Annotated in this window: 107 protein-coding genes and 14 pseudogenes (2 of these 121 only partly in view); 73 read left to right on the top strand and 48 right to left on the bottom strand. The window is 68.4% G+C overall.

From position 1 onward, the window contains the following. Positions 1-306, bottom strand: the 5' end (the start) of a protein-coding gene (locus ACQEVY_RS00865; RefSeq protein WP_432943721.1) for a class I SAM-dependent methyltransferase. Its footprint begins 321 nt before the window's first position; the window shows 306 of its 627 coding nt (coding positions 1-306); the start codon lies at positions 304-306; its stop codon lies beyond the left edge, outside the window. Between the two features lie 411 nt (positions 307-717). On the opposite strand from ACQEVY_RS00865, the gene ACQEVY_RS00860 reads away from it, so the two are divergent. After that, a complete protein-coding gene (locus ACQEVY_RS00860) occupies positions 718-1,758 on the top strand; it encodes a glycoside hydrolase family 5 protein (protein ID WP_432943719.1) in 1,041 nt (346 codons plus the stop codon). A gap of 49 nt (positions 1,759-1,807) precedes the next feature. Here ACQEVY_RS00860 and ACQEVY_RS00855 read toward each other — a convergent pair whose 3' ends face one another. The 3 genes from ACQEVY_RS00855 to ACQEVY_RS00845 all read right to left on the bottom strand — a co-directional run bounded on the left by ACQEVY_RS00855 (position 1,808) and on the right by ACQEVY_RS00845 (position 5,278). Further along, entirely contained in the window at positions 1,808-2,857 is a 1,050-nt protein-coding gene (locus ACQEVY_RS00855) for a LacI family DNA-binding transcriptional regulator (protein WP_432943717.1), read from the bottom strand. Positions 2,858-3,323: 466 nt separating this feature from the next. Then, complete coding sequence (locus tag ACQEVY_RS00850) at positions 3,324-4,379, bottom strand: Gfo/Idh/MocA family oxidoreductase (protein ID WP_432943715.1); 1,056 nt, start codon at positions 4,377-4,379, stop codon at positions 3,324-3,326. Positions 4,380-4,465: 86 nt separating this feature from the next. After that, complete coding sequence (locus ACQEVY_RS00845) at positions 4,466-5,278, bottom strand: TIM barrel protein (RefSeq protein WP_432943713.1); 813 nt, start codon at positions 5,276-5,278, stop codon at positions 4,466-4,468. Positions 5,279-5,995: 717 nt separating this feature from the next. On the opposite strand from ACQEVY_RS00845, the gene ACQEVY_RS00840 reads away from it, so the two are divergent. Together ACQEVY_RS00840 and ACQEVY_RS00835 are read left to right on the top strand one after the other, a co-directional pair. Beyond that, positions 5,996-6,616: a bifunctional 4-hydroxy-2-oxoglutarate aldolase/2-dehydro-3-deoxy-phosphogluconate aldolase gene (locus ACQEVY_RS00840; protein ID WP_432943711.1), complete on the top strand. Its 621-nt coding sequence runs from the start codon at positions 5,996-5,998 to the stop codon at positions 6,614-6,616. 50 nt (positions 6,617-6,666) lie between these two features. Continuing rightward, positions 6,667-7,587, top strand: coding sequence for a sugar kinase (locus tag ACQEVY_RS00835; protein WP_432954997.1), 921 nt, complete (start codon positions 6,667-6,669; stop codon positions 7,585-7,587). 167 nt (positions 7,588-7,754) lie between these two features. Here the strand turns inward: ACQEVY_RS00835 and ACQEVY_RS00830 are convergent, their stop codons facing one another. Further along, positions 7,755-8,663 carry a helix-turn-helix transcriptional regulator gene (locus ACQEVY_RS00830; RefSeq protein WP_432943709.1) on the bottom strand — a complete coding sequence of 303 codons (909 nt, stop codon included), beginning with the start codon at positions 8,661-8,663 and terminating at the stop codon, positions 7,755-7,757. A 512-nt stretch (positions 8,664-9,175) separates the two neighbouring features. Between ACQEVY_RS00830 and ACQEVY_RS00825 the strand changes: the two genes are divergently transcribed. From ACQEVY_RS00825 to ACQEVY_RS00815, 3 genes are all read left to right on the top strand, one after another. Further along, positions 9,176-9,889: an SDR family NAD(P)-dependent oxidoreductase gene (locus tag ACQEVY_RS00825; RefSeq protein WP_432943707.1), complete on the top strand. Its 714-nt coding sequence runs from the start codon at positions 9,176-9,178 to the stop codon at positions 9,887-9,889. 54 nt (positions 9,890-9,943) lie between these two features. After that, complete coding sequence (locus tag ACQEVY_RS00820; protein WP_432943705.1) at positions 9,944-10,543, top strand: hypothetical protein; 600 nt, start codon at positions 9,944-9,946, stop codon at positions 10,541-10,543. 65 nt (positions 10,544-10,608) lie between these two features. Next, positions 10,609-10,995, top strand: coding sequence for a hypothetical protein (locus ACQEVY_RS00815; RefSeq protein WP_432943703.1), 387 nt, complete (start codon positions 10,609-10,611; stop codon positions 10,993-10,995). A gap of 270 nt (positions 10,996-11,265) precedes the next feature. Here ACQEVY_RS00815 and ACQEVY_RS00810 read toward each other — a convergent pair whose 3' ends face one another. Next, positions 11,266-11,847, bottom strand: a complete 582-nt coding sequence (locus ACQEVY_RS00810) for a MarR family winged helix-turn-helix transcriptional regulator (protein ID WP_432943701.1) — start codon at positions 11,845-11,847, stop codon at positions 11,266-11,268. 62 nt (positions 11,848-11,909) lie between these two features. Between ACQEVY_RS00810 and ACQEVY_RS00805 the strand changes: the two genes are divergently transcribed. Next, positions 11,910-12,629 carry an SDR family NAD(P)-dependent oxidoreductase gene (locus tag ACQEVY_RS00805; RefSeq protein ID WP_432943698.1) on the top strand — a complete coding sequence of 240 codons (720 nt, stop codon included), beginning with the start codon at positions 11,910-11,912 and terminating at the stop codon, positions 12,627-12,629. Between the two features lie 230 nt (positions 12,630-12,859). Then, complete coding sequence (locus ACQEVY_RS00800) at positions 12,860-13,528, top strand: Type 1 glutamine amidotransferase-like domain-containing protein (protein ID WP_432943696.1); 669 nt, start codon at positions 12,860-12,862, stop codon at positions 13,526-13,528. Positions 13,529-13,720: 192 nt separating this feature from the next. Here ACQEVY_RS00800 and ACQEVY_RS00795 read toward each other — a convergent pair whose 3' ends face one another. The 3 genes from ACQEVY_RS00795 to ACQEVY_RS00785 form a co-directional block, all read right to left on the bottom strand. Next, positions 13,721-14,143, bottom strand: coding sequence for a hypothetical protein (locus ACQEVY_RS00795; protein ID WP_432943694.1), 423 nt, complete (start codon positions 14,141-14,143; stop codon positions 13,721-13,723). Then, positions 14,140-14,463, bottom strand: a complete 324-nt coding sequence (locus ACQEVY_RS00790; protein WP_432943692.1) for a transposase — start codon at positions 14,461-14,463, stop codon at positions 14,140-14,142. Before ACQEVY_RS00790 ends, ACQEVY_RS00795 begins: the two co-directional genes overlap by 4 nt. Positions 14,464-14,701: 238 nt before the next feature. Further along, complete coding sequence (locus tag ACQEVY_RS00785) at positions 14,702-15,133, bottom strand: hypothetical protein (protein WP_432943690.1); 432 nt, start codon at positions 15,131-15,133, stop codon at positions 14,702-14,704. A 395-nt stretch (positions 15,134-15,528) separates the two neighbouring features. On the opposite strand from ACQEVY_RS00785, the gene ACQEVY_RS00780 reads away from it, so the two are divergent. Continuing rightward, on the top strand, positions 15,529-16,839 hold the full coding sequence (locus ACQEVY_RS00780) for a hypothetical protein (RefSeq protein WP_432943688.1): 1,311 nt from the start codon (positions 15,529-15,531) through the stop codon (positions 16,837-16,839). Positions 16,840-16,860: 21 nt separating this feature from the next. Here the strand turns inward: ACQEVY_RS00780 and ACQEVY_RS00775 are convergent, their stop codons facing one another. After that, positions 16,861-17,586 carry a TetR/AcrR family transcriptional regulator gene (locus ACQEVY_RS00775; protein WP_432943686.1) on the bottom strand — a complete coding sequence of 242 codons (726 nt, stop codon included), beginning with the start codon at positions 17,584-17,586 and terminating at the stop codon, positions 16,861-16,863. 138 nt (positions 17,587-17,724) lie between these two features. On the opposite strand from ACQEVY_RS00775, the gene ACQEVY_RS00770 reads away from it, so the two are divergent. Next, the gene (locus tag ACQEVY_RS00770; RefSeq protein WP_432943684.1) at positions 17,725-19,179 is read left to right on the top strand and encodes a serine hydrolase domain-containing protein; all 1,455 of its coding nucleotides are present in this window, start codon (positions 17,725-17,727) and stop codon (positions 19,177-19,179) included. Here ACQEVY_RS00770 and ACQEVY_RS00765 read toward each other — a convergent pair. Next, positions 19,176-19,927: pseudogene (locus ACQEVY_RS00765) on the bottom strand (IS701 family transposase); the annotation flags it as partial. The gene ACQEVY_RS00770 and the pseudogene ACQEVY_RS00765 overlap by 4 nt on opposite strands. Positions 19,928-19,989: 62 nt before the next feature. On the opposite strand from ACQEVY_RS00765, the gene ACQEVY_RS00760 reads away from it, so the two are divergent. Then, on the top strand, positions 19,990-20,337 hold the full coding sequence (locus tag ACQEVY_RS00760; RefSeq protein ID WP_432943682.1) for a transposase: 348 nt from the start codon (positions 19,990-19,992) through the stop codon (positions 20,335-20,337). Next, a complete protein-coding gene (locus ACQEVY_RS00755; RefSeq protein WP_432943680.1) occupies positions 20,334-20,855 on the top strand; it encodes a DUF6262 family protein in 522 nt (173 codons plus the stop codon). The genes ACQEVY_RS00760 and ACQEVY_RS00755 overlap by 4 nt, the downstream gene beginning before the upstream one ends. Before the next feature lie 103 nt (positions 20,856-20,958). Here the strand turns inward: ACQEVY_RS00755 and ACQEVY_RS00750 are convergent, their stop codons facing one another. Next, on the bottom strand, positions 20,959-24,666 hold the full coding sequence (locus ACQEVY_RS00750) for a helix-turn-helix domain-containing protein (RefSeq protein ID WP_432943678.1): 3,708 nt from the start codon (positions 24,664-24,666) through the stop codon (positions 20,959-20,961). Between the two features lie 253 nt (positions 24,667-24,919). Between ACQEVY_RS00750 and ACQEVY_RS00745 the strand changes: the two genes are divergently transcribed. The 8 genes and pseudogenes from ACQEVY_RS00745 (at position 24,920) to ACQEVY_RS00710 (ending at position 30,546) form a co-directional block, all read left to right on the top strand. Continuing rightward, positions 24,920-25,369, top strand: coding sequence for a hypothetical protein (locus ACQEVY_RS00745; protein WP_432943676.1), 450 nt, complete (start codon positions 24,920-24,922; stop codon positions 25,367-25,369). 230 nt (positions 25,370-25,599) lie between these two features. Next, entirely contained in the window at positions 25,600-26,007 is a 408-nt protein-coding gene (locus ACQEVY_RS00740) for a peptidoglycan-binding domain-containing protein (RefSeq protein WP_432943674.1), read from the top strand. A 104-nt stretch (positions 26,008-26,111) separates the two neighbouring features. After that, a complete protein-coding gene (locus ACQEVY_RS00735; protein ID WP_432943672.1) occupies positions 26,112-26,234 on the top strand; it encodes a hypothetical protein in 123 nt (40 codons plus the stop codon). Positions 26,235-26,318: 84 nt separating this feature from the next. Beyond that, complete coding sequence (locus ACQEVY_RS00730; RefSeq protein WP_432943670.1) at positions 26,319-27,218, top strand: aminoglycoside phosphotransferase family protein; 900 nt, start codon at positions 26,319-26,321, stop codon at positions 27,216-27,218. Positions 27,219-27,675: 457 nt separating this feature from the next. Continuing rightward, positions 27,676-28,227 (top strand): hypothetical protein, encoded by a 552-nt coding sequence (locus ACQEVY_RS00725; protein ID WP_432943668.1) that lies wholly within the window; start codon positions 27,676-27,678, stop codon positions 28,225-28,227. Between the two features lie 64 nt (positions 28,228-28,291). Beyond that, positions 28,292-28,366 carry a DUF6207 family protein gene (locus tag ACQEVY_RS00720; protein WP_432954995.1) on the top strand — a complete coding sequence of 25 codons (75 nt, stop codon included), beginning with the start codon at positions 28,292-28,294 and terminating at the stop codon, positions 28,364-28,366. Between the two features lie 285 nt (positions 28,367-28,651). Continuing rightward, the gene (locus ACQEVY_RS00715; protein WP_432943666.1) at positions 28,652-29,113 is read left to right on the top strand and encodes an SRPBCC family protein; all 462 of its coding nucleotides are present in this window, start codon (positions 28,652-28,654) and stop codon (positions 29,111-29,113) included. Between the two features lie 593 nt (positions 29,114-29,706). Then, positions 29,707-30,546 (top strand): annotated as a pseudogene (locus ACQEVY_RS00710) (IS5 family transposase). A gap of 11 nt (positions 30,547-30,557) precedes the next feature. On the opposite strand, the gene ACQEVY_RS00705 reads toward ACQEVY_RS00710, so the two are convergent. After that, positions 30,558-30,980 (bottom strand): hypothetical protein, encoded by a 423-nt coding sequence (locus ACQEVY_RS00705; RefSeq protein WP_432943664.1) that lies wholly within the window; start codon positions 30,978-30,980, stop codon positions 30,558-30,560. 464 nt (positions 30,981-31,444) lie between these two features. On the opposite strand from ACQEVY_RS00705, the gene ACQEVY_RS00700 reads away from it, so the two are divergent. Both ACQEVY_RS00700 and ACQEVY_RS00695 read left to right on the top strand, forming a co-directional pair. After that, a complete protein-coding gene (locus tag ACQEVY_RS00700) occupies positions 31,445-32,152 on the top strand; it encodes a DUF6082 family protein (protein ID WP_432943662.1) in 708 nt (235 codons plus the stop codon). 460 nt (positions 32,153-32,612) lie between these two features. Then, positions 32,613-32,993: pseudogene (locus ACQEVY_RS00695) on the top strand (hypothetical protein); the annotation flags it as partial. 66 nt (positions 32,994-33,059) lie between these two features. On the opposite strand, the gene ACQEVY_RS00690 reads toward ACQEVY_RS00695, so the two are convergent. After that, positions 33,060-33,350: a hypothetical protein gene (locus ACQEVY_RS00690; RefSeq protein WP_432943660.1), complete on the bottom strand. Its 291-nt coding sequence runs from the start codon at positions 33,348-33,350 to the stop codon at positions 33,060-33,062. Between the two features lie 563 nt (positions 33,351-33,913). Here ACQEVY_RS00690 and ACQEVY_RS00685 point away from each other — a divergent pair. From ACQEVY_RS00685 to ACQEVY_RS00670, 4 genes and pseudogenes are all read left to right on the top strand, one after another. Continuing rightward, positions 33,914-34,138: a helix-turn-helix domain-containing protein gene (locus ACQEVY_RS00685; RefSeq protein ID WP_328827792.1), complete on the top strand. Its 225-nt coding sequence runs from the start codon at positions 33,914-33,916 to the stop codon at positions 34,136-34,138. Positions 34,139-34,564: 426 nt separating this feature from the next. Next, a complete protein-coding gene (locus tag ACQEVY_RS00680) occupies positions 34,565-35,341 on the top strand; it encodes an alpha/beta fold hydrolase (protein WP_432943658.1) in 777 nt (258 codons plus the stop codon). Between the two features lie 376 nt (positions 35,342-35,717). Next, a pseudogene (locus ACQEVY_RS00675) lies at positions 35,718-35,894 on the top strand (transposase); the annotation flags it as partial. 25 nt (positions 35,895-35,919) lie between these two features. Continuing rightward, positions 35,920-36,150 (top strand): annotated as a pseudogene (locus tag ACQEVY_RS00670) (IS5/IS1182 family transposase); the annotation flags it as partial. Positions 36,151-36,223: 73 nt separating this feature from the next. On the opposite strand, the gene ACQEVY_RS00665 reads toward ACQEVY_RS00670, so the two are convergent. Further along, positions 36,224-36,697 carry an RICIN domain-containing protein gene (locus ACQEVY_RS00665; RefSeq protein ID WP_033329437.1) on the bottom strand — a complete coding sequence of 158 codons (474 nt, stop codon included), beginning with the start codon at positions 36,695-36,697 and terminating at the stop codon, positions 36,224-36,226. A 102-nt stretch (positions 36,698-36,799) separates the two neighbouring features. On the opposite strand from ACQEVY_RS00665, the pseudogene ACQEVY_RS00660 reads away from it, so the two are divergent. The 6 genes and pseudogenes from ACQEVY_RS00660 to ACQEVY_RS00635 form a co-directional block, all read left to right on the top strand. Next, a pseudogene (locus ACQEVY_RS00660) lies at positions 36,800-37,092 on the top strand (transposase); the annotation flags it as partial. A gap of 532 nt (positions 37,093-37,624) precedes the next feature. Then, a complete protein-coding gene (locus ACQEVY_RS00655) occupies positions 37,625-38,359 on the top strand; it encodes a S1 family peptidase (RefSeq protein WP_432943655.1) in 735 nt (244 codons plus the stop codon). A gap of 266 nt (positions 38,360-38,625) precedes the next feature. After that, the gene (gene cseB / locus ACQEVY_RS00650; RefSeq protein WP_432943653.1) at positions 38,626-39,426 is read left to right on the top strand and encodes a two-component system response regulator CseB; all 801 of its coding nucleotides are present in this window, start codon (positions 38,626-38,628) and stop codon (positions 39,424-39,426) included. Between the two features lies 1 nt (position 39,427). Next, a complete protein-coding gene (locus ACQEVY_RS00645) occupies positions 39,428-40,684 on the top strand; it encodes an ATP-binding protein (RefSeq protein ID WP_432943651.1) in 1,257 nt (418 codons plus the stop codon). A 139-nt stretch (positions 40,685-40,823) separates the two neighbouring features. Next, a complete protein-coding gene (locus ACQEVY_RS00640; RefSeq protein WP_432943649.1) occupies positions 40,824-41,849 on the top strand; it encodes a D-alanyl-D-alanine carboxypeptidase family protein in 1,026 nt (341 codons plus the stop codon). A 25-nt stretch (positions 41,850-41,874) separates the two neighbouring features. Next, complete coding sequence (locus tag ACQEVY_RS00635) at positions 41,875-42,846, top strand: endonuclease/exonuclease/phosphatase family protein (protein WP_432954994.1); 972 nt, start codon at positions 41,875-41,877, stop codon at positions 42,844-42,846. A gap of 189 nt (positions 42,847-43,035) precedes the next feature. On the opposite strand, the gene ACQEVY_RS00630 is transcribed toward ACQEVY_RS00635, so the two are convergent. Then, positions 43,036-43,815 carry a class I SAM-dependent methyltransferase gene (locus tag ACQEVY_RS00630; RefSeq protein WP_432943647.1) on the bottom strand — a complete coding sequence of 260 codons (780 nt, stop codon included), beginning with the start codon at positions 43,813-43,815 and terminating at the stop codon, positions 43,036-43,038. Positions 43,816-43,969: 154 nt separating this feature from the next. Between ACQEVY_RS00630 and ACQEVY_RS00625 the strand changes: the two are divergent. After that, positions 43,970-44,429: pseudogene (locus ACQEVY_RS00625) on the top strand (transposase); the annotation flags it as partial. A 333-nt stretch (positions 44,430-44,762) separates the two neighbouring features. On the opposite strand, the gene ACQEVY_RS00620 reads toward ACQEVY_RS00625, so the two are convergent. Next, positions 44,763-45,317: a winged helix-turn-helix transcriptional regulator gene (locus ACQEVY_RS00620; protein ID WP_432943645.1), complete on the bottom strand. Its 555-nt coding sequence runs from the start codon at positions 45,315-45,317 to the stop codon at positions 44,763-44,765. A 93-nt stretch (positions 45,318-45,410) separates the two neighbouring features. Here ACQEVY_RS00620 and ACQEVY_RS00615 point away from each other — a divergent pair, with 93 nt between their 5' ends. Continuing rightward, positions 45,411-46,178, top strand: coding sequence for a methyltransferase domain-containing protein (locus ACQEVY_RS00615; protein ID WP_432943643.1), 768 nt, complete (start codon positions 45,411-45,413; stop codon positions 46,176-46,178). A 282-nt stretch (positions 46,179-46,460) separates the two neighbouring features. On the opposite strand, the gene ACQEVY_RS00610 is transcribed toward ACQEVY_RS00615, so the two are convergent. The 3 genes from ACQEVY_RS00610 to ACQEVY_RS00600 are packed head-to-tail and all read right to left on the bottom strand — an operon-like array spanning position 46,461 to position 48,952. Then, on the bottom strand, positions 46,461-47,333 hold the full coding sequence (locus ACQEVY_RS00610; protein WP_432943641.1) for a substrate-binding periplasmic protein: 873 nt from the start codon (positions 47,331-47,333) through the stop codon (positions 46,461-46,463). A gap of 30 nt (positions 47,334-47,363) precedes the next feature. Further along, positions 47,364-48,176 (bottom strand): amino acid ABC transporter ATP-binding protein, encoded by an 813-nt coding sequence (locus tag ACQEVY_RS00605; protein WP_432943639.1) that lies wholly within the window; start codon positions 48,174-48,176, stop codon positions 47,364-47,366. Continuing rightward, the gene (locus tag ACQEVY_RS00600; RefSeq protein WP_432943637.1) at positions 48,173-48,952 is read right to left on the bottom strand and encodes an amino acid ABC transporter permease; all 780 of its coding nucleotides are present in this window, start codon (positions 48,950-48,952) and stop codon (positions 48,173-48,175) included. The genes ACQEVY_RS00605 and ACQEVY_RS00600 overlap by 4 nt, the downstream gene beginning before the upstream one ends. Positions 48,953-49,014: 62 nt before the next feature. Between ACQEVY_RS00600 and ACQEVY_RS00595 the strand changes: the two genes are divergently transcribed. Continuing rightward, entirely contained in the window at positions 49,015-49,221 is a 207-nt protein-coding gene (locus tag ACQEVY_RS00595) for a hypothetical protein (RefSeq protein ID WP_432943635.1), read from the top strand. 17 nt (positions 49,222-49,238) lie between these two features. Here ACQEVY_RS00595 and ACQEVY_RS00590 read toward each other — a convergent pair whose 3' ends face one another. Then, a complete protein-coding gene (locus ACQEVY_RS00590; protein ID WP_432943633.1) occupies positions 49,239-50,867 on the bottom strand; it encodes an N-acyl-D-amino-acid deacylase family protein in 1,629 nt (542 codons plus the stop codon). A 146-nt stretch (positions 50,868-51,013) separates the two neighbouring features. Continuing rightward, the gene (locus ACQEVY_RS00585) at positions 51,014-52,432 is read right to left on the bottom strand and encodes a diaminopimelate decarboxylase (RefSeq protein ID WP_432943631.1); all 1,419 of its coding nucleotides are present in this window, start codon (positions 52,430-52,432) and stop codon (positions 51,014-51,016) included. Between the two features lie 143 nt (positions 52,433-52,575). On the opposite strand from ACQEVY_RS00585, the gene ACQEVY_RS00580 reads away from it, so the two are divergent. Beyond that, a complete protein-coding gene (locus ACQEVY_RS00580) occupies positions 52,576-53,601 on the top strand; it encodes an Lrp/AsnC family transcriptional regulator (protein WP_432943629.1) in 1,026 nt (341 codons plus the stop codon). Positions 53,602-53,630: 29 nt separating this feature from the next. Here the strand turns inward: ACQEVY_RS00580 and ACQEVY_RS00575 are convergent, their stop codons facing one another. From ACQEVY_RS00575 to ACQEVY_RS00555, 5 genes and pseudogenes are all read right to left on the bottom strand, one after another. Beyond that, complete coding sequence (locus tag ACQEVY_RS00575; RefSeq protein ID WP_432943627.1) at positions 53,631-54,053, bottom strand: hypothetical protein; 423 nt, start codon at positions 54,051-54,053, stop codon at positions 53,631-53,633. Beyond that, entirely contained in the window at positions 54,050-54,853 is an 804-nt protein-coding gene (locus ACQEVY_RS00570; protein WP_432954992.1) for an IS5 family transposase, read from the bottom strand. The genes ACQEVY_RS00575 and ACQEVY_RS00570 overlap by 4 nt, the downstream gene beginning before the upstream one ends. A 363-nt stretch (positions 54,854-55,216) precedes the next feature. After that, complete coding sequence (locus ACQEVY_RS00565) at positions 55,217-55,711, bottom strand: lamin tail domain-containing protein (protein ID WP_432943625.1); 495 nt, start codon at positions 55,709-55,711, stop codon at positions 55,217-55,219. A gap of 930 nt (positions 55,712-56,641) precedes the next feature. Next, positions 56,642-57,138 (bottom strand): annotated as a pseudogene (locus ACQEVY_RS00560) (lamin tail domain-containing protein). Positions 57,139-58,369: 1,231 nt separating this feature from the next. Further along, entirely contained in the window at positions 58,370-59,074 is a 705-nt protein-coding gene (locus ACQEVY_RS00555) for a helix-turn-helix transcriptional regulator (RefSeq protein ID WP_432954991.1), read from the bottom strand. A gap of 84 nt (positions 59,075-59,158) precedes the next feature. Here ACQEVY_RS00555 and ACQEVY_RS00550 point away from each other — a divergent pair, with 84 nt between their 5' ends. The 4 genes and pseudogenes from ACQEVY_RS00550 to ACQEVY_RS00535 all read left to right on the top strand — a co-directional run bounded on the left by ACQEVY_RS00550 (position 59,159) and on the right by ACQEVY_RS00535 (position 63,354). Beyond that, entirely contained in the window at positions 59,159-59,599 is a 441-nt protein-coding gene (locus ACQEVY_RS00550) for a hypothetical protein (RefSeq protein ID WP_432943623.1), read from the top strand. A gap of 164 nt (positions 59,600-59,763) precedes the next feature. Continuing rightward, positions 59,764-60,879 (top strand): transaldolase, encoded by a 1,116-nt coding sequence (gene tal, locus ACQEVY_RS00545; RefSeq protein ID WP_432943621.1) that lies wholly within the window; start codon positions 59,764-59,766, stop codon positions 60,877-60,879. Positions 60,880-60,912: 33 nt separating this feature from the next. Beyond that, positions 60,913-61,367, top strand: a pseudogene (locus ACQEVY_RS00540) (winged helix-turn-helix domain-containing protein); the annotation flags it as partial. Positions 61,368-61,977: 610 nt separating this feature from the next. Next, positions 61,978-63,354 carry an SAVED domain-containing protein gene (locus ACQEVY_RS00535; RefSeq protein WP_432943619.1) on the top strand — a complete coding sequence of 459 codons (1,377 nt, stop codon included), beginning with the start codon at positions 61,978-61,980 and terminating at the stop codon, positions 63,352-63,354. Positions 63,355-63,369: 15 nt separating this feature from the next. On the opposite strand, the gene ACQEVY_RS00530 is transcribed toward ACQEVY_RS00535, so the two are convergent. Next, positions 63,370-64,509 carry a hypothetical protein gene (locus ACQEVY_RS00530; RefSeq protein ID WP_432943617.1) on the bottom strand — a complete coding sequence of 380 codons (1,140 nt, stop codon included), beginning with the start codon at positions 64,507-64,509 and terminating at the stop codon, positions 63,370-63,372. A 367-nt stretch (positions 64,510-64,876) separates the two neighbouring features. Between ACQEVY_RS00530 and ACQEVY_RS00525 the strand changes: the two genes are divergently transcribed. The 5 genes and pseudogenes from ACQEVY_RS00525 to ACQEVY_RS00505 all read left to right on the top strand — a co-directional run. Further along, positions 64,877-65,851 (top strand): hypothetical protein, encoded by a 975-nt coding sequence (locus ACQEVY_RS00525; RefSeq protein ID WP_432943615.1) that lies wholly within the window; start codon positions 64,877-64,879, stop codon positions 65,849-65,851. Next, the gene (locus ACQEVY_RS00520) at positions 65,848-66,432 is read left to right on the top strand and encodes a hypothetical protein (RefSeq protein ID WP_432943613.1); all 585 of its coding nucleotides are present in this window, start codon (positions 65,848-65,850) and stop codon (positions 66,430-66,432) included. Before ACQEVY_RS00525 ends, ACQEVY_RS00520 begins: the two co-directional genes overlap by 4 nt. Continuing rightward, positions 66,426-67,703: a HesA/MoeB/ThiF family protein gene (locus ACQEVY_RS00515; protein ID WP_432943611.1), complete on the top strand. Its 1,278-nt coding sequence runs from the start codon at positions 66,426-66,428 to the stop codon at positions 67,701-67,703. The genes ACQEVY_RS00520 and ACQEVY_RS00515 overlap by 7 nt, the downstream gene beginning before the upstream one ends. Beyond that, the gene (locus ACQEVY_RS00510; protein WP_432943609.1) at positions 67,700-67,885 is read left to right on the top strand and encodes a hypothetical protein; all 186 of its coding nucleotides are present in this window, start codon (positions 67,700-67,702) and stop codon (positions 67,883-67,885) included. Before ACQEVY_RS00515 ends, ACQEVY_RS00510 begins: the two co-directional genes overlap by 4 nt. A gap of 86 nt (positions 67,886-67,971) precedes the next feature. Then, positions 67,972-68,274, top strand: a pseudogene (locus ACQEVY_RS00505) (helix-turn-helix domain-containing protein); the annotation flags it as partial. A 111-nt stretch (positions 68,275-68,385) separates the two neighbouring features. Here the strand turns inward: ACQEVY_RS00505 and ACQEVY_RS00500 are convergent. Further along, positions 68,386-69,237: a helix-turn-helix transcriptional regulator gene (locus tag ACQEVY_RS00500; protein WP_432943607.1), complete on the bottom strand. Its 852-nt coding sequence runs from the start codon at positions 69,235-69,237 to the stop codon at positions 68,386-68,388. Between the two features lie 87 nt (positions 69,238-69,324). Between ACQEVY_RS00500 and ACQEVY_RS00495 the strand changes: the two genes are divergently transcribed. Continuing rightward, on the top strand, positions 69,325-70,128 hold the full coding sequence (locus tag ACQEVY_RS00495) for an SDR family NAD(P)-dependent oxidoreductase (protein ID WP_432943605.1): 804 nt from the start codon (positions 69,325-69,327) through the stop codon (positions 70,126-70,128). A gap of 23 nt (positions 70,129-70,151) precedes the next feature. Here the strand turns inward: ACQEVY_RS00495 and ACQEVY_RS00490 are convergent. Further along, a protein-coding gene (locus ACQEVY_RS00490) for an IS5 family transposase (protein WP_432943603.1) occupies positions 70,152-71,026 on the bottom strand; the annotation gives its coding sequence in 2 pieces (ribosomal slippage) (positions 70,152-70,636 and positions 70,636-71,026; 876 coding nt in all). Between the two features lie 47 nt (positions 71,027-71,073). Between ACQEVY_RS00490 and ACQEVY_RS00485 the strand changes: the two are divergent. Then, positions 71,074-71,674, top strand: a pseudogene (locus tag ACQEVY_RS00485) (integrase core domain-containing protein); the annotation flags it as partial. A gap of 896 nt (positions 71,675-72,570) precedes the next feature. On the opposite strand, the gene ACQEVY_RS00480 reads toward ACQEVY_RS00485, so the two are convergent. Both ACQEVY_RS00480 and ACQEVY_RS00475 read right to left on the bottom strand, forming a co-directional pair. After that, entirely contained in the window at positions 72,571-72,948 is a 378-nt protein-coding gene (locus ACQEVY_RS00480) for a S26 family signal peptidase (RefSeq protein WP_432943601.1), read from the bottom strand. Beyond that, positions 72,911-73,090, bottom strand: a pseudogene (locus ACQEVY_RS00475) (transposase); the annotation flags it as partial. The pseudogene ACQEVY_RS00475 and the gene ACQEVY_RS00480, both read right to left, overlap by 38 nt. Before the next feature lie 168 nt (positions 73,091-73,258). Between ACQEVY_RS00475 and ACQEVY_RS00470 the strand changes: the two are divergent. Continuing rightward, positions 73,259-73,651, top strand: coding sequence for a peptidase inhibitor family I36 protein (locus ACQEVY_RS00470; RefSeq protein WP_432943599.1), 393 nt, complete (start codon positions 73,259-73,261; stop codon positions 73,649-73,651). Between the two features lie 464 nt (positions 73,652-74,115). Here ACQEVY_RS00470 and istA read toward each other — a convergent pair. Beyond that, positions 74,116-74,907 (bottom strand): annotated as a pseudogene (gene istA, locus ACQEVY_RS00465) (IS21 family transposase); the annotation flags it as partial. A 415-nt stretch (positions 74,908-75,322) separates the two neighbouring features. On the opposite strand from istA, the gene ACQEVY_RS00460 reads away from it, so the two are divergent. Both ACQEVY_RS00460 and ACQEVY_RS00455 read left to right on the top strand, forming a co-directional pair. Continuing rightward, positions 75,323-75,631, top strand: coding sequence for a hypothetical protein (locus tag ACQEVY_RS00460; protein WP_432943597.1), 309 nt, complete (start codon positions 75,323-75,325; stop codon positions 75,629-75,631). Between the two features lie 1,537 nt (positions 75,632-77,168). After that, positions 77,169-77,477 (top strand): annotated as a pseudogene (locus ACQEVY_RS00455) (GmrSD restriction endonuclease domain-containing protein); the annotation flags it as partial. Between the two features lie 89 nt (positions 77,478-77,566). Here ACQEVY_RS00455 and ACQEVY_RS00450 read toward each other — a convergent pair. Beyond that, positions 77,567-78,046 carry a WD40 repeat domain-containing protein gene (locus ACQEVY_RS00450; RefSeq protein ID WP_432943595.1) on the bottom strand — a complete coding sequence of 160 codons (480 nt, stop codon included), beginning with the start codon at positions 78,044-78,046 and terminating at the stop codon, positions 77,567-77,569. 53 nt (positions 78,047-78,099) lie between these two features. Here ACQEVY_RS00450 and ACQEVY_RS00445 point away from each other — a divergent pair, with 53 nt between their 5' ends. The 4 genes from ACQEVY_RS00445 to ACQEVY_RS00430 all read left to right on the top strand — a co-directional run bounded on the left by ACQEVY_RS00445 (position 78,100) and on the right by ACQEVY_RS00430 (position 80,484). After that, positions 78,100-79,557: a helicase C-terminal domain-containing protein gene (locus ACQEVY_RS00445; protein WP_432943593.1), complete on the top strand. Its 1,458-nt coding sequence runs from the start codon at positions 78,100-78,102 to the stop codon at positions 79,555-79,557. Next, positions 79,490-79,669, top strand: coding sequence for a hypothetical protein (locus ACQEVY_RS00440; RefSeq protein WP_432943591.1), 180 nt, complete (start codon positions 79,490-79,492; stop codon positions 79,667-79,669). Before ACQEVY_RS00445 ends, ACQEVY_RS00440 begins: the two co-directional genes overlap by 68 nt. Positions 79,670-79,813: 144 nt before the next feature. Further along, the gene (locus ACQEVY_RS00435; RefSeq protein ID WP_432943589.1) at positions 79,814-80,116 is read left to right on the top strand and encodes a hypothetical protein; all 303 of its coding nucleotides are present in this window, start codon (positions 79,814-79,816) and stop codon (positions 80,114-80,116) included. Next, positions 80,113-80,484: a type II toxin-antitoxin system death-on-curing family toxin gene (locus tag ACQEVY_RS00430; RefSeq protein ID WP_432943587.1), complete on the top strand. Its 372-nt coding sequence runs from the start codon at positions 80,113-80,115 to the stop codon at positions 80,482-80,484. The genes ACQEVY_RS00435 and ACQEVY_RS00430 overlap by 4 nt, the downstream gene beginning before the upstream one ends. 20 nt (positions 80,485-80,504) lie before the next feature. Here the strand turns inward: ACQEVY_RS00430 and ACQEVY_RS00425 are convergent, their stop codons facing one another. Further along, positions 80,505-81,434 carry a PIN domain-containing protein gene (locus ACQEVY_RS00425; protein ID WP_432943585.1) on the bottom strand — a complete coding sequence of 310 codons (930 nt, stop codon included), beginning with the start codon at positions 81,432-81,434 and terminating at the stop codon, positions 80,505-80,507. Between the two features lie 65 nt (positions 81,435-81,499). On the opposite strand from ACQEVY_RS00425, the gene ACQEVY_RS00420 reads away from it, so the two are divergent. Further along, entirely contained in the window at positions 81,500-82,234 is a 735-nt protein-coding gene (locus ACQEVY_RS00420) for a prepilin peptidase (RefSeq protein WP_432943583.1), read from the top strand. Between the two features lie 810 nt (positions 82,235-83,044). Here ACQEVY_RS00420 and ACQEVY_RS00415 read toward each other — a convergent pair. Further along, on the bottom strand, positions 83,045-83,251 hold the full coding sequence (locus tag ACQEVY_RS00415; RefSeq protein WP_432943581.1) for a DUF397 domain-containing protein: 207 nt from the start codon (positions 83,249-83,251) through the stop codon (positions 83,045-83,047). 5 nt (positions 83,252-83,256) lie between these two features. Beyond that, on the bottom strand, positions 83,257-84,123 hold the full coding sequence (locus tag ACQEVY_RS00410) for a helix-turn-helix domain-containing protein (protein WP_432943579.1): 867 nt from the start codon (positions 84,121-84,123) through the stop codon (positions 83,257-83,259). 1,003 nt (positions 84,124-85,126) lie between these two features. Here ACQEVY_RS00410 and ACQEVY_RS00405 point away from each other — a divergent pair. From ACQEVY_RS00405 to ACQEVY_RS00370, 8 genes are all read left to right on the top strand, one after another. Next, complete coding sequence (locus tag ACQEVY_RS00405; RefSeq protein ID WP_432943577.1) at positions 85,127-85,567, top strand: SRPBCC family protein; 441 nt, start codon at positions 85,127-85,129, stop codon at positions 85,565-85,567. Between the two features lie 186 nt (positions 85,568-85,753). After that, positions 85,754-86,599 (top strand): GNAT family N-acetyltransferase, encoded by an 846-nt coding sequence (locus tag ACQEVY_RS00400; protein WP_432943575.1) that lies wholly within the window; start codon positions 85,754-85,756, stop codon positions 86,597-86,599. Positions 86,600-86,781: 182 nt separating this feature from the next. Beyond that, positions 86,782-86,997 (top strand): hypothetical protein, encoded by a 216-nt coding sequence (locus tag ACQEVY_RS00395; RefSeq protein ID WP_432943573.1) that lies wholly within the window; start codon positions 86,782-86,784, stop codon positions 86,995-86,997. A 382-nt stretch (positions 86,998-87,379) separates the two neighbouring features. After that, positions 87,380-87,952, top strand: a complete 573-nt coding sequence (locus ACQEVY_RS00390) for a hypothetical protein (protein ID WP_432943571.1) — start codon at positions 87,380-87,382, stop codon at positions 87,950-87,952. Positions 87,953-88,093: 141 nt separating this feature from the next. Beyond that, positions 88,094-88,423, top strand: coding sequence for a transposase (locus tag ACQEVY_RS00385; RefSeq protein WP_432943569.1), 330 nt, complete (start codon positions 88,094-88,096; stop codon positions 88,421-88,423). Next, on the top strand, positions 88,411-89,010 hold the full coding sequence (locus tag ACQEVY_RS00380) for an IS3 family transposase (RefSeq protein ID WP_432943567.1): 600 nt from the start codon (positions 88,411-88,413) through the stop codon (positions 89,008-89,010). Before ACQEVY_RS00385 ends, ACQEVY_RS00380 begins: the two co-directional genes overlap by 13 nt. 2 nt (positions 89,011-89,012) lie before the next feature. Further along, entirely contained in the window at positions 89,013-89,330 is a 318-nt protein-coding gene (locus tag ACQEVY_RS00375; RefSeq protein WP_432943565.1) for a transposase, read from the top strand. Positions 89,331-89,570: 240 nt separating this feature from the next. Further along, complete coding sequence (locus ACQEVY_RS00370; RefSeq protein ID WP_432943563.1) at positions 89,571-89,762, top strand: hypothetical protein; 192 nt, start codon at positions 89,571-89,573, stop codon at positions 89,760-89,762. 834 nt (positions 89,763-90,596) lie between these two features. Here ACQEVY_RS00370 and ACQEVY_RS00365 read toward each other — a convergent pair. Then, positions 90,597-91,253, bottom strand: coding sequence for a hypothetical protein (locus ACQEVY_RS00365; RefSeq protein WP_432943561.1), 657 nt, complete (start codon positions 91,251-91,253; stop codon positions 90,597-90,599). A gap of 220 nt (positions 91,254-91,473) precedes the next feature. Between ACQEVY_RS00365 and ACQEVY_RS00360 the strand changes: the two genes are divergently transcribed. The 4 genes from ACQEVY_RS00360 (at position 91,474) to ACQEVY_RS00345 (ending at position 95,229) form a co-directional block, all read left to right on the top strand. Beyond that, the gene (locus ACQEVY_RS00360) at positions 91,474-93,978 is read left to right on the top strand and encodes a DnaB-like helicase C-terminal domain-containing protein (RefSeq protein WP_432943559.1); all 2,505 of its coding nucleotides are present in this window, start codon (positions 91,474-91,476) and stop codon (positions 93,976-93,978) included. Continuing rightward, complete coding sequence (locus tag ACQEVY_RS00355; protein WP_432943557.1) at positions 93,978-94,559, top strand: hypothetical protein; 582 nt, start codon at positions 93,978-93,980, stop codon at positions 94,557-94,559. The genes ACQEVY_RS00360 and ACQEVY_RS00355 overlap by 1 nt, the downstream gene beginning before the upstream one ends. A gap of 60 nt (positions 94,560-94,619) precedes the next feature. After that, positions 94,620-94,838: a hypothetical protein gene (locus ACQEVY_RS00350; RefSeq protein ID WP_432943555.1), complete on the top strand. Its 219-nt coding sequence runs from the start codon at positions 94,620-94,622 to the stop codon at positions 94,836-94,838. 187 nt (positions 94,839-95,025) lie between these two features. After that, positions 95,026-95,229, top strand: a complete 204-nt coding sequence (locus ACQEVY_RS00345; RefSeq protein ID WP_432943553.1) for a cold-shock protein — start codon at positions 95,026-95,028, stop codon at positions 95,227-95,229. A gap of 166 nt (positions 95,230-95,395) precedes the next feature. Here ACQEVY_RS00345 and ACQEVY_RS00340 read toward each other — a convergent pair whose 3' ends face one another. The 4 genes from ACQEVY_RS00340 to ACQEVY_RS00325 are packed head-to-tail and all read right to left on the bottom strand — an operon-like array spanning position 95,396 to position 99,720. Then, entirely contained in the window at positions 95,396-96,841 is a 1,446-nt protein-coding gene (locus tag ACQEVY_RS00340) for an FAD-dependent monooxygenase (RefSeq protein WP_432943551.1), read from the bottom strand. A 22-nt stretch (positions 96,842-96,863) separates the two neighbouring features. Then, positions 96,864-98,777 carry a polyprenyl diphosphate synthase gene (gene uppS / locus ACQEVY_RS00335; protein WP_432943549.1) on the bottom strand — a complete coding sequence of 638 codons (1,914 nt, stop codon included), beginning with the start codon at positions 98,775-98,777 and terminating at the stop codon, positions 96,864-96,866. After that, on the bottom strand, positions 98,777-99,163 hold the full coding sequence (locus ACQEVY_RS00330; RefSeq protein ID WP_432943547.1) for a DUF6114 domain-containing protein: 387 nt from the start codon (positions 99,161-99,163) through the stop codon (positions 98,777-98,779). The genes uppS and ACQEVY_RS00330 overlap by 1 nt, the downstream gene beginning before the upstream one ends. Then, positions 99,160-99,720, bottom strand: coding sequence for a DUF6230 family protein (locus ACQEVY_RS00325; protein ID WP_432943545.1), 561 nt, complete (start codon positions 99,718-99,720; stop codon positions 99,160-99,162). The genes ACQEVY_RS00330 and ACQEVY_RS00325 overlap by 4 nt, the downstream gene beginning before the upstream one ends. A gap of 553 nt (positions 99,721-100,273) precedes the next feature. On the opposite strand from ACQEVY_RS00325, the gene ACQEVY_RS00320 reads away from it, so the two are divergent. Continuing rightward, a complete protein-coding gene (locus ACQEVY_RS00320; RefSeq protein ID WP_432943543.1) occupies positions 100,274-100,897 on the top strand; it encodes a DUF6461 domain-containing protein in 624 nt (207 codons plus the stop codon). 532 nt (positions 100,898-101,429) lie between these two features. Beyond that, positions 101,430-102,128: a hypothetical protein gene (locus ACQEVY_RS00315; RefSeq protein ID WP_432943541.1), complete on the top strand. Its 699-nt coding sequence runs from the start codon at positions 101,430-101,432 to the stop codon at positions 102,126-102,128. On the opposite strand, the gene ACQEVY_RS00310 is transcribed toward ACQEVY_RS00315, so the two are convergent. Next, positions 102,072-102,788 (bottom strand): hypothetical protein, encoded by a 717-nt coding sequence (locus ACQEVY_RS00310; protein WP_432943539.1) that lies wholly within the window; start codon positions 102,786-102,788, stop codon positions 102,072-102,074. The genes ACQEVY_RS00315 and ACQEVY_RS00310 overlap by 57 nt on opposite strands. Positions 102,789-103,062: 274 nt before the next feature. Between ACQEVY_RS00310 and ACQEVY_RS00305 the strand changes: the two genes are divergently transcribed. Next, positions 103,063-104,019 (top strand): hypothetical protein, encoded by a 957-nt coding sequence (locus ACQEVY_RS00305; RefSeq protein WP_432943537.1) that lies wholly within the window; start codon positions 103,063-103,065, stop codon positions 104,017-104,019. A gap of 195 nt (positions 104,020-104,214) precedes the next feature. Here the strand turns inward: ACQEVY_RS00305 and ACQEVY_RS00300 are convergent, their stop codons facing one another. Then, positions 104,215-105,171, bottom strand: a complete 957-nt coding sequence (locus ACQEVY_RS00300) for a hypothetical protein (RefSeq protein WP_432943535.1) — start codon at positions 105,169-105,171, stop codon at positions 104,215-104,217. Between the two features lie 169 nt (positions 105,172-105,340). On the opposite strand from ACQEVY_RS00300, the gene ACQEVY_RS00295 reads away from it, so the two are divergent. After that, the gene (locus ACQEVY_RS00295; RefSeq protein WP_432943533.1) at positions 105,341-106,165 is read left to right on the top strand and encodes an SDR family oxidoreductase; all 825 of its coding nucleotides are present in this window, start codon (positions 105,341-105,343) and stop codon (positions 106,163-106,165) included. Positions 106,166-106,329: 164 nt separating this feature from the next. Here the strand turns inward: ACQEVY_RS00295 and ACQEVY_RS00290 are convergent, their stop codons facing one another. The 4 genes from ACQEVY_RS00290 to ACQEVY_RS00275 all read right to left on the bottom strand — a co-directional run bounded on the left by ACQEVY_RS00290 (position 106,330) and on the right by ACQEVY_RS00275 (position 109,672). Continuing rightward, entirely contained in the window at positions 106,330-106,503 is a 174-nt protein-coding gene (locus ACQEVY_RS00290) for a hypothetical protein (RefSeq protein ID WP_432943531.1), read from the bottom strand. A gap of 242 nt (positions 106,504-106,745) precedes the next feature. Next, on the bottom strand, positions 106,746-107,141 hold the full coding sequence (locus tag ACQEVY_RS00285; protein WP_432943529.1) for a hypothetical protein: 396 nt from the start codon (positions 107,139-107,141) through the stop codon (positions 106,746-106,748). A gap of 1,260 nt (positions 107,142-108,401) precedes the next feature. After that, positions 108,402-109,409, bottom strand: a complete 1,008-nt coding sequence (locus ACQEVY_RS00280; RefSeq protein WP_432943527.1) for a bacteriocin fulvocin C-related protein — start codon at positions 109,407-109,409, stop codon at positions 108,402-108,404. An 80-nt stretch (positions 109,410-109,489) separates the two neighbouring features. Further along, positions 109,490-109,672 (bottom strand): hypothetical protein, encoded by a 183-nt coding sequence (locus ACQEVY_RS00275; protein WP_432943525.1) that lies wholly within the window; start codon positions 109,670-109,672, stop codon positions 109,490-109,492. A gap of 202 nt (positions 109,673-109,874) precedes the next feature. On the opposite strand from ACQEVY_RS00275, the gene ACQEVY_RS00270 reads away from it, so the two are divergent. Beyond that, on the top strand, positions 109,875-110,171 hold the full coding sequence (locus tag ACQEVY_RS00270; RefSeq protein ID WP_432943523.1) for a hypothetical protein: 297 nt from the start codon (positions 109,875-109,877) through the stop codon (positions 110,169-110,171). 1,209 nt (positions 110,172-111,380) lie between these two features. Further along, on the top strand, positions 111,381-112,035 hold the 5' portion of the coding sequence (locus ACQEVY_RS00265) for a RecQ family ATP-dependent DNA helicase (protein WP_432943521.1). Its footprint extends 1,022 nt past the window's final position; 655 of the gene's 1,677 nt are visible here — the first part of the coding sequence; the start codon lies at positions 111,381-111,383; the stop codon falls past the right edge of the window.

The raw sequence follows: 112,035 nt of genomic DNA, 5'->3' as shown, positions 1-112,035 counted from the left end.
CAGGTGAGCCAGGTCGCCGTGGACCCATTCCAGCGCGGGGGCGTCACCGCGGGCGACAGCGAGCATGGAAAGGTCGGTGTCCACGCCGGTGCAGTGGTGGCCCAGCTCGGCGAGCCGGATCGCGACCCGGCCAGTGCCGCAGCCGGCGTCGAGGATCCGGGCGGCGGGCTTCAGCAGTGCGGCGCAGAAGGTGGCCTCGCCGTGGATGTCATGGCCCGATTCGGCGAGCCGCGCGAAACGCTGGGCGTACTTCTCTCCGGCTTGTCCGCCTGTCAGTTCCGCCCAGCGGTCGCGTTGCCTGCTCATGTTCTGCGTGCCTTCCAGTCAGCCTTGGTAGCAGAGGCGAGGACGCCGCCATCGTGCTTGCTCGTCGGTAAAGACCTCGGAGCCTGCTACGAAGGTACGCGGGCGTGGCGCGTCTCAGCGAGCAGTCGCCGGACCGGATCGGGCCAGTTCGTCTGGGGACGCGGTCCCTGGCCGCCCCACGCGCACATGCGGCCGTTGCGAACGGCACGGAGCTGTCCCCGCGTGTGTCGCTTGCGGGTCCGTCGTGGCTGGGTGCGGGACGTGGGCAGCTTGTGGTCCTGCGTTCTTGATGAGATTTGGTGTGCAGATGTGTTGACCTCTGTTCGAGGTCTCTTCTACGTTGCGGGAGCCACAGAGCCGCCTGACCTGTAGTCGAGGTTTCGCGGACACAACTGCACAGAAAGGGATGTCGTGCCACGAAAGAACCCTCGCGGGACAGCTTGCCTGGGGGCATTGCTGGCCGCCGCCACGGCATTCTGCGGAGCCCTCGCCTCCCCTGCGTCCGCCGCTCCCGCAGCCTCCTCCGGTCACGCCTCGCCTCCGCCTGTCAGCGCGTTCCAAGGCGTCAACTGGGCCGACCCGCGCGACAATTACGCCGACGACGCGGTCGTACCCTCAGGCCTGTCCACCTCCGACAGCTACGCCACGACCTACGCCAAGTCCCGGGCGATCATCGGCGGGTTCTCCAAGCTCGGTGCCAACACGGTCCGGCTGCCGGTCAACCCCAGCTCCGTGAACGGCCCCTTCTGGAAGTCGTACCGTGGCGCGATCGACGCCGCCACCGCCAAGGGCTTCAAGGTCATCCTGGGCTACTGGGAGGGCGACAACGCCAAGGACGGCAAGATCGACAACCAGGCCTCCTGGGACCGGATGTGGGCGCGGATCACCTCCGCCTACGCCCGCAACTCCAAGGTGTACCTCGAGCCGATGAACGAGCCGTTCGGCTACACCGCCCAGGAGTGGACCGACATCGCCGCGAAGTGGGTGACCACCCACCGCAAGGTGCCCCGCGACCGGATGGTGATCGGAGGCTACAAGTACAGCGAGGACGTCAAGCCGGTGTGCGCCGACCCGCGCCTCAACGGCACCCGCATCGCCCTGCACAACTACGGCTTCTGGCACACCGACTGGACCAGCGTCGACCAGTGGAAAGCGGACTTCAAGGAGCGCATCGGCGACTGCGCATCCCGCACCATCCTCGACGAGTTCGGCGCTTCCATGACCACCGGCCTGGACTACAACGGCCCGGTCAACGGCTCCAACGAGGTCGCCTACATCCAGGCCGCGACCGACATCATCCGGGACATGGGCCTGGGCTCGGTCTACTGGCCCGGCCTGCGCAACGGTGACACCTACTCCCTCACCACCCTCCAGGGCACGGGCACCAAGCTCAGCCTGAAGCTGAACAACCAGAGCGGGCTCGACCGCCTGCACTGGGCCTGGAGGAAGTGACAGCGGTGCGATAGCCGTGGTGCCCCGCGCTTGAAGACAAGCGCGGGGTTCAGCGGGGTTCAGCGGGCGGAGCTGTCGTGCTCCGGACGACGAGGTGGGGCGCGATGACCTGTTCCCCGACGGCAGCCGTCTCATCTGCGGTCTCATCGGCCTCGAGGCGCGCGATGGCCCGGCCGACGGCGAGTTGGGCGATGCGCGGGATGTTCTGACCGACGGTGGTGAGGTCGATATGCGCCAGTCGGGCCAGGTGGCTGTCGTCGAAGCCCACGACGGAGATGTCGTCGGGGACCGCGACGCCGGCGCGGAGGAAGACGTCGAGTACGCCGGTCGCGCAGCGGTCGTTGAAGGCCATCACGGCGGTGGGGTGCGGGCGGTCGGCCATCAGAGCGCGGGCGGCATCGGCGCCGTCCTCCTCGGTGAGCCCGCCGGGGAGGATGCGGATGTGCCTGGCCAGGCCGTGGCGGTTCATGGCGGTGCGGTAGCCGCGGCGCCGGTCGGCCGCGCCCGGTGCCCGGCCGCCGTCGATGTGGGCGATGTCCCGGTGGCCCAGCTCGACCAGGTGGTCCACCGCTTGGCGGGCTCCCTTGTCGTCGGCGGTCCGTACGACCTCCAGGCCCGGAATGGAAGGCCGTAGCCGCCGGGCCACGGAGACGACCGGCAACTGCCCGGCCAACCTCGCCAGTTGCGCGGCCGGGGCCTGCGGGCCGAGCAGGATCAGCGCCTCGCAGCGGTCGTCGAGCAGCGTCTCGACGGCGCGTTGCTCGCCGCGCCCGGCGGCCACGGCGCTCAGCGCGATCTGGTAGCCGGCCGGTTCGGCCGCCGCGTAGAGGCCCTCCACCAGGTCGGTGTGGAACGGATGCTGGAGGCCGAACTGCACCCCGAGCAGCCGGGAACGCTGGCTGCGCAGCAGCCGCGCCCGGGCGTCCGGACGGTAACCGATCTCCCGCGCGGCCTGAAGAACGCGCTCGCGGGTTGCCGCGCTCGCGCCCTTCGCCTCGCGCATCACGATGGACACCAGCGCCGTGGACACACCCGCCCGCGCCGCCACGTCTGCAAGCGTCGGCCGCTTACCGTCGGGGGCCGCTGAGCTGGCCGGCACTTTGTCCTCCGTGCGTGGTCGGGGCTAGTCGCTTGGGCGCCGATTGTAAAACGTTCTAGCCTTTTGCGGCGGGGGAGTGCGGTCCGTGGCCGGTGAAGCAGTTTCTCGCCGCTGTTTTGTGCCGGCGCCGGAGTGATGGGGTGGTTGTGCGTCGCCCGGGCCCTCGCCCACCGGCTCCCCGCTCGTCACCTTCGCTGCCTCTGCCCCGTACGCCGGGCGGAGCGGGTGCGACCGGCTCGGTTGTGCCATCGCCGACAGGGATCGCGCGCAAGGCAGTCGTAGCCGACGGGGTGAGTCGCGTCGGGGCTGCTGCCGGTCTCGTCCGCAACTCAATGCCCGCCCCGAGCAGCGACGTTGCTCATTCGCCTCAGGCTGCCAAGGGTGCGGCTGCCGCTGCTGGCCTGAGCGCGGAGGTCTCGGTGACCAGCAGCACGGGCGGGCAGCGACGCCACTCAAGGGTGTGCGCTCAGCGGGACGACGCCGGCTCCACGGTTGCGGGGCTCTCGCCGACATCACCCACGCGAACAGCGCCGCCCGTGGTGATCGAACCGATCGCGGCGAGTGCCATGCCGAGCGCGGCCCGCGCGTCTTCGCCGGTCACCGAGGGGGTGCGCTTGTCGCGGACGCTGTCGGTGAATTCGGCCAGTTCGGCGACGTAAGCCGCGTGGAAGAGGTCCTGGTCGTACGGGACGCACTCGGCGGAGGTGCCGGCCGGGCCGTACGCCGTGAGGTGGGTGCGGCGGAGGTCGCCCATGGTGAGCATGCCGTTCGAGCCCTTGACCTCACCGCGGACGTCATAGCCGTACACCGCTTGGAAGTTGGCCTCGGCGGTGGCGATGGCGCCGTTGTCGAACCGGATCGTCACCACGGCGGTGTCGAGCAGTCCCTGGTCCTTGAAGTCGGGCCGGACCAGGGCGTCGGCCATCGCGAAAACCTCGACCGGCTCGGAGCCGGGGTTGAGGTAGCGCAGCACGTCGAAGTCGTGGATGAGCGTCTCCAGGAAGATCGTCCACGGCGGGATGCGCGACGGGTTGTGCAGCTTGGGGTCGCGGGTGAGGGAGCGCAGCAGCTGTGGGGTGCCGATGTCACCGGCGGTGATCTTCTCGTGGGCGGCGTGGAAGCCCGGGTCGAAGCGGCGGTTGAAGCCCACCTGGAGGGCCACGCCCGCCTCACGCGCGGCGTCGATGGCGCGGTCGGCCGCGTCCAGGGTGACGGCCATCGGCTTCTCGCAGAAGACCGCCTTGCCCGCGCGCGCCGCCGCCTCGACCAGTCCGGCGTGGGTGCGGGCCGGGGTGACGATCACGACCGCCTCGACCTCGGCGTCGGCGAGCAGGTCGCCGATCTCCGTGTACGTCTTGGGGCAGTCGAGGCGCGTGGCCAGTTCCTTGGCAGCGCCTGGTGCGGGATCGGCGATGGCGGCGAGTCGTACGCCGGGCAGGCGGCGGGCCAGGGTCTCGGCGTGGAAGGAGCCCATACGTCCGGCGCCGATGAGGCCGACTGCGAGGGACTGGGTGGAGGTCATGGCGGGTGCTCCGTGATCTTCGTCGTGACTCGGGTGGTGGCGATTGCCGTTGAGAGGGGGTGCTGGGTGTCCCGCGTACGTTCCTGTCAGAGGGTGAAGGCGCCCCGGAACCGCTCCAGCGCGGCCTCGCTGTTGCTTTCGCTGTCGCCGTCGCCGGAGGCCCATGCCTCCATGGCGACGGTGCCCTCGTAACCGATGTCCGCCAGAGCCCGGGCGATGGCCGGATAGTTGATCTCACCCGTGCCCGGCTCGCAGCGACCCGGCACATCGGCTACCTGGATCTCCCCGATGAGTCCCGCGCCGTGCGCCCTGCGGACCAGCTCGATCAGGTTCCCCTCGCCGATCTGGGCGTGGTACAGGTCCAGATTCATACGCAGCCCCGGCCGGTCCACGGCGGCGACCAGCGCGAGGGTGTCGGCGGCCTTCGCGAAGGGCACGCCCGGGTGGTCGATCGCGGTGTTCAGGTTCTCCAGGGTGAAGGTGACTCCGGCGTTCTCACCGAGCTCGGCGATCCGCGTGAGAGTGCGCTGCGCGGCCATCCACATAGCGCCGGTGGGTTCCCCGGACACCGGCACCACGGGCAGGCCCTGGCCGTCCAGCCCGGTTCCGTGGAGGTTCAGCCGTGTGCAGCCCAGGTGCTCGGCGGCCTTGAGTGACTCCTCAGCCGTACGCAGCAGTTCGGCGGCCCCGTCCTCATCGGTGAGGCTGCCGCTCACGTACCCCGTCATGGAGACGAACTCGGCGGGAGTCCGGGCGAGCGCGTCGAGGTCATGCTTTGTCCAGTCCCAGATCTCGACCTGGAAGCCGGCCTCATGGAGACGCCGGGCGCGCTCTTCGATCGGCAGGTCGCGGAAAACCATCTCCGCACAGACCGCCAGTGCGTAGGTCGCGGCTCGCATCGCGGCTCTCCTCTCCCCGGACACCCGGAGAACTAGAACGTTCTATACCACTCTCAGCAGTACGCCAGCCGCCGCAGGCCTCTGTCAAGGGCTCGTCGAACGCGAGAGGTATAACGTTCTAGTCGGAAGATCGGCCCTTGACGCTGCCCTGCTTCAAACCGGAACGCCAATACCGCTGCAGGACGAGCATCGCGGCGGCCAGCGGAAGGATCGATAGGGGCCACCGCCTCGGCCCCTTCAGACCCGACGACCTACGACCACAGGTCGGCACGGCTGACCGTGCCGTCCGGATGCCGGACGTCCACCGTCCCCTTCTCCGCCAGCGGCTAGAACTCCTCGACGCGCAAGCCCAGTAGTTCGCGCAGTGGCGCGGGTACCCGCCCAGGTGAACCCGGTCGCAGTCGTCGACGAGGCCGGAGAAAAACGGCACGAGCAGGTGGCCGCCGTCGCGTACATGGGCATCCACTACCACCAGCAGGCCGGCCTGCTCGAGTACGTGTTGGACCCCGAACCCTTCCGTTTCGAGGGCGGCTACGCCATCGCCAGCTCCGGTCCCGGGCCTCGGCGTCGAGATCGACGAGAAAGCGGTACGCCATGCCGCCGAGACCGGAGAATGCTGGCGCGACCCCGTATGGCGGGGAGCCGACGGGCCGCTCACCACGTGGTGAGTCTCCGTCGGACCCCCGCGCCCCACGAGCCCGAGGAGTACCTGTGCCCATGAACCTGGTGGAATCGCTCCGAGCCCACCGCCTGCTGGCGATCGTGCGCGGCAAGGCCCCCGCCGCGGCACTGCGCACCGTACGGACCCTCGCTGAAGAGGGCATCGCGGCCGTCGAGGTCTCGCTGACAACCGCCGACGCTCTGACCGTGATCAGACAGGCGCGCACTGAACTGGGCCCCGAAGCGCTCCTCGGCGCTGGAACCGTGCGCTGGCCTGCCGACGCCGCCCGCGCCGTGGACGCCGGGGCCTCGTACCTCGTCACCCCGGCACTGGTCGACGGGCTGGAGCCGTGCGGCGTCCCCGTGCTGATGGGTGCCCTGACGCCGACCGAGATCGAACTCGCCCTCGCGCGCGGTGCCGCCGCGATCAAACTCTTCCCCGGCTCCCTCGGCGGTCCCGGCTATCTGCGGGCCCTGCGGGACCCCTTCCCCGAGGTGCCCTTCGTACCCGTCGGCGGAGTGGACGCGCAGGCCGCCCGCGATTACCTGGACCTCGGCGCCCTCGCGGTCGGCGTCGGCTCACCCCTCGTCGGAGACGCGGCCGACGGCGGCGACCTGGACCAACTCCGCGCTCGCGCGGCCGAGTTCCGCAAGGTGGCCGCGGGGGAGACGCCGTGACGACAGGAGATCGCCAGGCCTCGCCCGACGTGGTGACCTTCGGCGAGACGATGGCGGCGCTGCGGGCCCACGGCGCGCTGCGGCTCGGCGGCAGCCTCGGCCTGTCCGTGGCGGGAGCCGAGTCCAACGTCGCGATCGGTCTCGCCCGGCTCGGGCACCGGGTGCGCTGGGCCGGCCGGGTCGGTGCGGATGAACTCGGCGTACTTGTGCTGCGTACGCTCCGGGCCGAAGGCATCGACGCCACGTATGCGGTCACCGACGACACCGGCCGGCCCACGGGGCTGCTCCTGACCGAACCCCGTCTGGGCACGCTGACCAGGGTCAGTTACTACCGTGCCGGTTCGGCGGGTTCGGCCGTGTCACCGGCCGACGTACTGCCCGCACTGGCCTCGGGTTCCCGCGTCCTGCATCTGACCGGCATCACGCCGGCGCTCGGCCCGTCGGCGGCCGAGGCCGTCCTCGCCGCCGCCACGAAAGCCCGCGACGCCGGCATCACCGTATGCCTCGACGTCAACTACCGCTCCCGGCTGTGGACCACCGACCGCGCCCGCACCGTCCTCAGGCCGATGAGGGCCCACACCGACCTGCTCATCGCCTCCGAGGACGAGCTGCCGCTGCTACTGGAACGGCCCGACGCGGACGAGTCGGAGGCCGTGCAGAGCCTCCTGGCCGTAGGCGTCAACGAAGTGGTCATCAAACGTGGCGCACGCGGTGCGACCAGCTTCACCGCCGACGGAACAACCGACTGCGCGGCACGACAGGTCGACGCCGTCGATCTGGTCGGCGCCGGCGACGCCTTCGTGGCCGGATACCTGTCCGGACTCCTGGACGGCACGGACATCCCGGCCCGCCTGCACCGAGCCGTCACCACCGCGGCCTTCGCCGTCGCCACCCGGGGCGACTGGGAGGGCCTCCCGACACAGGACGAACTCGGCCTGTTCGACCAGCCCGACGGCACGACGATTCGCTGACGCAGGAGAGTGAACGGGACATCAACGGCTGCGCGCGCGACGGTCGTCGTGGACGGACGTCGTGATGTGGGGAGTCGGCCTGCGTCTGGCGGGGCCGACGCTGAACGCGCCCCTGCCTGAGGTGGCGGCCAGCGCCTCGATGTGCCCGTAGAACCGGCTCTCGGCTCTCAGCGACGCTTGTGCCGGGTGGGCTCGGTGGCCGAGGGCCCGGACGCCGCCCAACTGGCGAGCAGCTTGAGCCGGTCCTCGGAAGGCGTGCCCGGCTCAGCGGTGTAGATGATCAGGTCGTGCACCGCACGCTGGCACATGGGCAGGTCCAGGGAGCGGAAAGACAGCTCCATGCGGCCCACCTCGGGATGCTCCAGCCGCTTGATCCCTTCGTGGCGGATGCGGACGTCGTGCGCCGCCCACATGGCGCGGAACTCGGAGCTCAGCGTGGACAGTTCACCGACGAGCTCACGCAGGGCCCGGTCGTAGGGCTCCCGCCCGGCTTCGGCGCGCAGCAGCGCGACGGTGACTCTCGCGCCCTCGTCCCAGTCGACGAAGAAATGCGCGGAGTCGGGATCGAGGAAGAAGTAGCGGGGAAAGCTGGCCCGGCCCCGCTCATCGGTGGTGTCGCTGTCGAACATCGGCGCGTACAGGGCCCGGCACAACGCGTTGCTCGCCACGATGTCCCCTCGGCCGCTGCGTACGAAGGCGGCGGACATCGTCATCGAGTCGAGCATCCACTGGACGGAGGGCGACACCTCCACATCCTTGCGGCGAGGCAGCGTGCGGCGGGCGGGCCGGGCCGCCCGGGCCAGGTCGAAGAGGTAGGTGCGCTCGTCCTCGTCCAACTGCAGCGCCTTGGCGACCGCGTCGAGAACGTCCTCCGACACACCGCTGATATGCCCCTTCTCCAGCCGCGTGTACCACTCGGTACTCACTCCGGCGAGCACGGCGACCTCCTCCCGCCGCAGCCCCGGCACCCGGCGCCGCCCACTGAACGGCAGCCCGACCTGCTCCGGGGTGATCTTCGCGCGCCGACTGGCGAGGAAGTCCCGGATATCGGCGCGGTTTTCGGGGCTGGGCTCCATGCGAACCACGGTAGCCGCGCCTCGCCGCGGAGGGAGGTTGAGTTTCTACCCCCCCATAAGCACGACCTTCTCGGCGCGGGGCCAAGCGGCTTTCGTGAGGGCGACGGCCCGATCCCGACCCCTCGTCTGGAGATGGAACACGACCCTGTGGCGTGGCGCTTCTGCCGTGGGCGGGATCTCATCGTCGGTATGGCGGTGGTCGTTCTGTGCACTGAGGCGGGCCGCAGTCCTCACGACTGGGACCTGTACGGCCTGGTGGGGGAGTTGTCGGCCCGCGGCGACGCTTTCGCGGCTTCTGCCGCTTGGCTTCGGTCCCCGGCTGTTCCGGCGAATGGATCGTCGGAAGGGGAAGCCTCATTCGGACGTCGAGTTCAATCCGGTCGGCTGGTGGCTGGGCCGTGGGGCTGTGGTCCGGGTGGGTGGAGTCGTGCACGCCGTGGCGGGTGGCGGGCACTGCCGGTCGGTTTCCATTGCACCGTACCGAGACATCACACGGACGGGAGAGGACGCGTATGGCACTGGTTCTGGTGACGGGGGCATCCAGTGGACTGGGGCGTAACACGGCGATGGCGTTGGCCGACGACGGGCACGACGTGGTCATCCACGTCCGCAGTCCGGCCCGTCTCACCTATGTGGATGACACCGCACGGTGGAAAGGCGTCGTGGTCGGGGATCTCGCCAAGCTGGACGAGATCCGCGGTATTGCCGGGCAGGCCGCTGAGTTCGGGCGTTTCGACGCCGTCATCCACAACGCGGGCGTCCTGCACTCTCCGGAGGCGGTCACGGTCAACACCGTCGCGCCCTACATGCTGACGGCCCTGATGGACAAGCCGGGCAGGCTCATCTACCTGAGCAGTTCGATGCACCGCACGGGCTCAACGGACCTGGGACGGCTGGCTGCCGGCACCGCTTCCTACAACGACAGCAAACTGTGGGTCACCACCCTCGCCCTCGCCCTCGCGTCCCGGTGGGAAGGAACCTCGAGCCATGCCGTCGATCCAGGGTGGGTTCCCACGCGTATGGGCGGTCCCGGCGCCTCGGATGACCTGGCCGCCGGGCACCAGACGCAGTTGTGGCTCGCCACCCATGACGACGTGACACCGGACACGGGCGGCTACTGGTATCACCAGCGGACGCAGACACCGCATCCGGCGTCGCGAGACGGGGAGTTCCAGGCTCGGCTCGTTCAGACCCTGGAGAGCCACACAGGTGTCCTGCTCGGCTGACGCGGCCCCTGTATCCGGACGGGTTGATGCGGTACCGACGGCCCGCGTGTTTGTATGGCTGCCTCTTGCAGATGCGGGCGTGATGGTCCGATCGATGACGCGGCCGCCGTCCTGCACGAGCCGGCCACACCCCACCGGCGCCGGGCACGGCTGGGCGCCGCCGCGGTGGTCCTGCTGCGATACGCGCAGACCGGGCGCTCGTACTGGGCCTGGAGCGGCGAGGAGTGGGTCGGCCTGCTCGGCAAGGATCTTGCGAGCTTCCGTACGAGCGTCTCTGCCCGGGCGGAGAAGGCGGCGCGCCCTCAACTGGCCGCGCATGCCTTCCTGCTCGGCGGCTTCGCTGACTTCTACAAGCTGGGCAAGTTCGGTCGGCTCGCGCTGGCCTGGCGCGTCTTCGGCCGCGATCGCGTGGACGGTGAGACCCGCCGGATCCGCACGGTGCTGGCCGGGTGGGGTTACCAGCTGGGCCGTGAGGACGACCAACTGCTGCCGATGGTGGTCTGTCAGGTGCTGCTGCTGAACCGCAGCCCGCACTTGGAGGATTTGACCACGGCCCTGTTCGAGCGCATCCGCGCCGAGCGCCTGCTGCCCGCGGCGCGGGGCAACACGCTGCATGCCCATGCAGCGGGCCGTCGCCGGGCTGGGCTTCTGTGACCCGCCCAGCAGATGACGGGCCATCACCAGTCCTGCGCGAGCTGAGGCTCCCAGGTCTGGGCGGCATGGGTGGAGCGGTGGTACGACACCTCCACGCTCACACCCCACACCCGCAGAAACCTGCGAGCCACACTCTTCAAGCCGGCCGTTGGATCGAGGCCGAGCATCCCGAGGCCGCCGATCCGGCCGACTGGACCCGCAAGACCTGCGCGACCTGGGTCGCCGCGGTGGACCGGATGAGGGTCGGAGACTACCTCCAGCGCACCGCCAGCCTCACCGACCGCCTGTGCAAACCCATGGAGGCGCCGTCCAAGGCCGGGCATCTCACCGCGGTCCGTACGTTCTTCCGGGACCTGCAGGAGTGGGAGTTGATACCCCGGCGCTTCGATCCGCAGCGGGCGCTCGGCACCCCGCGCAGCATCGCGGCCTGCTCGGCCCGGACCCGCGCGTGATCGCGGATGACATCTGGGAGAGGCTGATGTGGGCCGGACTGAATCTCCAGGAAGACGACCTCCCGCAGACGACCCCGCGCAGGAGCGGGGCGGCGGGCCGATGATCCGGTGGGTCTGCACCGCACGTAGCTAGCCAGGGTGGTCCCCCGGGCTGTCTTGGTTTGTTGCCGAGATCTTCATCTCCATGAGCCCACCACGGGGAGCCGCACGCCCAGGGCGCAGACGTACGAGGTCTTCTCCGGTGGCACGGGCCGCCCGGCAGTACGCCTGTCACTCCTCGCCGACATGGGAAATACGGTCGTCGCCGAGCCGGCGCTGAACATCCTGGAGCAGAACCCGGAGCAGCTCGGTGAGCTGGGCCTGCTGCTCGCCCGTCAGGCCGTCGATCAGTTCGGCCTCCCGGCCCAGAACGTGGTCAACGGTGGTCTCGACCAGGTCGTGCCCGGCCTGGGTCAGGGAGACCAGGACCGTGCGCGGCCGCCCTTGTCCGGGCCGGCGGGTGACGAGCCCGTCGTTTTCGGCGCGGGCGACGCGCTGCGAGATGGCACCCGCGGTGACCAGCGACCGACGGCTGAGTTCGCGTGTGCTCAGTGTGTACGGCTTGCCGCTGCGCCGCAGAACACTCAGCAGGTCGAGGGTCGCGGCATCGACCCCGGCCCGCGCGAGGATCCGCCGCCGGTCGTCGCCGAGCAGCTTCGCCAGCCGCCAGATGGGCGTGACGATCCCGATCGACGCGACGGGCGTGCCGGGCCGCTCGCGCTCCCAGGAGGCCGCGATGTCCTGCACGGGGTACGTGGACGCGCCGTCCGTCGGGTAGCCCACGCCCTCCGGCGTGAGGGGTTCCCTTGCCATACCGACCCTCTCCAATGTTACGTTTAGCTCTAAATTTAGACCTGAATCTAGGGGCTCATCGTATGTCACGCACCATCCTGGTCACCGGCGGCGGCACGGGCATCGGCCGCGCCATCGCCCGACACTTCGCCGACCAGAACGAGACCGTCATCGTCACCGGCCGTCGCCCCGGCCCCCTTGACGACCTCGCGGCCGAAACCGGCGTCCGTCCCCTGATCTGCGACCACACCGACCCAGAGGCCCTCCTTCGGCTCGTGGCCGAACTCCCCGAGCGCGTCGACGTACTGGTCAACAATGCGGGCGGCAACATCATCTTCGACACCGATGGCAAGACCGATCTCGCCTCCTACGCCCGCGACTTCCGCGCCAACCTCGACGCGAACCTCGTCAGCGCCGCCCTCACCACCAAGGCCCTCGACGACCGCCTCGCCCCGGGTGGCGCGGTGGTACACCTCGGCTCCATCGCGGCCGACCAGGGAGCCGACTCGTACGGCGCATCCAAGGCGGGCCTCGCCACCTGGAACCTGAGCCTTGCCGACGCCCTCGGACCCCGCGACATCACCGCCAACGTGGTCTCGCCCGGCTACATCACCGACACCGAGTTCTTCCGCGACCAACTCTCAGACGAACGCCGCGCCACCCTCATCGCCGCCACCGCCACCGGCCGCCCCGGCACCCCGGCAGACATCGCCGGCGCCGTCGCCTTCCTCGCCTCTCCGGCCGCCCGCCACATCACGGGCCAAGTCCTCAACATCAACGGCGGCGCCAGCAAGACCCGATAGCCCTGCTGCTGCGGGTGATGCGGTTTCGACCGCTCCAAGACTTCGGCATCACTGAGAGGGCGGTATGTGAGTTGGTAGGTGATTTGTCGTCATCTGAACGTATGGGACTGCGGTATCCCAGCAGGTCGGCGGGCTCGGGCGTGCTGGGCCGAACACCGTAAGCGAGCGCAAGCCCTGCAAGAGCGGCCGTCGCAGGTACTCTGGCCCCGCCAATGACACCTGGGGGCAGCGTGAGGCTTCTTCTTACTTCCGCCGGCATCAAGAACACGAGCATCCACAACGCGCTGGTCGACCTACTGGGCAAACCGATCGCCGACTCCAACGCCCTCTGTATCCCCACTGCGGGGTACGGGCACCCCCAGGGCAGTCCTGCTGGGGCATGGCGTTTCATCACCGGTCAGTCCTCCACACCCATGTGTGAGCTGGGTTGGAAGTCCTTGGGAGTGCTGGAGCTCACCGCACTGCCCAGCATCGACGAAGAACGCTGGGTCCCCTGGGTCCGAGAGACAGACGTCCTGCTGGTGAATGGCGGCGACGCCCTGTTCCTGTGCCACTGGATGCGGCAGTCCGGGCTGGCGGATCTCCTGCCGTCGCTGCGCGAGACCGTCTGGGTGGGGCTGAGCGCCGGGAGCATGGTGATGACCCCCCGTATCGGGGAGGACTTCGTCGAGTGGAAGCCGCCCACCGGTGGCGACAGCACACTGGGCATCGTCGACTTCTCGATCTTCCCGCACCTGGATCACGAGCTCCTTCCGGAGAACACCATGGCCGACGCAGAGAGATGGGCGGCCGAGATCCCGGGTCCGGCGTACGCGATCGACGACGAGACCGCCATCACAGTGACCGACGGCACCGTCGACGTCGTCTCCGAGGGGCACTGGAAGCTGTTCTCCTCCTAGCCTCCAGCAATAGCGATCGGCAAGCGCCCGCTCATGCCGCACTCAGGGCGAACGAGGGCACAAGACGAACAGCGCGATCGAGGGGACGAGGAATGGCTGGCCTGCCCGCTGTCAGAGGGCGGTATGAGGGTTGACGCATGATTCGCCGCTTCCTCTGGGGTGAGTGGGCAGGTCGCGGCGACGCCGGGCGGCTCACGGCCGCGGCTGGGTGAACAAGCCCTGCCCGGTCTCGGCCAGGATCCCGCGCTCGACAAGCCGTTTGAGCTTCAGTCGGGTGTTGTTGATGTTGTTGGGCGCGATCTCCAGGTCCATCGCCTCGCACACCTGCCGGGCCCGCAGCGGGGTGTCGGCCGCGGCGAACACCGCCATGATCTGCTGGTAGGCCGGATGGTCCGGCAGCTTCGGAGCCCACGGCGCGGGCGGCTGCGGATCGGGCAGCTCCAGCAGCGTCTTGCGGGTGATCCGGACCTGCTCGGCGGCCCGGTCGAGCTCCTCCAGCTGCGCGGAGAGTTCCGCGATCCGCTCCTTGGCCGCCTCGGCCTGCGCGGCGAGCTCCCGCTCCCGCCCCTCAAGTCGCGCCAGCACCGCGCCGAGCGTCAACTCCCCGCCGGTCATGCGGTGCGCCAGGCCGGCGCGGTCGCCCCGGTCAGCCGGCGGAGTATCACCGCGGTCATCGCCCAGTACACCCGCGACTCGGAGGTGCGGGGCAGGTGCTCGTAGTCGCGCACCAGTCTGCGGTGCAGCATCAAGATCCCGTAGGCGCGCTCCACGATCCACCGCTTGGCCTGGGGAGCGAACCCGGTCTGCACCGGATTACGCTCCACGATCTCCACCTCGATGCCCACCTGTTGGCCGTGCGCGACGACGGCGCTCTTGAAGCCCTGGTCGACCAGGGCCTTCTGAACGGCATCGGTGTCGCCGGCGACCTTGTCCACCCTTCGTGAACGCGCGCCCGGTCTGGGGGAGCAGGCGCGGGCTGATGGTGGAGGCGAGCGCCGTGGCCAGCCCCTGGGAGAGCGCGACACGTCCGTCACGTAGCCGTACGGCGAGCGTCTTCGGATGGCGTGCACTCCCGGCGAAGCCGACCACGGTGGCGTCGACCGTGTCCGCCTGCCTTACCAGGGGCGCGAGCCCTGCCGCGTTTGGTGAACCAGAGTTCGCGATTTGGCTTCGTCAGCGGGTGCTGCGCTGCTCGATGTCACGCTGCACCGCATCGATTGCCGTGCGAACTCCGGCGAGTGCTGCGCCCTGCTGGCGGGAGAGGGTCAGAAGCTCTTCCAGGGAAGCCTTCTTCCTGGTGAGCTTCTTGGCGAAGTCGTCGGGCAGTACGGTCGTCTCATACTTTATGAGGTTCGCCACGATCGTCCCGAACGCGATCTTCGGCCAGCGCTTCTCGGCCTGCTTGATGCGACTGCACTGCTCGTCCAAGCTCTTGATGTCCGCCTTCGTTACCGGCAAGCTCTCAAGGTTGTCAAGGAGGACGGCCACGTTGTCGAGCAGCTCGTAGTCGGGCTTGAGCTCGGAGGCCCTCCTGTCGCGCTTGCGCTTGCGGATCTGGTCGACGGAGAAGTAGGTCCCGATGAGGAGGCTGGCCAGCGCGATCACGGCGGCCCAGGTCCATGAGCTGCTGAAACTAGTCTGAGACCCGCTGGCCTGGAACAGACCGCTGCCGGAATGCATGGCGTTTCGCATCGGGCAGGAAGTAAGGCAGGGCATCATTGGTTGTCCTTGCTGAGAACAGGAGCTCGCGAGGCCTCCGCCAAGAGATTTTTCCTGGCGAGCTATCGGATTGGTTCTCGGTGTGAGCCGTGTACACGGCTCATGTCACAGGCTGTGGCCCCGGACTGAGGTCCGGGGCCACACGCCTAGGCGGAGGCAGACCTCCCTCTACCTCGCTCGAAGGCGGCTTCCCGGTGGCCTGGTGCCGCGCGTTGCTGGGTGCACCATCAGTAGAAGACGCGCTGATCTTCGGGCCAAATCCGGTATGAGTGCCGCGATAAATGGCGAACAATGAGCGATGCGGAGGGGTTACCTCCGCATCGCGCCGCTATCGGGATCTTCGTTCCGGTCGCGCTGGAGCGACGAAGTACGCGAAGAAGATCTTTGTTCGATATTTATCGAGCAAGAAGAACGTACATACAGTGGATTATCTGCGCCCCACCGGGAACAATGAGCGGTCTGTCGTGAGGCGAAGTCGGGGGCTGCGCATGGGACGGAAGCTCAATCCACTGCCAGATGACGGACGCCCTTTGACCGTCTTTGTGCAGAGCCTCCGCTCGCTATGGGAGGAGGCTGACGCGCCGCCCTTCACTAAACTCGCCGAAACGTCCGGTTACCCGCAGCCGCGTTTATCGGAATTGTTCAACGCCAAGCGTGTCCCGCCTGTAGATTTTCTTCGCGACGTTGTGCAGGCTCTCGCGGGAGATCCCGGACCGTGGCTGGTGCGGCTGAAGAACCTCGAAGAGGCAGAGGCGGAATGGCAGGCGGCGGCTGCGCGGCAAGGCGACAGCGCAGAAGCCCGGATCGCGCGTCTTGAGCACGAGAACGAAACGCTGCGTGCTCTGACCAAACACCCGGAATCGGTCATCGCCAGGGCCAAGTCCGCTGACGAAGCCGCTGGTGAGCGGATAGAGAAGGCGGCTGCGCAGGAAGCGCAGGTGCGGACTCTCCTGAGCCAGGTGCAAGAGCAGTTTCGGCAGTTGCACGAGCGGTTGCCTGCCGCACAGCGGCAAGCGGACACCGTTGTCGCTGTGGCGCGAGCTGATGCTGATCGGCACGAACTCGAGGGGCGCATCGAACACGACAAGATCATCCAGGAGGCCAACGACAGGGCCAAGGAGCTGATACGCAAAGCCACAGAGCGCGCGACCGAGATTGAACAGGGCGCGATCGAGAAGGCCAAAGAGCACCGAGCAAACGCTGCGGAGTCCGTGGATCGCCTGGTCAAAGAGGGAGATCGCTACCGCGCCGAGGCTGAGCAAGCAGCCAAGCAGGCCCAAGCCGAGCGCGAGAATATGGAGAGGCGAGCCCGCATCGAGATCGAACGACTGGTGCGAGAGGCGCAGAGGCAACTTGAAGCCGCTGGAACGCCTGAGCGTGCTGAAGTACTGGAGATCCTCCTGCGGGACTTCAACATCGGTGACAGCCATGTCAACGTGACGGGCCGACACGCGCGACGCTCGACCGCTAGCCAGCCTGAGAGTGAACGAGACGCCCAAGAAGCTCCGAATTCGGCCGCGACGTCATCTCCCGCCCCGGTACCCCTTCCTCGTCGACGCTCAAGCTGGCCTCTCCCACGGCCGCGCAGGTGAGACCTAGTACTGCAACCGCAACTAGGGCGTGAGTCGGGCCGTCAGGCCATCGAGGACCCGGTCGAGCCCGTACGCGAAGTTGTCATCGCGGATCCGCTGCGGGGGCACATCCTGCTGGGCGGAGCTTCCCGCACGCAGCCGCGGGTGCTCCCGCGTGGCCTCGTCGAAGGCCGGTCGCAGGCCCGCCACCCACTCCTGCTCGGTCTTGCCGCTGCGGGCGATCAGTGAGAGGTACGCGGCCTCGGCGGTTGCGATCCCGATGACGTAGGCCATGAGTGTGCCCATGGCCTGGTCCATCTCGTCCGCGGGGAAGCCCGCCGCCTCGAACTGCGCGAGCAGCGCCGAGGACATCCGCATGGCGTTCGGGCCGATGTGGACGAGGCCGACCTGGCCCAGTTCGGGGGCAATCCATGGGTGGCGCAGAGTCATCTCCCGCAGTTCGGTGGCGGTGCGGGTGACTGCCGCGCGCCACCGGGTCCCATCGACGGCGGTCGGTACGTCCAGTTCGCCGTAGACGTCGTCCACGACCAGCTCGATCAGTTCGTCCTTGCTGGCCACGTGCCGGTACAGGGAGGTGGCCGCTGTGCCCAGGCGGGTGCCGAGCTTGCGCATGCTGAGCTCCTCGACGCCCTCCGCGTCCAGCAGGCGGATCGCTTCGGCGACGATCTGCTCGCGGGTCATGTGTTCCCGCTGCCGGGGGCGCGGCCGGGTCCACACCGAGGCGGTCGGCTTCTCGTCGGCTGGCATGCGGCCCTCGTCTCTGCTCGTCCCACGTTCATCGTCCCCACCACGTTAGCGCACACCGTACGCATCTTGCGTACAGCGTTACGTTATGCGTACAGTGTTCGCATCGAAGAACGTCGTACGCACCAGATAGGGGCTGACATGTCGAAGAACGTGAGCTGGGACGTGCAGGGCAACTGGGAAGCCAAGGGCGACTGGGGGACCAGGGGCTCGGCGGGCAAGAAGCTGGACCTCGTCCACTGGCAGAACCGTCTCGACGCACTGCGCGTCGAGCACCACGTTCCGGCCGCGTCCCTCGCGGTCCTCGTGGACGGGACCGTCCACGAGCTGGCCAGTGGCGTGCTCCACCGCGGCACGGGCGTCACGGCGACGACCGACTCGGTCTACCAGATGGGCTCGATCGCCAAGGTCTACACCGCCACCCTGATCATGCGGCTCGTCGACTCCGGCCGACTGGACCTGGACGCGCCGGTCGTGGACGTACTGCCGGAGTTCTCGGTCGCCGACCCCGAGGCGACCAGGGCGATCACCACACGCCAACTGCTCAGCCACACAAGCGGTCTCACCTGCGACTTCACCTACGACAGCGGGCGCGGCGACGACTGCCTCGCCAAGTACGTCGAGGCCGCGAAGGATGTGGCGCTCGACTGCCCGCCCGGCGCCGCCATTTCGTACAGCAGCGTCGGGTACAACGTGCTCGGCCGGATCGTCGAGGTGGTGACTGGCCAGGTCTGGGACGAGGCCCTCAAAGACCTGCTCCTCACCCCGCTCGGCGTCACGCACACGATGACGCTTCCCGAGGAGGCGCTGCGGTTCCGTGCGGCGATGGGGCACCTGGGCAAGGCGGGCCAGGACCCGGAACCGGCACCATCCTGGGACCTGATGCCGCGCTCGGCGGGCCCCTACGGCAGGGTCATCGCCACGGCCGGGGACGTCGCGCGGCTCGCGCAGATGCACCTCAACGGCGGTGTGGCGCAGGACGGCAGGCGCGTGCTCTCCGAGGAGACGGTCGCGCTGATGCAGCAGCGTGTGGTCGACTCCCCCGACAAGTGGACCGTCAGCGCGGACGGTTGGGGCCTGGGCTGGACCCTGTACGACTGGAACGGCGTCCAGGGATACGGGCACGACGGCGCCTCGATCGGGCAGTACGGCTATCTGCGCGTGGTGCCCTCGACGGGCGTCGCGGTCGCGCTGCTCACCAACGGCGGCGGTGCGCGTGAACTGTACGCGGCGCTTTACCGGGAACTCCTCGCCGAGTTGGCCGGGGTGACGATGCCGGAGCCCTTCGCCCCGCCTACCCAGCCGCCCGTGGTCGACTTCGCGCCGTTCGTCGGCACGTACCGGCGCGAGGGCGTGGTCATCACCGTGACCGAGCGGGACGGTGCGGGCCACGCGGTGTACGAGTTCGTCGACGGTATGAAGGACTTCTCCAAGCCCCTGGAAATAGACCTGGTACCGGTGACGGAGACGGTCTTCGCGGGTACCGGGGTGGGCGCGGCGTTCAGCGAGGACTACATGCCCGTGGTCTTCTCCACGCTGGAGGACGGCACGGCCTGCGTCTACATCGGCATGCGCTGCGGCCCCAAGGTCGCCTAATACTCCAGTGCGGTTTCGTGGCCTATCCAGCAGGTTCGCCGAGGCGCCCGTCGGTAGTGGCTGCGTCGGGCTGTTGCCTGGTGCTGTCTGCGCCAGGCGGACCAGTGCAGCATTCTGGTTGCGGTCATGGCCGGTGAGTGGAACACGATGGCGAGTAGGTGGCGGGTCTCCGGGACGGTCAAGGAGATCGGGTCGCTGCTGCGGGCCGGGTGGTGCTGGTCGGCGGGCCGGTCGGGGGCCGCGTCGGCAGCGAGGGCGGTCAGGAAGGCAGGGCGAGCATGGCGAGGGTGATGTGCCGGTGCCATGAGGTCCAGTGCCTGACCTGGTAGTGGTCGAGGCCGAGGTGGCTCTTGGCGGCCTGGAAGCACTCCTCGATGCTCCATCGGATGCCGGTGACGCGGACCAGTTTGGCCAGCGTCACCGCGGTGGGTGACCAGCAGAGGTAGAAGGCGAGTTCGCCGGTGGTGCGGTTGCGGCGGATCAGCAGGTGGCGGTGGCTGCCGCTGCCGATGTGGACCCAGGCCCAGTCGTAGTGGCGCGGGCCCTTCGCGCCGTTACCGGCACTGTGCCGTTGCCAGGCCGTGGCGGGCAGACGGCCGGTGACGGTGTCCGCGCGGACAAGGGTGCGGCCGTGGTTGATCCGCACCCGGGCGGAACAGGCGACGGCCAGCACATAGCCGATGCCGCGTGCCTCCAGGGCATGCCGCAGGTGAGGGTCCTGACCGTAGGCTTCGTCGCCAGTCACCCAAGGTTCCCTACGGCGTCTGCATCGAGCCGGCCAACGTTGCAGCCGGCGGACACGCCTGCCCGGTGCGCTTCCGCTGCGTCGGCTGCGGCCACTTCCGCACCGACGTGTCCTACCTGCCAGACCTCGAGGCGTACTTGGCCGACCTACTCCGCAACCGTGAGCGCCTCGCCGCATTCGCCACTGCGGACGACTGGGCCAAGAGCGAAGCGATGCCCTCAGACCAGGAGATCACTCGCCTCCGGCGTCTGATCAAGTGTGTCCGCGAAGACCTCGACAGCCTCACAGAAGAAGACCGCGCCGAGATCCAACGGGCCGTGAGCATCATCCGCCGTTCCCGGCAGACCGTCTCCCTCGGCATGCCACGAGTCGGCCAGCCCCTGCCCGACTTCCGTCTCGAGAGGCCCGCATGACATCCACCATGATCGACGGAAAACGAGCCGATTCCGTCCGGCGTCGCGAGCGTGTGATCAAGGCGCTCGACTCAGCCCTGAGAGCCGGCGACGACATTACGGTCTCCGGACTGGCCAGGGCCGCCCGAGTCGATCGCACCTTCCTCTACCGGCACCGCGACCTTCTCGAACGCGTCCATGCAGCGGCGACCATGCCGGTTGACGGGAGCCGACAGGCCGCCGTCAGTCGCGCCTCACTCCAAGCCGACCTCGCCAACGCGCTCGCCAGGAACACGCGTCTGGCGGCCCGTGTTCGCCAGCTCGAGAAGCGCCTCTCCGGGCAGCTGGGTGAGAGCGCCTGGAGCGAATCGGGCATGGGGCCTTCAACCGACCTTGATCAGCTTCAGCGGCGGGTCGTCATGCTTGAGCAGGAACTAGCAAATAAACAGGGTGAACTCAGCGAGAAAGCAGAGGAGTTGGAGGCTGCGCGGGCCGCCAACCGAGAGCTCACCCGTGCCCTCAACCATGCCCCCAGATGAAGACGCGCGCTCCGCTTCCGAGGTCTGTCAGCTGGCGGGCGGCGCCGGATCCCCTCGCCCGCTGCCCGGGACTGTCCATTGGCTCTCTGCGCCAGGCGTCGGGTCAGCAGGTCATGCGGTACGGGATGTCGGGGAGGTACGTCTTCCAGTCCGACTCCGAAAGACCGGAACCCGTGCGGGTGCACAGTCGGCGGATCACGTGGTCGGGGTCGAAGTCGTACGTCCGGAGCGGGACGTGGCTGCCGGCGACGTACAGGGTGGTGCCGTTCCCGGCGAAGGCCAGCGCGAGGGGCCGGTCGCCGGGGCCGGGGACGGCGGAGCCCAGGGGGCGGCTGGAGGGGACGTCCCAGAGCCGGACCGTGCCGGAGTCGCCGGCGACCGCCAGGGTGTCGCCGTCGGGGGAGAAGGCGAGGGCGCTGACAGACTCGGTCGCCTCCGAGTCGGCCAGGATGCCGAGCCGGCTGCCTATCTCGCCGTCCCACACCGTGACGCGGCCGTCGCTGTCGCCCGCCGCGAAGTACCGGCCGTCGGGACTGAAGGTCACCGTGCTGACGCCCGTGTCGCCCAGGGTGCGGTAGTCCACCCGTCCCGAGCGGAGGTCGGCGACCTCGTTGTTGGAGGACGCCAGGGTGCGCAGGTCGCCGCGGACGGCCAGGACTTCCGCGCTGATGTTCTTGAGCGTCCGGGTCCGTTTGTTCCGGCGTACGTCCCACACTTCGACCCGGTCTTCCGTCGCCCGGGAGACCAGCAGGGTGCGCCCGTCGGCGCCGAGCGCGAGGCCGTCGACGTCGGCGAAGCCGTCCGGGCCGAGGCGGATGGCGATCGTCGCCCTCTTGCGGTGGGCCGTGACGTCCCACACCGTGATCGACTGCTGTGTGACGGAGTTGCTCATGTCGGCGCTCTGCAGGTAAGCGAAGGTCCGGCCATCGGCGCTGAACGCCATCAGGTCGGAGCACACGCCCTCCTCCACCTCGGCCGCGGGGCACGGCTTGTGCGGCACCGTGCGGCCGGTCTTCGTGTTGCGGGTGTCCTGCAGGCGGATGCCCGCGGCGGCACCGGTGGAGCGCACGGTGACCAGGGTCCGGCCGTTCTGGCTGAGCAGCGCGTCCTGGGTGCTCGCTTGCTGCCAGCGCGAGGTCGTCGCCGGGCCGAGACCCAGGGAGCGGACGGCACTGCCGGACCCGTTGAGATAGCGCAACTGGCCTGCCGCGAAGTCGAGTTCATACCAGAGGAACTCTTCCATGGCCAGCGTGTGGCGGAACACCGGCTCGCCGGGGGAGGAGAGCCGCCACATCCGGATCTCGTCCGGGCCGACCGCGACGAGGAACTTGGCGTCCGCGCTGAACTGCACCGACTTCAGCGACTCTCCCGTCAGCCGGCCGATGACACGCCCCGAGCGGATGTCCCGGACCTGGATTCCGGTCTTGGAGGTGAGCGCGATGGTGCGGCCGTCGGGCGAGAAGGCGAACTCACTGTCCTTGCACAGGCGTTGGTCCAGTCGCGACATCCAGGGGAGGGACAGTGTGCGGCGGCGGGCGATGTCCCAGATCCTGAAAGGCGTTTCGTCCGAGCAGGTCGCCAGCAGTCGCTCGTCGTGACTGAGGATCGCGTACTGGACGTCGTAGTCGTCCTTGTCGTCCTGCGGGGGAACCTTCAGCAGCAGCCGGTGCGTTCGTCTGTCCCAGACCTGGGTGGAGCCGGGGGCGATCGTCACGACGGTGCGCTCGCGGCGGCCGAAGTGCGACACCATGGTGTCACCGCCGGGAAGGTGCCCCGTGACGCGGCCGGTCCGGACGTCCCACAGAGCGGTGGAGTCCCCGTCTGGTGCCGAACTCAGGGCGATGGTCCGGCCGTCCGGACTGATGACCACCTCCCCGTCCCCGTCCTCGGGCAGCAGCTTGCCCGGTCCCGGATACGTTCCCGTACGGCGATGGGTGCGCAGGTCCCAGGTGCGTACATGATCACGGGAGACCGACACCAGCGTCCGTCCGTCGGACGTCAGCTGGCGGACCGTTGTGCGGTCGTTGCGTTCCGGGACGGTGAAGACGTCCTGTTCGCGCCGGTTCTGGGCGGACAGCAGGGCCGAGCGGGTCTCGACGGTCGGGGCGAGCTTCCAGGCGGCGACGCTCAGCCGGGCCGCCGTCACCGGGTCGGCGGCGCGCATGCTGTCCGCCACCGCCGCGATCCGCCGGGCCTCGGCCTCGTGGTGCCGTCGGTCGCTCGTACGGGACTGCTGCCAGGCCGTGACGCCCGCGACGAGGGCGAGGACGAGGAGGGCGGCGAGGGTGCTGAACAGTCCACGGCGGCGTCGGAGTTCGCTGCTGCGGCTGGTGCGGGCGGCGGTGAGGAAGGCCTCCTCCAGCGGGGTCAGGGGCTGGTCCGCGAGGTGTTCGTCCGCGGTGGCGAGACGGGTCCCGCGATAGAGCGCGCCCGGATCGCGGCCCAGCTCGTCCCAGGTGCGAGCCGCCTCGGTCAGCCGGCGATGGGTGCGCAGGCGTTCGCGGGCCTCCTCGATCCAGGCGGACAGCCGGGGCCAGGACGTGATCAGGGCCTCGTGCGCCAGGTCGACCGTGTCGTCGTCCAGGGTGAGGAGGCGGGCGCGGGCCAGGCGGTCGAGAACCAGGGCCACTTCGCCGGACGGGGCGAAGTCGAGTTCCGCGCGGTCCACCGGGCGGCGGGTGTCCTGGGACCCTTCGCCGGGAGTGATAAGGCGGAGGAGGATCTGGCGGGCCAGGGCCGCCTGCTCGCCGGAGAGCGTCCCGTACACGTCCTCGGCCGTTTGCGCGATCGCGCCGCGTACGCCGCCTGCCGCCTCGTACGCCGCCATCGTCAGCGCCCGCCCGCGGCGGCGGCGCCAAGTCTCGCGCAGGGCGTGAGAGAGCAGCGGCAGGCCCCCCGGCTCGCCGCCGGTCTCCTCCACCAGGCGGGCGGTCAGCTCGCGCTCGACGATCAGTCCGGCCGACTGCGCGGGCCTGACGACGGCCTCGCGCAGCTCGGCCGGGCTCATCGGTCCCACCAGCAGGTTGGCCTCGGCCAGGGCGTCGGCGAGCTCACGGTGCTCGGCGCAGCGGCCGTAGAAGTCGGCGCGTACGCCGAGGACGACGCGCAGCCGGCTTGCGGGCTCGGCGGCGGCCAGCAGACGGGCCAGGAAGCCGGCCCGCTCGCCGGTGTCGCGGCAGAGCGTGAAGACCTCCTCGAACTGGTCCACCACAAGCCAGGTGTCCCCCTCGCCCGGGGCTGGTGCGCACACCGTGTCGTGGGTGCGCAGCGGATGCTCGCCCGGGGTGAGGATCCGCACCGCCGCCGGCCGGTGCGGTCCCTCCAGGCTGCGCAGGCGGGGAATCAGCCCCGCCCGCAGCAGGGATGACTTGCCGCTGCCGGACGGCCCGAAGACCGCAAACACGCGGTGCGCCGTCACCGCGCGGACCAGCGCATCGGTCACCTCGTCCCGGCCGAAGAACAGCTCCGCATCGCCCACGTCGAACCGGGCCAGGCCACGGTAGGGAGAAGGAATAGTCTCGTCCGCCACGAGGTCGGCCGCCCGGGCCTGCTCGGTGACTGCCTCGCGCCAGCGCCGCTCCCACTGTTCCGCATCGCCGCCGCATGCCCGCACATAGGCCAAGGCGACTGGCAGGGAGGGCAGTTGCTCTCCTTTGGCCGCTCTCGACAGGGTGGTGACCGAGACCTCCACCTGCCGGGCCATCTGCCGGTAGGTGATGCCGCCCGCTTCCTGACGCAGCTTGCGCAACTCGAACGCAAACCGCTGAACCGGCCCCAGACCCGGATCGAGGTCCGCCTCCGGACGCCCCATATCGCTTCCCTCCCCCGTGCCGCCCCCGTGACCAGCAGCGGCGTCTCATCCCAACACGCGCCCCACCACCGCGAAAGACACCATCTCGCCAACCCGGGCCTGTGACCTGCTTTGTTTCACGCCCGGGACACGGCTGTGCAACAACCCCCAGCCCGATGAACTCGATGCCGAACCAACCGAACGGCACGCCCCCGGGATCCGGTGGCGTGCGGCGGTGGGCACAAGCCGTGCCCGTGAGTCGAAGGAGAGATCGATGGCGTCACATTCGAAGGTCATCACGGCGCTTGCCACTGCGGCGGCCAGTACCGTCCTCGCGGTATCCGCCAGCCCGGCTTCGGCAGCGAGCGCCTACTGGGCGAACGGGATCAACTACAGTGACTACGTCAATGAGCGGTGGGCCCGTAGCGAAACCAACGGAGCAGTAGTCGGTGGGGAGATCCACTGGAACCGCACCGGCACGAGCGTAGGCATCAATGCGACCGTCTACGACACACAAGCCGACGGCTACGGCGCGATCGCGAACGTCGGGTACTACGCCGACGGAGACAGGAACCGATGGACGGTCGAGGAGATCGGCCACGCCAGCGGCGGCGACGGCAGCCGGGCGACCATCCAGAAGCACTCCATAAGGAAGGTCACCTACATCAAGATCCAGGCCTGCAAGGTCAAGGGCAGCACCAAGATCTGCGGCCCGTTCCAGTAGCAGTCGCACTCACATGACAGATGGCTCGTGCTGTGACCGGGAAGGTTCGCCAGGTTGCTCGCTGTGCTGGTTGGAGAAACCTTCTCCAACCAGTGGGGGAAGGCGGGGATGGCGCAACCGGACCCGGACACGGCACGCGCTGTCCTGATGCCGGACCGGTACGCCGACTTCGAGGGGCCGGTGTGGTCCGTCCGCGAGGGCGCCAAACTTCACGTACAGGGGGGATTTCCATGCACGTTCGCACCAAGGCCGCCGGCTTACTCACGGCGGGTGCCCTGCTCTCCGGTCTGTTCGCCGGCGCCACGAGCGCGTCCGCGGCCCCGGCCGGTGCCACGGCCCAGGAGGCGTCCGTCTCGGCCGCCGCGGCGAGGTGCCAGCTCAGGGACTTCATCGGCTGGTACTGCGGCTACGAGGTCTCCAACCCGTACAGCGACCGAGGGGACCGGGGCGCCAAGGTACGAGAGATCCAGGCGCTGCTGAGGTTCCACGGCGTGTCCATCGGATCGTCGGGCGTCGACGGCATCTTCGGCGACGACACCGAGCGCGCCGTGAAGACCTTCCAGGGCCGCAAGGGCATCGCCCGGGACGGCAAGGTCGGCCCGAACACCTGGTACTACCTCCGCATGCCGGGCGCCTGACCGGGGAAGGCGGGCCCGGGATGTGACCCGGATACGCGTCAAAGAGGCAATGAGTTGATCTTGAAGCCCTGACAGGACGTCTCACAGCGAGACACCCAGGCCCGGTGGCGGGCCTGGGTGTCTCGCTGTGGAACCTCGACGCTCTTCTGTGCGACTGGGTCGGGATCGGGCTCGGCTTCGAGAAGCTGGCGCGGGTATCCACCCAGCGGATGACGCCCAGCCGATAAATCCGGTCGACAGAGGAGCCCGCGGCGCAGTGTGATGGCTCCGACTGCCCGTCGCACGGAGCGGGCCGACCGCAGGAGCTGCTCTTGGCAACCGAGAGAACCGCGGACATCTATCCGGCGATCGATGTGGCACTGGTCAGGCGCCTGGTCGATGCGCAGTTCCCACAGTGGGCCGAGCTGCCTTTGGAACTGCTCGACCCGTCCGGCTCGGACCATGTGATCTACCGGCTGGGCGAGGAGCTGTCCGTCCGGATGCCCCGCCATGCCGGGGCCATTGGGCAGGCCAGGAAGGAGTCCGAGTGGCTGCCCCGGCTCGCTCCGCACCTGCCCCTGGCCGTCCCGGTCCCGGTAGCGGTGGGGGAACCCGACTTCGGCTACCCGTGGCCATGGGCGGTCTCCCGCTGGCTGGACGGCGAGGTGGCGACCGTCGAGGCGCTGGCCGACTCGTCCGTGGCCGCCGTCGAGCTGGCGGAGTTCCTGACCGCCCTTCAGCAGTTCGCGCCCAAGGACATCCTGGATGGGGACGTCCGCGAGGACCTCACCGGTCGGCCACTGGCCGACCGGGACCGCGCGACGCGGGCCGCTATCACGGAGGTCGACGGGGTGTTCGACACCGTGGCCATGACTGACCTGTGGGACGCGGCGCTGGGCGCCCCCGGATGGGATCGCCCTCCGGTCTGGTTCCACGGCGACTTCCACACCGGCAACCTGCTGATCCTCGACGGCCGCCTCAGCGCGGTCATCGACTTCGGCGGGCTCGGCATCGGCGACCCGGCCTGCGACCTGACCATTGCCTTCACCTTGATGTCGGCCGGGAGCCGGGCTGCCTTCCGGGCCGCGCTCGGGGTGGACGACGCCACCTGGACCCGGGGCCGCGGCTGGGCCTTGACCACCGCTCTGAACGCCTACACCTCCTACGCTGCCGTCAACCCCCGCGTCGCCGCGCAGACCACCCGACAGATCACCGAGGCCCTCATCGGCTGACCACGACGGGGACCTCCCGTCGGCGGCCAGACCCAGCCCAGCGCCAACCCGAGCCTCCTCGCCTTCAGCTCGACCGCAGATCAGCCGGAGGAGATGAGAGCGCTTCAGGAATCCCGAAGTTACGTCACCCGGCAGCAAGACACCCGGAAGAGGAAGTACCCCCTGGCCACAGTGGCCGAGGCTCAGCGGGGTTCAGGACAACTCACGGGATGTCGCACATAGGAGATGCTTGCGCCACTCCATCGAGGGATAGCGCAACACCTGTTGCGATGGCTACGGCCGTCCATATCGGCGCTGAGCTGCATCGTTCTGGGACTCTCTCCACGGCAACAGCCCGAACCCCCAGAGAACCGCCGGACCGGCGACGGGTTCGACACCTTCGACCTCACCGTGGACCTGGTCGTCGCCCCCGACCTGAGCAGCCTCACATGGAAGGACGAACCACGAGTACGCCCACGTGCGGCGGCTCGGCATCGTCACCGAGCACCATGCCGTGGACGACGCCCGCGCCCAAGTCCTCGCGATGCTCGAGGAACGCTCCGGCCCGTTCGCGAACGCGGCCGCGTGGACGTCGTGGCGGTGGGATGCAGCCTGGCTGGCCCCCGCCGCGCCTGCCGCTGTCGGCCACGACGGGGGTTGCACCAGCAGAGGGCTGAAACGTTGGCTGGACGGTTGCCTCCAGCAGGGGATCGAGGGTTGCACCGAAGATGGGCACCCCTCAAACCGGATACCGGCCGTTCCCGCAGATCAGCCCCCTGGGCAAGCCATCAGGCGTCAGCAATGGCGGTCCGCGCCGCCGGTCAGGCCGGTGCGGGCTGCAGAGCGGCGAGCGGCCGACCGCCGAACTCTCGCCGTCTGGGCCTACGAGCAGTGGGCCAGCCAGCTGCCGGGGCTGTATGGGGGTGAGGCGGTCCAGGTCGGCGGTGAACCGGGGCAGGGCCTCGTAGGCCGGCACGTTCTCCTCCAGGAAGCACAAAGCCCCGCGAATGCCGGGGCGGTGGTCGTCTGAGGTGAAGACGGTCGGTGACATGGTGTGTGAGCTCTGACTGCCTGCTGGTGGCGAGGCCAGGCTGGTGGCCCTCCAAGACATGATCGCGGACCGTTGGGCGACTGCGACCAAAGACCCTACGACCCGGGACCCCGGCTAGCCGGCGTACGGCTGCGCCGTTACCCGGACCAGCGTCAAGCGGTTCGGCCCGGCCGCGGCGCAGGTCGCAGTTCTGCCGCTGGGTGGCTCTGGATGAGGGGCGTGTTTGTTGGCCGTGACCGTGCCCCGAACCCTGCGCTGCATGACCGCGCCTCTACGGCCGGCACGAGAGGTGGCTACCGGTCGTTAGACGAGTGATCCTCGGGTACTCGCCACCGCGTACTGAGGCCGCGGGCTGGTCGTTGGCCCTGGCTGCGACCAATCCAGTAGAGAGGTAGGTTCTCAGATGAGCACGGTCAAGGAAGCGGTGGAAGTCGAGGTTCCTGTGCACACCGCCTACAACCAGTGGACCCAGTTCGAGGAGTTCCCGCAGTTCATGGAAGGGGTCGAGGAAGTCAGGCAGCTCGATGAGCGCCACAACCACTGGACCACCAAGATCAGCGGGGTGGAGCGCGAGTTCGACACCGAGATCGTCGACCAGCTCCCCGACGAGCGCATCACGTGGCGCACCACCACGGGTGACACCAGGCAGAAGGGCACGGTCCGCTTCCAGCGTCTGGACGACACGCACACCCGGGTCGAGCTCGTCATGGACGTCGAGCCCACCGGCGCCGCGGAGAAGACCGGCGACATGCTGGGAGTGATCGACCGGCGTGTGAAGGGCGACATGCGGCGTTTCAAGGAGTACATCGAGGGTCGCGGCGGCGAGTCCGGAGCTTGGCGTGGGCGCATCAAGCCCGGCGGGTGAGCCCTGTCCCGCCCCCGAAGCGCATCGCTGTCGGCGCCGGTGACCCCTGGTTGGCCGCCGACGCTGACGCTGTGACCGTGTCACGGTCACAGCGTCAGCCCGATCCCGTATCCGTGCCTCGTATCCGTCCCGTACTGCCCCGTCGCTGTTCCCCGCCCAGTCAGCTCGGAGTCGCCCGGAGGGCTTGAAGGCCGACAAGCAACGCATCGGATGGTCCGGCAAGGCATGGCGTGCTTGGGAGTCGCTGCGTGGCAGGGGCTGCTGGTACGTGGGCTTCTGGCCAGATGGCGAACCGTACAGCGATGAGCGGGCCGTTCTCCTGCGACCTACACGGTACCGGTGGCAGGCCTCCCGGTGGGTCCGAGATGTTGGTGCGGGACTGCGCACGCCGATCCTGGTCACCCCGCACGAGCTGACCCCGCAGTACGCGTCCGACGACCTCTCTATCCGTACCCTGACCGGCCCTTTGGTATGGACGACCAGGTCGTAGGCCGCATGCCCGGGAAGCCTGACGTCCGAGGAACCTGAGGCCCCTGCCGGAGTTGGGAGGTGACTAGGCCGTTTCTTTCGGATCATCGGATCGTTGGCCTGGTGTGCCGTTGACTGACGCCCAGTGGGCGCGGATCGAGCCGCTGTTGCCGAATCGGACACCGCGGCGGGGTGGTCGATGGCGGGATCACCGGGAGGTGATCGATGCCATCGCCTGGAAGTTCCAGACAGGCTCACAGTGGGTGCACCTGCCCGAGCGATATGGCTCGTGGAAGGGCGTCTACACCCGGCTGCGGAGCTCGGCGATCGACGGCACGTGGGAGCGGGTCTTCACTACCCTCCTCGCCCAGGCCGACGCCGACGAAGACCTGGACTGGGTGGTCGCTGTGGACTCCACCATCGTCCGCGCCCACCAGCACGCCGCCGGGGCCCGTAAAAAGGGGCGCCCGCCAAGGAGCCGCACCATCATGCCCTCGGCCGGTCCCGCGGCGGACTGACCACCAAGATTCACCTTGCGGCCGACAGTCAGTGCCGGCCGACGGCCTTTGTTCTCACCCCGGGACAGGCCGGGGACGCACCGGTTTTCGAGTCCGTGATGGCCGAGTTGCGGGTGCCCAGGGCAACGGGCAGACCCCGCACTCGCCCTGAGATAGTCCTGGCGGACAAGGCGTACTCCTCTCGCACCATCCGTGATCACCTGCGACGACGCAGTATCCGTGCCGTCATCCCTACGCCCGCTGACCAGCGGAACAACCGCAAACGCCGCGGCAGCCGGGGCGGACGGCCTCCGGCCTTCGACGACATACAAGCAGCGCAACACCGTCGAACGCTGCATCAACCGCCTGAAGCAATGGCGCGGCATCGCCACCCGATACGAGAAGACGGCCACCGTCTACCTGGCCGGGCTGCACCTCGCAGGTATCTTCCTGTGGTCGGCACGCTGATCCGCGATGCGCTAGTCGGCTGTGACACCCCAGTAGGCGATCTCGGTGGGCTGACCGTCGCGGTAGAGCACCGTGCAATTACCGCAAGCGCGCCCGGGGTAGGGCAGCCGCTCGGTTTCCAGGGCATTGACCCACTCGGCGTGAGTGGGCCGGCCGCTGGGAGCCCACGTCCGCACCTCGCCGTCGGTCAACGGCCGCATGAAAGGCCCCCACTCGGTATCAGTGGGGTCGACGATGTGGATGAGGTCCAGCACTGTGCCGGTGCCACCGGTGAGGATGTACTCCCTCCACTCCTCGTGCTGCCATAGCTCTTCTATGGTGCGGCCCTCGAAACCGTGGTTGTCCTTCGCCAGTTCCTGCTCCTGAGCCTGCCGGAATGCCGCCGTCAGATTGTCCTGATACGGGACTGTCTGCCACCACGCGTTGCCACCCAAGACTGATGCCTTCCCATCCGACCCGTTCGAGCAGTGCGCAGCGTAGAGGTTGGCACCGACAGCAACCGCTCTGCACTTGATCCATAAGAGAAGGCCTAGTGGACTGGGCCCGCGAACGCCTCTGGCTCACCCTACGCATCGTCTCCAGGCCAAAAGGCACGAGGGGCTTCGTCGTCCTGCCCCGCCGCTGGCGCGTCGAACGCACCCTGGGGGGATCATGAACGCCTGGTTCTGTAGGAGGGAGCGAGCAACGTTTGTCGACCGTTTTGGGCAGCACTTAGCGATCACAGGGCTCGGAAATGTCGATGAGAACTAACAACGCTTTCGGCACGCACGGCGGCTGGAAGTAGGCTGCCCCGGGCTCGGCCTAGTCACAGGGACAGGCCCGCCTGGGGGTGATTGACCTGATACTTCGTCATCGATCCGCGACTGCAGTGTCGGTGGCTCGCCGGATAAGCAGGACTGTGGGCCTGGTCGCCGCTGCGGCGGCTGCGCTGACGGTGGTGCTGTTGTCGCCTCTCGCCCTGGAAGAGATCTCCAGCTCCAAGGGAGTGGACTGGAAGAGGCTCAGTGATATCGGCGCGGCGTACGGCTTCACGTCGGCGATCGTCTCGGCGCTGGCGTTGGCCGGTGTGGCCGTTTCTCTGATCGTTCAGAACCGGCAGGCCAGGGCGGAGCAGGTCCAGGGCATTCGCAGCTACTACCTTGAGCTGGTCCGGCTGGAGCTTGACGACATGGCGCTTTACCAGCCCGTTTGGGGCGACACGGATATCGCCGATCCGCATGAGCAGAAGCGGCACGTCTATGCCGATCTCATGATGAACTATGCATGGATGGGCTTCGAAATCGGGACGATCCGCGAGAGCCTGCTGCGGGACATGCTGGCCGGGATGTTCACCGGAGAGGCGGGGCGGCGCTACTGGAGCAGGGCTCACGCCTCGTGGATCGCCAGTTCGTCCGGAAGCCGTGTCGGTCGTCGCTTCCTGGCCATCGTGGGCGAGGAGCATGCTCGCGCTATCGCTGCCGGACCGCCGACCCGCTCAACGGTTGCCCCCAGTCCACCTGCCGAGCCGGTTGCGGGGGCGTCGCGTGCATGGCGGGCATCGGCTGGCGCCCTGATCGGTCTGGGCGCCGGTCTGGTGCTCGGATCGCTCTTGCGCGGCCGACGCTAGGGACTGTCGCCCCGCCCGGGCGGCCGACGACGGCGCTGGCGCGGAAGTGGCGTCGGGCCTGTGTGGCGTTCGTTTATCCATGTCAGGAGGCGGGAGGTTGGTGTCGGGGGCGGAGGCGAGGTAGGTGCTGTCGCGGTTGGTGCGGCCGGAGGTCTGTTCGATGCGCAGCCGCCGACGGGAGTGGACGCGGCCCAAGTTGGACGCTCAGCCCGCGGTCGCGGGTCTCAGGGGCCGGGCGATGGGTGGCTGGTTGCGTCTTCCAGGCGGTGGAGTCCGCGAGGAACAGCGCGTCGGTGCGGTCGACGGTCTCCGCTCACCTGATGTCTGCCCCTCCTCGTAGGCGTACGCGCAGTCCGGCGCTCCGGGGTTTCCTGTGACCGTCCTGCGACGGTCCTGCGCTGGTCGGGCACACGCCGCATTTCCGCGTGACGGATCGCCTTTGGACCGCGCTCTTGCGAGTGTGACTGCACAGCAAGCAACCAGGCCTTCAGCTGCGACGAAGCCCCTGCGGTGGGCGGCGAACGCGGTCGCGACGATGAGGGAAGGAGCACGGCCGCGGCTCGACTACTCGCCGCAGAGTCTGTGGAGTGTCGACCGGGCGATCGAGGAGATACGCCGGGACAGGGCGACGCCGTACGCCACCGTGGAGTCCTTGCTGCGCGACTTGGGCGCATACGCCGGTGAGGTGATCGTGCGTCGGACGGGCGCCGAGTGGTGGGCGACGGGCGGCGACCACTGGATTCGCACTCTCGACGGGCGGTTGTGGGACCCGATCGACGAGGCCCGCCGCTGCTTCGCGGGCGACGGATCGCTTCGGCTGCTGTGTTTGGACGCGGGAAAGCCCGGGGTCCCGTTCGCGCGGAGGTCGGCCGGCGCTCACGATGCGACGCCGCCGTCGCTTACGGGGTCAGTACCTGGCCCGGGCGCGCCCCCGTCGGCGTACCCGGTTGAGTGACGCCGTAGTACGCCGTCCTGGACAGGGAGGGCCCGAGCTGCTGGCGGACAGGTACAGCAGCGTCCCGTTGCCCGTGTCCTCGCCCTCCGTGCCCAGGAGGAGGTGGTCGAAGCCCCTGCCCGAGAGATCCGTCAGCGAGACGGCCGTGCCGAGCTTGTCCTCCTTCTCCGTGGAGCCCGGGATGCCGGTCGTGTCCTGGGAGACAGGTGGGAGCTCGAACGACAGACCGCGACCTTCGGCCATCAATGGCGGCCTGGCCAACTTTCTCTCAATACCGCAAGATCGCGGTGTTCACTGGCGCGGTCCTGGAGGACTCCGATCCGCCCTACCGCGGCATCCAGGTACCGCTTCGCTTCTGGAAGGTCGCGGCGTTTATGCAGGACGGCGACCTGGCGTCTACGGCATACGTGCTGGATCAAAGCCCCGACCTCACCCGGGATGCTGCTCAACGAGCCCTGGCTGAAGCGGCGAGGGCGGGGATCCTCCCCTCTGGGAGCCTTTCGTACGTTTCAGGTGCCTGTCGCCGACATCGCTGATGTCACGGGTCTGGACCTGGGGCCGTTGCCAGCGGCCGACAGGCTGCCGCGAGCGGTTCGCGCGGCCAGGCGCTGGACTCAGCTGGAAAGTTTCGAGGATGTCGTTGTGTAAGGACCTCGTGCACGGTTGGCCGTGGCTCAGTGCCCTGGTGGCTCGTTGCACTGTGCATGGTGGGAGCTGGGGCGACGTGAGTTGATCGTGGCGGCGTACCGGGTCACTGGGCTGTCGCAAGATGTGATCGGTGAACTCATCGCTGAGGTGGGGCCGTTGTGGCACGAGCAGCACCAGGCTCGACTCACGGCTCGCCCGCGGTGGCGGGCTGTGGGAGCCGGAGCAAAGCGCAATTCGTCTTCGTCGACCGGCTGCTGGCCACCCTGGTGAATCTGCGTCATGGCACTACTCATGACGTGGTGGCCTGCTGGTTCGGTGTGGACCGCTCCACCATCACCCGCGCCAACGGTCGCGCCGGGCATCCGGCTGTGCAGTCTCGCTGAGGTCATCGAGCACCTGGGCGCCGACGGTCGGACCGGGATCATCGACGGCACGGAGATCGGTGTGCGACGCCCGGCCGCGGGCCGCAAGGACCGGGACAAGTTCGCCTCCGGCAAGACCAAGCAGAACGCCGTGAAGTCCATGGTCCTCACGGCGAGGACAGCCGCACCCACGTGCAAGGGCAGGTTCGGGTCCCACCCGCTGGTGTGCTTCCTGGCCAACACCGGCGAGGCGCGGGGAAGCAAGCGCCTGGGCGACCGGGTGGCCCTCACGGAATCGTATGGAAGTTCTCCTGACGGGTGGCCTGACCGGCAAGATTCATCTGGCCTGCGACGCCTTCGGTCGCCCGCTCGCGCTGCTCCGCCGTTGGAGCGAAGCCTCAAGCCGACGGGATTCAGGGCCCGGCCCCGAGGGGAAGGCCCAGCGTTGTGACAGGCCATGTAGCAGGACGCGTAATTCCGTACGAGGTACAGGGCAGCGGTCCGGAGCGGGTCCTCGCACTCCACCACTGGCTCAGCGACAGGTCGAGCTTCGGCCACATGCGGCGGTACCTGGACGAGAGCGCTTTCAGTTGCGCGTTCTTGGACTGCCGTGGGTACGGCGAGGCGATGCACACCCCCGGTACGTACACGATGGAGGAGGTCGCGGCGGACGCCCTCGCCGTGGCCGACGACCTCGGCTGGAACACCTTCTCGGTCATCGGTCACTCCATGGGAGGCAAAGCTGCCCAGCTGATGTTGCTGGACGCCCCCTCGCGGGTTCGCTCGATCGTCGGCATCTCGCCGGTACCCGCGTCTGGGTTCCCGCTCGAAGGGGAGATGTGGGAGCTGTTCCTCGGGGCCGTGGAGGATTCCGGCAGCCGCAGGACGATCTTCGATGTCACCACCGGCAGTCGGCACGACGATGCATGGCTGGATGCCAGGGTGAGCGGCTCGGAACGCTCCTCGCATGCTGCCCTGCGCTCGTACCTCGAATCCTGGACTCGCGGCTCCGACATCCACGAGCGGCTCGAGGGAAATCCGACCCCGGTGCTTGTCGTGGCTGGTGCGAACGACCCGGCGATGGGCCCCGACACCATGCGGTCCACCTGGCTGCAGTGGTATCCGAACGCCGAGCTCCAGGTCTTCAACGATGCCGGCCACTTCGCCCCGGATGAGAGCCCAGAGGCCCTGGCGACAGTAGTCGAAAGATTCCTCCGCCGGTAGCTTCCGCGTGGAGCGGCGTCGGCACGTACCCAGTCACCGCTTGCCTCGGACCCGCCAACTACCTAGCAACGTGCCCGACCACACCAACTCCTCCCGCAGACCCCGCTCCCACGACCCGGCGGGCCAAGCCCACCCGGGAACAGCGTGCCCAGCTCGTGGAGCTGAGCCCTGGATGGGCGGCGTAGGAGTGGACGGTTCGGAGGGACGTCACGGACGGGATCGCTCGATAGCATGCAGCACCCGCCCCGCCGATGCACGGGGCTGATCACGCTCGAGGAGCCTTTGTGTCCAGCGGTTCCAGCCGGTCCGCCCTGGCGATGCGATCCGGGACGCCGACCACTTCTCGGCTCGACCCCGAGAGAACAGACTCTAGGTCTCAGGTGGCCGTCCGCCCGGCTTCGATGCCGATGCCTACAAGCAGCGCAACACCGTCGAACGGTGCATCAACCGCCTCAAACAGTGGCGCGGCCTGGCCACACGATGCGACAAACTCGCCATTGCCTACCAGGCCGCACTCCACCTCGCCGCCATCCTCATCTGGGCACGACGCTAACCAAAGAGACAGAACCTGAGGTCGGTGGCATGAGGCCGGCGTCTTCGAGACGCTGCACGGCATCCTGCTCGCCGAGTTGCACGCGGCCGACGCCCTGGACTGGACCCGGGCCTGCGTGGATGCCTCCCACATCCGCGCGAAAAGGGGCGAGGCGACCGGCCCGTCACCGGTCGACCGCGGAAAGGCGGGCAGTAAACACCATCTGATCTGCGACGGGAAGAACACCCCGTTCAAGGTCATCACCACCGCGGCCAGCGGACCGCCTTCCGGCCTCGCGTAAAAGAAGAGCTGCTCGCCCGGCGTCATCTTGAAGCGGTCGAGAGATCCGTTCAGCCGATGGTGAAGCGCTGGTTCTGGGCGCCTCGGTCACAGCGGCCCGTGCGGTAGTAGCCGTTGTCCTGCTGGTAGAGGCAGCGGCCCGTGCCGACGCTTTGGAGCATGATGGCGCTGCGGGCGGCGGGCTGGACGGTGCGCCACTTCTGGTATGAGCCGCCGTTACAGCGCAGGGGGTAGACGTCGCCCCGGTCATTGCTGTCGAGGCAGCGGCCCCAGAAGTTGTTCTTAAGAGTGGTGCTGGTGTTGAGGCGGCCGTTCCACTGCCACAGGAGGCTGCCGCGTCCGGTGGTGCAGCGGTCGCCCTTGAGGCCGGTTTCGGAGGTCTCGCGCAGGCAGTCACCGTAGCGGTAGTTCGCGAAGCGGCTGGTGGCGGTGGCAGCCGAGGCGGGTGTGGGGGTGAGGAGGGGGAGGGCGAGGCCGGCTGCGGCGATGAGGGCGGCGAAGGCTTTCCGGGTCGGGCGGCGCACTGGGGGTCTCCTAACAGTGGTTTTCAGAAGTACCTCGACAGGATCCCCGAACACCACCGGTTACGCCTGAAAAATGGGTAAAACCACCGGATCGAGCCGCTCATGCCGGCCGATCCGGTCCGGGGACAGCGCTGGGCCGATCAGCGGCACGCTCGAGGCCATCGCGTGGAAGTACCGCACCAACTCGCCCTGGCGGGACCTCCCCGAGGAGCTCGGCTCGTTCCAGACGGCCCACAAGCGGCTGATCAGGTGGGCCGTCGACGGCACGTGGGAGAAGATCTTCCGCCATCCTCACCGCAGCGGATGCCGTCGACGACATCGGCTGGACCGTAGTGATCACTAATCGGACAGACACATCCGATCAACTGACCAACCCATCAAAGAGACACGCTCTAGCCGTCGTGTGTCGAGGAGTCCGGCTACCACGCCTGACACGATCATCCGCCTGGGACTGCGCAGTCCGGCGGCCCGTCGCCCCCTGGCTGCCCCGGGGGCCATCATTGGCTTCCACTCCGCGTCCCGGGGCGTCGGGGTAGGACCTTACGTGTAGGACGAAGGACAGGCTCGACAGCAGAGTGGTGTACGAAGTCTGGCCGGGGGCGAATACGCAAACCCTCGCCCCCGGCCTTGTGAGGTGAAGCGGGGGATCGACCGCAACTCCCTTTGGAGTAAACCCTCTTGACTGCCCTCGCGCTGTTACACAGCCGGGGGGAGGCCGCGATCGGCCCGATACGGGACGGAGGCCTGCCGGAGGAATGACGGACTCATGATCCTCGTCGGAAGGGGCGGCCGGGCGTCGGCCGCCCCACGAGTCCGCCGGGGCCGCGCCCGGTGGCAGACGGAAGTGAGTCCACCTTGCGCAAGTCAGTGAGCCGACGGGCGGTCATCTCCCTCGTGGGTGTCTGCGCGTTGGGAACCGTGTTCGCCATGGCACCCGGGGCCTCGGCGATCGTCGGTGGAGTGCCGGTACCGGACGGCGAGCGGCTCTTCGTCGTACAGATCGAGCAACAGGGCGACGACGGGGCCTGGTCGCACTACTGCGGCGGAGCACTCGTCCACAGCCGCGTTGTCGCCACCGCGGCGCACTGCGCCAGGTTCGCCGAGCAGGGCAGGGTCAAGATCCGGCTGGTCCTGGGTCGGTCCGACTCGAGCACGTCCGGCGGAACAGTGGTGACCGGCGACCGCTTCTCCGTCTACAGCCACCCGGACTTCGACACCGTGACCAACACGGACCTGGGGCTCATCGTGCTCGACAGCTCGGTCGACCAGCCTCGTGCGGCTCTGCCACCGCTGGGAACGCAGCTGCGGCCGGGGCGTCTCGTACGCGCCGCCGGTTGGGGACGTACCGATCTCGAGGATCCGAACAAGCCCTCCCGTATGCACGAAGTGAAGTTGCCCGTCAACAAGTTCGACACGGAGGGCGGTGTCTGGGACAAGGAGTTCATCTGCGCGGGCACCGCCGAATCCCGGGTCGCCCCCGGGGACAGCGGGGGACCGTTGTTCGATACGAAGGCCTCCGGCAAAACGGTCGTGTACGGGCTCGTGACCGGCGACACGAACACCTGCACCGGGCTCTTCACGAACCTGGCCGACCCGACCATCTGGAAGCCGTTCCGCGACCCGCTCGCCTCTCATGGGCTCGGGCACGTCATCCCGGACTGAACCACACGGGTGGCGTACTGGGTGAAGGCGCTCCCTTCGGGGGGCAGCTTCCTCGCGGCCCTCGGCATCGCAGGCGACCTGCACGGTTGGTGGGAAGGACTGAGCTTCCTGACCAACGTGATCTCGTCGTTTACAGGCCTGATGTTTGCCGAGCCCTTCGCTCCGGAGCCCGTCTCCGATACGCGGCCGATACACGGTTGAGCCTGGGCGGAGGCACGGTTCTGGCAGGGTGAGAGAGCCCCCGAACCTACCTCCGGACGGAAACGATGCCCGCTTCAGCAGCCGACGGGGGCGCGCCCGCGTCCATGTCCGCGCCCGTGACGATCCTTCTCGTCGAGGACGACGCGGTGATCCGCAGATCCGTCACGATGGCGCTGGAGCGCTACGGCTACCGCGTCACCGCTGCCGCCGACGGCCTGACCGGGCTCGAACTGTTCCGGGAGGGCCGGCACGACCTGCTGTTGCTGGACGTGATGCTGCCCGGCCTCGACGGCATCGGGCTGTGCCGCCGGATCCGGGAGACCAGCATGGATCCCGTCCTGATGATGTCAGCGCGCGGCGACGCCCTGGACGTCGTCTCCGGCCTGGAGGCAGGGGCCGACGACTACGTGGTCAAGCCCGTCGACACCGCCGTGCTGGTGGCCCGGATCCGTTCGCTGCTGCGGCGGGCCACATTCACCCCGGCCCCAGGCCCGGCGGCCGGCCCCGTGGCCGATCGTCCGGGCCTGTCGGACCAGCCGGACCCGCCGGACCGGTCGGGGAGGCCCGGCCGCGACCGGCACGCTCGGATCGTCTTCGGCGACCTGACCATCGACACGGGCGGCCTGGAGGTGTTCCGGGCAGGCGAACCGGTCGCGCTGGCCCCCACCGAACTGCGGCTGCTGCTGGAGTTCGCCGCGAACCCGGGCATCGTGCTGGACCGTCAGACCCTGCTGCGCAACGTGTGGGACTACGGCTGGGACGGCGACAGTCGCGTGGTCGACCTGTGCGTGCAGCGCCTGCGGAAGAAGATCGGGGCCGAGCGGATCGAGACCGTCCGCGGCTTCGGCTACAAGCTGCGGCGCTGACGTGGAGACCGTGCACGCGCTGCCGCACTGGCGTTCGCTGCGCTGGAAGATCGCGCTGCTCGTCACTGTGGCGTGCTGTGCCATCGCGGTGACCGTCGGGCTGCTGGTCCACCGCAGCACCCTGGAACGGTCGATGAACGACGGTGCGGCCAAGGCCCTGACCCAGTTGTCCGACGCTGTGGAGGACTACGAGCGGGACGGCGTCCCGCCCGACGGTCTGGTCGTCTCGCCCGGGGAGATGCCCGACGAACTCCTGCGCCGCCTCCAGGACCGGCAGGGCAGGGCGGTCGGCTCCGCCACCTGGTACGACGGCGACAGTCCCGGCGACCACCCCTCGATGTGGGCCGTTCGGACCCTGCGTGGCGCTCCCGTGGCGGTCAGCGCCGACATGACCTCCGACCTGCTCACCCGGCGGGCGCTGGACCGGCACATGTGGAAGTACTCCCTGGCGGCGCTGGCGGTCGTCGTACCGCTGTCGGTGCTCGCCGCCGAGTTGCCGATCCGGAGGCTGCGCCGGGTGGTGCGGACCGCCCGCCGGATCGCCGGGGGCGACCTGGCCGCCAGGACCGCGGCCGGTGGCCGGGGCGGTGACGAGATCACCGAGATCTCGGCCACCGTCGACTCGATGGCCGACAGTCTGCGCGAACGTCTGCTGACCGAGCAGCGCTTCACCGCCGACGTCGCCCATGAGCTGCGTACGCCCCTCATGGGCTTGGTGACCGCGAGCGGGCTGCTTCCCGAGGGCGAGTCCACCGACCTGGTGCGTGACCGGGTGGGGGTGCTGCGGATGCTGGTGGAGGAGCTGCTGGAGATTTCCCGGCTCGACGCGGGCGCCGAGCGGGCGGAACTCAGGCCCGTACCGCTCGCCGAGATGGTCGGAGAGTCCGTGGCCCGCACCGGGCTGGACACGGGGTTCACCGCCACTGGTGCCCTGTGGGCGGAGACCGATCCGCGCCGGCTCGACCGGATCGTCGCCAACCTCGTCGTCAACGCCCACCGGCACGGCCGCATGCCCGTCGAGGTCGAGGTGGCCGGGACGACCGTGACCGTACGGGACCACGGCCCGGGCTTCCCGGCGGAGTTGCTCGCGGACGGCCCGCAGCGATTCCGCACGGGTGCGTCGGAGCGCGGCCACGGGCACGGCCTCGGGCTGACCATCGCGCTGGGGCAGGCCCGGGTCATCGGGGCGTCGCTGGAGTTCGCGAACGCTCCCGACGGCGGGGCGCTTGCCACCCTCCGGTTGCCGCCCGCGGGCTGACGCCGAACGGCTGATACCGAACGGATGCCCGGCCGAGCGGTGTCCGAGCCGTGGCCGGAGCCGAGCGGAGATCCGCCCCGCGGAAGGTGGTCGACGTGCGTGAACGCCGCGCACCCGCCCCCTTGGAGGTGTCCCTCCCATGTCACCGGTTCCCTTTCCCGGAGAGCCCGGCGCAGGCCGGGCCCAGCCCTCGTGGTCCACCGGCTCAGGGCTCCCACCCCGCCGGCACGACCGGTCCGGGCGGCGCTTCACGGCCGGCCTCGCCGCGGGCGCCACCGCACTGGTCACCCTGGCGGTCCTCGCCATCGCCGTGCCCACCTCCGGCAACAGCCTGGGAACCGGAGCGGGTTCGCTGCCGTGGCCCGCGGAGGGGCAGACGAGCGTGGTGGTCGAGGGCCTCGGCGCCCACGGTGACCTCGGTACGCGAGGCGAGCGGACACCGGTGCCGATCGCCAGCGTCACCAAGGTGATGACCGCCTACGTGATCCTCCGCGACCGTCCGCTGCGCGCGGGCGAGGACGGCCCCCTCGTCACCGTCGACCGGACCGCCGCGAACGAGTCCGTCTCGGGCGTGGAGTCGAACGTGCCGGTCAGGGAGGGTATGCGGCTGAGCGAACGACAGCTGCTGGAACTGCTGTTGATCCCCTCCGGCAACAACATCGCCCGGCTGCTGGCCCGCTGGAACGCCGGCTCGCAGCAGGCCTTCGTCACGAAAATGAACCGGGCCGCCCGTGACCTGGGCATGCGCCACACCACCTACACCGGCGCCAGCGGCATCGAACCCACGACCACCAGCACTTCGGCCGACCAACTGAGGCTGGCCCGCCGTGTCATGCGCGACGAGGTGCTCCGGACCATCGTCGCCATGCCCAGCACCACCGTGCCCGGTGTCCCCGGGACGATCCGCAACACCAACACCCTGCTCGGCACGGCGAGCGTGATCGGCCTCAAGACCGGCTCCAGCACTCCCGCCGGCGGCGCCCTGATGTGGGCGGCCACCGCGTCCGACAAGGACGGCCGGGACCGGCTGATCCTCGGAGTGGTGCTGCACCAGCGCGCCGGCACCGCCCCCCGGCAGGGGCTGCGGGCCGCTCTCGCCACGAGCCACGCGCTGATCGAGGGCGTACGGCGATGGCTGTCGACGACCTCGCCCGGAACATGGTGAGACGGCCGTGACAAACTCCCTCGACATCGCGCCGGCCCGGCCGGCACCCGATTCCCCCCGCCCGCGGAACGAGGACACCGGCGTCCGGCGGCCGCCGCTGGTCCTCGGCTCGCTCGCGGTCCTGGCCACGCTGGTGATGCTGGGCCACGCCCTCGTCCCCAACCGGGTCGGCCGTCTCGGCAGCCTCGTCGAGACCTTCCTGCCCTGGACGGGTCTGGCCGTGCCGCTGCTGCTCCTGTGCGCCCTGGCCCGCCGGTCCAGGGCCGCCGCCGTGTCCGTGCTGCTGCCGGCCGTCGTCTGGTGCTTGCTCTTCGGCGGGACACTCGTCGACAAGCGGGAGGACGGCGGCAATCTGACCGTCGTGACACACAACGTCAACGAACACAATCCGCGGCCGGTGCGCACCGCCCGTGCCCTGGCCGCCTCGGGCGCGGACGTGGTGGCTCTCGAAGAGCTGGGCGGCCCGTCGACAGCGGCGTACGAGAGAACGCTGGCCGACACCTACCCGTACCACTCCGTGCAGGGCACGGTCGGTCTGTGGAGCAGGTATCCGGTCGCCGACGCCCGTGCGGTCGACATCGCGCCCTGGCCACGTGCCCTGCGCGCCACCGTCCGCATGCCCGAGGGGCCGGTCGCGGTCTTCGTCGCCCATCTGATGTCCGTCCGCCTCACCGCAGGCTCGGGGTTCACCTCCGACGCACGTGACGCGGCCGCGCGGCGACTCGCCGCCGCCGTGCGCGCCGAGCCGCTCCCCCGCACGATCCTCGTGGGCGACCTGAACGGCACCACCGACGACCGGGCGTTGTCCGGGCTCACCTCCCAACTGCGGTCCGTGCAGGCCGAGTCGGGCGCGGGGTTCGGTGCCAGCTGGCCGGCCTCGTTCCCGGTGGCCCGGATCGACCACATCCTCGTACGCGGTGTGGAGCCGCGTTCCGCGTGGACCCTCCCGGCCACCGGCAGCGACCACCTGCCGGTGGTGGCGTCGGTGCGGGTGTGAGCGCGGGCTTTCGAAACGCCTAGACTAGCCTCGCGCTTTCATGAAACGGGCTGTCTTGCAGGCGGTCAGCCCAGCGAAAAGTACCTCTGACCAGCGAGCATGAGGATTGTCGAGGCCGTCGTTCCCGCACCAGCCGGAGGCACCTCTCAGGTGAGCAAGCCCGTCAGGCTCGGGTGCCGACGTGGTGCTTCACCGTCGCCGGACGCGCAGCACGCCGGTCAGTATCGGGAGAGTGAACTCGCCGCGGGCGGTCTCCGGTCTGCTCGCGAGGAAAGCGCGGATCCGGCCCAGTGTCGCTTCCTGTTCCTGTTCTGGCATGACCAGCACCCCCGCGCGCGTCGCGATGGTGGCGACGAGAGAGTCGGCGGTGCGGCGCTGCCCGTGCGGGAACTCGGCCTGCTCCGGCCAGCCGAACCGGGCGGCCACGCCGGTCTTTGGAAGGTGCATGTCGGCCGTCTCGGCGCGCCAGCTGGCGGGCGTGTCACGCGGGCCGATGGCCGCGCTCCCGCTGACCCGCGCGAGCCCGGCAACCCACTCGACCTGGTCGTCCATGAGGTTCCACAGGCCGGCCAGGATGCCGCCGGGTGCCAGGACCCTGGCGATCTCGGGTCCCGCGACGGCCATGTCGAACCAATGCATGGCGTTGCCGGCCAGCACGGCATCGACGGATGAGTCCGGCAGCGGTATCGCCTCGGCACTACCCGGCAGGGCACGGACAGCCGGCAGCGAGCGGCGCAGCACGGTCAGCATCGCCGGGTCGGGCTCGACCGCGATGACTTCGGCCCCCAGTGCGACCAGCGTGGCGGTCAGCTTGCCGGTTCCGGCGCCGAGGTCGAGCACGCGCGGACCGGACGCGGGCTCAAGCGCCCAGCGCACCGCGGCCTGCGCGTAGTCCGGACGGTGCTCGGCGTATGCGCCCGCCGCCGCGCCGAACGAGGAGGAATGAAGCAGCCGTTCATCCTGATCCATCCGGTTCCCCTTATTGGTGTTGCTGGCGGTCGGCTACCCCGCGTCACCACTTCGGCAGCGGCCACCGATAACGCTCGGAGGAGTGCCTCTGACCTGGGACGATGTGTCTTGGGTCTTGGGTCTTGGTCGTCGTCAAGAAAGCTGCACTCCTCAGGTGAAGAAGCGTAGTGGGTCCTACCCGCCTGTCCGCGTCGTGGGCGGCGGCCGCTCGGTGGTCTCGCAGGCCGGGGCGGTGCTGTTGATCGAGACGGTACGCAAGTCCGGTCTGGACGGCGCGATGTCGGCGGCACTGGCGCCGTGGCGCAAGCCACGGGCGGTGCACGACCCGGGCAAGGTCCTGCTGGATATCGCGCTCGCGGTCGCTATGGGCGGGGATTGCCTGGCGGACGCGGCGATGCTGCGGGCCGAACCCGAGGTGTTCGGCCCAGCTGCCTCCGATCCGACCATCTCCCGCCTCATCGACGCTCTGGCCGCGACCGGCCCGAAGGCGTTGACCGTGATCCGCTCGGCTCGTGCCGAAGTACGGGCGCGTCTGGGAGTTGGCTGGGCCCGACGCTCCGGCTGCCGACGGGCAGGTGATCGTGGACATCGACGGAGTGCTGGTCCTCGCCCACTGTTAGGGCGGCGATGTCGTCCAGTTCGGCGCGGTGCTGCGGCAGGGCCCGTCGCAGTGCCTGGTGCAGCCGGAGGAATCGGGCGGCTTTCTGCTCCGTGACCCAACGACACCAAAAGAACGGTGTCAAAGAGCTCGTAACAGGATCTTGCGTGTCGGGGCTGGTCGGGCGTGGCTGGTGACGATCCGGCCGTTCGTGGTGCGTGAGCAGGCGGCCGTGGATCGTGGACGACAGTCTTTGGGTGCGGTCAAGCGGCTACTGCGGCTGAGCGCCGCGTGGTGTGCACCGGGCAGGACGTTCGGGTGAACAAGACTTGGGCCGCCGACAACGAGATCATGAAGGAGCTGATCGGACGGCTTCCGGGGCCGTAACCGGCTCCGGGACCCCCTCTCCCCGCGCAGCGATCAGCGGTCCCAGCAGCTGCGTGCCCGGCCCCACCTGCCCGCCGGGGCCGGGCAGTTGCGTCGTGTCGGCTACTGTGAGCGGCTCCCGGCAGGCGTCGCAGGCCACGACCGGCGTGGCCAGGTGCCCGCAGGCGTCGTGGCGGATCCGGGCGGGCGGCCCCGCGGGCCCCGCGTACCACTTGTCGCCCCAGGCCATCAGCGCCAGCAGGACGGGGTAGAACTCCCGGCCCTTCTCCGTGGCCACGTACTCCTCGCGCGGCGGGCTGTTCTGGTACCGCTCGCGCGTCAGCACGCCCTCCTCGACCAGCCGGGCCAGCCGCGCGGCGAGGACCTTGCGGGACAGGCCGAGGTCCTGCGCCAGCTCGTCGAAGCGGCGGAGGCCGACGAGGACGTCGCGCATGATCAAAGCCGTCCAGGCGTCGCCGAACAGGTCGGTCGCGCGGGCGATCGAGCACGCGACGCCGGAGAGGGGGGTACGGGTCACGCTCCCATGGTATGGCCGACGGGTTCCCTAAGGGAACTCGTCGATGCTAGGTTCCCTCAGGGAACTTGACCCGGAGCGTCGAGGGAGCCTGCCATGCCCACCGCCCCGCACATTGAACTCGACTCGGCCGGGCCCGCGGCCGTCGACGGCCGCCACGTCCGGGCCCTGACCTTCCAGTCCGTACGGCTGGAATACCTGCGGCACGTGCTGTCGGAGCTGAGCCTCGCGGCGGCCGGCAGCCGGGCGCTCGTCGTCGGCAGCGGGCGCGGCCTTCTGGCCCGCGGCCTCGCCCGGCTCGGTTTCGAGGTCGTCGCCGCCGACGCGTCCCCCGCCGCGACGGCCCTCGCGCTGGACGCGGACGACGGGCTGGGCATCACCTACCTGACGACACCCGCAGAGGAACTCGACCTGCCGGACGGCTCCTTCGACCTCGTGTACTGCGCCGACACCCTCGAGATCACCGAACGGCCGGACGCGGTCCTCGCGCAGGCGGCGCGCGTGCTGCGCCCCGGCGGGGCCTTCGTCTACGACACGGTGAACCGCACCCTGGTGTCTCGCCTCATCTACCTCGGTGCCTTCCAGGCCTTCCCGGGCACACGGATCATGCCCTGCGGCCGCTACGCCGCACACCGGCTGCGCCGCCCGGCGGAGCTCGCCGAGGCCCTCGACCGGGCGGGGCTGGCCGAGCAGGACGTCTCGGCGTTCAAGCCCCGCGACGTACGCAGCCTGGTGCGCGCGACGCGCGGGCGCAGGCGTGGCACGCTGACCGACGATCAGCTGCCGGAGCTGGTCGACATGGTGCTCGAACCGAAGGGCAGCCCGGTGGTGACGTATCTGGGGTACGCGATCCACCGAATGTGAGACAGGGCCGTTAGATTTACACTTCCGGAGCCCTGGGGCGGACTGGAACTGTTCGGCCTTGCGCGTGATGGGCGAATCGAGGCGTCCAGGGCCGAGGAGCAGCTCAGACCGTCCCGCTCGCGAAGGAGGGTGACCGCGTTGAAGGTGCCCCGCGGACTTCCTCTGAGCCGGGCTCCTACTAACGGCCGGAGGAAGAGTTCCTGGCCGAAACGGTTGTCCAGGCAGAAGTGATGAGAATCGGTCGGTGGGGGCGCTGCCTCTGAGAGGCCTCCCACGGCCGTGTCACTTCTCGGAAGGGGCCAGGCTGGTGTTCTCGACCTGCTTCGCGAGCTTGGGTCGTTCCTTGATCAGGTCGGCGCTGACCGGGTCCTGGAAGTACTTCTTGTAGAGCTTGATGTAGGTTCCGTCGTCGATCATCGCGTTGATCTGGGTGTCGATGTCCTTGAGCAGCTTCGGGTCACCGTCCTTGCGCATGGGGAAGGCGGTGCCCTGGGGGGCTTCCCGTGTGACGGCGATGCGTACCGGCGACTTCGCGGCGTATGTGTCCGCGACGCCACCACCGAGAATGGCAGCGTCGATGCTTTTGGAGAGCAGCTGGGCGACGAGCGCTGTGTGGTCCTTGAACTTCACCTTACGCACGTCCGGCATGCGCTTGTCCATATAGTCCTCCTGCACTGAGCCGCTGACGACCCCGACCCGCTTGCCGTCGAAGTCCGACAGCTTGGTCTGCTTGTCGCCCTTCCGGGTCAGGATTTTGGTGAAGCCCCAGTAGTACGGGGTGGTGAAGTCGACCTGCTTCCTGCGCTCGGGGGCGGCGATGAACCCGCCGACCCCGATGTCGTACTGGTTGGCGGTCAGGCCGGTGAGCGCGCCCTGCAGGCTCGTGGCCTTGTACTGGACCTTCACGCCGAGGCGCTTGGCTGCCTCGTTCATCAGATCGATAGCGAATCCGCTGGGCTTGCCCGACTCGTCGGTGACCGCGAAGGGCGGCTGCTCGGACACAGTGCTCGCGGTGATCACACCGGGGTTGACCAGGTCCTTGTACTTGGCTGTTCCGGAGTCCGCTGCATTGCTGTTGCCGCCGCAGGCGGTGAGGGGGAGCAGCAGCGCGGTGGTGACGGCGCCGACGAGCAGTGTTCTACGGGAAATGTGCATGGCTGGGACTTTCTGTGCTGGGAGGGCGGTTCAGAGGATTTGGGAGAGGAACTGGCGCAGCCGGGGGTGTTCGGCGCTTTCGAAGATCCGGTCGGGGGTGCCGATCTCGGCGAGGCGGCCGTCGCACATGAAGGCGACGCGGTCGGCGGCCTCCCGGGCGAAGCCCATTTCGTGGGTGACGACGGCCATGGTCATGCCGCCCGATGCGAGATCCCGCATCACGGCGAGTACGTCCTTGACCAGTTCGGGGTCGAGCGCGGAGGTGGCCTCGTCGAAGAGCATCACCTCCGGCTCCATGGCCAGAGCGCGGGCGATGGCCACGCGCTGCTGCTGCCCGCCGGACAGCCGGCTGGGCCGCTGCTCGGCAAAGGCGGCGAGGCCGACCTCCTCGAGGCGGCGTCGTGCGGTGGCGCGTGCCTGTTCGCGGCCCATGCCCTTGACCGAGGTCAGGGCGAGGCTGACGTTGCGCTCGACGCTCATGTGCGGGAAGAGGTTGAAGTGCTGGAAGACCATGCCGACGCGGGAGCGGGCGGCGTCGACGTCGGCGTCCGGCGCGGTCAGACAGGTCTCGCCGAGCCAGATCTCACCACAGTCGGGGATCTCCAGCAGGTTCAGGCACTTCAGCAGGGTGGACTTGCCCGAGCCGGACGGGCCGATCACACAGAGGGTCTCTCCGCGCTGCACATCGAGGGTGACCTCGCGTACCACGGTGTTGGAGCCGTAGCTCTTGCTGAGCCCTTTGACCTGCAGGGCGGCGAGGTCGTCCGGTGTCCGGGGCGCGGCTTCGGTCTTGGCTTCGGGCAGGGGGGTGACTGGGTTCGGACCGGCGGTGGCGGGGGTCATCGGGCTTCTCCTCCGGCAGGCTGGAGCGGGGTGGTGGGCAGGTCCGGATCGGCCGGGGCCGGTGTCTTGTCGGGGCGGGGGCCTTCGCGCAGCCGTCTGTCCAGGTAGTTCACGAAGTAGGTCATGGGGATGGTCAGCGCGAGGTAGCAGATGCCCGCGGCGATCAGGGGTGAGGAGTTGTAGGTACGGGCGACCTCCTCCTGGGCGATGAAGTAGAGCTCGCGCTGTCCGACGGCGAGGCCGAGGAGGTAGACGAGCGAGCTTTCCTTGATGTCCTTGACGAACTGGCCGGTCATGGCGGGCAGCACGCGGCGGATGCCCTGCGGCACCACGACCAGGCGCATCGCCTTGAGATAGCTCAGGCCCAGGCTGCGGGCGGCCTGCAACTGGCCGGGATCGACGCTCTGGATGCCGGAGCGGAAGATCTCCGCGGTGTACGCGCCGGAGATGATGCCGATCGCCAGGACCGCGTAGCCGAGGGGGTCGGTGCCGAAGGGGCGGATCCCGGCGGCGGGCAGGCCCACACCGACCAGCATCACCGTGATGATCACCGGAAGGCCGCGGAAGACGTCGACGTAGAGCCGGGCGGGCAGCCTCACCCACCATCGGTTCGACAGCAGCAGCATCGCGGCCGCCAGAGCGATGACGACACCGAGCACGATGGCCCCTGCGGCGATCGTCAACGTGTTCAGCAGGCCCTCGGAGATCAACCGCGGAAACGTCTCGGCGATCACGCCCCAGTCGAAGAACGTGTCGGCCAGAGCATTCGAAGCCAAAGAGACAGGGGACGAGAGGGTCATCACGACTCCTGACCAGGCGTGAAGGAAGAATCGGAGGCGTGGAACTCCGAGCGGACCGTCCCATCACCGTCATCGACAGCGCGAAGGTCGGGTATGTGGGGCACAGCGGCGCGGGGAACAGCCGGCTCGCCTCGCTGACGGCGATACCGAAGCCGACGATGAGGATGGTGGCCGGCGGCGGAAAGGTCACGAAGTTCCCGGAACGCGGTGTGCAAGGCTCTCGACTGGGGCTCAGTCGGCTGTGACTGGACGAGGGTGGAACTCACGGGGACCTCCTTGTGTGGTGGGAGAGGGAGCGCACGGCCGTCTTGCGGAGCACCGTGCCAGGGCGGTGTGTCGTGAAGTCGCCATCACGCAGTACGGGGCGGCCGTTGACGAGGACGTGACGAGTGCCCACGGCATAAGAGAGCGGGGCGTCAAAGGTGGCGGTGTCGCTGACCGTCTTGGGATCGAAGACGGCGATGTCGGCGACCATTCCTTCGCTCAGGATGCCTCGGTCGGTGAGGCCGAGGCGGGCGGCGGGCAGCGCGCTCATCTTGCGGACGGACTCCTGGAGCGTGAGGACCTGGCCGTCGCGGGTGTACCGGGACAGGACCCGGGCGAACGCACCGAAGTGACGGGGGTGGGGGTTGCCGTCCGTGGCGGTGTCCAGTATCCAGCCGTCACTGACGACTGCGCTGCCGTGGTGGCGCAGCACGGTTTCCACATCCGCCTCGGACATTGCATGGTTGACGATCCAGACCTGGGCCTCGTGCGCGCGCAGTACGTCGAGGGATGCCTCGGCTGGATCGCGGCCAGTGGCAGCGGCGATGTCCTGGACCGTGCTTCCCACCCACGAGGAGTAGCGGCCCGGCGGCATCGCAGCGATGACGGTGCATTCGGGCAGGAAGGTGCGTCCGGTCTTCGCCCGGAGTTCCGAAGTGATCGCCTCGCGGGTCTTCGGATTCTCCAGTCGGGCGAGGAGCGCGTCGAGACCGCCGTCCAGCGCCCAGTCGGGAAGGCGCGAGGTGAGCCGGGTGGAGGAGGCGGCGTAGGGGTAGACATCGCACGCCACGTCCACTCCTTCCGCGACGGCGGAGTCGATGAGGGTCAGCGCCTCGTGCACCTTGCCGTGGTTGGCGGGACCCATGGCCTTGAGGTGCGAGATCTGAAGGCGCACGCCGCTGCGTCGGGCGGTTTCCAGAGCTTCGGTCACGGCCTCGACGAGATGGTCGCCCTCGTCGCGCACATGGGTGCTGTAGAGCAGTCCGGCCTGCCGGGCCTCGGTGGCCAGTGCCACGACCTCGTCGGTGTCGGCGAACGACCCCGGGGCATAGATGAGTCCGGTGGAGAGACCGAACACCCCCTGTTCGGCAGCCCTGGCGAGGAGCTTGCGCATGAGGGCGGTCTCGTCGGCTGTTGCGGGGCGCCGTTCGGTGCCGACAGCGGCCACGCGGAGGGCCGCGTGGCCGACGAGGGCGGCGAGATTGACGCATGGTTCGGCCTCCTCCACCGCGCGTGCGAATCCGTCGAAGTCCTCCCAGGGCATGTCGGCGGTGCTGAGGTCGACGCGTGCGAGCGTGGTCTCCCACGCACGTCGCCGCTCGGGGGGTATGGGGAAGGGGGAAGCGCCGCAGTTGCCCGTGACGATGGTGGTGACGCCCTGCCTGATGCACGCTTCGGCGCCGGGCGCGTCGCACACGGTGTAGTCGGCGTGCGAGTGCAGGTCGACAAAGCCGGGCGCGACGACGTGGCCGGTGCAGTCGAGTACCTCCCGTGCGGTGGCGTGAGGCGTGGCCCGTCCGAGGAAGATGATGCGGTCGCCTCGGATGCCGACATCTGCCCGTCGGACCGGGCCGCCGGTGCCGTCGATGACGGTACCGCCGACGGCGAGTACATCGAATTCGTTCAACTTTCTTCCTTCGCAGTGGAGTTGGTTTCGGGTACCGACAACAAAGCCGAGTGTCGGTGTGGCGATCAGTCCCGCTACGGCAACGGCGTAGGGTGCCGCCTGCCCGGCCGCGGGCAAACGGCGAGCGGGTGTCGTCGCAACCTCGGTCAGTGCCACGATCGGGCTTCTGTCTGTACACCTCGCGTGGGGGCCGGGGTGCCCGCGTGGGCCGGGGTGCTGTCCACGTCACTGAAGAGGAGTGCGTCTGCCTGGTCGACGCCGCTTTCCGCCAGGATCTCGACGAGGGTCTGTTCCGGGCGGACCGCGGCGAACCGTATGTCCGATTCGCGTGTGGTGAAGCCGTGTACGGCGGGCCGGGCGAGACTGTTGTACGACCAGGGGGAGGAGAAGTAGTAGCCGCCGGTGTCCAGCAGCACCACGACGTCCCCAGGTGCCAGTTCGGGCAGCTTGCGTCCGCGGGCTACGAGGTCCCCGGCGAAACAGCATGGGCCCGCGACATCCTGGACCCGCTCCGGAGCAAGCTTGGGCTTGCCGTCGGAGTCGTACACCGCGATCCGCAGCGGCCATGCCTCCGGCATGAAGACGGTGCGGGTGGCGATGTGCGCGCCCGCGTGTGTCAGCGCGATGCGGCGGCCGCCGGTGTCTTTGGTGTACTCCACGACCGCGGCCGTGAAGCCGTTCTTGGCGACCAGTGATCGACCGAACTCGGTTACCAGGTTGTAGCGCCCGCCCAGGAGTTCGGGAACGGAGGCGCGCAGCTGCCGAACGTAGTCCGCGTAGGTCGGGCGGATCTCGTCGTCGTCAAAGTTGACTGGCAGGCCGCCGCCGATATCCAGACTGGTCACCTGCTGCCGGCCCGCCATCGCGTTGATCTCCTCGGCGAGTTCGTACGCGGCGCGCACTCCCCGGCCGATGAGCTCCAGGGAGCAGCCTTGCGAACCGACGTGCACGTGCAGCCGAGTGAGCCAGGGACGCTCGGCGAAAGCCTTGAGGATGCGCTTCCGTGCTCCGGCATCTCGCAGTGGCACGCCGAACTTCGAGCTGAGCGAGGCGGTGCTCATCGCGTCGATGGCTCCGGCGCCGACCTGTGGGTTGATCCGCAGCCCGAGCACCGAGGTGCTCTCGCTCACAGCGAGTAGTTCGCCGATGCGGTCCAACTCGGGAAAGTTGTCGGCGTTCACCGCCACTCCCAAGGCGAGCGCGTCGGCCAGCTCGGCACGGGTCTTCGCGGGTGAGTCCAGCACGATGCGTTCCGGTGGGAAGTCGGCAGCGACGGCCTGGGCGAGTTCGCCCGGGCTGGCGACCTCGCACCCCATGCCGGACCGGGCGAGCAGGCGCAGCACGGGGATCAAAGGCGCGGCCTTGGCGGCGAACGTGTGCAGCACTGGCGCGTCGCCAAAGGCTCGTTGGAGGTCGCGCACGGACTCCTGGATCCCGTCGGCGTCCAAGAATCCCGCCGCCACATGGGCGGGGCCGATCAGACCGGACCGCACCGCCTCGCGGACAGCTCGGTCACGCTGCTGCCGACGGCCGTCAGTGTCTTGATCGACTTGTGCGATCCTCACGATCTCGGACCTCCTCGGTGCCCCAGAGTGTTTGGGCTACCAGAATCGGCAGGCTTCGTGGAACGACTCCCGATACGCAGCATTCCGTCACGACAGGCGAATGGGGGCCTATACGCAGCTCGTACACGGTGATAGGGAGAGGCATGCCGCACGATTCCGTCGATGAGAAAGACCTGGAGCTGATCCATGCGCTCCAGCTCTCGCCGCGCGCCTCCTGGGCTCAGATGGCCGGGGCGCTCGCGCTCGATCCGGTGACTGTGGCACGCCGCTGGGAGCGGCTGGCCGAGGCGGGACTGGCGTGGGTCACCTGTGTGGCCGGCACTGCCCTGCACAGCGAGTTCTGCATGGTGTACATCGAGATCGATTGCGTTCCCGGCCGGCTGGACGACATTGCCACCGCGTTGTGTGCCGAGCCCCACGTGCGCTACGTCCACCACCTCACAGGCATGTACGGGCTGCTGGTCGTGGCGACGTTGCGCACATCCGCGGAGGTGTCGGCGTACCTGCGCGGCACGCTAGGGCAGCTGTCCGGTGTCCGGGCGTACCGGGCGGAGGTACGGACCATGGGCTACGGCGAGCCGAGCCGATGGCGTCTGCGCAGCCTCGAACTGTCACAGCGACGCGCATTGGGACTGGCCAGTACACCGTCCACCACGGTGGGAGGTGCCCGGCTGGACGCTGTGGACCGCAAGCTGTTCCGGCTGTTGCACGAGGACGGCCGCATGTCCTACACCGCGATCGCCGACCGCGCCGGGATCAGCGAGCCCACCGCGCGCCGCCGCGTCAAGCGCCTGCTGACCGGCCGGTTGCTCCGGCTGCGCTGCGAGATGGCGCAGTCCTTGTCGGGCTGGCCGCACTCGGCCGTACTGTGGGCGAGCGTGGCACCGCAGCACATGGAGTCCACGGCACGCTCGCTTACGGCGCTCCCTGACGTACGCCTGTGCTGCGCCCTTACGGGAGAGCGGAACCTCCTGCTGATGGTCTGGCTACGATCGCTCGGGAATCTGCCGCAACTGGAGGCGACGATCACAGAGCGCTGTCGAAATCTCTCCATCGTGGACCGGGCCGCCTGCCTGCACACCGTGAATCAGATGGGCCGACTGCTCGACAGCGAGGGGCGCAGCGTCGGGTATGTGGCGCCCAATGTGGGGGATTTCCTGGACGCCTGAGTGGGTGCTCTGCGGGCCTTCGTCTGATTTCAGTTTGAGTCGGTCTCTGGAGTGGTCGGTGCCGACGGGGTGAGGGTGAACGGGCCGGGTTCGGATTCGGTGAGGATGCCGCGGTTGACCAGGCGTTTCAGCTTGGCGCGCATGCCTTCGGTGTGTCGCGGTTCGGTGCCGGTGCCGAGGGTGCGGCAGACCTCCCGGGCGCGCAGCCCGTTCCCGTTCTGCTCGAAGAGGGCCAGGATCTCGCGGTGGCCGGGCGGCAGCGGCTCGGGCGGTGGGGTGCCGTCCTCGGTGGCCAGTTCCAGCACGGTCTCGCGGGTGGTCTCCAGCCGTTCCAGGGTGCGCTCGGCGGCGGCGAGTTGCCCGGTGAGTTCGGTGATCTGCTCGCGCAGCCGTTCGGCGGTCTCGCGGACCAGTCGCTGCCGGGCCTCGATCTTGTCCAGGAGCTCTCTCACCGCCTGCTCCCGCTCGCCTGGGATGTATCGCGCCAGGTCGGGGTGGCGGTGCGGGTGAGGCGGCGGAGCATGACGTCGGTCATGGACCAGTGGATCATTGCCACCGAGCTGGCCGGCCGGGTCTCGTAGTCCCGCGCGAGTCTGCGGTGCAGCAGGAGGGTGCCGAACGTCTGCTCCACCACCCATCTCTTGGGTTCCGGGGTGAACCCTCTTGCCCCGGGATCACGTTGGACGATCTCCACGTCGATGCCGAGGCGGGCGCCGTGCTCGACCACGGCCTGCTTGAACCCGGCGTCCACCCAGCTCTTGGTCACTGTGGGGGCGGTGGCGGCGACCTTGTCCAGCAGGGCGATGCCGATCGCGTTGTCGTGCACGCTCGCGGCGACCACGACCACGGCGATGATCAGGCCGAGGACGTCGGTGGCGATGCCCCGCTTGCGGCCCGGGCTCTTCTTGCCAGGATCCAGCCCGGTCGTGTCCTTCGGCGCGTTCACCGAGGCCCGTACCGTCTGCGAGTCCAGGACGACAGCGGTGGGATCCTCGTGCCGCTTGCGCATTTCGCGGGCCTGCCAGCGCAGCAGGTCATGGATGGTCTCGGCGGTGCCGTCGTCGCGCCACTTGGCGAAGTAGTAGTACACCGCGCTCTTGGGCGGCAGGTCGTGCGGGAGGTAACGCCACTGGCAGCCGGTACGGGCCTGGTACAGGATCGCGTTGACGATCTCCCTCATCTCGTACTGGCCCGCAGGCCCGCTGACCGAGGGATGCCTCGCCTTCCAGGCCGCGATGACCGGCCGGATCAGCTCTCATGCCTCATCCGGCAGATCACTCGGGTACGGCTGACGCCCGCCCACGCTCCCCAGCAGACCGCACCACCGGCCGACCCTGAAGCCCCGGAACCGGACAACCCGCCCTCAAGCCAACGAGAACCGCCGAACGCTCGCAGAACACCCACTCAGAGCACCAAACCGCCTCCCGCAACCACCAACAAATCACATACATAGCCAGGGGCCGCTCCGGGGGCATATCGACGTGTTCGATCAGGCCGGGGTTGAGGAAGGGGTAACCCCCGCGCAGGCGGGGGTTGTTCTGTGCAGAGCAGGCTTGGGGGTGGGCTGCGATGCGCGCGACGTGGCGGTGGCCTCTGGGTAGCGTGTCAGGGTGGCTCAGCGGTCGTGGTGGCCGCCGGCGCGGTGGTTGTGGTCGCCCCAGGAGTCGGTGTCGATGACGCGGCCACGGTCGTTGCTCAGGGTGGCGGTATCCGAGCGGTTGTCCCACACATACCCGTGCCGGTCCTGGTAGACGTCGCTGCCGCTGTCGCGGCCGGTGCCGGTGTGGACGCGAACGGTGGCACGCCCCGCCAGCCAGAAGCCGTCGAAGGTGTAGGTGAGGCCGTCTTCGTCCGACAGCGTCCAGCCGTCCAGGTTCACCGCGTGGCGCGAGGTGTTGGTGAGCTCCACCCACTCTCTGTTCAGCGAACGGTTGCTGCCGTCGTCGTAGCCAGGCGAGTTGTACTGCACGTTGCTGATCTCCACGTGCGGCCGGTGGGGACGCGGGGCATGGTCGGCGGAGGCCGGCACGGCCGTCGCTCCCACCAGGGCGCCGGCCGCGGCGATGGCGAGGGACAGGCGGCGGGCGGTGACAGACAGGGAAGCAGACATGAAGACCCTTCATTTCAGTGGTAGCAGACCGGAGTCCGGCATAGAAGGTGCCGAGGTCTGCTGGTGTGGGGCCCGGCCCAGTGGCCGAGGACCCACACACTCCCGCCCAATCTGCCCGATATAAGCGTTACGCGACGCCTGTTACGAATTGCCCATAATTTCGTGACGGTCGCCTGCATGATCCATTCACCAAACGAAACCAGTCTGCCTGGTGCCCCGTCAGCTCCGTCTGCCTCATGAATACCGGGCCGACTTCGACCTCGGCCAGCACACCCCCTTCCGGCCCTCTCGCCAGCCCGTCACCCAAAAGTGCGTAACAGTACGAGCATGGGCTGCCGGGCATGGCCACCCTGTCGCTGTAAGTCCGCTGGCGAGGGCGTCCGTGGTCTCAGTCGACCGCTGCCGGTGCTGCAGGAAGCCATTCGCTACCCGGGCGCACTGACCTCAGGGGACATCAAGGGGCAACGGCGCGGCGTCAGCCGCGTTGTCCATGCCGCTCGTCACCGGTCATACGCCTGCCGCCTCTCCGCCTTCGCCACTGGAACCGGTCGGTGACGCCAGTTGCCGGGCCGCCGTCTTACGGCCCGTGCTCGGCAGGTTTCGCCGGCGATCGCACGCATGTGAAAGCCCCGGCTGGACGGGGGAGACCAGCCGGGGCAGTGAGGTGGTGGCGTGCGGAGGGCGGTCGCCTCTCGGCGGAGGGCTCCATGGGGCTTCAGCCGGACGATCGTCCCCATGGGCTGTAGGTGAGGCCCGGGGACACTGTCCCCTCCGCAGCCACATACAGATGAACCGTCAGCTGCCCCCAGTTGTTCCATGCCCGCTCCAGCGGTCGCTGTGAGCTGAGGCACCCCCCATGGAACAGGTCAGCTGAGATTGAGCCGGGGTGGGCCCGCTCCCGCCGGGGGAGGTGGGGGCAGGTGGGCGGAGTCAGCTGTGGTAGCGGATGTAGCCGTTGCCGTCTCGGCCGTTTGCGGTCTTGGTGGAGGCGTGGACGTCTGCGCGGTTGCCGGAGAGTAGATCGTGTCGCGGTCGTTGTTCCACATGAAGTTGCAGGTGTCGCGGTGGACGACGTTTCTGCTGTCGGAGTCGGAGTCGGAGTCGGTGCCGTTGCCGCCGCGGAGCTTGATGTAGTCGCCGGGCTGGAGGGAGTGGCTGGCGGTGAAGGTGAAGCGGTTGCCGGCGGCGTCCTTGACGACGTAGCCCTTGAGGTTGACGGTCGCCGAGGACGAGTAGTTCTTGATCGTCAGGTATTCCTCGTCGGTGTTGCCGGTGGAGCAGCTGTTGGAGTCCGGGCCGGACGCGTTGTACCGGACTCCGCGGACCTTCAACGCTGAGGAGTACTCGGCGGCTTGAGCCGGTGTGGCAGCGAGAACGGCCAGTGCGCCGGTTGCGGCGGCTGCGGCGATGACGGAATGCGTACCCATGATGAGGTCCTCCCTCAATGGTGCTGATGAGGGGCAGAAGTGCGTTCGGTGTGTCAGGTGAAGCGTTGGCAGAGGCGGCGCAGGTAGTCGTCCCATTCCTGGTCGGTCCGCCGCACAAGGGTGTTGGTGCGGTCTGTTGACAGGCGCAGCCAGACCTTGTTTTGGTCCTCGAGATACCGCGTCCTGCGGTGGCCGCTGTCCCGCCCGGACTGCCGACCCGAGTGACCACCGGGGAGGCTCCGGCGCAAATGCCCGCCGCGTTCCTTCAGCGGGACCGCCGGGCTGCGGGTGACGTTGGGGGAGCTTCGGTGCCGTGGCCGTCACCGCGTAATGTTGTGGGTCTCCAACCCCGCCGCACAGGAAAGGTTCTCCGGCTCCTTGTGGCAGGCGACCGGCTTTGTGCCCCCAGGGCGGCCGCGGTGACACGAGGAGCAGTAGTCCATGTGCGGTCTTCCTGGGTTGGCGTGTCGTCGGCCCGCCGGGCTGCGGCGGGTGAACGGCCGCGCGTGGGATCGAGCGGCCAGTAACGCTAACGGGGCTGCCGGAAGGCTGTGTGCAGCCGATGTGGCGCTCCTGCACAGGTTCTTCGGAGGCGTGTGTGGGGGGTGTGGGGTGAGGGTGGGCGTGCGGGACCGGGTCGGCGCGTAAGTTCCGGGGCTGCACTCATCGCAGTGGTCGAAGCCGCGTTGGTACAGCGCGGAGCAGCAGTGACAGCGGGAGGCGAGACCGTCGATGAGGAATCCCTGACCTTGCTGACCCGGTTAGAGCGTCTTGTGCAGTGAGTGCGCATTGGGTCGAAATCGTCGCTCAGACAAGGGTGGCGATTCCCCGTCTGCCGTGCCGTTGTCGGGTGCGGCTTCGGGTGAGTACCGGACTGAGGCCGGAGGTCGCCGGGCACGCCAAGATCCGTCGTCGGCGGCTCGATCACCACGAGACTGCTCGCGTTCGTGCGTGAGCACAACATGAGCGGGCAAGTGCGGCTGAACGCGGAGGGCTGGACCAAGACGCCCGCCGTGTTCGGCCGCACTTGCCCGGGCCCAGGGCGTCGCCCCCGCCCCTGGCGTGAGCCCAGCTGCGACGACTGGCGGTTGGCCCGTCGCCGGGCACCGTTCCTTTGCTTGGGCCGGGGTCCTGCGGCGGATCCCCCGGTTACGAAGCCGTGATCGGTGCGGTGGCGTCCATGACGTGCTCCTCCGGGATGTCGAGCTGCCGGGGCGGGTGGTGTTGCGCCTCAGGATGGGCGCACGCTGGTGGGCGGTGAGGATGCCGGCTCCAGGCGGACGCAGCAGTGGCCGGGGCTGGGTGCCAGGCACGCCTGGAGGCTGCTTTCGGCGAGTCCGTCCAGCACGCCGCGCAGTAGGTGGAGGTTCATGCCGCACACCGTCTGGGTGTGTTCGCGGGCGAGCGTGTGGAAGGGGCAGTTGCCCAGGACGATGGCGTCACCGTCGCAGCGGGGTTCGAAGCCGCTCTCCTCCAGCACGGCGAACACGTCTGTCTGGCCCGGTCCGGTGAGCTGTGTGCCCAGTTCGTGGGCCTTTCGGTGCAGGACCGCGCGGGCTGGCTCACCGGTGGCTTCGGATTCCTCCAGCGCCTGGGCGAGGAGCCGTCCGGCCAGTTCGTAGTGCCGCTCGGGCAGGCTGACGGTGACCTGTTTGCTGGAGCGCTTGTAGAGCTTGGCGGGCCGGCCCGCTCCTGGGCCGGTGCGTCCGCTGCGCCGTGCGTAGACGACGTCGAGCAGTGATTCGTCAGCCAGCCGGTCCAGGTGGAACGCCGCGGTCTGCCGGGCAAGGCCGAGGGCCTCGGCGGCCTCGTCGCGGCTGACCGGTCCCGGCTGGCGCACGACGTGGTCGTAGAGCCTCCTGCGGGTCGGTTCGTCGAGCGCGGCGACGGCGGAGACGCCGGGGCGGGGTGCTTCCTTCGAGTGGTCCACGAACACCAGTGTAAAACCCATAGCGATTGACTAAAGAAGGATTCCGCGCTTCTATCGATAGTGAGAGTTGTCGATAGAAGGAAGGGCGTCATGTCGTCCTCAACCACAACCACCACCACATCCGCCTCCTCCCGGCGGGCCGTACTCAACGATCCCGGCTACCAGGCGTTCGTCATCCTGCGCACCGGGTTCACCGTGGCGCCGGTCCTGTTCGGGCTGGACAAGTTCGCCAACCTGCTCGTGGACTGGCCCGTCTACCTCGCGCCGTGGATCAACGATGTCGTTCCGGGCAGCGCCCAGGCGGCCATGTACGCAGTCGGAGTGATCGAGATCGTCGCGGGCCTCGCCGTGGCGCTCGCCCCGCGCTTCGGGGGCTGGCTGGTGGCCGGATGGCTCGCCGGGATCATCGTCAACCTGCTGACCATCCCCGGGCACTACGACATCGTGCTGCGCGACTTCGGCCTTCTGCTCGGCGCGGTCGCCCTCGCCCGGCTTGCACAGCGCTACCACGGCAAGCGGCAGTCTCACTGACGGCAGGCCGGTCACGGAAGATGACGGGCGGGTGGGCCCCATCGGCTCACCCGCACGCGTGGCCGGGGCGGGCTCGGCAATCCGGAACGCGGGTTCCAGACCCGCCCGGCATCGAATCACTGCGCCGTCGCCGGCCTCCTTGCGTGAAGTGAGGAAGGAAGATCATGAGTGAGAAACTGGACCGGCTGGCCGCTGAAGGCGTAGCGGTCTGGCTGGACGATCTGAGCCGGGAACGGCTTGCGGGTGGCCAGCTGACCGGCCTGGTGGGGGAGCAGCGGGTAGTCGGCATCACCAGCAACCCGACGATCTTCGCCAAGGCGATCCGCTCCGGTGCCCGCTACGACGAGCAGGTAGAAGGTCTCGCCCGGCGCGGGGTTCGGGTCGAAGAGGCCGTCAGGCTGCTGACCGCGTTCGACGTGCGCTGGGCCTGCGACGCACTGCGCCCGGTGTACGAGGCCAGTGACGGTATCGACGGGCGAGTGTCGCTCGAGGTGGATCCGCGCGTCGCCCACGACACTGCGGCGACGGTTGCCGAGGCACGGGCCCTGTGGTGGCTGGTGGACCGCCCGAACATGTTCGTGAAGATCCCCGCCACGCAGAAGGGCCTGGAGGCGATCAGCGCGGCGCTTGCCGAGGGCATCAGTATCAACGTGACCCTGATCTTCTCTCTGGGCCGCTACGACCAGGTGCTCCGCGCCTTCCTGGAGGGCATGGGCAGGGCGCATGCGGCGGGCCACGACCTGACGTCCATCGCGTCGGTGGCCTCCTTCTTCGTCAGCCGGGTGGACACCGAGGTCGACAGCCGGCTGGACAAGATCGGCACGCCGCAGGCGCGGGACCTGCGCGGCCGGGCCGCGATCGCGAACGCGCGCCTGGCCTACCAGCACTTTGAGCAGGCGTGCGCATCGGACCGGTGGCGGGCCCTGGCGGCGGCCGGGATGCGCCCGCAACGCCCGCTGTGGGCATCCACGGGGGTGAAGGATCCCGCCTACGACGACACCCGCTACGTCGACGAACTGGTGGCTCCCGGGGTGGTCAACACCATGCCGGAACAGACCTTGCGCGCGGTCGCGGACCACGGCCGCATCCAGGGCGACACCATCCATGGCACCTACGCGGAAGCCCAGCAGGTACTCGATGACCTGGACGCTGTCGGAGTGTCCTATGACGGCGTGGTGCGGGTGCTGGAGGACGAGGGCATAGCCAAGTTCACGGCCTCCGGCAATGAGCTCTTCGAACAACTGGATACCGAACTTCACACCAAGCGCGCCGCCGCCTGATGCCCCGCCGGTCGCCGACCGGACCATCCCGGAGCAGCTGTGATCGCCAAGGACCTGCGGGTGAGCGTCCGTTCGGTGCAGCGGTGGCGGCGGACGTGGGACGAGGGCGGTCCCCGGGCGCTGCGGTCGCAGGGGCAGCCGGCATCGTTTCCGAGGCGAGCGAAAAGCAGTTCGCGCAGTTGGAAGCGGAGTTGGCCAAGGGTCCGGCCGCGTATGGCTGGGAGGATCAGCGGTGGACGTTGGCGCGGGTCAAAACGGTGATCGGCCGGCGCTTCCACCTGACCTGCAGGATCCAGGGCGTGCGCAAACTCCTGGTCCGCAACGGCTGGTCCTGCCGGGTTCCAACCCGACGCGCTGTCGAGCGGGACGATGACGCGGTCGCCGGGTGGGTCAAGGAGGTGTGGCACTGCGCGGGAAGACTCGCGGCGGCTCGTGGAGCCTGGCTCGTCTTCGAGGACGAAGCCGGATTCTCCATGGCGGCGCCGCAGTTCCCCTTCGAGATCAGCTGGTACCTGCGGCAGCGCCGTTCGCCGATCGCCGGCTAGGCACCGGAAGGTTCCCAATAAATGTGGCGGCGAGTGGAGGGCATGCTGTGCGTGTCACGACCAGGGATAGATGAAGTGATCTTGGCCTTCTCAGTGCCTCCTGACCTGCGAGGCTTCAACAACATGCGGACGGCGTCCGGGAGCAACTGACCTGCGGATTCTCTGATTTGCAGCCCTCTTACCTGGCTCACCGTAACTTGCCATGGACTGACATCAAGTGCTCCTGGACGTGTTGCGGGGCGGTGATCAGCGCGGCGTGGATGGCCCGTAGGCGGGCTCTTAGCGATCTTTCGTGGGGTAGTTGTGGCGTCAGCGGGCGTGATCGAGGGCCTCGGCGCGCGCCTGGCGCCTCAGGGGCGCGATGGACTTCCGGTACGGGTGTGGTGGGCACGCGGGTGATGCTCTACTGAGTGCTGTTGGTTGCGGTGTGGTTTCCGCTTGAGTGGGGGATCGTGTTTCGGTGCCTGACCTTCCTGCCCCGAGTTCGACGGGGGTTCGTATCGCCGGTGACCGGTATCAGTGGCTGGTTGCGTGGCAGGGGTGTGTCACTGCAGTGCGGGATGCGGAGCTGCGCGCATCGAACCCGGTGGTGGCGGTCGGCGTCGAGGTCGACGGCGTGGGAAACGTGGATGATGTCGTCCTGTACCGAAAGGAGCCGCCGCACACTTACACACAGGTCAAGTACGCGGCGGACAGCTCCACCCCGGTCAATGAGGACTACCTGCTCAAGCTAAGCGATAAGGGCGGCCCGTCGATCCTGCGGAAGCTGGCGCAGGCCTGGCAGCAGCTCACCGAGGACGGCACTCCGGTCGACCTTGTGTTGCTGAGCAACCGGTCCCCGGACGCCGAGGATCCACTCATCTCGCTGCGGGATTCCCGCACCCAGCTGCTCGTGCCCAAGGCGGCGCAGCAGGGCCCGAGATCGAAGAAGGGCCAGGCCCGCAGGCGTTGGGCTGATGGCGCCGGGCTGAGCGAGGAGCGGCTGCTTGACCTGCTGAAGGCGCTGCGCTTGGACCTGGCACGGGACGTGATGCACCTGCACGAGCACCTGCAGATGCTGATGCTTGCTGCAGGGCTGCGATTCGACGAGGAGGCGATGCACGCCGGCGCGGACTGGGTGGCCCGCCAAGTCGCCGACGGCCAGCGCCGGTTGTCCCTGGCAGACATCAGGGAGGCGATCCGGTCTCTTCGCCTGGAAGCCGGCTCCTCGCGTGCGGTGGTGTCCATCGCCACCCTGAAGCCGGATCCGATGGCGGAGGATGCCGACTACGTGGTGGATTGGATGGACCGTTTCGAGGGCGACTCACCGTATGTGAAGCGGCGCCCGCAGGCCCCGGCAACCTGGGCGCAGCTGCAGGCGGACATCGAAGCCGCACCGTATAGGATGCCGCCGGGCACGACCGCGGTCGCCGTCACCGGCAGCCTGCGCCTGGCACCCGCGTTCGTGGTCGGCGCCGCCTTTCGCATGGTGACCGGCGTCGACCTGGCCGTGGCCCAGCGCGATCAACTGTGGTCGTCCGCCGAAGCGTACGAGGCTCCGCTGGCGCCTGCCGTCGGCGAGCACGCCCTCGGTCTCGGACCGGATCTCGCCGTGGCCATCGCGGTCGCCACCGACCCGACGCAGGACGTGCTGGACTTCCTGCGGGAGCAGCAGGTGCCCGTCTCCCGGCTGCTGGTACTGCGCCCGCCCGGCGGGCCGAAGGACAACTCCATCCCGGATGCCGCGGCTGCCAGCGCGCTGGCCGTCGGTATCCGGGACCTGCTGCGCCGTGCCTGCCGCACGCACCCCGCAATCCACCTCTTCCAGGCCGGGCCCAGAGGCCTGTCCCTGCTGCTGGGCAACCGGTGGAACCGGCTGCGCCCCACCACTGTGTACGAGGACGTGAACGGGCAGCAGCTGTACGAGAAGGCGTTCGTCATCGACGCATGAGGCCCCGGCATGCCTCTACGAGCTCGCCGCCGGGGGAGACGTCGTGCCTTGAGCCAGGCGAAGATCGTGATGGACGAGAGTGAGGCGGTCACGAGCCGTCAGCCAGCCCAGCGCGGCAGCGATCGGCAGCGGGCCGTGGAAGAACAGCAGTCCCTCCACCGCGATAGTGTCGCCGAGACGCTGCGCCCACTCTTGCCGGGCGGCTTGCCAGCACTCCCAGATATAGGTGGTCACCGCGGCGTAGAGGGCGGAATCGTCGGGCAGGTAGGCGTTGCCGGTGTCGATGACGAGATAGGCCCCGCACGGGCCGTTCGCGTGTGCCGGGCCCGGTGGCGACAGGCGGTAGCCGGTGTGGTGTCCTGGCCCGCGGGTGACCTGTCCGGTTGCTGCCACGTGGCGGGCGTCATCGATCATGGAGCCGGCCGATGCGAGACGTACGATCAGCGCGATCCGGTGACGCTGCTGTCCGGCTGCGTCGGGTATCTCCACCAGCTGCGGCCGGCCGGATGCGGGAGTTGCCAGGTGCCGGCTCAGCTGACCGCGCTGGTGGTCGCTGAGCGCGGCACGCAGCGAGCCGCCGAGCTCGACTCCAGGGACCACCGAGCGGCCGGTCTGCTGCGACAGATGCATCACGGCCAGCGACAGCTGGGCATCGTCGGCCAGGCGCCGGCCCAGAAGGAACCCGTCCTGCAGATGAGCGAGTACATACAGGGCGACGTCGGGCTCCGCTCCAGCGGCTGCTCGCAGCTCTTCGATCTGCGCATCGATGAGCCGGGCGACGAAGTCGACGACGTCCAAGCAGCCCGGCACAGAGCGCTCACCGGGCCACAGGACCGCGCGATCGACGACCAGTACCGCGCTGTGCGCACGGCGAGAGGCGTTCTTGAGCGCCACGACCCGTGAGGCCTGCGTACGGTCGGCCGGATACAAGCTGACCACCACGCCGAGCCCGCGCGGGCGCTGCAGCACCCACCCCACCAGCACCAGGGCAAGGGCGCCGACGAAGACAACGGCAAACACCCACTGCCGGCTGGTCCACTGCTCCAGGATGCTCGGCACCACACCCAAGGCGACGGCCGTGCAGGCCGCCATCAACACGGTGCCACCGCCCTCCCGGGAGACCACCAGCCGCCTCAACTGCCCGAACCACCTCACGCGAACCCCCTGCTCTGCGCTCTGGACACCTGGGCTGAAGACTCTTGCAGTGATCATGCGTTGAGAGGCGCGCGCGTTCCATGGCCGATACCCGAACAAGCCGCAGCCCCGCGCCCGGTGGCCCTGACCCGGGCTGTGCCTGTTCATCTGATCACTACTTCCATCTGTGCCAAGTCCGTAGCACCGACGCCCACGAGCACCCCCGTGTGATCGACTGGCTCTGATGTGAGGGGCGTTGTCAGTGGTGGGTCGTACCGTGGTGAACGAGCAGCCATCGATGCCTGTTTGCGGCCGCGGCGCCCGACTCGGGAGCCTGCAGCCGCGGCGTGCACCCGGGCTGGACAACGCACCCGAGGAGGCACACCGCATGGGGGTCGACGACGCGTTCAACACGTTCCAGAAGACCGTCGACGAGGACATCGACAAGACCAGACTGGCCCGCGAGCGCCGGGACTTGTTCAAGACCGCCCTCGGCGGTGAGCCCGACGTCCTGGAGGTGTTCGGCTCAGGCTCGCTCAGCCGCAGCACCCAGCTCAAGCCCATCCACGACGTGGACATCATCGCCATCTACGACCCCGACGAGCACCCCGAGTGGGGAAGCGACGGGCCGAGCGCCGAAGAGGCCCTCGAGTACATCCGCCGCCAGGTCAACCGGCTGCTGAGCCAGACCAACGGCACCCACGACAACGTGGTCCGGCACACCCTGCTGCGCAACCACGCGGTCAAGTGCTTCCTCGACGACCCGGACGACCCCGACGCCTTCACCGTGGACGTCATGGCCGCGCTGCGCCAGGCGGACGGCTCACTGCTCATCCCCGAGACGCTCACCACCCGGTGGGTGCCGGCCGACCCGGAGTACCTCATCGACAAGGTGGCCGACCACCAGCGCGCCTGGTCGTACTTCCGGCCGCTGGTGAGGGTGCTCAAGCAGTGGCGGCACACCGTGCCGGTCGAGGGGCGCATCAAGTCCCTCGTCATGGAGGTCCTCGCCCTGAACTGCATGCCCAAGTCCGGCAACCGGTCCCAGGCACTGAAGACGTTCTTCACCGCCGCCGCGGTCCGCGTCAACGAGGGCGTATGGGACCCGGCCGACCTGTGCGGCGAGATCCAGCCGGACCTGGACCGTGTGGGCCTGTCCGCGGCGTTCGCCGAGGCCGCAGACATCGCCGAGCGGGCCTGCGCGGCGGCGGCCGAGGGCGACACCGACCAAGCCCTGCGGCTGTGGCAGCAGATCCTCGGCGAGGACTTCCCGGCGCCCGCCGCCCCAGCCAAGGCACCCACCCTGATCACCGCGCCCGCGTTCATCACCCCGCGCCCCATCAAGGACGCACCCCAGGGATGACGACCGCGCACACCTCCACCGACCGCACGCCCATCCCCTGGTGGGCGTGCGAACCACGCCGATTGCACCGCGACCGCGAGGAGATCACCACCCGGTTCCCGGGCCTCGCCTGGAACGACGAAGGAGCCGGAAGCTGGGAAGGCAGGCTGCCGCGCTGGCCGTTCGACCGGCCTGAGCCCGAGCACCTCACCGGCTGGATCGGCGACGAAGGACTCCTTCTACGCATGGAATACAGCCAGGCCTACCCCATGGTGGCGCCCCGGCTCGTCCCCCTGGACCCGCTGCCCGAACCGTATGAGTGGACCCAGCACCGCTGGCACGTCAACGGCGACGCCACCCTGTGCCTCCTGCGCGACGACATATGGACGGGCCGCGAGTCGGTCGTCGACCTACTACTCACAGCAGCCGGCTGGCGCGTCGAATACGCCCTGATGAAGTCGGGGGTGATCGAGCAGATGTCCGCCAACGGCATCGTCGACGACCTCTGCTTCGATCACATCCTCACCCAGCCCCCAGCTCCGCCCGACGACCCCGAGCGCAGCGACCAGGCCACAGCCGGACAGGACCGCCCAGCGTGCTGATCCTCATCCCGCAGCAGGCAGCAGCCCAAATACGGTCCCTGGGATCGTGGGGACGGCTGTCCCTGCGCATCAACGACCCGGAACAGTACGCCGTTGTACGGGGCCTGTCGCAACAGGGCCAGACGATCCTGCCGGTGGAACCGTCACCCGAGCACCGTCTGCTGGCCAGCTACCCGTCCGTCTCGACCGGCTGGTGGCTGAGCGCCAGTCCCGACCTGCACCTGATGTGGCTGGCCCTGAGGGCACGACGCGGTACTTCTCTCAAACTCGACGCATTCCGAGCCGCCGTGCCCAACGGCTACAAAGCACCCGGAGCACCGGGCTACGTGGCCATCACCTACGCCCCAGGGCTCAAGGACGCCTACCCCGAGCACGAGCTGCCGGATCTCCTCGCCTGGCACGTCACGCCCGGCGGTGCGCAGCCCGTCGCCGTGTCCGTCGAGCCCGGCATTACCGGTATCCAGCAACTGAACGACCACTGGCCCGTGCACGAGCTGCAGAGCAAGCGGATCATGCTCGTCGGAGCGGGAAGCATCGGCTCGGCCACCGCGCACGCCCTCGCCGGCTACGGCATCGGCTCTCTCACCCTCGTCGACCCCGACCGGCTCGACTGGCACAACCTCGTCCGGCACACCAGCGCACGCAAGCACACCGGCCGGCACAAGGTCACCGCTCTCGCCGAGGAACTCACCGCTCTGCGCCCCGACACGAAAGTCGATGCGCGAGCCCTGGACGTCATCGAGCACGCCGACCAAATCCGGGCTCTCCTCACCGACACCCACCTCGTCGTATGCGCAGCAGACGGGATGGCCGCGCGCCGCGTCACCGGCCACCTGGCCCGCCGCGCCGGCCTCACCGCCGTTCTCGCCTGCGTCCTGGAAGACGGCGCCCTCGGCGAGATCCTCCGACTCCGCCCTTGGCCCCAACATGGCTGTCTCACCTGCCGGCGCCACAACCTCACCGACACCGGCAGCCTCGACCCCGAGCCCACCCTGGACGCCGGATACGGCACCGGCACCCGGCACCGCCCCATGACCGCCGTCGGCTCCGACCTCCACCTGGTCGCCCACCTCGCGGCCAAGACCGCCGTCGCGACCCTCCTCGAACGCGCCGGACACCCCGACCAGCGCCTGCCGGGCGAGCACGCCCTGCTCGGCCTGCTCCGGCAACCCGACTGGGCCCCACCGTTCGACCTCGACCGCACCGCCGAACTGCGCTGGCTCGACGCCACCCCGCCCCGAACCGGCTGCCCCACCTGCGAAGCACCATGACCCAGCGGCCCGTCACCACCGTCCACCTCACCGCCCCGGCCGCCCACGTCATCACCACCGAGCTGCGCACGGCCGACTACACCACAGAGACCGGAGGCATCCTGCTGGGACACCACGCCCAAGACACCTGTGGTGTGAGGTCTCGGGACTTCTTTGACGTTGTGTTCTCGGGACATCCTTGACGCCGACGGCCTGTTGGTGGTCTTCTCCTGCCTGCCTGTTTCTGGATCTTCGGGTGGGGTGCGGGGTGGAGCACGACCGGGCATGGCTGGTCGATCAGAGGTACCGGGCGGTCCGGGAGGTGCTGGCCGGGTCGCCGATCACGGAGGTCGCGGTCCGGTACGGCGTCTCCCGGCAGACGGTGCACAACTGGCGCCGCCGCTACGAAGCCGACGGCATCACCGGACTGGAAGAAGTCTCCCGGCGCCCGCACCACAGTCCCCACCGGGTGACAGCCGAGGTCGAGGCGGCGATATGTGAACTGCGGCGGGCCCATCCGCGCTGGGGCGCCCGCAGGATCGCCTACGTCAGCGTTCGCGGGGTGGCCCCGGTGCCGTCTAGGGCGTGTGTCGAAAGTGGTTTCTCAGGGGCCGTGCCGTGCAGGGCAGGGCTCAGAAGCGCGCGGGCGATGCTGACCGGTGTCGGTCCACATCAGGGGACGTTGAAGTACGGCCGGTGTGGCTCAGCGCGTGACGTCCATGCGCTGTGTGCCGATGACCGACAGCAGCCGTAGCGCCTCTTCGGAGGGCGAGCCTGGGACCGCGGTGTAGATCACGACCTGCTGGTCGCGGTCGGTGATGTCGAGGACGTCGCAGTTGACGGTGACGGGGCCGACCAGCGGGTGCTGGAAGGTCTTGCACAGGGTGAGCTCGGCGGACACGTCGTGGGATTGCCACAGGCGGGTGAACTCTTCGCTTCCGTCGAGGAGTTCGGCTACCAGCTCGTCGACCTCTGGATCGTCGGGGTAGCGGGCGGCGGCGGCGCGCAGCCGCTGCGTCGAGATGCGGGCGAAGGCGTCCGCGTCCGACACTCCGTACAGCCGCTGCCCCTGCGTGTGCGGGCCAAGAAAGACACGGCGCACAAGATTGCGGTCGCGTCGCGGCAGGGCGGAGAAGTCCTCCATCAGAGCTGCCGCCAGATCGTTCCAGGCGAGTACCTCGAAGGTCGCGGACGTCACGGTTGCTGCGGCCTGCGGCAGTCGGTGCAGCAAGTCGAGGATGCTCTGCCGTACCCGTCGCGAGGGGCCGGCCGACGGGAGCGGCGGTGCACCGGCGAGGTGGTGGAGATGGTCACGCTCGGCGTCCGATAGGCGCAAAGCCCGAGCCAGTCCGGCCAGCACCTCGTGTGACGGGTGCGGAGCCCTGGCTTGCTCCAGCCGCGTGTAGTACTCGGTCGAGATGAACGCCAGCTGCGCCGCCTCCTCGCGGCGCAGCCCCGGGGTGCGGCGGCGCGGGCCGGCGGGCAGCCCAACCTCGGCAGGAGTGATCCGTTCGCGTCGGCTGCGCAGGAAGTGCGCCAGTTCTCGTCGATCCACATCCCCAGTGTGTACAGACTTCGGTCGGCACAGCCAGGTACTGCTGGTGTCTGGCTCGGCGTCGCGGACGGGGGCAGGCTCGCTGCCATGGACAACACACCTATCACCGGAACATCCAGCGCCCCGGCTGCGCTGGGCCTGCTGGCCAACAAGGTCGCCTTCATCACCGGTGCCGGACGCGGCATCGGTGCTGCTGCGGCTCGGCTGTTCGCCCGTGAGGGCGCCCGAGTGCTTCTCGCGGCCCGGACGGAGGCCGAGCTGAAGACGGTGGTCGAGGAGATTCGGGCGGTGGGCGGCACCGCGGAGTACGTGGTGTGCGACCTGGCCGATGCGAACAGCGTGCGCGCCGCCGTGGACCGCGCCGTGAACCTGCACGGTCGGCTCGACATCGCCTTCAACAACGGCGCGACGATCCAGCAGCCCGGTTCGATGGACCAGATGCCGGAGGCCGACTTCGACCACATCTACGCCGTGAACCTCAAGGGCGTCTGGCTGGCCATGGTCGCCGAGATCGCCGCCATCCGAACCACCGCCGGGACCGGCGCCATTGTCAACAACTCATCTGTCGGCAGCCTGATGGGCAACCCCGAGCTGCCCGTTTACGGCGCGATGAAACGGGCGGTCAACAGCCTCACCGAGTCGGCTGCCGTCACGTACGGCCCGGGAGGCATCCGCGTCAACGCCATCGCCCCTGGCAACACGGCGACCGAGATGATAAGCACCTGGGAAAAGGGATCACCCGGTCTCCGAGAGCGGCTCACGGCGCACACCCCGCTGGGCCGCGCGGCCGACCCGCAGGAGATCGCGCAGGCCGCTGCCTGGCTGCTGAGCGACCGCTCCTCCTACGTGACCGGCACGGTCCTCCGGGTCGACGGCGGCGCGCGGGCCTGAGCCAGGGACGCCTCTATCCCTGTTCACAGCCACTCGTTGATCGCCGCTACGAGGACGGTCGCCTCGTAGCGGACCGCGAGCTTGTCGTACCTTGTCCCCACAGCTCGGTGCCTTTTGAGTCGATTGATGCCGCACTCAACCGCGTGCCGAGCTTTGTAGGCCTCCCGGTCGAACTTCGGCGGACGGCCGCCGCAGGAGCCGAGTTTCTTGCGGTTGCGGATGTGATCGGCCTTGTCCGGGATGGTGCAGTGGATCCCGCGTCTGCGCAGGTAGGCGCGGTTCTTACGGGAGGCGTAGGCCTTGTCGGCGCGCACCCGCGTGGGCCGGGTGCGTGGCCTGCCCGACCCCAGTCGGGGCACCCTGATGCGACCCAGGACGACCTCGAACTGCGGGGAGTCGCCGCGCTGCCCGGCGGTGATCACGACGGACATGGGCTTCTGGCCCTGCTCGACGGCCAGGTGCAGCTTGGTGGTCAGGCCGCCGCGCGAGCGCCCAAGGCCGTGGTCGCCCGGCTCGGTGGAGACGCCGCCGGGCGGCTCCTTCTGCAGGTCCCCCTTTTTCGTGCCCCGGCGGCATGCTGGTGGGCACGGACGATGGTGGAGTCAACGTTGATCTCCCAGGTGATCAGGTCCTTGGCATCGGCCCGGACCTGCAGGGCTGTGAAGATCCGCTGCCAGGTGCCGTTGCGCTGCCACCGACGGAACAGGTCGTACACCCGGCCCCAGGGTCCGTACTCCTGCGGCATGTCCCGCCAAGGGATGCCGGTACGGACCCGGAAGCGTATGCCGTCAACCAGCCGCCTCCTGATCCATATCGGCGGTCGGCCGAGCTTCTTGCCCCTCGGCAACAGGGGCTCCAGCACCGCCCACTGCTCGTCCGTCAAATCTCCACGCACCATGAACCAAGATCATCCCACGATCAAGATCCACTTTCGACACACGCCCTAGGGCCACCGTTCACCGGGTCCTCACCCGCAACAGCCTGGTCGTTCCGCAGGAACAGCGTCACGTGCGCAAGTACAAGCGGTGGCAGCGCGAGGCACCGATGCACCTGTGGCAGCTGGACCTGGTCGGCGGGGTCTTCCTTGCCGATGGCCGGGAATGCAAGATGCTCACCGGGATCGACGATCATTCCCGCTTCCTGGTCGTGGCCGCCGTGCTCGCGGTCCCCTCCGGCAGGGCTGTCTGCGAGGCATTCGCCGCAGCGATGCGCCGGTACGGCATCCCCTCCGAGGTGCTCACCGACAACGGCAAGCAGTTCACCGGGCGGTTCACCAAGCCCCGGCCGGCCGAGGTTCTCTTCGAACGCATCTGCCGCGAGAACGGCATCACCGCCCGTCTGACCAAGCCGCGATCACCCACGACGACCGGAAAGATCGAGAGGTTTCATCAGACCTTGCGGCGCGAACTCCTCGACCACTCAGGGCCGTTCGCCGACCTTCCCGCGGCCCAGGCCGCTATCGACGCCTGGGTATACGCCTACAACTACAAGCGGCCCCACCAGGCCCTCGACATGGCCACCCCCGCCAGCCTGTTCCGCCCCACCCGGCCCCAGCCCGGAGATCCACTGCCGTCGGTCGCCGGGCCGGCAGTTCCCCAGGCTGCCCCGGCCTCAGTGGCCATGCCCACGCGGGCAAAGTCTCCGGCGACGGCGGCGGACGACGGGCCTGTGCTGCTGTCCAGCTCGAATGCCGTGGAGTTCGACACCGTGGTCGCCGACAGCGGGGTGCTCAATGTCCTTCCTCGCGTCCAGCGGCTTCGGCTGGCTGCCGAGCACGCCGGGCGCCTGGCACACGTGTGGGCCGATGAGCACAGCGTCCACATCCTGATCGGCGGCGAGCACGTCCGCACCGCTGCGTCCAACTTGACCAGCGGCGACTTGGAGGAGCTCCGGCTGCGCGGTGCTCGCCCGGCCGGCCAGCCCCCGGTCGCCGCCGTCATGGCCCGCTCCAGCCGACTCTCCGCCGGCGCCGTCGTCGAGGTGACCCGCGCGGTCGACGCTACGGGCTTCTGCCAGCTGGACGGCACCGCCCCCAACGTGGGGACACCGCTGGCCCAGCAGCAAGTGACACTCCGTCTGGACGGGCACTTGGTCCATGTTGTCGCCGACGGTGTGCTTGCCAAGACCCTCCCGTCACCGATTCCTCCCGAGCGACGGGCCCACCTCCGCGGCGCGCGCGTGGCAACCGACCCGCTGCCCGCACCGGCTTCCGGGCCGATCAGCGTCACGCGCCGTGTCCCCCGCGATGGCGTCGTCATGGTCACCCGGCAGCGGCTCCGCATCGGCCGCACCCACGCCGGGAAGACCGTTCGGATCCTGGTCGAGGACACGCACTTCCGGGTTCTCCTCGACGGTGAAGAGCTCAGCCTCCACCCCCGCAACGACAACCAACCAGTCACCCGCTTCAAGGCATACGCACCCCGCAGCAGCAACGGCGAGACGTCAAAGATCTCCTGATGACACGACGTCAAAAATCTCGTGAGACGTCACACGACAAGGGGCTTGTCTGGGCAAACAGAGGTCCTGATCGGGCCGTTCACCGGCCTCCCGGAACGCGGCCGTCCCTCGTCGTTCCGAACGGCCGGGGGGGCGTGGCCTGAGGACCGTGCCGAGGACGTGGGTTGTTGCGAAGTAGCCGGCCTGGCGGGAGTCGTAACTGTTGTCGGTGTTGTCGCCCAGCAGGACGAGCGCCCCGGCCGGGACACGGTCGTCCGCCGTGGCGACCGGCTCCGGCAGGGCTCCGGGCGGTGGCCGGCCGCCTGCCACTGCCGCCACACGCTTGAGACACGCCGTGGACGTAGGCCTCCATGACGACCGCATACAGGGCCCGGTCGATGCGGCGGCGCCGCTCCAGCAGCGCGGGAAAGAAGCTCCCCGACCGCAGCTTGGGGATCGCCAGGTCCGGGTCGCCGGCCTGGGTGCTGAGCGTCTTGTCGCGGTGGCCGTTGCGCAGCGCGGTGCGCGTGCTCCCCTCTCAGGTCAGGGCCAGGCTGCCTAGCGCATTTTTCGCAAGTTGTTTGTTCGACACCGACGCCCCGAAGGCAAACAATCCTGAGCTGCTAGTTCTTGAGCCGAGCACCGTACGAGCATCTCACCAACCGTCACACGGGATCCCGGAGAGAGGAACGAAATGGCTTTGCCCACGGTCTCCACGAACCTCGCCAAGGTTTTCACCGCCGGCGCCGCGGCCGCTCTGCTGATGCTGGGCGCGTCCCCGTCGTCAGCGGCGCCGACCGCAGCACCGTGCAGCCAGGGAACGTACTGCTGGTGGTCCGGTGCCAACTTCGGCGGAAACGGAATCTCGTACACCGGTGATCTCGTCACCGGCACGTGTTATCTGACCACCAACGTCGGCTCCGTCCGTTCGTATGCCCACTATCACCGCCAGGAAGGGTACTTCTACGCGAACAGCAACTGCACCGGAAGGTCCCACGCGGTGCGGGCGCGCACCGAGAGTCGCGACATCGGATTCAACGCCTACAGTTTCAAAGCTGCCTGCGTTTCCTGCCTGGCCAAGGACTGAACCGTGAGATTCAAGGAGGAATCGTGTCCGTACGTCACTTCGCCGCGACTGCACTCGGGTGCGCGCTGATATTCGGCGCCACAGCGACATCCGCCGAAGCGGCTTCGCCGACGGAGACAAGGGACACGGCCGCCCAGGCATGCACTCCGGGCGGCCCGATCAGCATCATCAAAGGAACCAACGTCAACATGCGCGCGACACCGGGTGGACGGTGGGTCGGTACGGCCCAGAACGGAGACTGCGTCTACTGGTACGGGGCCACATCAGGGCCTGCGGTGACCTGTCCAGGCGGTCAGGTCGAAAACGTTTGGCACGATGTGTTCAACTACCGGATTCTCAAGCGGGGATGGGTTTCGGCCTGCTTCCTCTAGCACGCGAAAGGCCGTTCTCTCCCTCACGAGAGAACGGCCTCCGAATTCTCGCGCTCCCGGAGCACGAACCGATGCCAGAACGGTGGTGTGGATGCGCCGGTTGGCCCGGATGAGCCAGTCGGCGAGCTGGATGTTGAAGTCGGTCGGCGATGCGAAGATGCGGCCGGGCAGGAAGCTGGTCTCGAGATAGCCGTTGGCCCGCTCGACCAGACCCTTGGCCTCCGGGTCACCGGGTCGGCACTGATGATGCGGATGCCCAGCAGCCCAGCGAACGCGGCGAAGTCCTCGGTGAGTTGAGGCCGTCCGCCCCGCCAGGAGCCGACCGCGGCCTCATTGTCCCAGACCAGAGCCTTCGGGATGGCCCCGAGTCCGGTCAGCAGCCGCCAGTGCCCGGAGATCAGGTCGGCCGCCGTCTTCGTGGGCAGCATCCTCGCCGTGATCCACCGCGAATAGCCGGCCACCATCACCAGCACCGGCGGGCTCGCACTCTGCCCGAACCCGAGCGGGATCTCAGCGGGCGGGAACCACAGATCACACTGCGCGAGTTCACCCGGCTCATAGCCGGTCCGCGAGACCGGATCCGCGGCCCGGTAGTCCGGCGGCAGGTCACGGACCCGCCGCTTGAGCACCGAGTACGACCTGTCCAGCCGAGCCGTTCCGTGATCACCGTCGCCGGCATCTCCGGGAACCGCTTCAGCAGATCCCTGATCTCCGGCTCGACCGCGTTCACGATCGAACCCCTCGGCGCCCGCTGGTACTTGGGCGCCGCGTCACTCGTCAGGGCCCGCCGAACCGTGTTCCTCGAGATGCCCAGATGCCTCGCGATCGCACGGATCGGCATCTGCTCGACCGGCGAATCTCCGCCCAGTCCTCCACGTCAATCACCCTTCCTCCCGGCCTGACTCAACGAGCCCAGACCTCTGAAGGGGGTCAACTCTCAAAGCCCACTACTGGTCCACTTTTCAGAGGCCACCGACACCGGCCGATCCGGCGGCGCGGGTGGGGGATGAGCACGTGTGATCTCCTCCAGACGTCGGTGGACAGCGCCGCGTCCCGCTGGCGTGGGGTCGCACGACGAACTTCGTCGGCGGGGAGCGGGAGCGGGGCAGGGTCAGACAGGACAGAAGGTTTCAGCCGGTCACGGGCCTGCTCACTCGCAGTGTCGGGTTACCGGATTTTTCGAGAGTTGTTTTGTTCGGCAGTTTGGTCCGAACGCGAACAATGCAAAGCCGCTACATCTAGGGCGGACGGTCCAACTAGGTCACGGCATGGGTCAACCGACCGCAGTGAGGGGGCGTGAATGATTCGCAGCAAGCTGGCCGCCGTCGCCACGGCTGGCGCAATGGTCCTCGGTGGAGTGATCGCCGGTGCTGGTACGGCTTCGGCCAGCCCTCGGGACACGGCTGACGCGGCAGGACCAACTTCGGCCGGTGATTGCTTGTACGTCCTCAACACCAGCGGCTATCGCACAACGGCAGCAAGGGCCGACGCCTGCAACATCGGTGCATCAGATGTTCTGGGGGCTGTCCAGATCTGCCAGATCCGTCTCTGGAATACCGAGGTCGGCGAGTACGTCGCGAGGGTGGCTTGTAACGCCGCCAGTGATTAGACGAGTTGGGAGAAGCGCATCATGAGAGACAAGTTGCTCCGTAGACGCCGCTGTGCCTGCGCTGCGCTTGCTGCTGCCATCGTCGGCAGCACGTTAGCTTTCGGCACCACAACAGCCAGCGCATCGGCTGCGAGGTGGGGATGTGAAGGAGGCTCGCCGGTCAGTTTGCCGGGCCCCAGGACGGCACGCATCAACAACTACGATGCCTACGGCCGTGTCATCGAACTGCGTCATGCTCCGGAGATCTACAGTGATCCGTCGATTGACGAGCCAGACTGTACGTGGGGGCGTATTTCCAACGCACGTGTTGGTGACCTCGTCTGGGTCGACAGGTCCTCGAACGGAGGTCGTACGTGGAGTCAGCTCTCCATTACCCGCGTCACCTCCGGGACCTCTGCCTTCACGGGCGCGTGGACCAATGCCGGCACCTTGATGCGTGCGTGCATATCCGTGCCAAACATCTCGGGCGCCAAATGCACCCCGGGGTGGTACTGACACGACTCGTCGTGCCCTCGATGGGCGACTTCGCTGGCCGGTGTGCACCCGGCCGCCGAGCCGCCAGCAACATGTGATCGGGACAGACCAATGTCGGTGTCCCGATCGAGCCCTCGGCTAAAGGCCTGAGCACACAGGTCATAGCTCTTGTGTAGAGCGCCCGGAAGACGGCACGAGGTGACACCGCTGTAGTCGCAGCTCACTGGCGAGGCTTTATCGGCTTGCATGCTGATGGCCCGCACCCCGAGAGGAATGCGGGCCATCAGTGACGGAACTCAGCTTGGCGTTTAGCGTCGCAGGTCACCCGACCTGCTGGGGCCGCAAGAGATGGTCAAGTGAACGCGAGGCCCGCCTCGACGCGTTCCGCTGGCTCAACCGCTACAACACACGACGCCGTTACTCCCGCCTCGGACAACGCAGTCCCATCGCCTACGAGACAGCACTCGACACAACATCAACTACGCCGGCCCAGGCCGCATAACCCGTGTCCAAGATTCCGGGTCAAGGCCCAGCCAACTTCAAGGAGGAATTGTGTCCCCGCGTCCCTTTGTCGCAGCTGCACTCGGGTGTGCACTGGTACTCGGCACCGCAGCGGCATCCGCCCAGGCGGCTCCGCCAGCACAAACAGAAACCACAGTAGCCCGGCAATGCAACATCGTAATCAAAGGATCCAACGTCAACATGCGTAGGACGCCCGGCGGACAGTGGGTCGCCACGGCACAGAATGGAGACTGCGTGCGTCTGTACGGGGCTACAAGTGGCGGACCCAGTGTGCAATGTACCGCCAACGTGCGTACTCCCGTTTGGTACGACACGTTTAACTATCGAATCTCTAAAAGGGGATGGGTATCCGCCTGTTACCTCGGCAACCCCTGACGCTCTTCAGGGAATTGCCGTAGGGAGTCCGCACTGCGTCCCGTCGACCGCCGGCACCTGGACGGCGGCGAACGCTGGCTGAAGGACCCGGCGGCCAAGGCGGCGGCCGCCGACCGTATCGCCCAGGCCGTCGGCGACGACTCCGCCCGGACGGTCCGCCTTCTGGCCGAGACCCGAAGCGTGGGACTCCGGCGATGACGAGTGGGACGGCCGAGCGGCGCGCAGCGTACGCCAACGACCTCGGCGCGGACCGCTCACTGGTGGCGGTCACCGCGAAGAGCAACAGGTCCAAAGGCGACAAGGACCCGCCGAATGGATGCCGCCTGCTGAGTCCGTGGGGTGTAGGTACCTCGCGGACTGGGTTGCGACGAAGTTGCGCTGGAACCTGGCCGCGGACCCGGCGGAGCGCCAGACGCTGACCCGCCGTGCCGAAGGCTGCGACGACACGGTGCTGGAGGTGGCACCGGCCCCGTAGGACCGGGGGGAGCCGCCACTGCCGTAGCGGCGGTTGGGAGGCGTGTCACAGTGCACAATCCAGCAAAGACCGAAGTGCGGGTCCCTGCTTCAGGGACAGGGGGATTGATAGGAGATAGTTCCCACGTACTGCCGCCACTGTTTTCTCGAGAACGTGTGCTTGGTGGCGGTGCAGATGCGCTGGATGGCCCGGTCGGCGTTCAACTCCCATAGCAGGGCAGTGCCGTCGTCGCTGCCAGTGGCGAGGGTGTGCCCGTCAGCGCTGAAAGTCACCGCCGTCACGGGTTCGGTGTGCCCCTTGAGGGGGTTCCCGAGAAGGGTCGGCTGAGGGGTGTCGGCGAGGTTCCACAACCGGGCGTCCTCGTCGTCGCCGGCGGTGGCGAGGGTGTGGCCGTCGGGGCTGCTGGCTATCGCGGCGAAGGAAGTGTTGCTGCCTGCGAGGAAGCGGGCAGGGCTGGTGAGAGGGCGTGTGATTGGTTTGGGGTGTGTGGGAACTGTGATGTCCCAGAAGGAATCGGGGTCGTCGTAATTGCCGGCGATGAGGGTGCGCCCGTCGGAGCTGAAAGCCATTGAGACGAGGTCGCTGGTGCTGGTGGTGAGAGGGCGGCTGTGTCGCTTGGGGCGTGCAGGGGCGCTGGTGTTCCACAGCCAGGATCCTGGCGCCGGTCGCGCTCAACCCGCAGCTCGACCCCGAGGCCGTACGGCTGCTGGCCCGCCAGTTCGCCAACGGAGACCGGGACGGCGACGGCATCGCCGAGGACAAGCCGGTCAACGTCGTGGTCCTGGTGCCCAGCGAGAAGGCCGCGAAGGCCTGGGAGAACCACGCCGACCGCACCTACCGCGTCGGCGACCTCGCCGTCGGCGTCAAGGAACTGCAGGCCGGCCATGTCGGCATGGTGGTCCTGGTCAACAAGTACGACGGCGTCGACCTGCCCGCGGACGTCTGCCGCCTGCTGATCCTCGACGGGATCCCGCGCCTCCTGGACGCGGTGGAACGGCGCGAGGCGGTCGCGCTGGCCGACAGCTCCGTCCGCCTGGCCCGGGAGGTGCAGCGGATCGAGCAGGGCATGGGCCGCGGTGTACGCGACAGCGAGGACTACTGCGCCGTGCTGCTGCTCGGGGCCAACCTCGGCGTCGCCATCCACGAACCGCGTCACCTGAGCCTGTTCTCGCCCGCCACCCAGGCCCAGCTCAAGCTCAGCAGCGACATCGCACGGCAGATCAAGGGCGAGGGCCTGAACTCCGTGCGCCAAGCCCTGCGGGCCTGCCTCGGGCGGAGTCCCCAGTGGACCGAGCGCAGCCGCCGGGCGCTGGCCGAGGTGCGATACGCCCCGCACGGGACCGTACGCCCGGAGGCCGTCGCTCTGCGCGAAGCGTTCGACCTGGCAGCAACCGGACGGACCACCGCGGCCGCCGACCGCCTCCAGCGGACCACGAACGACCTCGACGACCAGGCCCTGCGGGGCTGGCTGCAAGAACAGAAGGCCGCCTACCTGCACATGACGGATCCCGTCGCGGCACAGCAGGTGCTGACCCGCGCGCTGGACGAGAACCAGTTCGTCCTGAAGCCCGCGGGCGGCGTGGAGCCGACCCAGATCAAGGCGGCGGCCGTACAGGCCCGCGAGGCCGCTCAGTTCCTGGCCGCCGAGTACGGCGACGGCGTCAACCTCGTCCTCGGGGTGAAGGCACTGCTGGAAGAAGTGGTGTGGGGCGATGAGGACCGCGCCGACGACGCCGAACGGGCCTGGGAGCGCCTGGGCCGGCACCTCGGGTTCGTGAGCACCCGGCCGGGGCCCGGACAACCTCTGGGCCCTCTCGGTCGCACGGCAGGCCGTGATCGAGCTGAAGACCGGGTGCGTCACCGACACAATCGCCAAGAAGGACGCGGACCAGCTCGGCGGCAGCATCCGCTGGCTCAACAAGAACAACCCCGAGGTCAAAGCCCTGCCCGTCATGGTGCACCCCAGCCGCATCTGCGACGCCAAGGCCACCCCGCAACCGGGGATGCGCGTGGTGACCCCGGCAAAGTACGAGCTCCTGAAGCACGCGGTCGTCCAGTACGCCCTCGCGCTCGCCAGTGATCTGGGCCGATGGGGCGACGAACAGGCCGTCGCCGCGCAACTCGCCCACCACAAGCTCACGGGAGACCGCTTCTTCGACACCTACTCCGAGGCCGCCCGCACCAGCACGTGACCATCACGCACCCCGACCGAGCCGACATCAACTGGCACGTTCGCTGAAGACTTGAAGGGGCACCCGCCGTCGACCGGCCGCTGCCCCTCTCTTCTTGCCCGAACGCTGTCGGCAGGGAGCGAGGCCGCTGGTACCGTCGCTCGTATGGACCAGAACGGATCCCCGGTTCCACCCTTCGACCCGGAGGAGTACGCGCGCGTCGCGGCAGCCGCCGACATCGTCGGCAAGTCCCCCCAGGACTTCGTCCGCGAAGCGGCGCTCAAGGCTGCCGAAGACCCGTTCCTCAAGGCCCTCGGCAAGACCCGCGACCGCGTCCCGCAGCTCGCCGAGGTCTTCGCCACCCAGGACACCCACGCCGCCGACACCGGCACGGCCGCGTGGCCTGACCCCGCGCCCATGGGCAGCCGCGACCTGCACGAGTCCCAGCGGCACGGTCACGCCGCGTGACCCGGTTCCTCACCCCGCAAGAGCTCCTGCAGATCGCGCAGACCCTCCCGGGCGACCCGGCCTGTCTCGACCTGGGCGTGCTCGACGGCGCCTGCGCCCGAGTCCAGGCCCACTACATGGGCCGCGACGTGTACGCGAGCGACTGGCTCAAGGCCGCGGCCATGCTGGAGAGCATCGCGCTGCACGAGCCGCTGGAGGCGAAGAACGAGTTCTTCGCCTGGCTGGTTGCCGAGACGTTCCTCAACACCAACGGCGTCACGCTGGACTACGAGCCGGAGGAAGCCCTCGCGCTCGTCATGCGCGCCAAGCACAAGGGCGCCAGGGTCCAAGAGGTCGCCGCGCAGCTGCGCACCTGGTCCACCGGCTGAGACCCCGGCCAGAACCCCGTCTATCCGTCTCCGTCGGCGGGCACCTCGAACGTGATGGCCTGCTCGTTGGAGGCCTTCTCCGCCGCACTCAGCCGCTCGATCTTGTACTTCTCGTCCAGAACCTTGGCCTTCAGCCCCCAGGACAGCGCGCGAGCCCGCATCCCATTGTCACCAGTGACCACCGTGACCGGGGCCGGCACAATGGCCTGCTGCAGATAGCAGGCGCGCGCGACGATCTCATCGTCGTTGTTCGGCAGCCGCACATGCCCGGGCTCGTCCAAGAGCACGTCAACGACGGTGTCCTCGTGCACCACCGCGTGGCCGACGGCCTCGATCTGGGCCAGAGTGCGCTCCAGGAGCGCGAAGACGCCGCGCGCCCGCTTGCGGACACCGGTGTCATAGGTCTCGTACGACTTCTTGTCGATCTCGTCGAGGACGACATGCGGGATCATCACGGACGTGCCGCGACCGAAGAGCCGCTGCCAGGGGATCTTGTCGAAGCGCATGTAGTGCAGCAGGTCGTTGGTGTCCAGCACCACCGTCCGCACGCGATGGCGCGTGAACCGGTCCTGCATCCGGCGCAGTTCATTGGCCAGCTCCATGAAGTGCGTCCGCAGTTCCTGCAGTTCGGTGTTGATCAGGAGCGTCCACCGGCCCGGGTGGGTGAACTGGCCGTGCACGATCGCGTTGTAGCGCTCGCCCCGCAGGCGTGCCGTCACCGACCGGTCGGCAAACGCGTCCAGCAGATCGGTCGCGGCCTGAAGCGTCCACCGGTCGTACTCGCCCACCACCCGGTTGACGTCCAACTCCCAGTTCTCGGGCAGGCCGGCCCTGGTGGAGCCGACGAAGTGGTGGGGTACTGCGTTCTGGACATCGTTGAGCCCCTGGTCGGTCAGGCGTTCCAACAGCGTGATCGCCTCAACACAGGTCGTTCCAGGCCTCAACAGCATGCACGTGCTCCTTACGGTACGGGCCATCCGTGTCACCGGATGGAGCTGAGCTTAAGCTCCGTCCGGTGGAGACGTTCTGGATCATCGCGGCGGCGGTCTTGTGGGGTGCCGGCACCGGCCTGCTCATACCGCGCGCTGTGTACCGGCTTTCCGTGCCCCCCGATGAGCCGTGGCGGGCTGCGTGTCCCGCCGGACACGCCTTCACCGGCGCCGGGAACGGATGGTTGGGACGGGCCCGCTGCGCCGACTGCGCCTCGTACGGCCCCAGCACGCCCGTCCTCGCCACGGTCACCGCTACGGTCTGCGCTGTCCTGGCGGCCGCCACCGGTGCCCGCCCCGAGTTGCTGGTGTGGCTGCTGCTCGTCCCGGTCGGGGTGCTGCTCGCCGTCGTCGACTTCGCGGTGCACCGGCTGCCCGACGTGGTCACGCTGCCGCTCGCGGCGTCGGCTCTCATCCTGCTCGGTGGTGCCGCGCTGCTGCCCGGTGCCGGCGGCAGCTGGAAGACCGCGCTGCTCGGTTCCCTCGCGCTCGGGGCCTGCTACCTGCTGCTGTTCCTGATCAACCCCAAGGGCTTCGGCTTCGGCGACGTGAAGCTAGGCCCTGCGCTCGGGGCTGTCCTGGGCTGGTACGGCTGGGGAATCCTACTCATCGGCACGTTCGCCGGATACCTGTTCGGCGCGGTGTACGGCGTCGGCCTCATCCTCGCGCGTCGTGCCGGCCGCAAGTCAGCGATCCCGTTCGGCCCGTTCCTCATGGCTGGAGCATTCGCCGGGATTCTCCTGGGTTCCCGTGCTCTGTGAACTTCGAGGGTGGCTCGCCGGTGTGACTAGCTAGTGGGGCGTGCCATGGGCATCCGTGCTCTGCCCGTCTTCCAGCGGGGCGGGTGGGCCTTGTCCTGGCATCGCGCATGGTCCGGGCGAGTAGGTATGCGAGCGATCTGGCTATGCGAGAGCGGGATGAGACTGGTTCTGGGAACGAGTTCTGGCCCCGCCTACGGGCTTGGGGATCGCCGTGGTGGCAACGGTCGAGCCGAGCGAAAGGCTCGCAGCGGCTATTGCCTGACGGCCTGGCACTTCCGCGCCCAAGCTGGTCACCGCAGGAGCCAGGTGGCGCCGCCGCCGGCGACAGCGGCGGCGAGTGTGAACAGCCGGTGGGGAAGTGGCGGATGGTTAGGTGTACTCCGCCGACGCGTAGTTCGAGGAACGGCTCACGCTGCTCGGCGGACGTCCGGGGGTCCTGGGACCGTTTCGTCGGTCTGCCTTTCTGGGCGTACGGAACGAGGGCCGTACACCGGGAAGCGGAACGGCACGGACGATATTGGCTGCTGTGGTTAGCCATGCAAGCGTTTCTGACCTGCGACTTCTCTTGAATGCGCGGCTGCGGCATGCGTGGGGCAAGCAGAGCAACCCCTTGCAGACCCGCACCCTACGAAGGGCACGGCGGAAGGGTCAGGGCCTGGCGTGGGCGCGGTGCGGCCTGCTGTGGGCCCGTTGCCGTTCCTCGCGGTACGTACGAGCGGGCCCGCCGCTCCGTAGACGGAGCGGCGGGCCCGCGGGGGATGTGATTGGGTCGCGGCGACGAGCCTCGACGAGGTGTGATCGACCGGTTTCTTACACGTGGGTCTTCGCGTAGTCGATGAACGCGCTCCAGGCGGAGGGCGCCAGCGCGAGGGCAGGCCCCTGCGGGTTCTTGCTGTCGCGTACGGGCACCACGCCCGGGACCTGCGCCACTTCCAGGCAGCTCTGGTCACCGCTGGAGTACGACGACTTGACCCAGTCGAAACCGGTCTTGGCGGCGTTCGGATAGGGCTTGCTCACGGGCGTCAGTCCATTTCCTGTATGGCGGCGCGAATGCGGGCGATGGATTCCTCAACAGGAAGGGCTTCCGAGTTGAGGCGGCGGAACAGCGTGGTGAAGATTTCCACCTGCGCGGGTTCCTCGTAGTAGACGGTGTCGATGAGGCCGTCGGCGTACACGACGTCGGTCTCCGCGGGCTCCGGGAACGACAGGATGCCGAAGGGCCCGTGCAGGGCCGAGTTGATCGCCGCAGCGGACGGCAGCGCCTGCACCTGGATGTTGGTCTCGGAGGCCTGCGTGGCGAGGTAGTCGAGCTGCTCCCGCATGACGTCCGAGCCACCCACGCGGTGCCGCAGGCTCGCCTCGGTGATGATGGACCACAGGCGGAGCGGAGCGCCACGGGAGAAGACCTGCCTCCGCTGCCCGCGCACTTTGACCTGCTCCTGGACGTATTCGAAGTCGTCGGCCTTGTCGGGCCGTTGTTCCCGGATGACTGCTTCTGTGTACGCGGGTGTCTGGAGTAGTCCGGGGATCAGGCCGGTCTCCACGACATAGAGGTCGGAGGCGTCCCATTCGAGGGCGATGTAGTCGGCGTACGCCGACTTGAGGGTGTCCTCGTACTGGGACCACCAGCCGCGCTCGCGGCCGTGCCGGGCCAGCTCCTGGAGCCGGGCGCGAAGCGCCTGGTCGTCGACGCCGTAGAAGTCGAGGAGCACTCGCAGGTCGAGAGGACGGACGCCCGACTGGGCTGCCTCGATGCGGCTCATCTTGGACTCGGCGCACTGGAGTTCCTCGGCGGCCTGGGCGAGGGTCTTGCCGGCCCTGGTACGGAGATCGCGCAGCATGCGGCCAAGCCGCCGCTGGCGCACGGTGGGGTTCTTGTTCACGGCCACAGCGAGCGTCCTCCCCATATTCGCTGCTGTCAGTGTCGCCCAGGTGCTTGGCGCGGAAGAACCCACCGGGCGCCTCGGCCCACGCCTTCCAGATCTCGGGCGTGAGCTCGGACAGCGAGCCCACCGGGGGATCTGCGGCGGCCATGGACCGCAGAAAGTGCCGCACGCTCCGGTCATAACTGGTGCAGCTCTGCGCGCTGTCCCAGTACGCCCTCGCTCGTCGGGCGAAGGCGGCCGCCACCTCGCGGCGCAGTGTCTCCGACCCCGGCAGCGTGGCGTAGTCGTACGTGCCCAGGTCCTCGCCGCCCTGTCCCACCGGGCTGACCACCAGCCCGGAGGAGTCCACGATCTCGCGCCGCCGGTATCCGGCGGGCGGCAGCGGTGCGCGCTTGCCCGTCGGGCTCATGCGACATCCAGGATCAGGCCGGTACGGCGCGCCAGCTCGGCGAACAGCTCGGGGGCCGACCACCGATGGTGCAGTGCTCGCGCGGATCGCAACGCCGTCATGACCCCTTGCGCACCGGAGTCCCAGTTGGATGGCTTCTAGAGCCTGTCCGATGGGTCAGGTGACCTGCCAGCCGGTCGGTCGTTCCTCTCGGTATGGGGCGGGGCGATCTATCTGATGACGAATGGACTCGGCTGGAACCTCACCTGCCGAAGAGCACAGGCCGAGGAGGACGGTGGCAGTTTCACCGCCAGGTCATCAACGCCATCGCCACGCCCTATGACAAGAGGGCGTACGTCTTCCACGGGACGGTCACCGTCGCCGCGATCAGGCTATGGCTCGGACCGTGAACTGCAAACATCGGACACCGTTAGGCATTCTGACAGCCGTAGCGCGGCCTGTACCAGGCCACCTGCTCGGCACTCATCGAAGCGCGAAGACGGCCGAGGGGTCGCCGCCGATGCGGCACGCGGAGGTCCTGCGCTCGGCCTGACGGCTTCCTGGCATGCCAAGGGGTCCGGTGGGACGATGTTCTTATATCTAGTCAAAGGGGAAGAAATGACTGCGATCAAGGAAAGCATCGATATCGCCCGCCGCCCCGAAGACGTCTTCGCGTACGTGACCGATCCCTCGCATCTGCCCGAGTGGCAGGCGAGCGCCGTATCGGCCCACACGATGGGCGACGCCCCTCTGACCGTGGGCTCGAAGATCCAAACGGTCCGGCGGGTCGGCCGTCGAGAGATCCCGATGACCATGGAGGTGACCGAGCTGGATCCTCCGAGGCGGTGGCACTTCCACGGTATCGACGGCCCCATCCGAGGGGATGTGACGGGCACGATCGAGCCGCTCGGCAACGGGGAGCGGTCGCGTATGACGTTCTCCGTCGACTTCGAGACGCACGGGATCGGCAAGGTGATTGCGCCGCTCGTACTCCGTCCGCAGCTGCGGAAGGAGTTGCCGAGGAATGAGGAGAAGCTGAAGGCGTTGCTTGAGGCGTGAGCCCTGCCGGGGTGCGGGGGGTCACCGCCAGGGTGCCGATGGAGGCCGGCTGGTCGACCACGACCAGCACCTTCCCCACATGACTCGTCGGACACTGCCGAAGCCCTGTCGGCGTCGCCCTTCCTTGCCGCGTGGTTTCTTGCTCTGGACAATGACCCGATTGCTCCGGTCCTCAAGGTGGTCATCGTGTCCGACCCGGACGACCCGCAACAGACTCCCGCCGCTGCACCGACCGGACCGGAAGGCGGCGAGGAGAGCACCTACGAAGCGGCGGCGGAACACCTGCGGCGGGTGGTCTCCTGGTACAACGAGCGGATCCTCGCCGAGCGCCGGGCAGAGGCCCCCGACCGGGACCGCCTGGAGCAGCTCATCGCCGCGAGGAACTCGTGCGCCGACGACCGGAAGGCCCTCGAGGACGCGGGCCCCGAGGATGTGGCGCGGATCGCGGCCGAGGCCGAGGAACGCTTCACGCGGCTGACTGCAACCGAGCAGTACATCGCCGGCGGGCTCGGCCTCCTCGCGCCGCAGTACTTCGGCGGGGCCCCCGTACTCTCAGCGCTGCTCAGCGCCGGGTGCGTGGCCCCCGAGGAGCGCGGCGCCCGGCTCTCCGTCGACAGGCTCGCCGAACGACTGCGCCACCTGCGCGAGCAGGGTGCGGTGATCTCCACGCTGTGGACGACATCGAGCGGGTACGTCCGCCGACGCGGCTGGGAGGATCCGGTCTCCGTCTTCGCGTGGTCCATCACCACCGACGACCTCAAACGGGCCTTCACCCGCTCCGGGATGCCCGTCGCACACGGCCGGACGAAGGAAGCCGACGAACTGCAACGCCACCTCGCCCGGCAGTGGAACGGGCCCGTCCTGCGCCTGGACTGGTGGCCCGCCTGGCTCGACGGTAAGCAGCAGCTGACCACGTACCGGTTCGGCCCGTCACAATCCCCTGCGGGGCTGCTGTCGTTCAACATGAAGCGAAGCGCGCGGCACGGGATGGAGCTGACCGTGCACGACTTCTGGGCCGCCGACGCGTCGTAGGCGGACAGGAGCGGGATGGCACGTGTCCGCGGGTCGCGGACACGTCGGATGATGGTGGCCAGGACGTCGGCCAGTTCTGGGCTGACGAGCACGACTCGCTCCTGGTCGGTCTTGGACGGAGCGATCTGCAACAGTGGGACGATCTCGCCGGTGGTAGGCAGCCGGTACTGGATCAGGGCGTGATGGCTGATCTCCAGCATCTCCTCGATGCGTGCGCCGGTGTGGCGCAGGAACTCCACCGCGGCCCAGGCCCAGAAGGCGCGATGCTCGGCCTGGCCGAAATGGCGAAGGGTGCCCTGCTCGTCCCGCGCACCGGCGGTCGTCGCGTTTTTGGTACGGACGAAACCCGCGTCGCCGATCGTGAAGGTTGCACCAGGCGGAACGGCGAGGGGGCCTGAAGGCGGGCCGATTGCTGAGCGTGGTGATCGGCCGCAGCTTGGACGAAGGTTTCCATGACGGGCAGTCGCTCGCGCGTTCGCTGGTCCATGCGGGCCTTGCGCCGCTTGACGCGCTTGCAGTTGGAGACTTCAGCCTCCTTGATCGGACAGGGTGCTGCCCAGGGTCCCCACCGGGCGGGTTCCTCGGCCGCCCAACGAGCGATGTCCTGGTAGAAAGCCCGCACCGCCACGAGCAACTGAGGAACCGCGACATTCGACGCGACGTCATACACGACATCACTGCTACCCCCGATCTCGTCGATCTCTCTTGGACGTTGTTGTTGCTGTCGTCGGCGGATGCGTAGTGAGAGGTGAAAAAGGTGAAGTCACTAGGTTCCCGCCTATGAACGGTGCTGTACTCACTTTGGTCGTGGCCGTTGTGGGTGTGGCTGGCACACTGGCATCCGCCCTACTTACGCAACGTGGCGCGACAAAGGCCAAACGCATGGAGTTGGAATACGCCGAACGTCAGCGAGCCACAGATCGGGAGATCGAAGAACGCCGTATCGCACTAGAGACCCGTCGTGCATGCTACGTGAAACTTCACCAGGCAATACGCCATTATCAAGCCATGCTCTATAATCATGTTCACACTTTGCTCAGGGAGGCGACGAGCGACGAGCAGTGCGCCGAACTAGAGGCGGCTCGCTACAGTGTTCGTGATGCTTATGCAGAGGCTCTGATGGCGGTATTCGACGATGTAATGGACCAAGCCGTCGATCTCGCCGCACGCCTGGATGTTGTCTACCGTCTGGTTAAGCGCTTTGACTCTGGAGTTCAGGATTCAGAGGATTCTCTAGACGATGCGCGTAGGCAACTGAAGGATGTCTCTGATGGGATCCGCTCCATGAGGCGATTGATGCGGGCGGACCTTGGCATTGCAGAATGCGAACCTCCTTCCGCTGGGGATTCTTGATCGAGTTGCAGGACTACGGTGATTAGGCAGTCGCCTGAAAGGGCTGCTCACGCCTGGTCCGGCTACGAGAAATGACGGCTCGACGGAAAGTGAGATTCCCCTCCTGCTGTGGAGACCGTGACCGGAGGGATAGTTGGGGTCATGGCATCCAAGAAGCGCCTCTACGATGCGGAGTTCCGCGAGGGGGCGGTACGGATCGTGATGGAGACCGGGAAGCCGATTCCGGAGGTGGCTGAAGATCTGGGCATCCATCCCGGGACGCTGCACAGTTGGGTGTCGCGGGCGAGGCGTAACGGGTCGCCGTCGTCGGACCGGCCGGCGGCTGAGCCCTCTGGTGGCTGGCTGCGGGAGAGTGAGCGGGCGGAGCTGGAGCGGCTGCGGGCTGAGGCCCGGGAGAAGGACAAGCGCATCCGCGAGTTGGAGATGGAGCGTGATGTGTGCAAGCGATTCGTGGCCTCGTGGGTGAAGTAGCTGACGGGGACCCGGCCGTCGCGGTCGGGGTGATCAGCGGCTGCAAGGCCGAGCAGAAGATTCCGTACCGCACCGCGTGTCGGGCGCTGGGGGTGTCGGAGTCGTGGTTTTACAAGTGGCGTGAACGACCGCCCACCGCGCGGGAGATGCGACGACAGCGCCTGGCGGAGGAGATCGAGGAGATCTTCCGCGGCTCGGGCGGCACCTACGGTTCGCCGAAGGTGTTCATCGAGCTGATCCGCCGAGGGTGGCGGGTGTCGGTGAACACCGTCGCGAAGCTGATGGCCGAACTCCGCCTGGCCGGACGGAAGATCCGCAGGCACCGGTCGCTGACCAGGCCGGGCAAGCGGGCCGCGGCTCCGGACTTCGTGCGCTGGGACTTCAGCGCCGAGGAACCGGACCTCGTCTGGGCGGGCGACATGACCGAGATCGACACGGGCGAGGGCAAGCTCTACCTCGCCACCGTCATTGATCTGTTCTCCCGTCGGCTGCTGGGCTACGCGATGGGCACCCGGCACGACGCCGACCTCGTCGTCGCGTCCCTGCACATGGCTGCGGCCACCCGGGTGGCGACGTCCGTGGCGTGATCATGCATACCGACAGGGGCAGCGAATACTGCTCGGGGAAGTTCAAACGGACCTGCCGCAAGCTGGGCATCACCCAGTCCATGGGCAGAGTCGGATCTTGTTTCGACAACGCCGTGAGCGAGGCGTTCAACAGCGTGCTCAAGGTCGAGTACGTCCACCGGCACACCTTCGCCACCCGCACCGAGGCCCGGATCAGGATCGCCACCTGGATCACCGACTTCTACAACACCAGGCGCCTACACAGCGTATGCGGGTTCAAGAGCCCGATCGACTACGAACGCGAGTACCGAGCCACCCTCGCCGAGGGACTGGCCGCATAGACCGTCTCCACACTGCGAGGGGATTGACAGCTCCGCACCTGGGTCATCCCGCCAGACGAATGGGCGGTGATCACGGAGAAAGTGGCTCAACGTCAGTTACCGAGGATCCGTCCCCTCACTCGCTGGAGTCCAGGCAGGCATCTTGCGGCGTCAGTCGTCATCTGGGCCTGGGCCACACAGGGCTACTGTTGGCTCGCGCCAATGCTCCACCACCAGCGCCACCGCCTAACCGCACCGCAGATGAGTGAGACGAGGCGCGAAGCCGGACGCATCATCCGCGCCGACCCCCGCGATGGACAGGGCAGCGTCCAGCGGCTTCTGAACGAGACGCTGTGGGACTACTGCAGTGATCTCACCGTACGCATCGACACCGGGCTGCCTGCGACAGGCGCGGCCTGCAGTGGCCCCCTTGCGGACAACAGGACCTCATGAAACTCGTTTGGAAAAAACGGCTGGCCGCACCGGTGGTTCGAGTGGGCGATTTCAGGCGGCCACGGAGCGATTTCTGGAAGCGGAGGATATCTGCAGTCGGTTGTGACCGGTCACGCGCAGGGGCGGTGCGGCAGTCGAGTCTGCCGGCGCAGGTGGCAGACTTCTTCTTCGGCGTCTGCGCGTCGACCGTCTCCCGGCATTGCGCGGTCGCGTCCCGCGTCGTGGTGTAGGGGATCAAGCGTTACGCATTCCGGTACGAGGCTCCAGGCGATCTTCGTCGATTCGGCGGTCCACGAGGCGCCCTGTTAGGGCGGAGTTCAGTCCCCGGGCGTGAGGAGCCACCGCCGCCGTCCGCGGATTCCGGAGACTTGATCGGCCAAAGGTCCTTGCGTGTCGCGCGGCTGCCCGCAGTTCGGGCATTCGGCTTCCAGATGGATCCGAAGCTCGGTGCAGGCGAAGACGATGGGCAGGTGCCAGAGCTTGAGCCATGGCCCGTCGTGCAGTTGCTGGGCCAAAGTGCCGTCCGCCAGGCAGGAGGGGAAGAAACGGGGCGCGCCGACATAGAGCCATGCGTCTGGCCTCATCAAGCGCCCTGGTCCGGGCTGGGGCCGGGCGATCGGAGGAGAGCGGTCACGCCACTGCCCCAGCGCCAGAGGGTAGACTTCCCCGGCCGTCTGTTCCGTGAGCCAGGCGAATGCTTCAGTCTGAGGCTTGGGAAGGCCCCGCAGCAATCGCCAAGCACTCTCCGCAGGTCAGCGTAGTGCGGGAGTGGGTCTGGGCGGGTGAGTTGGAACCACGTGGTGCTCCGACGCTGCGCCCACCTCCGTCGCACGTTTATGGCTGTCTAGCTGCGATGGTTCGTGGGGCGAAGAGATGCTCTCCCTGTGTCACCTGGGTCCAGACGAAGACTGAGGCTTCCTGGCGTTTGCGGTCATCAAAGTCGGGTCGTATCGATCTCGGCAGTGGCTGCATCGTGTTGATCAGGGTGATCCAGATGGTCCGGTCGAGTGCCCAGCCTCGAAGCGCCTCGCGTCTGCGCCGGTAGTCGACGAAGAGGCGCGGATGCGCCCCCAGTTCCGAAGCAAGTTCCCGGAGTGCCGCATCGAGTTGGGTCGGATCGCAACCTGCTTGTGCCCAGAATCGGGGCTCGCTGGCAACTTTGAACCGGACTTGATTGGGGTTGATCCCGAGGAACTCTGCTGCGTCGCTCCGCGAGCCGCCCATGGCCCACTGAACGAGTTGGACCGCAGCAGCCCGACGAAGGAACTTTGGAGCATGGCCGCAAAAGCGGGCGAGGTGGCGTTGATACCAGTCGTGCTCCAGGAACGCCGGGATGTGCTCAGCCTCCAGGTCCTGGAAGGGCTGCTCGGTGCGGGCGGCGACGATCGCAGCCGCGCTTCGAGCCCTCGGGTCACGGAAGACACGCGCCCACGGCCCGAGTCCCAGCTGAGTGAGCTGCGGTTCAGCCTTAGCGAGAACATCAAGCAGCACGCGGAGGGCACGGTCCGCTCCCTCGAAGGCCGGGGCCCACAGCCCCGGCCTTCGCACTGTCGCGGCTGTTCCTCGGTGCCGACAGCGGCACTTCAAGCCGTCAACTCACACCGAAGAGCCCCGCAAGTGAGTGAAATACACGAAAAACATTATGACTTTAGTCAATAAAGTGAGTGAATCTATGTATCTTGGTGGGGAGTTGAGTGTTCTAGGAGGGTGAGTGAGTCAGTCACCTCAGGCAGAGTCCGCGATGAGCGCGACCGAAGCCCGTAAGGATCTCTACGCCCTGGTCAAACGCGCCGCGGAAGACGGTGTTGCGACGCTGATCCGCAAGCGGGAGGATCGCGCTCTCCTGGCGCCGTTGGACCGGTTTCCGGCAGCCCGGCAGCCTGAGGCGTTCCCGTCGCATGTGCTGAGCGCGGCACAGAAGAACTTCGGTGACCTCGTCACGCTGGCGGCTAAGGGGCAGCCGCAGGTGCTCCGGCGGAACACCACGCCAGTCGCGGTACTGCTCCCCGTCGACCCCGCCTCAAGTCCCCTCGCGTCCGACACGACCGCGCAAGCCGGCGCGGCGCCCGCAGGAGGAGCGGTGAACAGCGAAGGCAATCAGGACCGCGGCAGCGCACGGCGCAGGCTCGCCACACTGGGCGACGCCGTCGGTTCCGTGCTCACCTCCGGCCCCGCCAGTGGTCCCACATTCGGGCTGCCCGGCCTGGACACCTCAACGGGCGGTCTGCAGCCGGGACGGCTGACGCTTGTGGCGGCCGCCCCGAGCGTCGGCGGAAGCCTGCTGGGGCTGGCGGCCGCACGGCAGACGGCGCTCGTCGACCGCCGCATGGTCCTGTACGCGGCATCGGGACCGAACCGGGACGACATCTTCCGCCGGATCATCTCCGCGGAGACCGGGGGCGACTACCCGCGTCTGAAGCAGGGCCGCCTCACCGAGCACGAGCAACAGGTCGCCCACCAGCTGGTCCAGGCGGGCGACCTGCTGCTCATTGATGACGGCAGCAACCTGACCGCCGAGGACATCGCGGACACCGCCCCGCACATGGAGGGCCTGGCCCTTGTGGTCGTGGACCGGCTCCAGGCCGCCCACAGCGCCCGCCTGCCGCTGTCCGGGGACCGTCTCCCGGGCGCCTCCCAGGTCCTGGCCGGCCTCGCGCGCACCCTGCACGTGCCGGTACTGGCCGTCGTCGACAGCGACGACCCCACGCTCCTTGGCCTGATGGACGCCGACGTCCTGATGACGCTCACAGCGACCGCAGACCCCTCCAAGGTCCAAGTGACGGTAACGGAACGCGACTTCGGCACGATCGGCTCGGCCAACCTGCAGCCCGACCTGCTCCACGCCCGATTCACCGACGCCCCCCAGAGCCCGGCGACGCAACTGGCGGAAGCGGCGCTGCCCTTCACGTCCGGCGCCCAGCAGGGACTGCCCGCCGAGGCCACGCGCGTGCTGGCCGCCCTGCGCACAGCGGTGGGCGACGGTGACGACGCAGCGGTGGAGAGCCTCGGCGACGAACTGGTCTCCGCCTTCAAGTCGGTGACGCAACTGCCGCACACAGCCGAGGGCCGCCGCCTGGCCAACGCGCTGCATGGCTACCACCCCGGGCTACGCGCCCACTGCCCTGCCCTGCACACCAGCGCTGACACGGGTACCTCGGCCGCCGACGCCACCCAGCAGCAGGCACCCACGGATCGCCCTGCCCGTGCCCAGCCGACCGCGGACACCGAGCAGACCCCGGACGAGGAGAGCGAGGACGACGCCTGGGTACAGCCGGGCGACGAGGAGGAACCGAAGGACACAATCTTCCCCGCCCTCAACATCCTCAAGGACTGCATGCAGCGGTCGACGTACCACCCCATCCCGGTGATCCGGAAGGACGACCGGGGCGGGGAGCCGTGGACGATCTTCCGTGAGGTCATGGACGGCGAACCGCGCTGGGTCCACCCCGACATCACGACCGAGAAGACCAGGCCGGGCAAGCGTGACCGGCTCGTCGTGCCCGACCAGTTCGGTACCGGCCAGCTGTGCGTCATCGACCGCAACGGCTCCTACCCCTCGGCCTGCTCCGCCGTGCCGCTCGCCCCAAACAAACTCCAGCACACCGGGCCCCTGGAGGAGGTCGGCAAGGACCGCGCCGGGGCGTTCCTCATCACCATCCCCGCCTGGAACCACCGGAACATGCCGCACCCGCTGGGCCGCCTCGCCGAGCGGACCGATGACGAGGGCCACGTCTGGGTGACCACCCCCCACGTGCGCCAACTGCAGAAGCTCATCAAGGCCGGACACATCACCGAAGAGCTGATCGTCCACGACTCCTGGACCGGCAAGGCCAACGAATCCCTCTTCAAGCCCTTCTACGCCAAGGCCCGCGAAGCCCGCGCCGAGCTCGTCCAGACCGGCGGCGAGCCCTACACCGAGTACAAGCGCCGCCTGTCCATCGCGCTGCGCCTGCTGTGGCCCAAAGGCGAGAAGGTCAACTCCCCTTTCTGGCGTCCCGACTGGCGCATGGCCCTGGTCGCCGAGGCCTCCGTACGGCACTGGAGCGTCGCCCACCGCGCCGTCCAAGCCGGACACACCCTCGTCGCCCTCCGCAACGTCGATGAGGCCGTCTTCTTCACCCCGGACGGCCAGGCGCCCGACACCTACAAGGTCGGGACCGGATTCGGCGAGGTCAAGGTCAAGACCGAGCCCGCCGCGCCGGGAAATGAGCGCTGATGGCCACGGGAACAGGGGGCTCTCTCGGCGCCGCCCTCAATGAGCTCCTCCGCGACTTGGGCGTCCAGCCCCTGCGACGCCTGTCCACCTACCACGCAAAGCACTGGCACACCCAGCTGAGCCAGCTCACCCACACTCGGCGAGGCTACGAGGCCCTGGAACGCGCGGGGCTGACCGTCCAGCCCGAAACCCTGATCAAGTGGCTGTCCGATCCGGAATACAACGTCCGGCGCAGCTACCGCGACATCATCCACGCTGCCTACGAGAACGCGGCCATCGTTCCCGCCGACCCCATTCCCCAGTCCTTCAAAGACGGCCAGTTCGAGATCAGAGGCATCGTCAAGACCGGCGACGACGAGCGCATCCGCGGAGAACTCAGCGACACCGGCAGAATCACCGCGCCCCTGCGGATCGACGGCCGAAGCGGCAACTGGGTTGAGATCGAGCGTAAATGGGCTGAAGGCGAACTCACCGACGACAACTTCGAGGACGACTTCATCGAGTACGTGATCATCGAAGACATCGGTGAAGGCACCGACGGCTGGGAGTTCCCCGGCACCTCGTACACCGTCACCGTCTAACCCTGCCCGGTGCGACCACGCCGAAGGCAGAGCGCAGTGACCGCGGGCTGCGGGGGTGCGATGACCGATGAAGTCGGCGTCATCACCGGCGACCTCACCCTCGCTACCACCGCCCTGCCCGGCGGACGCGCCGCCGTCACGATCCAGTACACCGGTGCCGCGGAGTGGTACACCCTGACCGGCAGTCTCGTCCCGCTGCTCCCCGGCCAACTGGCCGCGCTCCACGCCGACGTCGTCGAGCGTGTCCGGCAGGGAGGCGGGGCATCAGCCCCGCACTGATGCGGCTCTTGCCCAATGTTGCTCTCTGGTGGCGGCCGGTTTCGCCGTGTAGCGTCGCTGTCAGATGTCGTGGTTCGCATGACCTGCCCGCGTTCCGGCGTGGGCGCTTTGCTGTGCGGTGCCGGACCAGGGCGATCACCTCCGGGTCCGCGCGGTGCGGACCCGATAGCGACTGAGAGGCACGAGCATGGCACGCGGAACCGTGAAGTGGTTCAACGCCGAGAAGGGTTTCGGCTTCATCGAGCAGGAAGGCGGCGGCCCGGACGTCTTCGCGCACTACTCCAACATCAACGCCACCGGCTTCCGCGAGTTGCTGGAAGGCCAGGCGGTGACCTTTGACGTGACGCAGGGCCAGAAGGGCCCACAGGCGGAGAACATCACGCCCGCCTGACCTCGCGAGGACATCATCGGGGCCCCGGAGCACGTCCTCGTGCTCCGGGGCCCCGATGTATTCCGTGCCGACGAGCGCGACTGCGTGGATTTCCCCGTCGACGTCGCCCTCGCCGAGCTCGTCCCGACCCTGCCGGTTGGGCCGGCTGGGCCCGTCCAATGTCCACTCACGGGCGGCCGGTCGCGCCGTCTTCACGTTCGCCGTGACCGGGCCTGGGAGCTTTAAGTTCTTTCGGGTCGCCGACTGCTGGTTTCCGAGGCGCGGGAATGTCTTTCCAGGGCGGTTGTTGCAAGGGGGCGGTCCGAGGTCCTAGAAGGGCGGGCAGTACGGCTCTGGGGTCCATGAGGCGGGTGAGTGGACTTGTGCAGGTCAGGACGTCCGCGAGCGCTTCCCTGAGTTGGGGCCAGTCGTGGGAGGAGTCGAAGGCTCGGATGGCGCAGTGCCGGAGGAACCGGACCGCAAGCGGTGGGGCGGGGTTGAGGTACAGCAGGCTGAGGACGCGGTCGACGAGCCACGCCTTGGCAGTGGTCCGGTCGATGGCGCGCTGCAACCGGCGGCCACTGCCCGGTTGGCAGCCGCTTCTCAACGCGTCCTGGAGAGCGGCGGCGCTGTGGGCGGCGACCGACAATCCTTGCGCCAGGACCGGATTGAAGCTCGCGGCAGCATCGCCGAGCATGACGAAGCCGTCCGGCCACTCGCGCAGGGCTCCGGCGGAGTGGCGCCGCCACGTCATACGCCGTGTCAGGTGGACGGCGCCCACTGGTTCGGCGTCCGCGATGAGGTCGGCCATGAGTGGGTCGCGTAGTTGCCTGGCGTGTTCCAGGAACCGCTGATGGTCCCGGTAGCTGTTGTCGGGTTCGGCGCCGAAGGCTCCCAGCAGGGTCACATGCCAGTGCCGGTCCTCGGTCTGGATCAGAACCGAGGCGTGCAGGGGGCCGGAACGACGGAAGTCGGGCTGGATAGATACGACGGGGAATTGCCCGTCGAACGCGCGTGCAGGGCGGAAGTAACGGCTGGCGTAGCCGGCGCGCCACTGCACCGCCTGGCGTCTCGGGGCGGGCATATTCAGCTGCGTGAGCCATTGCCCGGCCCCGGAGGCGCGTCCTGTGGCATCGACGACCAGGTCCGCTGTCAGCGTCTCGGTGGTGCCGGTTGTGTGATCGCGGATCTCTGCTCCGTTGACGCGCCGGCGGTTCCCGGTCAGGCCAAGGGCTTGCGTTCCGGTGCGGAAGGCGATTCCCGGCAGACGTGACACATGCTGCTGCAGGACCCAGTCGAGGAGGTCGCGGCTGCAGACGATGGCATAGTGGCGGCCGGCAGCGGGCTGTGCCCAACCGCTGCCGGCCAGCAGGAGCACGTCCCCCGACTTCCTGATCTTGCGGGCGCCGGCTGCGATCCACGCTTCGGTGATCCCGGGCACCAGCGCTTCGGCGGCGTCCGCCCCGCCCGAGTAGAAGGAGTGGCAGTGACGTGCCTGGGGCACGCCTCTGCGCGGGCCGGGCTGTTCCGGGAGTGTGTCTCGTTCGATCACCGTGATGCGGTCTGCGTACGGGGCGACCGCGGCGGCGGCAAGGCTTCCGGCGAAGCCGCCGCCCAGGACAAGCACGTGCACCGTGGTTGCCGTTCCTTACTGTCTAGGCTTCTTGTGACGTCCCGCTTGCCGCGGTCGCGCTGTCGTTGTCGTCCGGGGTTGGTGCGGGGTGGGGGACGCGGGGGACGGAGCCGTAGCGGCGGTTCCTGCTCGCGTAGCGTTCGATGGCTTTCCACAGGTCGCGGCGGTCGAAGTCGGGCCAGTAGGTGTCGAAGACCATGAGTTCGGCGTAGACGGCCTGCCAGGGCAGGAAGTTGGAGGTGCGCAGGTCGCCACCGGTACGTAGCAGCAGGTCGACGTCGGGCAGTTCGGGGACGTGGAGGTAGCGGCTGAAGGCCTGTTCGGACAGGGAGCTGGGTGCGGTGGTTCCGGCGGCTGCTTCCTGGGCGAATTGTGCCGCGGCGGCGGTGATCTCGGCGCGACCCCCGTAGTTCACACAGGCCGTCAGGGTCAGGGCTGAGTGGTCGCGGGTTGCCTTCTCGGCCTCGGTGAGGGCTTCGACGACTTCGATGGGCAGTCCGGCGGGCAGTCCGGCCCATCGCACCCGCACGTCCAGCGGCCTGCTGTCTTTATACACGCGGCCAAGGCAGGCCGGGATCTCATACATCAGTGCCTGGAGTTCCTCGGCGGGCCGTTTCCAGTTCTCGGTGGAGAACGCGTAGACGGTCAGGTGGCTCAGACCGATCTCGAGTGCACCGTGGACGACGTCGATGATGGCGTCGGCGCCGGCCCGGTGGCCGTCGGAGCGGGGCTTTGCGCGCTCGGTGGCCCAGCGGCCGTTGCCGTCCATGATGATCGCGACGTGGCGGGGCATCGCCTCGGCGGGCAGCTGCGGCGGGCGGGCCCCGGACGGATGGGGTTCTGGTTCAGCGATCGGCCGTCGCTCTTCCTGAATCTTGCGCAACGCCTGGCGCGCGTTCGCTGCCTCTGTCCTGAAACTGGTTCCGGAGGCCGCCGTCGGCGCCGGTGAGGGACGCAGAGAAACAGGGAAGAAGGTCCAGGCCAAGGCGGCCTTGGCCCGTGCGGGGGCGAGCACCCGCTGGCGTTGCTGCCAGGGCAGGGCAGGCCGGCGTTGCAGGAGCGCCCCGGGGTCGTGAGCTGCCGAGGTGAGCCGCACCCGATAAAGGTCGGTGTAGGTGGTGAGCGCGGTGCCGATCGCCGGATGCAGCACCGGCGGCACCATCGCCTGGTCGAACCATTGACGTGCCTGGTCGGTCAGGCGGTGCACCATGTGCGCGAACGCAGGGGTGGGTCGCCGGGCGAGCAGCTCCTCGCGACGCACGCCGTCTTCCTCCAGGGCCTCGGCCGGGAGCGGCACATGGCCGCGGTCGAGGTCGTCGGCCAGGTCGACGAGGGCGTCGGTGAGGTAAATGGCGTCGACCACCGTCTGCCACGCCAAGGCCACGTCGGGCGCACCGGCGGCGAGGGTTTCCGGTTCCAGTGGCAGGCCAGCGGCCCTGATCAGCAGGGACGCGGTGCGCAGCACGAGCGGAGTGTTGATCAAGCTGGAATAGCACCGCCACTCCTGCCAGGTGGCGAACTCCCGGCCGTTGACGTCCTGGCGCAGCTCTTCGAAGAGGGTGTGCAGGAACGAGGTCGACAGATTCCATGTCAGGGCGCTGTGGAGGAGGGCCTGCCGGACCGGGTCGGTGCTGTGGCGATCGCGCATGTCCGCGTCGAACGCCGTGATCCACTCCTCCAGGTTCCGGGCACGGTCGGCCGGACTGACGCCGTGGGCGTCGGCGAGGTCGTCAACGGCGCGCACAGCCCCGTACAGGGCCCATGTGGCCACCCGCAGGGGCGGCGGCAGCAGCAGCGAGGTGGCGTACTCGATCTCGCCGGTATCGCGGGTGGCACGCCGGCAGGCTTCGAAGCCGCGGCGCAGAAACGGGTCGTGGATGCCAGCACGGCGGTACACACCGGACAGCGACACGCGCAGGACACCGGACATGCTCATCACTGCTCCGCTGAGGCTGGGGAGGCGCTTGGCGGGACCCAGGCGAGAGCGAGGGCACTGCCGACGGCGGTGAGGAGGAAGCCGACCAGCAGGCCACCGACGTTGGCCGCGATCAGGCTGACCAGCGACAGGACACCTGCGAGGACGCCGGCGAAGTGGCGCAGTGCCGGGTTCCACCACGTCGTTGCTCCCGCGGCGACCAGCAGTGCGCCCAGAGCCCAGGATGATGCGCCTGCGATGCCGGTGAACTGCAGGAACCCCAGGCCGGCCCAGGAGACGCAGATGAGCTCCAGTCCTCCCAGCCCCAGCAGCAGACCGGCCAGGAAGGGCCGGTGGCCGCACCACAGCCGCCAGCGGCCCACACTCCCCATGCCCGCTTGGGTCACGACGCCCCCTTGCCCTTGTGGCCGGAGCAGCCGCCGGTGCCGCGGTCGACGGCGATGTCGATGCCATGGGCGGTGATCGTGCCGGCTGTGAAGGCGTGCGGCTGCGTCGTCACCCCGCGGCCGGTCATCTTCTGCGCCCCCACTGAGAACAACCCTGTCGGCTTCCGCGCCGATACCTGAGGGGTATTCAGCTGGGCACCGGAGAGCGTCACGGACTCGGCCGCGGCCATGCCCGTCTCGGCCGACAGGCCGCTGGCCGACGCCCGCTCAATACGTGCCGTGACCGTGACCAGGCCGACGACAGGCAGTTGCGCGGTGGAGGTGGTGCAGGCGTCCGTGACCTCCCCCTTCTCCATCCGGGTGACCAGGGCAGGCAGCACGCCGCCTCGGCCCGACACCCCGGGAGCTGCCGTCACGTTCGACCCTGACACCTGTTGTGCGTGCACGGTGAGCGGAACCTGCCCGGCGAAGGCCACCGACACCATCCCCGCGGCGCTCCCGGCCAGCAGCGCCGAGGCGCCGGCCAGCATGGGTGTCAGTGCGACGACGAAACGCACCTTGCTCGTACGTCCCGTACGCGGACGACTGCCAGCCCGACCGCGACGCCACGGCTTTGCGCGGAAAAGAGGCTGTTCCTGGTCATCGGAAAAGATCACGAGCGGCCCAACGAGCCGCGCCACCAGAGGTGTCGGCCATCACACCATCTGTTGAACGCCGCCCCAGGTCCCGTGACGGCCCCCGGCCCCGAGGTCGTTCACCGTGCGATGACGAGCCGATTCCAGGCCACCTTCGCGGGACGAACCGGGGTTCCTGCCGCTGGCCGTGTACGACATGTCCGACGACGGCTGGCGGAAACTCGGGGGGATAGCTGCGGGGCATGACGGGCACAGGGCAGACCACTCTACGAATCCAGAGGCAGCTCACCGCCAAGGCGCCCCGTCGCGGTCAGGCGATGATCGTATGGAAGAAGAGGACCGCGGCCGCGAAGGCGGCTCCGCCGGCCAGGATGCCACTGGCAACGGTTCCTCCTCCAGCATCTACAAGCCCCGCTGGGTATCCTTCGCCGCCCACCCCAACCCCTGCCCACCGAGATGCTGACAAGGTGACGGAATGACGGACGGACTCCGCTGGGTGAACGAGGCATACCCTGACGGCTACAGCATCGTCTTCTGCGAGGACCTCACGCCGGAGGAGGTGCTCGAACGCCTCGGCGCCCGGCGCGAGTCCGTCTTCCCCCTCACCCGGTTCGAGGCCCAGGAAATCGAGGCTCGCAACGCGGCGGACGAGCCGTACGATCTCGACCACCTGGACGATCTGGATGTGGAGGCCGTGGAGGAACTGGGCTTCCTGCACCCTTCGACGAACGCCGTGATCCGGGCCGGCTCAATCGAGGGCTGGTCCTTCGCGATCCAGGCCTCCGCATCGTACGTCTCCGCCGTGAGCTACCTCCCCACACTCTCCCAGGGCACCCGCGTCATCGCCGCCAGCCGGGACGTGAACGCCGTACAGCGGGTGGAATACGCGGTGGACGGGCGTGTCCTGTCGTCCTTCGACCCCCTTTTTCCGGCGTACGACGACGGGGCCGAGCCGTTGACGCTCGGCTGGCCGTCGGGCGAGCGCATGAACCCGACGCAGGTTCTGGAGCAGTTGGAGAGCTGGTTCGGGCTGTGGATGCCAAAGGACTCGGAGGAACGTCGGCTGCCGGCAGCGGGCCTGTCGACGACAGACCGATGAGTTCTTCCCGCCCCTGCCGGTCTCCCCTGAGATTCGTTAAGTCCGTTTCTGATAGCGGCCCCGTCCGGGTTGGGTGAAGAAGCCTTGGCCGGTGAGGCGTCCGAGGCGACTTCGGATGACGTTCCAGGGCCGGGCCATCGGTGGGCATGCCGAGGAGTCTCCGCTCGGAGCGTACGAGGTATCGCCAGGTGAAGGACATACGGTCCCCTTCCCGTGAACCGTGAGCCGAAAGGTCCACGATCTGCCCCCCTCGTGACCGGAGTTAAGAGATGAGACCCATTTGCGTGGAGTCCGGCCGAAGCTCCTGCCGTGCCAGGAGTCCGATGGAGTGCTCTCGCCGAACGGCTGTCCCAGCAACGTTCTGCGCCTGGAGGTCAGAAGGCAGTTCACCACCGCCGTCGCCCGGATCGTTGGCGATACGGGAGCGGATCAAAGGATGCCAGAGGCGGCCTGCTGCCGAGGCAGTTTGCTGGTTTGCTGGTATGTCCTGCTACCGGCGGTCAGGCTGTCGACGTGAAACGACAGCCTGGCCATGTGTGTGCTGCCGGGGGATCCGTCCTGGATCCAGGAAGCCGGCTATCTCGAAGACGGCTTCGGCCTGCTCGGCAGAGCCGCCGAGGTCGCCGACGTCAGAGGCGAGGCGGATCGGTACGTCCTGTCCGACCTCACCTACCGCATCGCCGCGGAGGCGATCGGCCGCATCAAACACGACGTACTCGACCACGAGGCCGGCCAACCCACGGCCTGCCTGTACGTCGTGCAGGCCTTCGAACTGGACGCCCTGTGGAAGGTCCTGGGGGTCCTGCGACGTGCACGAGATGGCGAGGACCGCACCACCGAGGTCCGGGAGCTGAATTCATCCCCTTTCTCCCCAAGCCATCCAAATCCGGAAGGACTGGGGAGGAAGAGCAGCTCCGGCCGCTTTTTGGGAAGCCTCATCAACCCTCCCAGGTCATGCCTCGACAGGGGGGGACACAGTCCATGCCGAGTGTGCTTCCCGAGCCTCTGTCCCGAAGGCTCAGCGGGTTTCAGTGCAGTGGTGAGACGCCAGTTGGATGGAGCCGTTGCCGAGGGTGAGCAGGCCGTCGTTCGCGCTGTGGGCTTGAAAGACAGCACCTGGGATGGCGATGGCCGAGGTGGTCATCAGCTCGCCGATCTGGGCGGCATCGGGCTGTCAGCCGCTGGTTTCCCAAGTCAGACGCGGGTAGGTCGAGCCGGTGAGTGGGGCTAGCCAGTCGGGATAGATGTCGGACTTGTACCACAGCGACATGGCGCGGGTCATGATGGCGCTCCGCAGCGGAGTGCACGGCCGGCGCGCCCAAAGGTCCGTGTAGGCTGCTTCGTGAGCGGTAAGTGCGTCTTGATCCCACAGCCGCTGGATGCCGGGCTGGCTGTGCCACTGAGTTTCGAGGTGGAAAGTGCGGCGCATGTCCCGGACCGTGTACCAGGAGCTGGTGTGGGAATCGATGAGATCCACGCGCGCCCCAGTGGGTAGATGAGCAAGCCGCAGGCGCCGCTTGTTGTGGCTGAGGAAGCGCAGGCCGGGAATGCCGGCGACGCGCCCGCTGGCGTACAGGACGGGCATCAGCCGAGAGGCGACGCGGCATGCGGTGTTGGTGTAGATCTCCAGCCCGTCCGGCCGGGAGATGATCGCGTTCAGGTAGCCCTGAATGCCGCTGAGACACCGCTTGCCCGGGTGTTCCACCAGATGAGGGGCACGGGCCGAACTCATCAGGCAGGTCACCAGGAGCGCCTGAAACGCCTGCTGCTGCGGACTGGCCCAGTCCAACTGAACCCGGCCCGAACCCGCCCGCGGAGTCACCCGCGCATCGATGTACAGCAGCTCTTCGCAGGCGCGTCGCAGCGCAAGGTCACTGGTGTGTGGCGACATGACAGCCCTTCAGCGGCATGACTGCCCGGGCAGCGGCCGACTGATGGGAAAGCACGCTGAGAGGAGAATCCGCGGGGGACCGGGCATCGCACCCTTGAGGCCAACCGCCTGTCCGCCCGGGCGGACCGCAAGCCTTCGGGCTGTCCCAGCCCTTGCCCGCAGACGTTACCGCGGACGTGGCTTCAAATCGGTAGCGGCGCCGGGCTGTTCACCCGTGTGGCGTAGCTTGCCAAACCGTGCCCAGCCGGACGTCTGGTGCGATACACCGGACAGGGTGAGCGAGACCACCAACCTGAACGGGGCGCAGAGCGTCCGTGACGCCCTGACCCGCGGCCGCACGGCGGTCGACGACTTCACGCGCACCTGGCTGTCGCAGGGCAACCCCACATGGCCGGAGGAAACGGCGACGGTCCTGCTCCTCATGGCCGTGCATCCGGAGTTGTCGTACACCGCATTCACCCGCCGCGAGGAGAGCCGGATCGGCGCGGACTGGCTGTGGTGGTTCTCAGACTCCACCACCCGCGAAGCCTTCGGCCTGCTGGTCCAGGCCAAGAACCTCAAGAACTCCGGCAGACGATTCACGATCGACTACACCTACAAGCAGGGCGATCAACAGCGTGCACTGCTGCGCGCAGCCGATCTGCTGCAGGTCCCAGCCGCCTACGTGCTCTACTGCGGCGACGTCGACTACCGGCGCGCGCTCGACTGTGATCAAGGACATGCCGGTTCAGTCGCGTGCACGCAGGACCCCAGGGCCGGCGTGAGCGTGCTGTCGGCGCTGCTGGCCGAATATATGGTGGGTCTATCGGCGGGCGACTTGGCGGCGGCTTCGATGCACGCCTCTGTTCCCTTGGAGGAGCTCACCGTCTGGGCACAGCAGCCCTGGCATCACCGCGGACTGCTCCGGGAAGAGATGGCGGAGTTCCTGCTGCGGCCGCAGCAGGGGGCTCGACTGGTCGCCAAACGACTGCTGACCGTGCTGGACAACTACCGGCAGCGTCAGTTCCTGAGCGCGGAATACAACCACTCTCGTCTGGACGTGGAGGACGCCGTATTCGCCGGCGGCCTGCCCGATGACCGGGGCCACTACACGCGCCCATACTTCCCGCACGTGCTCAGAGGGCTGCGCCGATCCCTCCCGGACTACGTCCAGTGGGCGATGGAGACACGTCAGATACCTGAGGGACCACAGTTCGAGGGCCTCGGCGGGATGGCTGTGGTTTCGATGTGAAATCTGCGCGGCCGCCGGTGGCGGAGGTCCAGGCAGAGGTGGGCGGATAAGGCTGCTTCTTCTCCGGGCGCACGCGATAGCCGGGCTTCATCAGCGGTTCGGCCTCTGTGTACCTGAGGGCGACAGCGTGGAGCAGCGCCGCGACTCGGTCGTCGGTGTCGGACCGGCGGGTCATCGCGGGCTCGGTTGTGCGGTTCAGGGACTGTTGGTGCCGGTGGCTTCCACCGGTAGGGGGCGCGGGTACGGGGCTGGCGTGGTTGCGGGCAGGGGGATTTCGTCCAGGCGCAGCGGCTGCGGACCGTGCGGGCCGTGCAGGGCGAAGCGAACATTGCGCTCGTCGTCCACCTCCTGCGGAGCGTCCCCGACAGCCCGGAGCAGCGCCCGCAGCCGCGGATGGGGTGACTGGCGGGCACGGCCGATGACTTCGGGCATGCGCAGCGCCTGGAGCGTGAGTGAGGCGAGATTGACGCCGGCGCGGTAGTGCCGGTGAGCGTTCTCGGTGATCCAGGGCTTGCCGTCGATGACGTCGGCCACGCTGAGATGCGACAGCGTGTACAGCATTACGATCTCGCTGCGCTGGACCGCCAGGCGGGTCCCGGGTGGCAGGAGCTGTCCTGGCGGAAGTTCCTCACTGGAGGTGACGGAGCGCCCGATGAGCGGGCCGCCACCCTGGTCACGAACTTGTGCGAACTGCTCGACGGTGGCGTCGACATGGCGGCCGGAGTCGGGCAGGAGCAGGATGCAGTGGCCGTGAAAGACGGTGCCGTCGTCGTTCCATGACGGCTCCGGGGTGCCGTGCAGCACGCTGTCGCCGTTGGCCTCGCGGACGACGAGGTCGGTCAGCGCGAGTTCCGAGCGGATCCCGAGCTGACCGTAGGCGTACTTCAGGGTGAGGCAGCTGTCCACGCAGATGTTGGCCGGCGCCCCGCTCTCGTCCGCGATCCCGGCCCACAGGTTCGGCAGCAGCAGCTCCACGAGCGCGTCCGGGGGCGCCTGTTCCAGGATGCGGGCTGTCATCGGCATGTTGCCCCGCATCACGTACGGGGTGCGAGGACCGGCCAAGAGCGAAGGGGACCGGGGCGCAGACTCCGGCTTACGCCGGATGACACGCTGCTGTGGCTTGCGCTGCTTCCTGCCCCGTGACTTGGCCATACCGGGGAGCCTAGAGACGGTTGAATCCCCGCGACAGAGCGCGAATTACGCCACGGCCGATTGCACCTGGCCGCGCTGTTCCCCGAGTCGGACCAGCAGGCCACAGTGCTGGGCTGATGCCTGGGCAACAGTGGCCCGGACCGAAATGGGCTGCCCTACCGTGGGGGCCATGAGGGTCTTGATCATCGGCGGCAGCGGGTTTCTGGGGACGGAACTTGTGCGCCAGGCGACGGCTGCGGGCTGGGAGACGGCCGTGACGTACTGTTCCCGCCCCGGCAGTATTCCCGGAGCCTCGTGGTACCAGCTCGACCTTCGCGCACCCGGGCACGTCGACGAGGTGCTGGCCGCGGTTGCCCCCGGTGCCGTCATCAACGCGACGAGCGGAGGGAGCGACTGGGCGGTCACTGCCGACGGCTCGATCCGCGTGGCGATGGCCGCGGTGAAACGCGGTTGCCGCCTGGTCCACGTCTCCAGCGATGCCGTGTTCTCCGGTTCCCGCATTCACTACGACGAGACCTGCCTGCCCGACCCGGTCACCCCGTACGGCGCGGCAAAGGCCGCCGCCGAGACCGCTGTGCGGCTCCTGGCGCCGGCCGCTGCGATCGCACGCACCTCACTGATCATCGGGAACGGCGGATCCGTTCACGAGCGCATGGTCCACGCCCTGGCTGTCGGCACACACGACGGCGTCCTGTTCACCGACGACATCCGCTGCCCGGTACATGTCCAAGACCTGGCCTCCGCTCTGCGGGAACTCGCAATGTCCGACCAGGCGGGGATATTCCACCTCGCCGGAGCGGACGCCCTCAGCCGTCACGAACTCGGCGTGCTCATCGCCCAACGCGACGGACTCGACGCAACCCGGCTGTCTACCGGGCGCCGAGCCGACACCCGCACGCCCGGCGCCCTCTACGTCCGCCTCGACAGCAGCGCCACACAGGGGCGCGTACGCACACGGCTGCGTGGAGCCCGAGAGTTCCTCCAACTCCGGTAAGACGAAAGGCGAATCGGCAAGTTCGCCGATCATTGCGCCCCGAGGGGTGACGTGCTGCGGGGGCCTCATGGAATGATCTGGCTACGCAACGTGAGCGCGGTTGGATACGGGGGTGACATGGCGGAGCGAGCGGATCCATTCGAGGCCTCAGCGTCTGCGATCGGTTACGTGTACCAGCTGCGGAAGGCACTGCACACCTGTATCGAACGGCATGCGGGCGGGCTCGACTGGTGGGCCGCGCCGACGGACAGGCCGAACAGGCCGCAGATCCGGCGGTGGTCGCCGTGTGCCTCGGCCTCGTGGAGGAGACGGTGCTCGCGAAGCTGGCTGGTGGGCATGCCGAGCACGTCGTTGATCCAGACGTGACGATCGGCTCCACGCCGCAGCCCGTGGTCTGGGAGACGAACAGGGATTGGTGGTGCGGGGCCGGGCCACCGGCGGTTTCGGTAGTCCAGGTAGGCCGCCAGGCGGGTACGTATTGGAGTGCAAAACCGTCCCTGCCCATACAGATCGGCCGGGCCTGCGTTGTTGCCGTTGCGCAGGTGCCATTGCAGCTTTCCGGTCGCGCCGTTCCGCGAGATCAGAACGCGCCGGAGTAGTCGAGCGGGCGGGAGGTGTCGAACTGGAACCTGAACGGCACACCGTCCCTGACGTTGGTCGCGACCACCGTCCACCTATCAAAAGCCGCGAACGTGTTTGCGCGCTGACAGCCGGTGGATTGGAAGCACACTTTCACGAGGACGGTGAACTCCGGCTTGATTTGGATGTCACGGCAGTTGCTCGTGGTCACGTAGAAGCCGGTTGGATCGGTAACAGTGCCCGATGGCTTAAAGAGGGAGTATGCGCTTCCAAGGCAGGAAGCGGCGATCGCGGCGCCACCCTTCGGTGCCGCGATCGCCGGCGTGGCCGGCGCAGTGAGCACCCCGGCGAACAGCACCGCACCTGCTGCCGCCGCAGCTGATTTTCTGTTCATCATGAAGGTCCCTCCTGATGCGGGGATCGCATCGACGCCAGAACACAACCACAGGAGCTCCGGGAGGGGTCCCGAAAGTCAGGTGGGGCTGGCCAGGAGATGGGCCATGCTCGGAGCGTCATAGCCGGCGTCGAAGGCGACCAGGATGTCGTGGTCGCCTGCCGCCCAGCGGGAGGCCGGGGTCGAGGCCGTGCAGACGATCGTACGGGCGGCGGTAACGAGACCCGCGTTGCCACCGAGACCAGAGCAACATCAACCAAGGTTCAAGCACAGCTTATGGGAGCGCTCTCACATGGGCCGGGTCGGGTCAAGCTGCGCCACGAAAATCCTTGCCGCCCTGACGGCCCTGGGCGGGGTTGGCGGACTCGTGGCCTTCTGGCAAATTCGCCGATCCAGTCGAAGCACCGACAACACCAATGGTGACGATCGAGCCGATAACAACGAGGGCGGCAGCAGTGCCACACCACCGTCACAGCAGCCACCGAACCCAGCCGCTCCCCCTAGCAATCAGGAGCCGGACTCAGCGGCCCCCGGGTAGAAGCTGGTTCGGCACTCAACGTCACCCCTGGTCATCCCAAGGGGTGTTCACGCGTGGGGTGACCTGGGCGTGAGCTACGCGCGTGAAGATCGCTTCCCACCCTGCCGAAGATCGCTTCCCGGCAGCACGGCATGGCTGGGGCCGCAGGGCGTCGGCCGCTGGCGGTGTTGGTCCAGCCGTTGCGAGGGAGGGCGGCGCGGGCCAGGTCGCGCACGGCGCTCGTGACGACCGGGGTGAAGCTTCCCCCCACAGGTCGCCGGCGCAGCTCTGGTCGAGCGGGTACGGGCAGACGCCACCACCCTCGCCCCGGATCACCTGCTGACCGGCGCCGGGCTGCAGAAGCTGCCCTGACCCGGGGCCCGTACGACCTGGACGATGTGTGTGTGGCGCCGGAGCGGACCATGCCGATCGACCCGAGTGTTCAGTTTCCCGGTGGTCGGGAGCCACGCGTTCCAGGAGGCGGAGGAGGGCGGCCCAGGCCAGGGCGTACGCGTCGTCGTCCTGGTAGTCAGACTCGGTTGATTCTCCGTTGAGCTGGCGTGCTGTGTACTCGCTGACCGCCGGGTCGGGCAGGACCAGGGCGGTGCCGCCGGCCTGGGGATGAGAGCGCGGCAGCCGTCCCGGGTGAGCAGTGGCCGCCGCGCGTTCCACCGGCTCGGCGTCGACACCGGTGTACTGCCGTCGACGCCGAGCCTGGTTTCACGGGCGAAGGGGAGCCGATAGCCTCACCCGATTGCGAAGCAGTGACCGTCGCAGGTGTAGTCCCACCAGGCTCCGCAGCCGCTCGGGATCCGTTCGCAGGAAGCCCGGTACTGACAGTTCGTTCCGATACGGCAGAAGTCCGACGCGTCGGCACAGCTGCAGTACTCGGCCCTGGCGGAGACCGGCTGGTCGGCCGGGCCGAGAGACGCCATGACGCGGTAGGCCTCGTCGGCGCCGAACGCCGCGATCATTTGCCGGCTCATCTCCTGGTCCGCGCGGACCCGTGCGTCCGACTTATCGCCGCCGAACACCGCGTCATCGGAGATGTAACGCTCCAGGTCGGCAAGGGCCCGCTTCTGCTCCGAGGTCGTGGGCGGGTGGGCGGCCCGGTAGCTCGCGACGTGCTCGCGCCACAGGCGCGCGCGGGTGGAAGCCGGCAGCGCGGCGTGGATGGCCCTGCGGTAGTCGGGCGAGTAGGCGATGATCGCCTGGTACGTCTGCGGCAGCCGGTCCCGGTTGGCCGTCACCCACGCCGCGGCGGCGGAGCGGCGTTCCTCGGCGAAGGCCGGCGCCGTTCCGGTGAACAGCAGGCCCCCGGCGATGGTGGCGCCGGCGCCCAGGCGGAGGAACTGCTTACGGCTGAACCGCTTCGTGTCGTCGGCAGGGCTGACCAGCGGCTGATGGATCTGCTCGCGCAGCTGGCCGAGGGCGCTCAGGATCCGGAAGGTGGCGCGCACCCCGAGACGACGGGTGAGGGGAAGGGCCATTCGGTGCGACGTCCATGCGCGAACCCGCCCGTCCTCGTCAGCACGGATCAGGGTCGGTGTGAAGGGGGCGTCGGGGCCGAAGGCCACCGCCCGCCACTCCTTCATCCGCGGGTTCTCGAGCGGGAGCACCTCCAGCCTGCCGGCGCAGGCGGCGGCGACCGCCTGTGAAATCTCTCCGCAGGTGCGGCACGATCCGTCGAAGCCGAGTACCCAGTGCGTTTCACTTTCTGGTCGTGCTGGACGTACCTCTCTTCTTTCCTTCATGTGTCTTGTTCCTCCTCTGATGCGGGGATCGCATCGACGCCAGAACACAACCACAGGAGCTCCGGGAGGGGTCCCGAAAGTCAGGCGGGGCTGGCCAGGAGATGGGCCATGCGCGGAGCGTCATAGCCGGCGTCGAAGGTGACCAGGACGTCGTGGTCGCCTGCCGCCCAGCGGGAGGCCGGGGGCGCGGCCCGGGCAGCCGGCCAGACGGACTGATCGGAACGGACCTGCCGCACATCCTCCACGTCCCAGTACCGCTGCATCCCGCGCAGCGTTCACGCAGGTCAGAAGGGTGAGCGTCTCACGTTGACCCAGACTGGGCGGGATTAGTGGTTTCCATCCCGCGCCCGTCCATCGTGAGTGCCGTGCGCACAGCGGGCGCCGGACGACCGTCCGTACGCGCAGCCAAGTCGGCAAGCGCTACCCGCCAGTCCGAAGGTTCTTCCCCGATCGAAAGGAACGACGATGCGCAAACTGATGCTCGTCACCACGGTGGCGGCTCTCGGTTCCAGCCTGTTCCTCGCGCCCTCCGCTTCGGGTGCCCCGACTCAGCCCCGCCAGGCGGCAGCTGACTGTCGGGTCTGGATGGACACCCGAACGTACGGCGCGAGTTGCCCTGACCGCCAGAAGTACAGGGCCCGGGCCTATTGCACCAACGGAAAGTGGGTCAACGGTCCCTGGCGGAACAAGTGGAACTGGTCTTACGCCTACTGCTCCAGCATCGGGTCCTACCTGGAGGGCTGGGAGATCGACTGGGCCTGAGCCTGCTGGATTGCGGCAGGCAGCGGGAGCTCGGCAGACGGTCTCGATCCTCGTGTCCTGCTGCTGCCACACACTCAGGTTGCGTGCCCGTGTCTCGGGACGGCTGCCTCCGCACCTCGCGCTCCAGGCATGTCCCCAGGTCGCGAGGGTCGCCGTCGCCGGGGCTGTGCACCGGCACCGGACACCGGCCCGGCCGCGCCGCCCTGGAAGGAGTGGGACGTGGTGGCGCCCCAGTCGGCCACCGCGCCGGCAGCCGGTCCTGTCCGACCACCCGATCCTCCAGCTGCCGGACGCCTGGTGGGCCGACTTCGCCGGGGCGCTGGAGAAGGTGCCGCCCGTCAGTACCGACCGCGTCGCCGTACGCCTGAGAAGAAGGACCAGGCCGCCAACCGCCCGTGTGGGCTGTTGGGCCGTGTTCGGCCCTGGGGTCTTGGGGGTGCTGGCGGGCCGTGTCCGGCCCGGCGTGCGGCCCTGTGGGGCGGTCTCTGGGCCTTGTTGGGCCGTTGGGGGTGTGTGGGCTGGGGGTGAGCTTGTTCGGTCGCGTGGCGGCTCGCCGGTGGTCGGTTGTGGGCGGCTGGCGCCCGGAGGGTGCCTTGTTCTGCTGGAGGGTTCCTGATCTCTCGTCACTACCTGGGCTACTCCCGGGAGGGTTGGGCCCGGAGGGCCTAACCCTCGCCGGTATTCCGTGATTTAATTTCTCTCACGGAATACCAATCAAATGCCCCCAGTTTTAAAGGAATCGGAGATCCCCCCTAAACCTGCCCCCCCGCTAGAGGGATATGACGATCGCTCAACTCAAACCCTAATTCCCCACCCATGCAATGAAATCCAGCACTCGAATTAGTTCCGGAGGAACAAACTGCATCCGCCCGCTTTTCCGTTCCGGAGGGGCGCAGGTTTATGGAATGGCCGGAGGCCATTTCCATAACCCCCCGCCGGAGGCGGGCAATTCGCGCGGGGACGCGAGCGGAGCGAGTATTCGGCTGCCGGAGGCAGAGCTCCTGTACCCACGGCGCAATATCGGTTCCTTCACATCGGGTGACGACCGTGCGTGGCCGCCTGAGGCGGGCGCCACAGGAGACGGTCCGCCTCCTGCGTTACTGTCACCGGGCGGATCGCCTCGGCCGCAGCGGCCCGCCGCAGAGCCGTAGTAGACCGAAGAACGCGCGGTCGGGTCACCCCGGCGCGCTGTACTGCACAGGGAGTTCCATGCTGACCAGGCTGTTCGCCGCCCGCCGGCTACGCAGAGCGGCGCGAAGGGTCTTCGGGTGGGACCAACTGCGCCCCGGTCAGCTCACTGGGATGAAGGCGGTCATGGCCCGCCGGGATGCCATCGTGGTCATGCCGACCGGTTCGGGCAAGTCGGCCGTGTATCAGGTGCCGGGCACGCTGCTGCCCGGTCCGACGCTCGTGGTGTCTCCGTTGATCGCCCTCCAGCGGGACCAGGTCGCCGGGCTGCTGCGGAGAGGTGGCCAGACTGCGGTGGCGATCAACTCGTCGATGAGCCAGACGCAGAACGAGCGGGCTTGGGCGAGCGTGAGCGGCGGCGAAGCGCGGTTTCTGTTTCTGGCCCCGGAACAGCTGGCCAAGCAGGAGGTGCTGGAGCGGCTGAGCGCACTGAAGCCATCTCTGTTCGTCGTGGACGAGGCGCACTGCGTGTCGTCCTGGGGTCACGACTTCCGGCCCGACTACCTCAGGCTTCGGCAGGCCGCGGAGAGCGTCGGGCGCCCTCCGATCCTCGCGCTGACCGCCAGCGCCGCGGCACCGGTGCGCGCCGACATCGTCGAACAGCTGGGCATGCGCAAGGTCCGGGAGGTGGCGGCGGGCTACGACCGGCCCAACATCCGCCTGGAGGTGACTCACT

The organism is Streptomyces sp. CA-288835 (assembly GCF_050936385.1).
Classification (GTDB): Bacteria; Actinomycetota; Actinomycetes; order Streptomycetales; family Streptomycetaceae; genus Streptomyces.
Note: the sequence above shows the minus strand (reverse complement) of the source record. Positions and strands in the feature narration are given on the sequence as shown.

Bases quoted from the DNA above. Each gene is read 5' to 3' on its own strand.
- ACQEVY_RS00850 (WP_432943715.1), bottom strand. From the start codon at position 4,379: ATGACCTCCACCCAGTCCCTCGCAGTCGGCCTCATCGGCGCCGGACGT.
- ACQEVY_RS00845 (WP_432943713.1), bottom strand. From the start codon at position 5,278: ATGCGAGCCGCGACCTACGCACTGGCGGTCTGTGCGGAGATGGTTTTC.
- ACQEVY_RS00840 (WP_432943711.1), top strand. From the start codon at position 5,996: ATGAACCTGGTGGAATCGCTCCGAGCCCACCGCCTGCTGGCGATCGTG.
- ACQEVY_RS00835 (WP_432954997.1), top strand. From the start codon at position 6,667: ATGGCGGCGCTGCGGGCCCACGGCGCGCTGCGGCTCGGCGGCAGCCTC.
- ACQEVY_RS00830 (WP_432943709.1), bottom strand. From the start codon at position 8,663: ATGGAGCCCAGCCCCGAAAACCGCGCCGATATCCGGGACTTCCTCGCC.
- ACQEVY_RS00825 (WP_432943707.1), top strand. From the start codon at position 9,176: ATGGCACTGGTTCTGGTGACGGGGGCATCCAGTGGACTGGGGCGTAAC.
- ACQEVY_RS00820 (WP_432943705.1), top strand. From the start codon at position 9,944: ATGGCTGCCTCTTGCAGATGCGGGCGTGATGGTCCGATCGATGACGCG.
- ACQEVY_RS00815 (WP_432943703.1), top strand. From the start codon at position 10,609: ATGGGTGGAGCGGTGGTACGACACCTCCACGCTCACACCCCACACCCG.
- ACQEVY_RS00810 (WP_432943701.1), bottom strand. From the start codon at position 11,847: ATGGCAAGGGAACCCCTCACGCCGGAGGGCGTGGGCTACCCGACGGAC.
- ACQEVY_RS00805 (WP_432943698.1), top strand. From the start codon at position 11,910: ATGTCACGCACCATCCTGGTCACCGGCGGCGGCACGGGCATCGGCCGC.
- ACQEVY_RS00795 (WP_432943694.1), bottom strand. From the start codon at position 14,143: ATGACCGGCGGGGAGTTGACGCTCGGCGCGGTGCTGGCGCGACTTGAG.
- ACQEVY_RS00780 (WP_432943688.1), top strand. From the start codon at position 15,529: ATGGCGAACAATGAGCGATGCGGAGGGGTTACCTCCGCATCGCGCCGC.
- ACQEVY_RS00775 (WP_432943686.1), bottom strand. From the start codon at position 17,586: ATGCCAGCCGACGAGAAGCCGACCGCCTCGGTGTGGACCCGGCCGCGC.
- ACQEVY_RS00770 (WP_432943684.1), top strand. From the start codon at position 17,725: ATGTCGAAGAACGTGAGCTGGGACGTGCAGGGCAACTGGGAAGCCAAG.
- ACQEVY_RS00755 (WP_432943680.1), top strand. From the start codon at position 20,334: ATGACATCCACCATGATCGACGGAAAACGAGCCGATTCCGTCCGGCGT.
- ACQEVY_RS00750 (WP_432943678.1), bottom strand. From the start codon at position 24,666: ATGGGGCGTCCGGAGGCGGACCTCGATCCGGGTCTGGGGCCGGTTCAG.
- ACQEVY_RS00745 (WP_432943676.1), top strand. From the start codon at position 24,920: ATGGCGTCACATTCGAAGGTCATCACGGCGCTTGCCACTGCGGCGGCC.
- ACQEVY_RS00740 (WP_432943674.1), top strand. From the start codon at position 25,600: ATGCACGTTCGCACCAAGGCCGCCGGCTTACTCACGGCGGGTGCCCTG.
- ACQEVY_RS00715 (WP_432943666.1), top strand. From the start codon at position 28,652: ATGAGCACGGTCAAGGAAGCGGTGGAAGTCGAGGTTCCTGTGCACACC.
- ACQEVY_RS00690 (WP_432943660.1), bottom strand. From the start codon at position 33,350: ATGGCCGAAGGTCGCGGTCTGTCGTTCGAGCTCCCACCTGTCTCCCAG.
- ACQEVY_RS00655 (WP_432943655.1), top strand. From the start codon at position 37,625: ATGGCACCCGGGGCCTCGGCGATCGTCGGTGGAGTGCCGGTACCGGAC.
- cseB (WP_432943653.1), top strand. From the start codon at position 38,626: ATGCCCGCTTCAGCAGCCGACGGGGGCGCGCCCGCGTCCATGTCCGCG.
- ACQEVY_RS00640 (WP_432943649.1), top strand. From the start codon at position 40,824: ATGTCACCGGTTCCCTTTCCCGGAGAGCCCGGCGCAGGCCGGGCCCAG.
- ACQEVY_RS00630 (WP_432943647.1), bottom strand. From the start codon at position 43,815: ATGGATCAGGATGAACGGCTGCTTCATTCCTCCTCGTTCGGCGCGGCG.
- ACQEVY_RS00615 (WP_432943643.1), top strand. From the start codon at position 45,411: ATGCCCACCGCCCCGCACATTGAACTCGACTCGGCCGGGCCCGCGGCC.
- ACQEVY_RS00610 (WP_432943641.1), bottom strand. From the start codon at position 47,333: ATGCACATTTCCCGTAGAACACTGCTCGTCGGCGCCGTCACCACCGCG.
- ACQEVY_RS00605 (WP_432943639.1), bottom strand. From the start codon at position 48,176: ATGACCCCCGCCACCGCCGGTCCGAACCCAGTCACCCCCCTGCCCGAA.
- ACQEVY_RS00580 (WP_432943629.1), top strand. From the start codon at position 52,576: ATGCCGCACGATTCCGTCGATGAGAAAGACCTGGAGCTGATCCATGCG.
- ACQEVY_RS00565 (WP_432943625.1), bottom strand. From the start codon at position 55,711: ATGTCTGCTTCCCTGTCTGTCACCGCCCGCCGCCTGTCCCTCGCCATC.
- ACQEVY_RS00550 (WP_432943623.1), top strand. From the start codon at position 59,159: ATGTCGTCCTCAACCACAACCACCACCACATCCGCCTCCTCCCGGCGG.
- tal (WP_432943621.1), top strand. From the start codon at position 59,764: ATGAGTGAGAAACTGGACCGGCTGGCCGCTGAAGGCGTAGCGGTCTGG.
- ACQEVY_RS00525 (WP_432943615.1), top strand. From the start codon at position 64,877: ATGGGGGTCGACGACGCGTTCAACACGTTCCAGAAGACCGTCGACGAG.
- ACQEVY_RS00520 (WP_432943613.1), top strand. From the start codon at position 65,848: ATGACGACCGCGCACACCTCCACCGACCGCACGCCCATCCCCTGGTGG.
- ACQEVY_RS00510 (WP_432943609.1), top strand. From the start codon at position 67,700: ATGACCCAGCGGCCCGTCACCACCGTCCACCTCACCGCCCCGGCCGCC.
- ACQEVY_RS00495 (WP_432943605.1), top strand. From the start codon at position 69,325: ATGGACAACACACCTATCACCGGAACATCCAGCGCCCCGGCTGCGCTG.
- ACQEVY_RS00480 (WP_432943601.1), bottom strand. From the start codon at position 72,948: ATGCGGTCGTCATGGAGGCCTACGTCCACGGCGTGTCTCAAGCGTGTG.
- ACQEVY_RS00470 (WP_432943599.1), top strand. From the start codon at position 73,259: ATGGCTTTGCCCACGGTCTCCACGAACCTCGCCAAGGTTTTCACCGCC.
- ACQEVY_RS00460 (WP_432943597.1), top strand. From the start codon at position 75,323: ATGATTCGCAGCAAGCTGGCCGCCGTCGCCACGGCTGGCGCAATGGTC.
- ACQEVY_RS00450 (WP_432943595.1), bottom strand. From the start codon at position 78,046: ATGGCTTTCAGCTCCGACGGGCGCACCCTCATCGCCGGCAATTACGAC.
- ACQEVY_RS00435 (WP_432943589.1), top strand. From the start codon at position 79,814: ATGGACCAGAACGGATCCCCGGTTCCACCCTTCGACCCGGAGGAGTAC.
- ACQEVY_RS00425 (WP_432943585.1), bottom strand. From the start codon at position 81,434: ATGCTGTTGAGGCCTGGAACGACCTGTGTTGAGGCGATCACGCTGTTG.
- ACQEVY_RS00405 (WP_432943577.1), top strand. From the start codon at position 85,127: ATGACTGCGATCAAGGAAAGCATCGATATCGCCCGCCGCCCCGAAGAC.
- ACQEVY_RS00395 (WP_432943573.1), top strand. From the start codon at position 86,782: ATGGCTGATCTCCAGCATCTCCTCGATGCGTGCGCCGGTGTGGCGCAG.
- ACQEVY_RS00390 (WP_432943571.1), top strand. From the start codon at position 87,380: ATGAACGGTGCTGTACTCACTTTGGTCGTGGCCGTTGTGGGTGTGGCT.
- ACQEVY_RS00385 (WP_432943569.1), top strand. From the start codon at position 88,094: ATGGCATCCAAGAAGCGCCTCTACGATGCGGAGTTCCGCGAGGGGGCG.
- ACQEVY_RS00375 (WP_432943565.1), top strand. From the start codon at position 89,013: ATGCATACCGACAGGGGCAGCGAATACTGCTCGGGGAAGTTCAAACGG.
- ACQEVY_RS00370 (WP_432943563.1), top strand. From the start codon at position 89,571: ATGAGTGAGACGAGGCGCGAAGCCGGACGCATCATCCGCGCCGACCCC.
- ACQEVY_RS00355 (WP_432943557.1), top strand. From the start codon at position 93,978: ATGGCCACGGGAACAGGGGGCTCTCTCGGCGCCGCCCTCAATGAGCTC.
- ACQEVY_RS00350 (WP_432943555.1), top strand. From the start codon at position 94,620: ATGACCGATGAAGTCGGCGTCATCACCGGCGACCTCACCCTCGCTACC.
- ACQEVY_RS00345 (WP_432943553.1), top strand. From the start codon at position 95,026: ATGGCACGCGGAACCGTGAAGTGGTTCAACGCCGAGAAGGGTTTCGGC.
- uppS (WP_432943549.1), bottom strand. From the start codon at position 98,777: ATGAGCATGTCCGGTGTCCTGCGCGTGTCGCTGTCCGGTGTGTACCGC.
- ACQEVY_RS00320 (WP_432943543.1), top strand. From the start codon at position 100,274: ATGACGGACGGACTCCGCTGGGTGAACGAGGCATACCCTGACGGCTAC.
- ACQEVY_RS00315 (WP_432943541.1), top strand. From the start codon at position 101,430: ATGTGTGTGCTGCCGGGGGATCCGTCCTGGATCCAGGAAGCCGGCTAT.
- ACQEVY_RS00310 (WP_432943539.1), bottom strand. From the start codon at position 102,788: ATGTCGCCACACACCAGTGACCTTGCGCTGCGACGCGCCTGCGAAGAG.
- ACQEVY_RS00300 (WP_432943535.1), bottom strand. From the start codon at position 105,171: ATGGCCAAGTCACGGGGCAGGAAGCAGCGCAAGCCACAGCAGCGTGTC.
- ACQEVY_RS00295 (WP_432943533.1), top strand. From the start codon at position 105,341: ATGAGGGTCTTGATCATCGGCGGCAGCGGGTTTCTGGGGACGGAACTT.
- ACQEVY_RS00290 (WP_432943531.1), bottom strand. From the start codon at position 106,503: ATGCCCACCAGCCAGCTTCGCGAGCACCGTCTCCTCCACGAGGCCGAG.
- ACQEVY_RS00285 (WP_432943529.1), bottom strand. From the start codon at position 107,141: ATGATGAACAGAAAATCAGCTGCGGCGGCAGCAGGTGCGGTGCTGTTC.
- ACQEVY_RS00280 (WP_432943527.1), bottom strand. From the start codon at position 109,409: ATGAAGGAAAGAAGAGAGGTACGTCCAGCACGACCAGAAAGTGAAACG.
- ACQEVY_RS00275 (WP_432943525.1), bottom strand. From the start codon at position 109,672: ATGCAGCGGTACTGGGACGTGGAGGATGTGCGGCAGGTCCGTTCCGAT.
- ACQEVY_RS00270 (WP_432943523.1), top strand. From the start codon at position 109,875: ATGCGCAAACTGATGCTCGTCACCACGGTGGCGGCTCTCGGTTCCAGC.